The organism is Microbacterium sp. WHRI 7836 (assembly GCF_040223885.2).
GTDB lineage: Bacteria > Actinomycetota > Actinomycetes > Actinomycetales > Microbacteriaceae > Microbacterium > Microbacterium oxydans.
Genome location: NZ_CP168171.1, coordinates 2,427,254 through 2,538,815, shown reverse-complemented (window position 1 = coordinate 2,538,815; position 111,562 = coordinate 2,427,254). Strand labels below are relative to the sequence as shown.

General features: G+C 68.1%; 112 protein-coding genes, 1 tRNA gene and 1 riboswitch (1 of these 114 only partly in view). Of the genes, 66 read left to right on the top strand and 47 right to left on the bottom strand.

From position 1 onward, the window contains the following. From mfd to ABRP18_RS12140, 4 genes are all read left to right on the top strand, one after another. Nucleotides 1-1,099, top strand: the final stretch of a protein-coding gene (gene mfd, locus ABRP18_RS12155) for a transcription-repair coupling factor (RefSeq protein ID WP_349884721.1). 2,477 nt of this gene lie to the left of the window's left edge; 1,099 of the gene's 3,576 nt are visible here — the last part of the coding sequence; its start codon lies beyond the left edge, outside the window; the stop codon is at nt 1,097-1,099. Between the two features lie 35 nt (nt 1,100-1,134). Beyond that, on the top strand, nt 1,135-1,758 hold the full coding sequence (locus ABRP18_RS12150; protein ID WP_046749654.1) for a gamma carbonic anhydrase family protein: 624 nt from the start codon (nt 1,135-1,137) through the stop codon (nt 1,756-1,758). Continuing rightward, nucleotides 1,755-4,811 carry an aminotransferase class III-fold pyridoxal phosphate-dependent enzyme gene (locus ABRP18_RS12145; protein ID WP_349884720.1) on the top strand — a complete coding sequence of 1,019 codons (3,057 nt, stop codon included), beginning with the start codon at nt 1,755-1,757 and terminating at the stop codon, nt 4,809-4,811. The genes ABRP18_RS12150 and ABRP18_RS12145 overlap by 4 nt, the downstream gene beginning before the upstream one ends. Before the next feature lie 159 nt (nt 4,812-4,970). Beyond that, complete coding sequence (locus tag ABRP18_RS12140) at nt 4,971-6,398, top strand: APC family permease (protein ID WP_349884719.1); 1,428 nt, start codon at nt 4,971-4,973, stop codon at nt 6,396-6,398. Nucleotides 6,399-6,462: 64 nt separating this feature from the next. Here ABRP18_RS12140 and gdhA read toward each other — a convergent pair whose 3' ends face one another. Together gdhA and ABRP18_RS12130 are read right to left on the bottom strand one after the other, a co-directional pair. Next, nucleotides 6,463-7,833 (bottom strand): NADP-specific glutamate dehydrogenase, encoded by a 1,371-nt coding sequence (gdhA, locus tag ABRP18_RS12135; RefSeq protein WP_113681030.1) that lies wholly within the window; start codon nt 7,831-7,833, stop codon nt 6,463-6,465. A 132-nt stretch (nt 7,834-7,965) separates the two neighbouring features. Beyond that, a complete protein-coding gene (locus ABRP18_RS12130; RefSeq protein WP_349884717.1) occupies nt 7,966-10,659 on the bottom strand; it encodes a phosphoenolpyruvate carboxylase in 2,694 nt (897 codons plus the stop codon). Between the two features lie 106 nt (nt 10,660-10,765). Here ABRP18_RS12130 and nhaA point away from each other — a divergent pair, with 106 nt between their 5' ends. From nhaA to ABRP18_RS12110, 4 genes are all read left to right on the top strand, one after another. Next, the gene (gene nhaA / locus ABRP18_RS12125; RefSeq protein WP_061015774.1) at nt 10,766-11,935 is read left to right on the top strand and encodes a Na+/H+ antiporter NhaA; all 1,170 of its coding nucleotides are present in this window, start codon (nt 10,766-10,768) and stop codon (nt 11,933-11,935) included. Nucleotides 11,936-12,076: 141 nt separating this feature from the next. Next, a complete protein-coding gene (locus ABRP18_RS12120) occupies nt 12,077-12,682 on the top strand; it encodes a MazG family protein (RefSeq protein WP_349885357.1) in 606 nt (201 codons plus the stop codon). Nucleotides 12,683-12,766: 84 nt separating this feature from the next. Continuing rightward, nucleotides 12,767-14,017, top strand: a complete 1,251-nt coding sequence (gene hisS, locus ABRP18_RS12115; protein WP_349885356.1) for a histidine--tRNA ligase — start codon at nt 12,767-12,769, stop codon at nt 14,015-14,017. A gap of 81 nt (nt 14,018-14,098) precedes the next feature. Continuing rightward, nucleotides 14,099-14,920, top strand: coding sequence for an SGNH/GDSL hydrolase family protein (locus tag ABRP18_RS12110; protein ID WP_374168944.1), 822 nt, complete (start codon nt 14,099-14,101; stop codon nt 14,918-14,920). On the opposite strand, the gene ABRP18_RS12105 is transcribed toward ABRP18_RS12110, so the two are convergent. Further along, nucleotides 14,889-15,431, bottom strand: a complete 543-nt coding sequence (locus ABRP18_RS12105; protein ID WP_046749648.1) for a glyoxalase/bleomycin resistance/extradiol dioxygenase family protein — start codon at nt 15,429-15,431, stop codon at nt 14,889-14,891. The genes ABRP18_RS12110 and ABRP18_RS12105 overlap by 32 nt on opposite strands. Before the next feature lie 87 nt (nt 15,432-15,518). Between ABRP18_RS12105 and ABRP18_RS12100 the strand changes: the two genes are divergently transcribed. Next, on the top strand, nt 15,519-16,310 hold the full coding sequence (locus tag ABRP18_RS12100) for a helix-turn-helix domain-containing protein (RefSeq protein WP_193761605.1): 792 nt from the start codon (nt 15,519-15,521) through the stop codon (nt 16,308-16,310). A gap of 33 nt (nt 16,311-16,343) precedes the next feature. On the opposite strand, the gene ABRP18_RS12095 is transcribed toward ABRP18_RS12100, so the two are convergent. Genes ABRP18_RS12095 through ABRP18_RS12075 form a run of 5 tightly spaced genes read right to left on the bottom strand, consistent with a single transcriptional unit; the run spans nt 16,344 to nt 22,647 of the window. Further along, on the bottom strand, nt 16,344-17,573 hold the full coding sequence (locus ABRP18_RS12095) for an APC family permease (protein WP_349884716.1): 1,230 nt from the start codon (nt 17,571-17,573) through the stop codon (nt 16,344-16,346). 4 nt (nt 17,574-17,577) lie between these two features. Continuing rightward, nucleotides 17,578-19,281 (bottom strand): CocE/NonD family hydrolase, encoded by a 1,704-nt coding sequence (locus ABRP18_RS12090; protein WP_179515896.1) that lies wholly within the window; start codon nt 19,279-19,281, stop codon nt 17,578-17,580. Further along, nucleotides 19,278-20,576 carry an MFS transporter gene (locus ABRP18_RS12085; RefSeq protein ID WP_058632516.1) on the bottom strand — a complete coding sequence of 433 codons (1,299 nt, stop codon included), beginning with the start codon at nt 20,574-20,576 and terminating at the stop codon, nt 19,278-19,280. The genes ABRP18_RS12090 and ABRP18_RS12085 overlap by 4 nt, the downstream gene beginning before the upstream one ends. A gap of 35 nt (nt 20,577-20,611) precedes the next feature. Next, a complete protein-coding gene (locus tag ABRP18_RS12080) occupies nt 20,612-21,640 on the bottom strand; it encodes an alpha/beta hydrolase (protein WP_349884715.1) in 1,029 nt (342 codons plus the stop codon). Next, on the bottom strand, nt 21,637-22,647 hold the full coding sequence (locus ABRP18_RS12075) for an alpha/beta hydrolase (protein ID WP_046749645.1): 1,011 nt from the start codon (nt 22,645-22,647) through the stop codon (nt 21,637-21,639). Before ABRP18_RS12075 ends, ABRP18_RS12080 begins: the two co-directional genes overlap by 4 nt. A gap of 105 nt (nt 22,648-22,752) precedes the next feature. Here ABRP18_RS12075 and ABRP18_RS12070 point away from each other — a divergent pair, with 105 nt between their 5' ends. Further along, nucleotides 22,753-23,757, top strand: coding sequence for a LacI family DNA-binding transcriptional regulator (locus ABRP18_RS12070; protein ID WP_349884714.1), 1,005 nt, complete (start codon nt 22,753-22,755; stop codon nt 23,755-23,757). Here ABRP18_RS12070 and ABRP18_RS12065 read toward each other — a convergent pair. After that, nucleotides 23,738-24,208 (bottom strand): PaaI family thioesterase, encoded by a 471-nt coding sequence (locus tag ABRP18_RS12065; RefSeq protein ID WP_046749849.1) that lies wholly within the window; start codon nt 24,206-24,208, stop codon nt 23,738-23,740. The genes ABRP18_RS12070 and ABRP18_RS12065 overlap by 20 nt on opposite strands. A gap of 108 nt (nt 24,209-24,316) precedes the next feature. Between ABRP18_RS12065 and ABRP18_RS12060 the strand changes: the two genes are divergently transcribed. The 11 genes from ABRP18_RS12060 (at nt 24,317) to ABRP18_RS12010 (ending at nt 34,741) form a co-directional block, all read left to right on the top strand. Next, complete coding sequence (locus tag ABRP18_RS12060) at nt 24,317-24,715, top strand: GntR family transcriptional regulator (RefSeq protein ID WP_061015784.1); 399 nt, start codon at nt 24,317-24,319, stop codon at nt 24,713-24,715. Beyond that, nucleotides 24,712-25,782, top strand: a complete 1,071-nt coding sequence (locus ABRP18_RS12055; protein WP_058632520.1) for a DUF1648 domain-containing protein — start codon at nt 24,712-24,714, stop codon at nt 25,780-25,782. The genes ABRP18_RS12060 and ABRP18_RS12055 overlap by 4 nt, the downstream gene beginning before the upstream one ends. Beyond that, nucleotides 25,779-26,729, top strand: coding sequence for a CPBP family intramembrane glutamic endopeptidase (locus ABRP18_RS12050; RefSeq protein WP_113680110.1), 951 nt, complete (start codon nt 25,779-25,781; stop codon nt 26,727-26,729). The genes ABRP18_RS12055 and ABRP18_RS12050 overlap by 4 nt, the downstream gene beginning before the upstream one ends. A 31-nt stretch (nt 26,730-26,760) precedes the next feature. Beyond that, entirely contained in the window at nt 26,761-27,420 is a 660-nt protein-coding gene (locus ABRP18_RS12045) for a class I SAM-dependent methyltransferase (RefSeq protein ID WP_349884713.1), read from the top strand. A gap of 97 nt (nt 27,421-27,517) precedes the next feature. Further along, the gene (gene eno / locus ABRP18_RS12040) at nt 27,518-28,798 is read left to right on the top strand and encodes a phosphopyruvate hydratase (protein ID WP_046749639.1); all 1,281 of its coding nucleotides are present in this window, start codon (nt 27,518-27,520) and stop codon (nt 28,796-28,798) included. A 73-nt stretch (nt 28,799-28,871) separates the two neighbouring features. Next, nucleotides 28,872-29,477, top strand: a complete 606-nt coding sequence (locus tag ABRP18_RS12035) for a septum formation initiator family protein (protein WP_179515898.1) — start codon at nt 28,872-28,874, stop codon at nt 29,475-29,477. 47 nt (nt 29,478-29,524) lie between these two features. Then, entirely contained in the window at nt 29,525-30,067 is a 543-nt protein-coding gene (locus tag ABRP18_RS12030) for a DUF501 domain-containing protein (protein ID WP_349884712.1), read from the top strand. Further along, nucleotides 30,064-31,371 carry a S8 family serine peptidase gene (locus ABRP18_RS12025; RefSeq protein ID WP_046749637.1) on the top strand — a complete coding sequence of 436 codons (1,308 nt, stop codon included), beginning with the start codon at nt 30,064-30,066 and terminating at the stop codon, nt 31,369-31,371. Before ABRP18_RS12030 ends, ABRP18_RS12025 begins: the two co-directional genes overlap by 4 nt. A gap of 25 nt (nt 31,372-31,396) precedes the next feature. After that, entirely contained in the window at nt 31,397-32,923 is a 1,527-nt protein-coding gene (locus ABRP18_RS12020; RefSeq protein ID WP_193762000.1) for an FAD-dependent oxidoreductase, read from the top strand. A gap of 291 nt (nt 32,924-33,214) precedes the next feature. Further along, nucleotides 33,215-34,069: a cation-transporting ATPase gene (locus tag ABRP18_RS12015; RefSeq protein ID WP_349884711.1), complete on the top strand. Its 855-nt coding sequence runs from the start codon at nt 33,215-33,217 to the stop codon at nt 34,067-34,069. 6 nt (nt 34,070-34,075) lie between these two features. Then, nucleotides 34,076-34,741 (top strand): DedA family protein, encoded by a 666-nt coding sequence (locus tag ABRP18_RS12010; RefSeq protein ID WP_046749635.1) that lies wholly within the window; start codon nt 34,076-34,078, stop codon nt 34,739-34,741. A 10-nt stretch (nt 34,742-34,751) separates the two neighbouring features. Here the strand turns inward: ABRP18_RS12010 and ABRP18_RS12005 are convergent. Then, nucleotides 34,752-34,824 (bottom strand) — tRNA-Leu (locus ABRP18_RS12005). Between the two features lie 85 nt (nt 34,825-34,909). On the opposite strand from ABRP18_RS12005, the gene ABRP18_RS12000 reads away from it, so the two are divergent. The 3 genes from ABRP18_RS12000 to ABRP18_RS11990 all read left to right on the top strand — a co-directional run bounded on the left by ABRP18_RS12000 (nt 34,910) and on the right by ABRP18_RS11990 (nt 38,122). After that, a complete protein-coding gene (locus tag ABRP18_RS12000) occupies nt 34,910-36,157 on the top strand; it encodes an alanine racemase (protein WP_113681656.1) in 1,248 nt (415 codons plus the stop codon). Further along, nucleotides 36,154-37,467, top strand: a complete 1,314-nt coding sequence (locus ABRP18_RS11995; RefSeq protein WP_179515901.1) for a D-arabinono-1,4-lactone oxidase — start codon at nt 36,154-36,156, stop codon at nt 37,465-37,467. The genes ABRP18_RS12000 and ABRP18_RS11995 overlap by 4 nt, the downstream gene beginning before the upstream one ends. A gap of 88 nt (nt 37,468-37,555) precedes the next feature. Beyond that, nucleotides 37,556-38,122, top strand: a complete 567-nt coding sequence (locus tag ABRP18_RS11990; RefSeq protein ID WP_046749632.1) for a LemA family protein — start codon at nt 37,556-37,558, stop codon at nt 38,120-38,122. 39 nt (nt 38,123-38,161) lie between these two features. On the opposite strand, the gene ABRP18_RS11985 is transcribed toward ABRP18_RS11990, so the two are convergent. Both ABRP18_RS11985 and ABRP18_RS11980 read right to left on the bottom strand, forming a co-directional pair. Then, nucleotides 38,162-39,091, bottom strand: a complete 930-nt coding sequence (locus ABRP18_RS11985; protein WP_349884710.1) for a hypothetical protein — start codon at nt 39,089-39,091, stop codon at nt 38,162-38,164. Continuing rightward, nucleotides 39,088-40,353, bottom strand: a complete 1,266-nt coding sequence (locus ABRP18_RS11980) for a winged helix-turn-helix domain-containing protein (protein WP_113681685.1) — start codon at nt 40,351-40,353, stop codon at nt 39,088-39,090. The genes ABRP18_RS11985 and ABRP18_RS11980 overlap by 4 nt, the downstream gene beginning before the upstream one ends. An 87-nt stretch (nt 40,354-40,440) precedes the next feature. Between ABRP18_RS11980 and ABRP18_RS11975 the strand changes: the two genes are divergently transcribed. Beyond that, complete coding sequence (locus tag ABRP18_RS11975; RefSeq protein WP_046749629.1) at nt 40,441-41,637, top strand: AI-2E family transporter; 1,197 nt, start codon at nt 40,441-40,443, stop codon at nt 41,635-41,637. Further along, on the top strand, nt 41,634-42,863 hold the full coding sequence (gene ilvA, locus ABRP18_RS11970; protein WP_046749628.1) for a threonine ammonia-lyase: 1,230 nt from the start codon (nt 41,634-41,636) through the stop codon (nt 42,861-42,863). Before ABRP18_RS11975 ends, ilvA begins: the two co-directional genes overlap by 4 nt. 70 nt (nt 42,864-42,933) lie before the next feature. Here the strand turns inward: ilvA and greA are convergent, their stop codons facing one another. Together greA and ABRP18_RS11960 are read right to left on the bottom strand one after the other, a co-directional pair. After that, complete coding sequence (greA, locus tag ABRP18_RS11965; protein ID WP_045262727.1) at nt 42,934-43,422, bottom strand: transcription elongation factor GreA; 489 nt, start codon at nt 43,420-43,422, stop codon at nt 42,934-42,936. Nucleotides 43,423-43,519: 97 nt separating this feature from the next. Beyond that, nucleotides 43,520-43,906 carry a DUF4307 domain-containing protein gene (locus ABRP18_RS11960; protein ID WP_046749627.1) on the bottom strand — a complete coding sequence of 129 codons (387 nt, stop codon included), beginning with the start codon at nt 43,904-43,906 and terminating at the stop codon, nt 43,520-43,522. 67 nt (nt 43,907-43,973) lie between these two features. On the opposite strand from ABRP18_RS11960, the gene ABRP18_RS11955 reads away from it, so the two are divergent. Next, on the top strand, nt 43,974-44,267 hold the full coding sequence (locus tag ABRP18_RS11955; RefSeq protein ID WP_113681658.1) for a hypothetical protein: 294 nt from the start codon (nt 43,974-43,976) through the stop codon (nt 44,265-44,267). 7 nt (nt 44,268-44,274) lie between these two features. Here ABRP18_RS11955 and ABRP18_RS11950 read toward each other — a convergent pair whose 3' ends face one another. Beyond that, nucleotides 44,275-45,006 carry a hemolysin III family protein gene (locus ABRP18_RS11950; protein ID WP_113681659.1) on the bottom strand — a complete coding sequence of 244 codons (732 nt, stop codon included), beginning with the start codon at nt 45,004-45,006 and terminating at the stop codon, nt 44,275-44,277. A gap of 97 nt (nt 45,007-45,103) precedes the next feature. Between ABRP18_RS11950 and ABRP18_RS11945 the strand changes: the two genes are divergently transcribed. The 4 genes from ABRP18_RS11945 (at nt 45,104) to ABRP18_RS11930 (ending at nt 49,703) form a co-directional block, all read left to right on the top strand. Then, on the top strand, nt 45,104-45,883 hold the full coding sequence (locus tag ABRP18_RS11945; protein WP_046749846.1) for an isoprenyl transferase: 780 nt from the start codon (nt 45,104-45,106) through the stop codon (nt 45,881-45,883). A gap of 41 nt (nt 45,884-45,924) precedes the next feature. Beyond that, nucleotides 45,925-47,055 carry an aminotransferase class V-fold PLP-dependent enzyme gene (locus tag ABRP18_RS11940; RefSeq protein WP_113681660.1) on the top strand — a complete coding sequence of 377 codons (1,131 nt, stop codon included), beginning with the start codon at nt 45,925-45,927 and terminating at the stop codon, nt 47,053-47,055. A gap of 158 nt (nt 47,056-47,213) precedes the next feature. Continuing rightward, complete coding sequence (locus ABRP18_RS11935) at nt 47,214-48,596, top strand: PhoH family protein (RefSeq protein WP_046749845.1); 1,383 nt, start codon at nt 47,214-47,216, stop codon at nt 48,594-48,596. A 504-nt stretch (nt 48,597-49,100) separates the two neighbouring features. Further along, entirely contained in the window at nt 49,101-49,703 is a 603-nt protein-coding gene (locus tag ABRP18_RS11930; protein WP_052748833.1) for an endonuclease domain-containing protein, read from the top strand. A gap of 169 nt (nt 49,704-49,872) precedes the next feature. Here ABRP18_RS11930 and ABRP18_RS11925 read toward each other — a convergent pair whose 3' ends face one another. From ABRP18_RS11925 to xseA, 5 genes are read right to left on the bottom strand one after another with little or no spacing between them, the layout of a single operon-like run. After that, a complete protein-coding gene (locus ABRP18_RS11925) occupies nt 49,873-51,267 on the bottom strand; it encodes an aspartate ammonia-lyase (protein ID WP_046749623.1) in 1,395 nt (464 codons plus the stop codon). Then, nucleotides 51,264-51,950 carry a carbonic anhydrase gene (locus tag ABRP18_RS11920; RefSeq protein WP_141369185.1) on the bottom strand — a complete coding sequence of 229 codons (687 nt, stop codon included), beginning with the start codon at nt 51,948-51,950 and terminating at the stop codon, nt 51,264-51,266. The genes ABRP18_RS11925 and ABRP18_RS11920 overlap by 4 nt, the downstream gene beginning before the upstream one ends. After that, a complete protein-coding gene (locus tag ABRP18_RS11915; RefSeq protein ID WP_046749621.1) occupies nt 51,947-52,591 on the bottom strand; it encodes a DUF4245 family protein in 645 nt (214 codons plus the stop codon). Before ABRP18_RS11915 ends, ABRP18_RS11920 begins: the two co-directional genes overlap by 4 nt. Further along, complete coding sequence (locus ABRP18_RS11910) at nt 52,588-52,827, bottom strand: exodeoxyribonuclease VII small subunit (RefSeq protein ID WP_046749620.1); 240 nt, start codon at nt 52,825-52,827, stop codon at nt 52,588-52,590. Before ABRP18_RS11910 ends, ABRP18_RS11915 begins: the two co-directional genes overlap by 4 nt. A 36-nt stretch (nt 52,828-52,863) precedes the next feature. After that, a complete protein-coding gene (gene xseA / locus ABRP18_RS11905; RefSeq protein ID WP_349884709.1) occupies nt 52,864-54,141 on the bottom strand; it encodes an exodeoxyribonuclease VII large subunit in 1,278 nt (425 codons plus the stop codon). 93 nt (nt 54,142-54,234) lie between these two features. Here xseA and ABRP18_RS11900 point away from each other — a divergent pair, with 93 nt between their 5' ends. The 3 genes from ABRP18_RS11900 (at nt 54,235) to ABRP18_RS11890 (ending at nt 56,871) form a co-directional block, all read left to right on the top strand. Continuing rightward, nucleotides 54,235-55,287: a 4-hydroxy-3-methylbut-2-enyl diphosphate reductase gene (locus ABRP18_RS11900; RefSeq protein ID WP_374168981.1), complete on the top strand. Its 1,053-nt coding sequence runs from the start codon at nt 54,235-54,237 to the stop codon at nt 55,285-55,287. Nucleotides 55,288-55,289: 2 nt separating this feature from the next. Continuing rightward, nucleotides 55,290-56,081: an IclR family transcriptional regulator gene (locus ABRP18_RS11895; RefSeq protein ID WP_349884708.1), complete on the top strand. Its 792-nt coding sequence runs from the start codon at nt 55,290-55,292 to the stop codon at nt 56,079-56,081. Nucleotides 56,082-56,316: 235 nt separating this feature from the next. After that, nucleotides 56,317-56,871: a DUF6264 family protein gene (locus tag ABRP18_RS11890; RefSeq protein ID WP_061015435.1), complete on the top strand. Its 555-nt coding sequence runs from the start codon at nt 56,317-56,319 to the stop codon at nt 56,869-56,871. A gap of 93 nt (nt 56,872-56,964) precedes the next feature. Here ABRP18_RS11890 and fbaA read toward each other — a convergent pair whose 3' ends face one another. Beyond that, on the bottom strand, nt 56,965-57,993 hold the full coding sequence (gene fbaA / locus ABRP18_RS11885; RefSeq protein ID WP_046749615.1) for a class II fructose-bisphosphate aldolase: 1,029 nt from the start codon (nt 57,991-57,993) through the stop codon (nt 56,965-56,967). A 185-nt stretch (nt 57,994-58,178) separates the two neighbouring features. On the opposite strand from fbaA, the gene glpX reads away from it, so the two are divergent. Next, nucleotides 58,179-59,165, top strand: a complete 987-nt coding sequence (gene glpX, locus ABRP18_RS11880) for a class II fructose-bisphosphatase (RefSeq protein ID WP_183152278.1) — start codon at nt 58,179-58,181, stop codon at nt 59,163-59,165. Between the two features lie 181 nt (nt 59,166-59,346). Beyond that, a complete protein-coding gene (locus ABRP18_RS11875) occupies nt 59,347-59,631 on the top strand; it encodes a hypothetical protein (protein ID WP_046749613.1) in 285 nt (94 codons plus the stop codon). Nucleotides 59,632-59,663: 32 nt separating this feature from the next. On the opposite strand, the gene ABRP18_RS11870 is transcribed toward ABRP18_RS11875, so the two are convergent. Further along, nucleotides 59,664-60,953, bottom strand: coding sequence for a DNA recombination protein RmuC (locus ABRP18_RS11870; RefSeq protein WP_349884707.1), 1,290 nt, complete (start codon nt 60,951-60,953; stop codon nt 59,664-59,666). Between the two features lie 66 nt (nt 60,954-61,019). Further along, nucleotides 61,020-61,622, bottom strand: coding sequence for a 3'-5' exonuclease (locus ABRP18_RS11865; RefSeq protein WP_046749611.1), 603 nt, complete (start codon nt 61,620-61,622; stop codon nt 61,020-61,022). Nucleotides 61,623-61,681: 59 nt separating this feature from the next. On the opposite strand from ABRP18_RS11865, the gene ABRP18_RS11860 reads away from it, so the two are divergent. From ABRP18_RS11860 to ABRP18_RS11825, 8 genes are all read left to right on the top strand, one after another. After that, on the top strand, nt 61,682-62,422 hold the full coding sequence (locus ABRP18_RS11860; RefSeq protein WP_046749610.1) for a class I SAM-dependent methyltransferase: 741 nt from the start codon (nt 61,682-61,684) through the stop codon (nt 62,420-62,422). A 172-nt stretch (nt 62,423-62,594) separates the two neighbouring features. Next, complete coding sequence (ychF, locus tag ABRP18_RS11855; protein WP_349884706.1) at nt 62,595-63,686, top strand: redox-regulated ATPase YchF; 1,092 nt, start codon at nt 62,595-62,597, stop codon at nt 63,684-63,686. A gap of 2 nt (nt 63,687-63,688) precedes the next feature. Further along, complete coding sequence (locus ABRP18_RS11850) at nt 63,689-63,949, top strand: hypothetical protein (RefSeq protein WP_349884705.1); 261 nt, start codon at nt 63,689-63,691, stop codon at nt 63,947-63,949. Nucleotides 63,950-64,010: 61 nt separating this feature from the next. Further along, complete coding sequence (locus ABRP18_RS11845; RefSeq protein WP_349884704.1) at nt 64,011-64,331, top strand: hypothetical protein; 321 nt, start codon at nt 64,011-64,013, stop codon at nt 64,329-64,331. A 103-nt stretch (nt 64,332-64,434) separates the two neighbouring features. Further along, the gene (locus tag ABRP18_RS11840; RefSeq protein WP_349884703.1) at nt 64,435-64,800 is read left to right on the top strand and encodes a hypothetical protein; all 366 of its coding nucleotides are present in this window, start codon (nt 64,435-64,437) and stop codon (nt 64,798-64,800) included. A gap of 520 nt (nt 64,801-65,320) precedes the next feature. Further along, complete coding sequence (locus ABRP18_RS11835) at nt 65,321-65,836, top strand: DUF4279 domain-containing protein (protein ID WP_349884702.1); 516 nt, start codon at nt 65,321-65,323, stop codon at nt 65,834-65,836. Nucleotides 65,837-65,845: 9 nt separating this feature from the next. Next, entirely contained in the window at nt 65,846-66,352 is a 507-nt protein-coding gene (locus ABRP18_RS11830) for a DUF4279 domain-containing protein (RefSeq protein WP_349884701.1), read from the top strand. Further along, nucleotides 66,349-67,164, top strand: a complete 816-nt coding sequence (locus ABRP18_RS11825) for a hypothetical protein (RefSeq protein WP_349884700.1) — start codon at nt 66,349-66,351, stop codon at nt 67,162-67,164. Before ABRP18_RS11830 ends, ABRP18_RS11825 begins: the two co-directional genes overlap by 4 nt. Before the next feature lie 7 nt (nt 67,165-67,171). On the opposite strand, the gene ABRP18_RS11820 is transcribed toward ABRP18_RS11825, so the two are convergent. After that, nucleotides 67,172-68,272 carry a hypothetical protein gene (locus tag ABRP18_RS11820; protein WP_349884699.1) on the bottom strand — a complete coding sequence of 367 codons (1,101 nt, stop codon included), beginning with the start codon at nt 68,270-68,272 and terminating at the stop codon, nt 67,172-67,174. A 95-nt stretch (nt 68,273-68,367) separates the two neighbouring features. Between ABRP18_RS11820 and ABRP18_RS11815 the strand changes: the two genes are divergently transcribed. After that, a complete protein-coding gene (locus ABRP18_RS11815; RefSeq protein WP_349884698.1) occupies nt 68,368-69,105 on the top strand; it encodes a TIGR02391 family protein in 738 nt (245 codons plus the stop codon). A gap of 30 nt (nt 69,106-69,135) precedes the next feature. Here the strand turns inward: ABRP18_RS11815 and ABRP18_RS11810 are convergent, their stop codons facing one another. The 8 genes from ABRP18_RS11810 to ABRP18_RS11775 all read right to left on the bottom strand — a co-directional run bounded on the left by ABRP18_RS11810 (nt 69,136) and on the right by ABRP18_RS11775 (nt 74,753). Beyond that, nucleotides 69,136-69,714 carry a recombinase family protein gene (locus tag ABRP18_RS11810; RefSeq protein ID WP_349884697.1) on the bottom strand — a complete coding sequence of 193 codons (579 nt, stop codon included), beginning with the start codon at nt 69,712-69,714 and terminating at the stop codon, nt 69,136-69,138. 165 nt (nt 69,715-69,879) lie between these two features. Beyond that, a complete protein-coding gene (locus ABRP18_RS11805) occupies nt 69,880-70,209 on the bottom strand; it encodes a hypothetical protein (RefSeq protein WP_374168943.1) in 330 nt (109 codons plus the stop codon). Next, nucleotides 70,206-70,442 carry a hypothetical protein gene (locus ABRP18_RS11800; RefSeq protein WP_349884695.1) on the bottom strand — a complete coding sequence of 79 codons (237 nt, stop codon included), beginning with the start codon at nt 70,440-70,442 and terminating at the stop codon, nt 70,206-70,208. The genes ABRP18_RS11805 and ABRP18_RS11800 overlap by 4 nt, the downstream gene beginning before the upstream one ends. Before the next feature lie 470 nt (nt 70,443-70,912). Next, a complete protein-coding gene (locus ABRP18_RS11795; protein ID WP_349884694.1) occupies nt 70,913-71,209 on the bottom strand; it encodes a hypothetical protein in 297 nt (98 codons plus the stop codon). Between the two features lie 51 nt (nt 71,210-71,260). Further along, nucleotides 71,261-71,929 (bottom strand): hypothetical protein, encoded by a 669-nt coding sequence (locus ABRP18_RS11790; protein ID WP_349884693.1) that lies wholly within the window; start codon nt 71,927-71,929, stop codon nt 71,261-71,263. Then, the gene (locus ABRP18_RS11785) at nt 71,926-72,309 is read right to left on the bottom strand and encodes a hypothetical protein (protein ID WP_349884692.1); all 384 of its coding nucleotides are present in this window, start codon (nt 72,307-72,309) and stop codon (nt 71,926-71,928) included. The genes ABRP18_RS11790 and ABRP18_RS11785 overlap by 4 nt, the downstream gene beginning before the upstream one ends. 188 nt (nt 72,310-72,497) lie before the next feature. Beyond that, nucleotides 72,498-72,875 (bottom strand): hypothetical protein, encoded by a 378-nt coding sequence (locus ABRP18_RS11780; protein WP_349884691.1) that lies wholly within the window; start codon nt 72,873-72,875, stop codon nt 72,498-72,500. Nucleotides 72,876-73,349: 474 nt separating this feature from the next. Then, the gene (locus ABRP18_RS11775; protein ID WP_349884690.1) at nt 73,350-74,753 is read right to left on the bottom strand and encodes a recombinase family protein; all 1,404 of its coding nucleotides are present in this window, start codon (nt 74,751-74,753) and stop codon (nt 73,350-73,352) included. A 158-nt stretch (nt 74,754-74,911) separates the two neighbouring features. Here ABRP18_RS11775 and ABRP18_RS11770 point away from each other — a divergent pair, with 158 nt between their 5' ends. From ABRP18_RS11770 to ABRP18_RS11755, 4 genes are all read left to right on the top strand, one after another. Further along, nucleotides 74,912-75,931: a hypothetical protein gene (locus ABRP18_RS11770; protein ID WP_349884689.1), complete on the top strand. Its 1,020-nt coding sequence runs from the start codon at nt 74,912-74,914 to the stop codon at nt 75,929-75,931. A gap of 40 nt (nt 75,932-75,971) precedes the next feature. Beyond that, nucleotides 75,972-77,633, top strand: coding sequence for an ABC-F family ATP-binding cassette domain-containing protein (locus ABRP18_RS11765; RefSeq protein WP_349884688.1), 1,662 nt, complete (start codon nt 75,972-75,974; stop codon nt 77,631-77,633). Then, nucleotides 77,630-78,184, top strand: coding sequence for a GNAT family N-acetyltransferase (locus ABRP18_RS11760; protein ID WP_061015140.1), 555 nt, complete (start codon nt 77,630-77,632; stop codon nt 78,182-78,184). The genes ABRP18_RS11765 and ABRP18_RS11760 overlap by 4 nt, the downstream gene beginning before the upstream one ends. A 159-nt stretch (nt 78,185-78,343) precedes the next feature. Further along, a complete protein-coding gene (locus ABRP18_RS11755) occupies nt 78,344-78,919 on the top strand; it encodes an alpha/beta fold hydrolase (RefSeq protein WP_046749604.1) in 576 nt (191 codons plus the stop codon). A gap of 13 nt (nt 78,920-78,932) precedes the next feature. On the opposite strand, the gene ABRP18_RS11750 is transcribed toward ABRP18_RS11755, so the two are convergent. From ABRP18_RS11750 to ABRP18_RS11735, 4 genes are all read right to left on the bottom strand, one after another. After that, the gene (locus ABRP18_RS11750; protein WP_046749603.1) at nt 78,933-79,277 is read right to left on the bottom strand and encodes a LysR family transcriptional regulator; all 345 of its coding nucleotides are present in this window, start codon (nt 79,275-79,277) and stop codon (nt 78,933-78,935) included. A 59-nt stretch (nt 79,278-79,336) separates the two neighbouring features. Beyond that, nucleotides 79,337-79,840 (bottom strand): hypothetical protein, encoded by a 504-nt coding sequence (locus ABRP18_RS11745; RefSeq protein ID WP_374168942.1) that lies wholly within the window; start codon nt 79,838-79,840, stop codon nt 79,337-79,339. A 284-nt stretch (nt 79,841-80,124) separates the two neighbouring features. Continuing rightward, the gene (locus ABRP18_RS11740) at nt 80,125-80,424 is read right to left on the bottom strand and encodes a Fe-S cluster assembly protein HesB (protein WP_045262755.1); all 300 of its coding nucleotides are present in this window, start codon (nt 80,422-80,424) and stop codon (nt 80,125-80,127) included. A 107-nt stretch (nt 80,425-80,531) separates the two neighbouring features. After that, nucleotides 80,532-80,990 (bottom strand): GNAT family N-acetyltransferase, encoded by a 459-nt coding sequence (locus tag ABRP18_RS11735; RefSeq protein WP_061015145.1) that lies wholly within the window; start codon nt 80,988-80,990, stop codon nt 80,532-80,534. 154 nt (nt 80,991-81,144) lie between these two features. On the opposite strand from ABRP18_RS11735, the gene ABRP18_RS11730 reads away from it, so the two are divergent. Next, nucleotides 81,145-81,690, top strand: coding sequence for a Dps family protein (locus tag ABRP18_RS11730; RefSeq protein WP_046749600.1), 546 nt, complete (start codon nt 81,145-81,147; stop codon nt 81,688-81,690). A gap of 30 nt (nt 81,691-81,720) precedes the next feature. Here the strand turns inward: ABRP18_RS11730 and ABRP18_RS11725 are convergent, their stop codons facing one another. Then, the gene (locus ABRP18_RS11725; protein WP_046749599.1) at nt 81,721-82,248 is read right to left on the bottom strand and encodes a DUF6328 family protein; all 528 of its coding nucleotides are present in this window, start codon (nt 82,246-82,248) and stop codon (nt 81,721-81,723) included. Nucleotides 82,249-82,317: 69 nt separating this feature from the next. On the opposite strand from ABRP18_RS11725, the gene ABRP18_RS11720 reads away from it, so the two are divergent. Then, on the top strand, nt 82,318-82,521 hold the full coding sequence (locus ABRP18_RS11720) for a hypothetical protein (protein WP_061015142.1): 204 nt from the start codon (nt 82,318-82,320) through the stop codon (nt 82,519-82,521). A gap of 2 nt (nt 82,522-82,523) precedes the next feature. Here ABRP18_RS11720 and ABRP18_RS11715 read toward each other — a convergent pair whose 3' ends face one another. Beyond that, nucleotides 82,524-83,135 (bottom strand): 1-acyl-sn-glycerol-3-phosphate acyltransferase, encoded by a 612-nt coding sequence (locus tag ABRP18_RS11715; RefSeq protein WP_058631898.1) that lies wholly within the window; start codon nt 83,133-83,135, stop codon nt 82,524-82,526. Nucleotides 83,136-83,230: 95 nt separating this feature from the next. Here ABRP18_RS11715 and ABRP18_RS11710 point away from each other — a divergent pair, with 95 nt between their 5' ends. Then, nucleotides 83,231-83,377, top strand: coding sequence for a hypothetical protein (locus ABRP18_RS11710; RefSeq protein WP_170224175.1), 147 nt, complete (start codon nt 83,231-83,233; stop codon nt 83,375-83,377). A gap of 34 nt (nt 83,378-83,411) precedes the next feature. Here the strand turns inward: ABRP18_RS11710 and ABRP18_RS11705 are convergent, their stop codons facing one another. Then, complete coding sequence (locus tag ABRP18_RS11705) at nt 83,412-84,890, bottom strand: MDR family MFS transporter (protein ID WP_046749596.1); 1,479 nt, start codon at nt 84,888-84,890, stop codon at nt 83,412-83,414. Nucleotides 84,891-85,054: 164 nt separating this feature from the next. Here ABRP18_RS11705 and ABRP18_RS11700 point away from each other — a divergent pair, with 164 nt between their 5' ends. Further along, nucleotides 85,055-87,112 carry an ABC transporter ATP-binding protein gene (locus tag ABRP18_RS11700; RefSeq protein WP_349885355.1) on the top strand — a complete coding sequence of 686 codons (2,058 nt, stop codon included), beginning with the start codon at nt 85,055-85,057 and terminating at the stop codon, nt 87,110-87,112. A gap of 75 nt (nt 87,113-87,187) precedes the next feature. Here the strand turns inward: ABRP18_RS11700 and ABRP18_RS11695 are convergent, their stop codons facing one another. From ABRP18_RS11695 to ABRP18_RS11665, 7 genes are read right to left on the bottom strand one after another with little or no spacing between them, the layout of a single operon-like run. Beyond that, on the bottom strand, nt 87,188-87,961 hold the full coding sequence (locus ABRP18_RS11695) for an SDR family oxidoreductase (RefSeq protein WP_349884686.1): 774 nt from the start codon (nt 87,959-87,961) through the stop codon (nt 87,188-87,190). Between the two features lie 25 nt (nt 87,962-87,986). Next, nucleotides 87,987-88,934, bottom strand: coding sequence for a glycosyltransferase family 2 protein (locus tag ABRP18_RS11690; RefSeq protein ID WP_349884685.1), 948 nt, complete (start codon nt 88,932-88,934; stop codon nt 87,987-87,989). A gap of 22 nt (nt 88,935-88,956) precedes the next feature. After that, nucleotides 88,957-90,093: a cysteine desulfurase family protein gene (locus ABRP18_RS11685; RefSeq protein WP_349884684.1), complete on the bottom strand. Its 1,137-nt coding sequence runs from the start codon at nt 90,091-90,093 to the stop codon at nt 88,957-88,959. A gap of 5 nt (nt 90,094-90,098) precedes the next feature. Beyond that, a complete protein-coding gene (nadC, locus tag ABRP18_RS11680; RefSeq protein ID WP_058631903.1) occupies nt 90,099-90,950 on the bottom strand; it encodes a carboxylating nicotinate-nucleotide diphosphorylase in 852 nt (283 codons plus the stop codon). Further along, nucleotides 90,950-92,473, bottom strand: coding sequence for an L-aspartate oxidase (nadB, locus tag ABRP18_RS11675; protein WP_349884683.1), 1,524 nt, complete (start codon nt 92,471-92,473; stop codon nt 90,950-90,952). The genes nadC and nadB overlap by 1 nt, the downstream gene beginning before the upstream one ends. After that, entirely contained in the window at nt 92,470-93,807 is a 1,338-nt protein-coding gene (gene nadA, locus ABRP18_RS11670) for a quinolinate synthase NadA (protein WP_193761638.1), read from the bottom strand. Before nadA ends, nadB begins: the two co-directional genes overlap by 4 nt. After that, nucleotides 93,804-94,520 (bottom strand): NUDIX domain-containing protein, encoded by a 717-nt coding sequence (locus tag ABRP18_RS11665; protein ID WP_193761639.1) that lies wholly within the window; start codon nt 94,518-94,520, stop codon nt 93,804-93,806. The genes nadA and ABRP18_RS11665 overlap by 4 nt, the downstream gene beginning before the upstream one ends. Nucleotides 94,521-94,788: 268 nt before the next feature. Between ABRP18_RS11665 and ABRP18_RS11660 the strand changes: the two genes are divergently transcribed. From ABRP18_RS11660 to ABRP18_RS11600, 13 genes are all read left to right on the top strand, one after another. Further along, nucleotides 94,789-96,477 (top strand): ABC transporter substrate-binding protein, encoded by a 1,689-nt coding sequence (locus ABRP18_RS11660; protein ID WP_046749589.1) that lies wholly within the window; start codon nt 94,789-94,791, stop codon nt 96,475-96,477. A 42-nt stretch (nt 96,478-96,519) separates the two neighbouring features. Beyond that, nucleotides 96,520-97,515 carry an ABC transporter permease gene (locus ABRP18_RS11655; RefSeq protein ID WP_058631908.1) on the top strand — a complete coding sequence of 332 codons (996 nt, stop codon included), beginning with the start codon at nt 96,520-96,522 and terminating at the stop codon, nt 97,513-97,515. Further along, nucleotides 97,508-98,488 (top strand): ABC transporter permease, encoded by a 981-nt coding sequence (locus tag ABRP18_RS11650; RefSeq protein WP_058631909.1) that lies wholly within the window; start codon nt 97,508-97,510, stop codon nt 98,486-98,488. Before ABRP18_RS11655 ends, ABRP18_RS11650 begins: the two co-directional genes overlap by 8 nt. After that, complete coding sequence (locus ABRP18_RS11645; RefSeq protein WP_113681678.1) at nt 98,485-99,336, top strand: ABC transporter ATP-binding protein; 852 nt, start codon at nt 98,485-98,487, stop codon at nt 99,334-99,336. Before ABRP18_RS11650 ends, ABRP18_RS11645 begins: the two co-directional genes overlap by 4 nt. Then, entirely contained in the window at nt 99,333-100,208 is an 876-nt protein-coding gene (locus ABRP18_RS11640; protein ID WP_349884682.1) for an ATP-binding cassette domain-containing protein, read from the top strand. The genes ABRP18_RS11645 and ABRP18_RS11640 overlap by 4 nt, the downstream gene beginning before the upstream one ends. Before the next feature lie 198 nt (nt 100,209-100,406). After that, a riboswitch (glycine riboswitch) is annotated at nt 100,407-100,501 on the top strand. A gap of 154 nt (nt 100,502-100,655) precedes the next feature. Then, nucleotides 100,656-101,858, top strand: coding sequence for a glycine cleavage system aminomethyltransferase GcvT (locus ABRP18_RS11635; RefSeq protein ID WP_061015444.1), 1,203 nt, complete (start codon nt 100,656-100,658; stop codon nt 101,856-101,858). After that, nucleotides 101,855-102,232, top strand: a complete 378-nt coding sequence (gcvH, locus tag ABRP18_RS11630) for a glycine cleavage system protein GcvH (RefSeq protein ID WP_046749583.1) — start codon at nt 101,855-101,857, stop codon at nt 102,230-102,232. Before ABRP18_RS11635 ends, gcvH begins: the two co-directional genes overlap by 4 nt. Before the next feature lie 61 nt (nt 102,233-102,293). Next, nucleotides 102,294-105,146: an aminomethyl-transferring glycine dehydrogenase gene (gcvP, locus tag ABRP18_RS11625; RefSeq protein ID WP_218867623.1), complete on the top strand. Its 2,853-nt coding sequence runs from the start codon at nt 102,294-102,296 to the stop codon at nt 105,144-105,146. Between the two features lie 228 nt (nt 105,147-105,374). Continuing rightward, nucleotides 105,375-107,018, top strand: a complete 1,644-nt coding sequence (locus ABRP18_RS11620; protein ID WP_046749582.1) for an ABC transporter substrate-binding protein — start codon at nt 105,375-105,377, stop codon at nt 107,016-107,018. A gap of 94 nt (nt 107,019-107,112) precedes the next feature. After that, nucleotides 107,113-108,042: an ABC transporter permease gene (locus ABRP18_RS11615; protein WP_193761644.1), complete on the top strand. Its 930-nt coding sequence runs from the start codon at nt 107,113-107,115 to the stop codon at nt 108,040-108,042. Next, complete coding sequence (locus ABRP18_RS11610) at nt 108,032-108,973, top strand: ABC transporter permease (RefSeq protein WP_046749580.1); 942 nt, start codon at nt 108,032-108,034, stop codon at nt 108,971-108,973. The genes ABRP18_RS11615 and ABRP18_RS11610 overlap by 11 nt, the downstream gene beginning before the upstream one ends. Continuing rightward, nucleotides 108,970-110,634: an ABC transporter ATP-binding protein gene (locus ABRP18_RS11605; RefSeq protein WP_046749579.1), complete on the top strand. Its 1,665-nt coding sequence runs from the start codon at nt 108,970-108,972 to the stop codon at nt 110,632-110,634. Before ABRP18_RS11610 ends, ABRP18_RS11605 begins: the two co-directional genes overlap by 4 nt. A gap of 8 nt (nt 110,635-110,642) precedes the next feature. Then, nucleotides 110,643-111,203 (top strand): PH domain-containing protein, encoded by a 561-nt coding sequence (locus ABRP18_RS11600; protein ID WP_113681686.1) that lies wholly within the window; start codon nt 110,643-110,645, stop codon nt 111,201-111,203. Nucleotides 111,204-111,285: 82 nt separating this feature from the next. On the opposite strand, the gene ABRP18_RS11595 is transcribed toward ABRP18_RS11600, so the two are convergent. Then, nucleotides 111,286-111,504 carry a hypothetical protein gene (locus ABRP18_RS11595; RefSeq protein WP_046749578.1) on the bottom strand — a complete coding sequence of 73 codons (219 nt, stop codon included), beginning with the start codon at nt 111,502-111,504 and terminating at the stop codon, nt 111,286-111,288. Nucleotides 111,505-111,562 lie beyond the last annotated feature (58 nt).

Genomic DNA, 111,562 nt, shown 5'->3' with positions numbered 1-111,562 from the left:
CCGCAGCGACAAGCAGATGGCGGCGGCGATCCGACGCGAGATCCTGCGCGAAGGCCAGGTGTTCTTCGTGCACAACCGGGTGCAGTCGATCCAGCGGGTCGCGAGCGAGCTCGCCGAGCTGGTGCCGGAGGCCAGGATCGCGGTCGCACACGGTCAGATGGCCGAACACCAGCTCGAACAGGTCGTCGACGACTTCTGGGAGCGCAAGTTCGACGTGCTCGTGTCGACGACCATCATCGAGACCGGACTCGACATCGCGAACGCGAACACGATCATCATCGACCGCGCCGACAAGTACGGACTCAGCCAGCTGCACCAGCTGCGCGGCCGCGTCGGTCGTGGGCGAGAACGCGCCTACGCCTATTTCCTGTACGACGAGATGAAGCCGCTGAGCGAGACTGCCGCCGACCGTCTGCAGACGATCGCGGTCAACAACGAACTCGGCTCGGGGATGCAGGTCGCGCTCAAGGACCTCGAGCTGCGTGGTGCGGGCAACATGCTCGGTGCCGAGCAGGCCGGTCATATCGCCGGCGTGGGCTTCGACCTCTACCTGCGCATGATCGGCGAGGCCGTGGCGACCTTCCGCGGCGACGAGGTCGAGACCGGGCAGGAGCTGCGGCTCGAGCTGCCCCTCGACGCGCGCATCCCCGAGTACTACATCGACAGTGAGCGGCTGCGCCTCGAGGCGTACCAGAAGCTCTCCGCCGCATCCGCTGCGACCGCGAAGGACGATGCCATCGACCTCGTCGTCGAAGAGCTCGTCGACCGCTATGGCACTCCGCCGGAAGAGGTCGAAGGGCTGCTGGCCGTCTCGCGCCTTCGTCGTCGTGCGGCACGGGCGGGGCTGACGGACGTCGTGGTGATGGGGTCGAACCTGCGCATCGCGCCCGCGCGGCTCGAGGACTCGATCAAGGTGCGGCTGCAGCGTCTGTACCCGAAGGCGAAGCTCGTCTCCGGGGGAGAGGCTCTGGTCGTGCCGATGCCCATGGTCCCTGCTGCAGTCGGCGTGGGGCTCGAACCCCTCCCCGATGCGCAACTGCTCGAGTGGGTCGGACAGCTGTTCACGGCGATCTTCCCCGAACCGGTCAAGGCCGAGTAGCGCGGGGCCCCGGGCCGCAGTACTAGTCTGGCCGCATGTTGTACGAGCACCTCGGGGCTCGCCCCCGCATCCATGACACCGCCGTCATCGCCCCCACCGCCGTCGTCTCCGGAGACGTGGAGATCGGGCCGGGCTGCCAGGTGCTGCACGGCGCCGTGATCACCGCCGAGGGAGGCGCGATCACCCTCGGTGAGCACGTCATCGTCATGGAGAACGCGCTCATCCGGGCGACTGCGGCGAACGCGGTGCACATCGGATCGCACACCCTGATCGGCACGCTGTCGAGCATCGCCGGTGCGACCGTGGGGGAGGAGACGTTCCTCGCCTCGGGGTCGCGGGTGTTCAACGGCTCTCTGATCGGATCGCGCTGCGAGGTGCGCGTCAACGCGATCGTGCTCCGCCGCGCGGTGCTGCCTGAGGGCACCGTCGTGCCGATCGGCTGGGTGGCCGTCGGCGACCCCGTGCAGCTGTTCTCGCCCGACCGGGAGGAGGAGATCGCGGCGGCGCAGCCCGACCTCGACTTCCCCGGGCACGTCTTCGGGGTCGACCGGGACACCCCCGACCTGATGGTGCAGCTGACGGAGCGCTACGGCAGCTCGCTGGCACGGCATGCGCAGGATGTGAGCCTCGACGCGCACCGCGGGCAGTCCCACGCATGACGGGCGACGTGGGCCTGGTCCGCCCCGCCGTCAGCACGGCCGACGCCACGCGTATCGCCCTCGACTGCTGGGGGATCGCGGCGACCGCGGAGGAGCTGGGCAGCAACCAGGATCGGAACTTCCTGCTCACCACGCAGGATGGGGCGAAGAGCGTGCTCAGGATCGACAACCCGGTGTTCGGCGATGACGAGCGCGAGGCGCAGCACGTCGCACTCGATGCCTACCGTGACGCAGGCGTCGAGGTCCCGGCGGTCCTCCCGGGGCTCGACGGCGCGCTCACCCAGCGCTGGAACGGCTTCGCCGCGCGGCGCAGCGAGTGCGCGCCGGGCGAGCCGATGGTGGATGCCGGATACCTCGCACCCGTCGTGCTCGCGGAGTTCGGGGCGCTGGCCGGCGCATCCGTGAACGCGCTGTCGGCGCTGGATCATCCCGGCCTCGACCGTCGGCAGATGTGGGACATGCGCGTCGCGTACGAGCAGATCGATGCGCTCGCGCCGTCGATCGCCGATGCCGCGCTCCGGGGACGGGTGCTGCGCGCCGCGGCCAAGGCGCATGCCGCCGTCGAGCCTCTCGCCGACCGGCTCCCCGTGCAGGCGATCCACGGCGACCTCACGGACGACAACGTGATGGGGGAGCGCGGCGACGACGCACGGCTGCACCCGCGCACGGTGCTCGATCTCGGCGACCTCGGGCTCGGCTGGCGCGTCGCCGAGCTGGCGGTGTGCGCGGCATCGATGCTGCACCACGAGCCCGAGCGGCCGTTGCGGGTGCTCGAGACGGTCGCCGCGTTCCATCGCCATGCGCCGCTGAGCGACACGGAGGCGAGAGCGGTCTGGCCGCTCGTGGTGCTGCGTGCTGCCCTGCTGGTCGCGAGCGGGTGGCGTCAGCTGGAGATCGACGGGGACAACGACTACGCGCGTGAGAGGGTCGCGGGCGAGCAGGCGATCTTCGACGCCGCGACACTGCTGCCGCTCGTCGAGATGACAGAGCACGTGCTCGCCGCGGTCGGCGTCGATGAGGGCCCCGGCTTCGATGCGGCGGATGTGGTGACCGATCCTGACGCCGCTCCGCTGGCCGCGCTCCTGCCGGATCTCACCGGTCGCGTCGCCGTGATCGATCCGGGCGTCGAGTCGGCGGACCTCGACGGCGGACGCTGGCTCGAGGAGACGTCGGAGCGGGAACTGGTCGCCGAGGCGATCGAGCTCGGGGTCGCCGTAGCGGTGCTGCCGTACGGGGTGTTCCGACTCACCCGGGCGCGCATCGACGAGGCCGAGTCGGGGGAGACGTGGGCGACGGCGTGTGAATTGCATCTCCCTCCGGGCCCTCGCGTGAGGGTGGCGGCTCCGGCGAGCGGGCGGGTGACGCAACGGGGCGGGGTGGCCCGTCTCGTCCTCGATCTCGACGGTGTTGGCGACGACGGTGATGGAGACGACGGTGCTGGCGACGGTGATGGAGACGACGGTGCTGGCGACGGTGCAGGCGACGACGGTGCTGGCGACGGTCACGACTGGGTGCTGCAGATCTCGGGGCTCGACGCGGAGGAGCGGCGCGAGCGCCCCGTGGACGTCGGCGAGACCGTGGGCTGGATCGCTGCCGCATTCGAGCCGCGGCGCCTGACCGTCGGCATCCACCGCGATGATGCTCCGGAGCATCAGGCGGACGGTGCGCCACTCGTCGCGCCCGAGCGCGTCCCGGCGTGGAGCCGTCTTACCGCCGACCCCGCACCGCTGCTCGGGCTGCCGTCGTTCGTGCAGCGCGACGACGCGGCCGCAGAACTGCGGCGACGTGAGCGGATCTTCGCCTCCGCGCAGGAGCGCTACTACGAGCGTCCTCCGCAGATCGAACGCGGATGGCGGCACCACCTGATCGACACCACAGGGCGCACCTACATCGACATGGTGAACAACGTCGCCGGCCTCGGGCACGCGCATCCGAAGGTCGCGGAGGCGGCAGGCCGCCAGCTACGCACCCTGGCCACGAATTCCCGCTTCCTGTTCCGCGACCTCGCGGAGTACAGCGAACGGCTGCTCGCCCTGATGCCGGAAGGAAGCGGGCTCGACACCGTGCTGCTGGTCAACAGCGGCTCCGAGGCGGTCGATCTGGCGATCCGTCTGGCCCAGGCCGCGACCGGACGACGCACGGTCGTCGCACTGCGCGAGGCATATCACGGCTGGACCGCGGCGAGCGATGCGGTCACCACCAGCGCGTACGACAACCCCTCCGCGCTCGAGACGCGTCCCGACTGGGTGCACGTCGCGGATGTGCCCAACCGCTTCCGCGGCACGTATCGAGGGGCGGATGTCGCCGCCGACTACCTCGCCGACTTCGCGAGCGATCTCGACCGGCTGCAGGACGAGGGGCGGGAGGTCGCAGCGTTCCTCTGCGAGTCGATCCTCGGCAACGCGGGCGGAGTGGTGCTCCCCGAGGGCTACCTGGATGGTGCCTATGCGCAGATCAGGGCGGCGGGCGGGCTGTGCATCGCCGACGAGGTGCAGGTCGGCTTCGGGCGGATGGGGTCCGCCTTCTGGGGGTTCGAGCTCGCAGGCGTCGTGCCGGACATCGTCACGATCGCGAAGCCCATGGGCAACGGTTACCCGATCGGTGGTGTGATCACGTCGAAGCGCATCGCCGACGCGCTGTCGACGCAGGGGCAGTTCTTCTCATCGGCCGGAGGCAGCTCGCTCAGCTGTCGTGTCGGACTCGCGGTGCTCGACGCCATGGTCGAGGACGACCTGCAGCGCAACGCCGCCGTGATCGGCGCCCGCCTCGCCGAGGGGCTTCGCGGCCTCGTCGATCGGCATCCGCTGGTGGCCGTCGTGCATGGGGAGGGCCTGTATCTCGGCGTCGAACTCGTGCGTGACCGCGACACGATGGAGCCGGCGGCCGCCGAGGCCGCGGCGATCTGCGAACGGATGCGGGAGCTCGGTGTGATCGTGCTGACCACCTCCGAGAGATCCAACGTCCTGAAGATCAAGCCGCCGCTGTGCCTCACAGCCGAGAGCGCCGACCATGTCGTCGCGATGCTGGATCGGGTGCTCGCCGAAGGATGGTGACCGCGGCGCGGATCTTCGAATCCCGCGGTACGTCCGATTGTTAAAAGCGCATTTCGAACCGAATTCGCCGTAGCGCAGATGATTCCCTCCGGTCCATACTGTTGCTCAGCGTCGGACGACCCGAAGTCCGACCCATGCGCTGTCCCCCGAGGAGTACCCATGGCCACGAAGACGAAGCCGCTCGCGCAAGGCGGAGGAACGCTGAAGAGAAACCTCGGGCTGTGGGCGATCGTCGGCCTCGGTCTCGGGTACATGACGCCGACCGTCGTGTTCGACACCTTCGGCATGGTCGCCCGAGACACCGACAACGTCGTACCGGCGGCCTACCTCGTGGCCCTGGTCGTGATGGTCTTCACCGCGATCAGCTACGGCAAGATCTCCAGTGCGATCCCGAGCGCCGGGTCTGCATACACCTACGTGCGCGAGTCGATCCACCCGAACCTCGGGTTCATGGTCGGCTGGACGTCGCTCATCGACTACGTGCTGCTGCCGATGGTGAACTGCCTCATCATCCGCAGCTACCTCGAGGCGCTGTTCCCCGAGATCCCCGGGTGGATCTGGGTGGTGCTCTACTGCATCCTCGTCACGAGCATCATCTACCTGACGATGCGCGGCACCTCGAACATGAACATGATCCTGCTGGTGTTCTCGATCGTCGTGATGGCCGTGTTCGTCGTGATGGTCATCGCACAGCTGATGCGCGGCGACGGTGCGGGCACGGTCGCCTCGCTGACGCCGATCTTCCACGACGGCGCCACCATGGGGGCGGTGCTGATGGGCGCCACGATCGTGTGCTTCTCGTTCATCGGCTTCGATGCCGTCACCATGTACGCGGAGGAGGCGAAGGATCCGAAGATCATGCCGAAGGCGATTCTCCTCACCGTGCTGCTGGGTGGGGCGATCTTCCTGATCTCGGGCTACCTCACGCAGCTGCGTTTCCCCGACTGGAACGAGTTCGCCCCCGGCGGCGACATGCAGTTCGTCGAGGACTCGACGCTGCCGATCATCGGCAACCTGGTCGGCGGCCCCGTGCTCATGGCCGTGCTGACCGCGGCCGGTTTCTGCGCGACCCTGGCCTCCGGTCTCGCCTCGCACGCCTCGGTGTCTCGCATGCTGCTGGTGATGGGGCGCAACAACGTGCTGCCGCAGCGGGCGTTCGGCTACATCAACCCCCGCACCCACACCCCGACGTTCAACATCGTGCTGGTGGGCGCCATCTCGCTGCTCGCGATCCCCTTCACGCTCGAGCTGATCGCGGCGTGGATCAACTTCGGCGCGCTGATCGCCTTCACGTTCGTCAACATCTCGGTGATCGCGTGGTTCGCGATCCGCAAGGGCCGCCGCAAGACCCCGGGCGACATCTTCAGTTTCATCGTGATGCCGGGGATCGGCATGGTGCTCACCGGCCTGTTGTGGGCGAACCTGCACGAGGACGCGCTGCGCGGCGGTCTGGTGTGGACCGCGATCGGGGTGGTCTACCTCGCGATCATCACCAAGGGCTTCCGCAAGAAGGTCGTCGCGTTCGACGAGAACCAGGCGGTGACCGGGTACAACAAGGTGGTCAAGGTGCCGGTCGACGAGAGTTGACCCGCTCCGGTCGCGATATGTCAGCTCAAAAGGTGGAAACAGCTGACATACCGCGACCGGAAGGTCAGATGACGCCCTGAGCGAGCATCGCGGCGGCGACGCGCTCGAAGCCGGCGATGTTGGCCCCGGCCACGTAGTCGCCGGGGACGCCGTGCCGCTCTGCGGCGTCGAAGGCGGCGCCATGGATGTCGCCCATGATCTCGCGGAGCTTGTTCTCGCTGTCGCCGAAGCTCCAGCGCTGACGGGAGGCGTTCTGGCTCATCTCGAGCGCCGAGGTCGCGACGCCACCGGCGTTCGCGGCCTTGCCGGGGGCGAACAGCACTCCGGCCTTCTGGAAGGCGTCGACGGCGTCGGGCACGCAGGGCATGTTCGCACCTTCCGACACCGCGCGCACGCCGTTGGCGATCAGGGCCTCTGCATCGGCCAGGGAGACCTCGTTCTGCGTGGCGGAGGGCACCGCGATGTCGACGGGCACCTCCCACACGCTGCCGCCTTCCACGAAGCGGGCGCTCGGGCGACGGTTGGCGTACTCGACGATGCGGGCGCGCTCGACCTCCTTGATCTGACGCAGCAGGTCGAGGTCGATGCCGGCGTCGTCGACGACGTAGCCGGACGAGTCGGACGCCGTGACCGCGGTCGCACCGAGCTGGGTGGCCTTCTGGATCGCGTAGATGGCCACGTTGCCGGAGCCCGAGATGCCGACGCGCTTGCCGTCGAGGGAGTCGCCGTGCACGGCGAGCATCTCCTGCGCGAAGAACACCGCGCCGTAGCCGGTGGCCTCGGTGCGCACCTCGGCCCCGCCCCATCCGGTGCCCTTGCCCGTGAACATGCCCGACTCGTGGCGGTTGGTGACCTTGCGGTACTGGCCGAACAGGTAGCCGATCTCGCGGCCGCCGACGCCGATGTCGCCCGCGGGGACGTCGGTGTGCTCGCCGAGGTGCCGGTAGAGCTCGTTCATGAACGACTGGCAGAAGCGCATGACCTCGGCGTCGGAGCGGCCGTGCGGGTCGAAGTCGGACCCGCCCTTGCCGCCGCCGATGCCCTGACCGGTGAGAGCGTTCTTGAAGATCTGCTCGAAGCCCAGGAACTTGATGATCGACAGGTTCACCGAGGGGTGGAAGCGCAGCCCGCCCTTGTACGGGCCGAGCACGGAGGAGAACTGGATGCGGTACCCGCGGTTGACGTGCAGCTTCCCGGCGTCGTCGATCCACGGCACACGGAAGAGGATCTGACGCTCGGGCTCGACCAGGCGCTCGAGGATGCCGCCGTCGACGTATTCCGGGTGACGCTCCAGGACGGGTGCGATCGAGTGCAGCACCTCGTGGACGGCCTGGTGGAACTCCGGCTCGTGCGGGCTGCGGGAGAGCACCGTGTCGAAGACAGGCTGCACGGAGTCGGCGAGCGGATGGAAGTCGGCGGGAGACGTAGCGGTCACGCGGAAGGGCTTTCTGGTGGGGGATGGGGTGCGGGCGATCGTGTCGCGCGCGAAAGCAGAGCCGGGTGAGGCGGAGGTTTCACTCTAGCGTCGGCCACAGCCGCGTCAGCGCACCCGGCGGGAGGGCTCGGGTCACCCGGTGTTCTGCAGCCCGGCGGCGACCCCGCTGACCGAGAGCAGCAGCAGCCGCTGCTGCTCCGCGTCGGCTCCGGAGCCGGTCGGGCCGTGATCCGCCGAACGCAGGGCACGCAGCGCCCGGAGCTGGAGGAGCGAGAGGGCGTCGACGTAGGGGCTGCGCAGCTGCACGGCCCGCTGCAGCACGGGCTTGTTCTCGAGGAGTCCGGTGCCGCCGGTGAGACGGATCACCCAGCGCCGCGTGAGGGCGAGCTCGTCCAGCACGAGCTGGGCCAGGTCGTCGCGGTCGCCCAGGGCGAGGTACTGGCGGGCGATGCGCTCGTCGGTCTTGGCGAGGCTCATCGCGACGTTGTCGATCATGGTGCGCAGCAGCGGCCACTCCCGGTACGCCTCGACAAGAAGTTCCTCGTCGCCGACGGCTTGCAGGGCGGAGCCGAGTCCGAACCAGCCGGCGAGGTTGATGCGGGCCTGCGTCCAGGCGAACACCCACGGGATGGCGCGGAGGTCCTCGAGCGACTCGACCGACAACCCGCGTCGTGCCGGGCGCGAGCCGAGCGCGAGCAGACCGATCTCCTCCATCGGGGTCACGGTGGCGAACCACGATGCGAACCCCTCGGCCTTCACCAGCGAGAAGAAGCGCTCACGGGAGGCCGCGTCCATCGCCGAGGCGACTTCGGCGTAGCGCTCTGCCGCACGGCTGGTGCGCTCCTCCTCGGTGGGGGACGACGCCAGCAGGGTGGCCGCGGCGACCTGGTCGATGTGCCGCATCGCGATCGCGGGCTCGCCGTAGCGCGCGAAGATGACCTCGCCCTGCTCGGTGAGCTTGAACCGGCCGTCGACGGAGTGCGGCGGCTGCGCCAGGATCGCCGAGTTGGCAGGGCCGCCACCTCGTCCGAGTGCGCCGCCACGACCATGGAAGAGCGTCAGCTCGATGTCGTTGTCCTGCGCCCAGCGGGCGATCTTCTCCTGGGCTTCGTACAGCGCCAGGTTCGCGGCGACGGGGCCCACGTCCTTCGACGAGTCCGAGTAGCCGAGCATGACCTCGAGCCGGTTGCCGGTCGCGGCCATGCGCTCGCGGAACTCCGGGAAGGTCACGGCCTCGGCGAGGATGCCCGGGGCAGCCTGGAGGTCGGCGAAGGTCTCGAACAGCGGCACGACGTCGAGCACAGGCGCATCGTCGCCGAGCGCGTATCGGGCGAGACGGTGCACGTTGGCGAGATCGGAGGCTGCCTGGGTGAAGGAGACGACGTACCGCCCGGCCGCACGCAGACCCCGGTCGTGCTGGATGTCCGCGATCGCGCGGAAGACGTCGAGCACCTCTTCGGTCTGTGCGCTGACGGCTTCGCCCGCATCGAGCTCGGCAAGAGCCTTCGCGTGCACCTGGGAGTGCTGACGCACCTCGAGCTCGGTCAGGTGGAAGCCATAGGTCTCGACCTGCCAGATGAGGTGCTGCACCCCGCCGAACGCGTGGCGCTTCGCGCCGGCATCCGCGAGCGACGCCTGCACCGCCCGCAGGTCGGCGAGCAGTTCCTCGGGACGCGCGTAGGGCTGGCCGCCGTCTCCGCGGCGGGTGTCGGCGACGCGGCGCGCCAGCACGAGCAGCACGCGACGGTGCGGCTCATTGGGGGAGCGGGTGGCGAGCTCGGCCGCCAGGTCGGGCTCCGTCTGGGCGAAGCGCTCCCAGAGCGCCGTGACCTCGGCGCTCGGCGGCGTGTCGTCGGCGGCGAGAGTGAGGGTCCGGCCGATGCGCCCCAGCGCGCGCTCGAGGCCGCGGAGCACATGGTCCGCCGCGATCTGCGACGCCTCCCGCGTGACGGAGGCCGTGACGAACGGGTTGCCGTCGCGGTCACCGCCCACCCAGGAGCCGATGCGCACGAACGCGGGGACCACCGGAGCGCTCGCACCCGAATCGTCTCCGCGGAGGGCATCGTCGATGCGGCGGTAGACGTGCGGCACCGTGGTGAAGAGCGTCTCGTCGAACACACCCATCACGGTGCGCACCTCGTCGGTCGGAGTCGGCTTCTGCGACCGCAGCGGGGCCGTGCGCCAGAGCGTGTCGATCTCCTCCAGCATGCGCCGGCGCGCACGGTGCTCCTCCGCACCGCCTTCGCTCGCCGCATCGTGCTGTGTGAGCAGCTCGGACAGACGGCGGATGCTCGACGACACCGCGCGACGGCGCGCTTCGGTCGGGTGCGCGGTGAAGACCGGGTGGAAGCGGAGCCCCTCCAGCCGACGTCGCGCCTCGTCGTCGCCCACCTCGGTGCGCAGGCGCGCGTATGCGGTGGCGACGGTGTCCGCGGCGTCCTCGCGACCCGGCTGGCCGGCGCGCTCGCGCAGCACACGCACGCGCTGATGCTCCTCCGCGAGGTTCACGAGGTGGAAGTAGCAGGTGAAGGCGCGGGCGACCTCATCGGCACGGGCGACCGTGAACGACTCGGCGATGGCCGCGGCGCGCTCGAAGGCGTCCGAGGTCTCGTCCTCATAGGCCTGGATCGTGGCGAGGCGCAGACGTTCGACGTCGTCGAACAGGTCGTCGCCACCGGCCTCGCGCAGCACCTGACCGAGCAGCTGGCCCAGCATGCGGACGTCGGTGCGCATGGCATCGGGGATGCCCTGGCCCGCCTCGAATCGGCCGATCACGCGGATGGCCTCGGTGTTCGTGGGTTCGGAGAAGGAGTGTGCGGGGGTCACCCCTCGAGAGTATCCCGCGTGCGAGGGGTCGCCTGCACGCATGACGACGTACTCCGTCACCGCGCCGTCCGGGTGCGCGGCACGCGCGCGACCTACGATGGACGGGATGCGCATCTCAGCGAACCCCCTCCGCGGACAGCAGTTCCCCGCCGTCCTCCTCCTTCTCGCGGCCGGGCTCGGCCTGCTGCTCGCGAACCTCCCGACGCATGATGCGCTCGCCGCGTTCCTCGACGTCCACATCGCCGTGCCAGGCACCGCCCTCGACCTGTCGATCGCGCACTGGGTGTCCGACGGTCTCCTCGCCGTCTTCTTCCTGGTCGTGGCCATCGAGCTGCGCCACGAGCTCACCCACGGTGAACTCGATTCCCCGCGCAAGGCGGTGCAGCCTGCCATCGCGGCCACCGGAGGAGTGCTCGTCCCGATCGCGGTCTACCTGCTGATCGCCGGTGGGGACGGCGTCACGGCACCGGGCTGGCCCATCCCGACGGCGACCGACATCGCCTTCGCGCTCGGGGTGCTGGCGATGTTCGGCAAGGGACTCCCGTCCCGGGTGCGCGTCTTCCTGCTCGCCCTGGCGATCCTCGACGACATCATCGGGATCGTCTTCATCGCCGTGCTGTTCGCCGTCGATGTGCAGTGGCTGCTGTTCGGACTCGCGATCGTGGGCGTGGCCGTGTTCTGGGCGCTGAGCCGACTCCTGCATGCGAAGGGCCACCCCCTGATCGCCGTTGCCATGGTCCTGGTCGGCGTCGTCACCTGGGGTCTGGTCGCCTCCTCCGGCATCCACGCGACGATCGCAGGCGTGCTGCTCGGACTCGTGATGGCACCCGTCCCCGCCGAGCGCACGAGACACGCGCTCGAGCCGACGGTGAACGGGGCGATCCTGCCGCTGTTCGCCTTCGTCGCGGCGTTCGTCGTGATCCCCGCCGTCTCGATCACGCAGCTGTCCCCGGCATTCTGGGCGATCGTGGTCGCCCTGCCGGTGGGCAAGATCATCGGCATCTCGCTGTTCGGCTGGATCGCGATGCGCATCCGCCCGAAGGGATCGGACCCGGCGTTGCCGTTCGCCGACATCCTCTCGGCCGGCGCTCTCGGCGGCATCGGGTTCACGGTGTCCCTGTTGTTGGCGAACCTCGCTTTCGCGGAGGACGGCGGCATCAGGGATCAGGCGATCCTCGGTGTGCTGGTGGGCTCGCTGATCGCGCTGGTGCTCTCCGGCATCATCGTGTCGCTGCGTGCGCGCTGGTACCGTCGGCTCTCATCCGCATCGTCGTGATCGCGCGTCGTGATCGGGCGTCGTGATCGGGCGTCGTGATCGGTCGTCGTGAACCGGTCATCGGGAGAAGGAGGAACCGTGAGCATTGAATCCGAGGTCCGCTCGCCCGGGGAGGACCCGCTGCGCGAGGCTGCCGAGACCATGCGCGCGGTCAGGGAGCGCTGCGTGTGGTCGCAGCAGATCACGCATCGCGACCTCGTGCCCTATCTGATCGAGGAGTCGCACGAGGTGATCGATGCCGTCGAGGTCGGCTCTCGCGACGACCTGCGCGAGGAGCTGGGGGATCTGCTCTGGCAGGTGCTGTTCCACGCGGCGATCGCCGCGCAGGACCCGGACGATCCGTTCGACATCGACGACGTGGCGCAGACGCTCACGGAGAAGATGGTGCGTCGTCATCCGCATGTGTTCGCCGGGGAGGTGGCTGAGACTCCCGAGCAGGTGCTGGTGCACTGGAACGCCGCGAAGGCCGCGGAGAAGCGCACCCGACGCAGCGTGCTCGACGGAGTGCCGCGCGGGATGCCGGCGCTCGCGCTCGCGCAGAAGATCGCCGAGCGTGCCATCGGCGCAGGAGTGCCCGTCGAGCGGGTCGCCTCTGCCGCTGCCCCCGCCTCGGAGGAAGAGCTGGGGGACGCGCTCCTCGCGCTGGTGGCGACCGCCCACGAGCAGGGGTGGGACGCCGAGCGGGCCCTGCGCGAGCGGCTGCGTGCGCTGGAAGACGACGTGCGCGCCGCCGAAGCCGCGCGCTGATCCCGGCGCGACCCCATCCCGGCACGACCGAGTCGGCAGACCTGGGAAGATGGAACCGTGGCTACCGTGAACCCGCCGCGCGGCATGCGCGACATCCTCCCCGCCGACAAGGCCCGCCGTGAGCGTGTGCTCTCCGTCATCCGCGAGCGCTATCTCGCGCATGGATTCGACGAGATCGAGACGCCCGTCGTCGAGGAGTACGACCGTCTGCATGCCGGCATCGGTGGCGACAACGAGAAGCTCTCGTACAACATCCTCCGCCGTGGCCTGGATGCCGACGCGATCCGCGCCGCGGCCGACGACCCCGCAGCGCTCTCCGACCTCGGCCTCCGCTACGACCTGACGGTGCCGCTCGCGCGTTTCTACGCGAGCAACCGCGGTCAACTGCCGACCGTCTTCCGCTCGATCCAGATCGGACCGGTCTGGCGGGCGGAGCGCCCGCAGAAGGGCCGCTACCGTCAGTTCGTGCAGTGCGACATCGACATCATGGGGGACGACTCCGCACGCGCCGAGGCCGAGCTGATGGTCGCCTCGCTCGACGCGGTCGACGCCCTCGGCCTCGACGGGGCGACCGTGCGCATCAACGATCGCCGGGTGCTGGAGTGGATGCTCGACAGCTTCGGGTTCACCGCCGAGGAGCGTCCCGGCGTGCTCATCACGATCGACAAGCTCGACAAGATCGGTCCGGAGGGAGTGGCGACCGAGCTACGTGAGCGCAGCGCATCGACCGCAGCCGCCGACGCGTTCGACGCCTTCCTCCGCCGCCCGCAGACGCTGGAGTACAACCCCTTCGGCGAGCGGCAGATCCGCAAGGCGCTGCCCGACGGAGCTCCGGCCGACCTGATCGAGCACCTGGTCGGCATCGGCGAGGCCGTGGCTGCGGGACGGGGACAGTCCGACATCCCGCTCGTCTTCGACCCGTTCCTCGTGCGCGGCATGGGGTACTACACGGGCACGATCTTCGAACTCGCGCATCCGTCCGTCAGCTACTCCCTCGGCGGTGGCGGACGCTACGACGGCATGATCGGTCGGTTCCTCGGGCAGCAGGTGCCCGCGGTGGGCTTCTCGCTCGGCTTCGAGCGCCTCGTCGACCTGATCGCAGAGGAGTCGGACGTCACGACGAACGCGGTCGTGCTGATCCACGACGCCGACGTTCCGGTGCACGAGCTCGTCACGCACAAGGCCGCGCTCATCGCGGACGGCGCCAGGGTCCGACTCGAGCGCCGCACCAAGAACGTCAAGGCGCTGCTCGAGCGTTCGGCGGTCGACGGCTACACCTCGTTCGCGATCGTGTCCGCCGGTGCCGCAGACCTGGAGCTCAAGCCCCTGTCCTGAGCCTCCTGCGGCCGGCCTCCGGAACCTCCCGGGCCGATGCGCGTTCACGCCGCGTTCACGCCGACGGGGTGCAATCGTGGGGTGAGTCGCATCGGCACCGCGTTCGTCGTCCGCATCGCCCTGGCGGGTGCCGCTCTGGCCGTCGTGCTCGGTGTCGTCCGCGTCGTGCTGGTGCAGCAGGCCGCGCTCGCCCGACGGCGGATCGGGAAGCCGCTGGGGGAGGACTCCCTCGATGCGGATCGTGTCTGGCGCCGCTCCCTCGGCGGCGAGCCGCTGGAGCTGCTGGTGCTCGGCGACTCGATCGCGGCCGGGCTCGGTGCCGAGCGCCGTAAGGAGACTCTCGGCGCTCGACTCGCGAAGGCGACGGGGCGCCGGTTGCAGCGACCGGTGCGGTTGCGCACGGTGGCCGTCGTAGGGTCGGAGTCTCCCGATCTGCCGAGCCAGTTCGATGCGCTCCCCGAGGGGTACCTTCCGCACGTCGCCGTGATCGTCGTCGGCGGCAACGACGTGACGCACCGACTGCCTCCTGCGCTGTCGGCACAACATCTGCATGAGGTGATCCGCAGGCTGCGCGGCATGGATGCCGAGGTCGTCGTCGGCACGTGCCCCGACCTGGGCGCGCTCCGCGCCGTGCCGCAGCCGTTGCGGCGGATCGCCTCCGGTCTGTCGCGCCGCCTGGCCGAGATCCAGGCCGAGACGGCGCGGCGGGCGGGCGCGGAGCCGGTCGATCTGCGTCGAGCGGTGGGTCCGATGTTCTTCGACGAGCCCGAGGCGATGTTCAGCCTCGACCGCTTCCACCCGAGCGCCCTGGGCTACCGCCGTACGGCCGAGGCACTGCTTCCGGCGGTGTGCCGCGCGGCGGAGCGGTCGCTCAGCTCGCCTCGTCCGCAGGAGACCCGCTGAACGACGCCGCCCACTCCGCCACTCGACGACTGCTCTCCTCGTCCGAGATGTCCTCGACGCGCGTCATCACAGACCAGCGCACCCCGAACGGATCGCGGATGCTGGCGAAGCGATCACCGGAGACGAAGGGTGCGGGTGCTTCGCGCACGGTCGCTCCCGCGGCGACCGCCTTCTCGACGACCGCATCGACGTCCGCGACGTACAGCCCCATCGAGTAGCAGTCGTCGTCGCCACCGGGGGAGCGCACGAGGTGGTACTCGGGATTGGGCTCCCCGAGCTGGAGCAGGCCGAGGCCGAAGTCCAGGTCGGCGTGCGCGACCACGCCGCCGAACTCGGTCACGTCGACGACTCTGGCCCCGAAGACGTCGCGGTAGAACGCGATGGCCTGCTTCGCGTCGGGGATGGCGAGGAAGGGGGTGAGCGAGGTGGCGCTGTGCGGGCGCCCGTTCGTCGTGTACGTGCCGTTCGCGCCGGCCGTGGGGGTGTGCGTCGTGGTGTGGTCTGTGCTCATGACGCCACGGTAGAACGGGCGATGCGGCGGCGGCTTGAAGATCCGCGACAGCCTCGCCCTGTCGGCGTCGGGGCCTACGCTGGGCCGATGGTGAACCCGACCCGCGGGGTGCTCTACCCCGCTCGCCTTCCGCAGTTCCACCGGCTGCCACCGCCGCCGGCAGCCGCGGAGCTGGTGGAGTGGTTCTGGATCCCGGAGTGGGACATCGAGCCTGGGCGCTCGTCACGGCAGGAGATCGTGGCGTATCCGGCGCTGAACCTGGTCGTCGACGCGAACACCGTCACGCTCGCCGGAGCGACGACGCGGGCGTCGCACCGCGATCTGCGGGGGAGCGGCTGGGCCGTCGGGGCGCTGCTGCGTCCGGCAGCGGTCGCCGTGCTGATCGACGCTCCGGCGTCTCTCGTCGACGACGAGTGGGAACTCCACGACGGGAGCGGTACCGGCGCGCTGCGCGCTGCCGTCGTGTCGACGATGAGCTCGGGCGAGGGGCGACGCGAGCGGGCGGTCGAGGCCTTCTCTCAGTGGCTCGAGGATCGTGCGGGGCCGGTCGGCGAACCGGAACGCCGGGCCAACGCGTTCATGGACGTCCTGATGGGCGATGGCGCCGCGCTCACCCCCGAGGAGGCCGCCACGAGGTTGGCCGTCTCGGTGCGCACCCTGCAGCGGATGACCCACCGCCACGTGGGGCTCTCGCCCGCCGCGATGATCCGACGTCGGCGGCTGCAGGAGGCGGCGCAGCGAGTGCGAGAGAACCCGGAGACCGACCTGGCCTCGATCGCCGCCGAGCTCGGCTACGCGGATCACGCGCATCTCACGCGCGACTTCCAGGCGGTCCTCGGCATCGCACCGCGCATGTACCGCTCCCAGGCGCGGGGCTGACCGCGGCGCGTCGAGCTCAGGCGTGCGCGGGGCTCAGGCTCTTTCGAACCGCAGCCGCAGCAGCCGGTATCCGACCCCGAGGAGGACGACCCCCGTACCGATCAGTGAGGCCAGCACGGGAAGAGTGTTCATCAGCACCAGGCAGCCGAGCGCTCCGAGCACGTGCAGCACCCGTGGATACCGACGCGCGGACCCGCTCTGACGGAATGCGGCGGCGTTCGCGATCAGGTAGTACAGCAGCACGCCGAAGGAGGAGAAGCCGATGGCGCCGCGCAGGTCGGCGATGAGGACGATCGCGACCACGATGAGCGCGATGGCGATCTCCGCGCGCTGCGGGACCTGATGGCGCCGATCGATCTTCGCGAGGAATCGAGGGACGTCACCCTCGCGAGCCATGGCCAGGGCCGTACGACCGATCCCGGTGAGCAGAGCCAGCAGGGCACCGAGGGAAGCGGCGGCAGCAGCGATGCGGATCACGGGCGCCCAGGTAGATGCCCCGGCGGCCACCAGTACATCGACCAGAGGAGCGGTCGAATCGGTCGCACCGGCGCCGAGCACCAGGACGACGACGAGTCCCACCAGCGCGTACACGACGACCGTGCCGCCCAGCGCCAGCACGATGGCACGGGGGATCGTGCGTCCGGGATCGACGACCTCCTCACCCATGGTCGCGATCCGGGCGTATCCCGCGAATGCGAAGAACAGCAGGCCGGCCCCCTGGAGCACTCCGTAGGCCGTGGCATCGGGGAGGGGGGTCGGGTTCGCCGCCGGAGCGCCGGCGAACCCGAAGACCACGACGACCGCGAGGCCGAGCAGGGAGCACACCACGAGGATGCGGGTGACCAGGGCGGTGCGGGTCACGCCGAGGCAGTTCACGGCGGCGAGCAGCACGACAGCGGCGACCGCGACGGGCAGCTGCCAGCCGGCCGGTGCCGCGTAGGCGGCGAACGTCATGGCCATCGCCGCGCAGCTCGCGATCTTGCCGATCACGAAGCTCCATCCCGCGATGAAGCCCCACCAGGGGCCCATCTCCGCGCGGGCGTAGGCATAGGTGCCACCCGCGACCGGGTGGGCGGCGGCGAGCTGCGCTGATGAGGTGGCATTGGCGTATGCGACGACCGCGGCGATCGCGAGGGCGATGAGGACGCCGCTGCCAGCGACCCCGATCGCGGGAGCCCACACGGAGAAGACACCGGCGCCGATCATCGAGCCGAGACCGATGGCGACCGCGTCTCCGAGCGTCAGACGACGGGCGAGGGGCATCCCGTCATCGTGTCACGCGCCGGTGAACAACGGGTGAAGAGGCGTGCGAGCGTGACGGCACGACGGCCAGTGCGGGCAGCGTGAGGGTCGCCGGCGCCGTGCCGCCGACGCGGACGGTCTGATCGCTGGGGATGAGCCGCGAGTGGTCGCGCACCGGGTCCTCGGTTCCGGGGTTGCGCAGGTGCAGCGGGTGCGCGCCCGACGACACCTGCACGCGCAGGCGTGACCCCGCCGCGAACCGGTGGGCGAGAGGCGCGAGTTCGAGACGGATCCGGCCCGCCTCGTCTGTGTGCGTCTCGTCCGTGTGCACCTCTTCCGGCCGAAGGCGCCGGTACCCGTCGGTGAGCGCCCGCGAGACCCCTCGCGCGTCCACCTCGCACAGACGCACGAACAGATCGGCACGCGGGTTCGAGGACGCGAAGGACAGCGTGATCGTGGGCGTGCCGATGACGAGGAGGTCGTCGGGAAGCCGGTCGCCCGTGAAGACGAGCACATCCGCCCGGCGTTCGCGGGTGTGCTGGGGGCGGCGCCCGGCGGAGAACGGATTGAGGGTCCTGCCGCCCGCATCCGGGGTCGGGGCCGCCGGATCGTAGCGGTACGTGAGGTCGGCCGCGGGGCTGGCGACGCCCGTGCCGTCGAGGCGCCCGTCGCGGGTGAGCTCCAGCTCCACGGCCGTATACGGCGGGGGCCAGCTGTCCAGCTCCCGCCAGCCGCCGCCACCTGTCACGTCGATGCGCACCCCTTCGGTCTGCGCCGTTCCGGTGAACGAGCGCAGCACCTCGCGGACGCCGATGACGGTGATGTCGGGCGCCCCGTGCACCCAGTCGCCGACGATGAGGCGCACCGGACGACCCGCATCGCGCAGGGCCGCGTAGTCGTCGAGCTGGCCCACGAGGAACAGATCCTGCCAGCCGGCGACCAGCGTGACGGGCGGGATGGAGTCGACGTCCTGCGCGAAGTGCATCGGCTCCCACCAGGGGTCCCCCTGATCGCTGTGCTCGACCCAGTCGCGGTAGAACTGCGGATCGGCGCCTCGGGCCACGCGCACGGCATCCGCCGGCGGGACGGCGAGCGCGCCGCGACGGAATCCGCGCCGGGCACGCAGCAGCGCCCAGGCCTTCGACGGCAGCGCCCGCTCCTGGATGTCGAGGGCGTATGCCCACGTGAGCGGGGTGTCGATCGAGAATCCGCCGCCCGGGTAGAGGATGGCATCGTCGAAGCGCCGCGCGGAGATGGCGATGCCGAGCGCGTCGGGGCGGTCGTCGCCGTCGCAGTACGCCCACTGGGTCACCCCGAAGTAGCTCCCGCCCCACGAGTGCACGCGTCCGGTCGCCCACGGCTGCGCGCGCAGCCACCGCATCGTCGCCTGCCCGTCGGCGACCTCGTCGTGCAGCGGATCGAACGTCCCGCCGGAGCCGAAGGTGCCGCGACAGCTCTGCACGACCACATGGTGCCCTCGCTCGGCCAGGAAGAGCGCGACGCCGGCGATCCCGTCGCGGCCGTACGGCGTGCGGATCAGGATCGTGTCGCCTCCGGATCCTTCCGCGTGCCAGTGGTCGGTGAGGAGCGCGGCGCCGTCGTCCGAAGCCACCCGGATGCCGGTCGTCCGGACGACGTCCTGGTGCGTCTTCGCCGGCATATCGGCGACGCGGGCGAGCCGCCGGTACTCGCGCCGCGCGGCGCCGCCCAGGCGGGGAGCATCGGTCATCGCACGCCCTTCACTCGGGTGACCGCGAACGCGGCGATCACGGCCATCACGACCGCGCCGATGTAGAGGGCCGCGAAGTTCTCACCTGTGGGCGAGCCTATGCGGGTCGCGAAGAATCCGAAAACGGGGACGAGGATGCCCGGCAGCAGGTAGGCGAGAGCCACGATGCCGAGGTCCTTGCCGGCGTCCTCGACCGAGGGGAGGCACTCCGTCATCAGCGCGACGTCGGCGGCGATGTAGGCGCCCTGCCCCGCCCCGACGATCGCGATGCCGACGAGGAAGAAGGCGATGTCGCCGAAGGAGATCGCGAGGATGAGCCCTCCGGCGCTCGCGAGGGCGCCGATGATGACGCTCGGCTTGCGGCGACCCGTGCGATCGGAGATCACGCCGAACACGAACGCCATGACCAGGTTCATCAGCGTGAAGGCCGCTGTGGCCTGAGTCTGCACGGCGGCTATCTCGGTCGGGTCGTCGATGCCGAAGCGGCCGGAGATCGTGAGGTAGAGATAGCTCGTGACCGAGACGATCGACGCGGTCATGAAGAAGCGGCACACCCACGCCCACGCGAAGTCCGGGTAGCGACGCGGACTTAACCAGAAGGTGGCGAGCACCCCGCTCCAGTCGAGCGGCTCGGCGGGCAGCAGTCGCCGGATGTCCTTCAGCGTGAAGAACAGGGTGAGCGCGAGGACCACGGAGAGGCCGCCGGGGATCAGGAACATGCCGATCTGGCCCATGGGCGCGACGATGCCCGCGAGGGAGACTCCGCCGAGGATGCCGATGGCGGTGGCCGCTCCGGTGACGGCGGACATGATCGCGCGGATGCTGCGGCGGATCTGATCCGCGAACAGGGTGTGGACGGTCATCGACACGGCACCCCATCCGACGAGGACCAGGATCGTGCCGACGCCGAGCACGAGGAGGTTCGGTGCGGTCGCCTGGATCACGTAGCCGATCAGGGCGATCAGCGCGCCGGAGAGGATCCAGGGGCGGCGGATGCCGAGGCGGGACATCGAGCGGTCGCTGAGCCGACCGAAGATCGGCGTCGTGATGAGGATGGCGGCGCCGCCGAGGGTGAGGATGATGCTGAGGTTGCCCGTCGCCTGGTCAGGGTCCCATTCCTTGAGCAGCTGCGGGATCGCGACACCGGCGACGCCCTGGGCGATGCCGGAGCCGAACCACGCGAGCACGAAGGTGATCCAGAACAGGCGCGTCTGGCGCTGTCCGGGGATCGCGTCGGCGGTGAGCGGGGGAGCGGGATCTGCGGGGAAAACGGGATCGACGGCGTGGGTGGACATCTTCGTCTCCTGGTCTCGGTCGGGGTGGGAACTGCTCATGGCCGCGTGCCGGTGGTGGTCGCGGCTCCGTCCGGCGGTCGGGGCATCGGATGGGAGTCGGCGCGGTAGGCACCGGCGAGCTCTTCGACGAAGGCGTCGCGCCATTCGCGGGCTCCCTCCCAGCATCCGGTGAGCCCGGGAGACGCGTGGTCGTGCCCGAGTCCGATGTGCAGCACGACGGGGACGCCTGCTTCACGCAGGCTGTCGGCGTACGCGATGGCACCGTCGCGGAGCGGGTCGTACTCGGCGGCGAGGATGAGTGCGGGCGCGAGCCCGCGGTGATCCGGCGCATCCAGTGGTGAGGCCTCGGCGAGCGGCGCTCCCGCGCGATACAGCCCGGCGAGGTGCTCGATGCCCGTGCGCTCGGCGGGCCGAAGGCGGCGGTGCATCGAGTCGCCGAACAGCCGCAGTGCCGCGGGCAGCACTTCGAGCGCCTGGTGATGCAGCGGCTCTCCGGCGTCGCGCAGGCGCAGAGCGGTGGTCGCCGCGATCGTCGCCCCCGCGGAGTTGCCTCCGACACCGAGCCGGTCGGCATCGACGTCGAGTTCGGCGGCGCGCTCGCGGAGGTCGGCGAGAGCGGCCACGGCGTCGTCCACGGGGGCGGGGAACGGGTGCTCGGGAGCCAGGCGGTACTCGAGCGCGACGATCTGCACTCCTGACCGCAGCGCGCGATCCGCGCACAGGCGATCGTTGAGGATCTCGTCGATCGTGCCGCCCGTCCACCCGCCGCCGTGCAGCCACAGCATCGTCGGCATCGCCCCGATCGCCGACGTCGGGCGGAACCGACGGGCACGCAGCGGTCCCGCTCCGCCCGACACCACGAGATCGTCGATCTCCACCTCGGCGGGAACGGGAGCGGTGAACTCGACGGCGAGGCGGTCGCTCAACTCGCGCTGCGCCCGGCGACGGGCTGCCATCTCGCGAGACTCGAGGTCGGGGAGCGTCGCGGAGAGTTCGCCGATGCGCTGGATCCATTCGCGGATCTCGGGACCCAACGGCGGCTCGAGGTACTCGGGAGCGCTCATGCGGTCGCTCCTGGGTGGAGCGTGCGCAGCTCGGAGACGACGAGACGGTGTGCGACGTCTGCGGAGGGCACGAACCCGGTCGATCCCAGCGAGCCGTGGGTCTGTCCGATGAAGCGCATCGCCGTCACCGGCACGCCGGCCGCCGAGAGTGCGCGCGCATAGGCTTCCCCGTCACCACGCAGGGGGTCGAGCTCCGAGGTGAGGATCAGTGCCGGCGGCAGGCCTTCGTGAGAGGCGGCCCGCAGCGGGGAGGCGTACGGTCGGCGTGCCGCCGCGGCATCGTCTCCGACGTACTGACGCACGAGCGTCCGGCCGACCGCGCGCACGATGACGCCAGGCATGCGGGCATCGATGCCACTCATGTCGGCATGTCCCATGGTCAGATCGAGGGCGGGATTCTCCAGCAGCTGCAGCGCGATCGGATGCGCGGAGCGATCACGGTTCATGAGCGTCACGGCCGCGGCGAGGTCGCCTCCCGACGATGCTCCGCCGATGGCGATCCTCTCGGGCGACGCCCCCAGCTCCTCCGCGTGCGCGTGGGTCCATTCGAACGCCGACCAGCACTGCTCCGGCTGCGTGGGGAAGCGCTCCTCCGGCGCATGGGCGTAATCGGCGGCGACGATCACGATGCCGGCGTCGTGTGCTCTGACCCGGAAGCGCGCATCCCAGGAGACCCAGTCGATGCCCGCGATGGTGAACCCGCCGCCGTAGAAGTACACGAGCACGGGGAGCCCCGACCCTGGCGGTGTACGCTCCTCACCGGGCCAGTAGACCCGCACGCGCACGTCGGGGTGCCCGTCGACCGGGACGATGTGGTCCTCGGTGGCGGTCGGCAGCGGGGTGATACCCAGCGCGGCGCTCACGGCGTCGTCATTCTGAGCCGCGACCCGGCGGCGGCCCGCGGGGTCTGCGGGCTCCGGGGCGAGCAGCGGTGCGACGCGTTCCTCCCACGCCGCCACCGCGCTGTCGAGCGCGGGGCGTCGGAACCGGGACCGTGCTGTCGGCATCGGGCATCTCCTTCGATGGGTTCGCGTCTCGGCGGGGTTCCCGCAAGACGAGTTCCGACCTAGTCTGGGCAATCGAAGAACTTCGATGAAGAGAGAACACGGGCGATGCGCGCACGGCCAGGCAGGGTCACCATCTACGACGTCGCGGAGCGCGCCGGGGTGAGCATCTCCACCGTCTCGCTGGCGGTGAGCGCCCCCCACCGGGTACGACCGGAGACCCGCGAACGCATCGTCGCGGCGGCCACGACCCTCGGTTATCGGATGACGCAGGGCCGCCGGGTCGGTGCCGCCCGCATCGCGGTGGCCGCGCCGTTCACGACCTACCCGTCGTATCTGCGCCGCCTCTCCGGAATGCTCCGGCGGGCCAGGGACGCAGCGGTGGACATCATCCCCTACGACCTCGATTCCGCGGCAGCCGCGGATGAGCCGCTGCTCGACGTGCTGCCCACGCGCACGGACGCGACCGGTCTGGTGGTGATGGGGGTTCCGCTCGGGGGAGCAGCGCGGCGGGCGAGCAAGGCGGCGCGCATCCCGGTCGTCTATGTCGACGTGGTGCCGACGCGGTCCGACGTGGGCGGTCCGGTCGTCCTCGTCGACGACCGCGACGGCGGTGCGCAGATCGGCCGCCACCTCGCCGGGCTCGGGCATCGCCGTGTGCTCTTCGTCCATGAGCCGCAGCGCTCGCCGGCGTACGTGTCGGCCGGGATGCTCCGCATCGAGGGGCTGACGCAGCACCTGGGGGTGACCGACCTGGCGGTGGCGCATCCGTCCTCGGTCGACGGTCGCGTGATCGCCGCAGCCCGAGCCGCAGGAGCGACGGCGATCGTCGCGAATCACGACCAGTTCGCCGTCGCCGTCCTGTCCGCCCTGCGCTCCGACGTCGACACCCCGCCACTGGCGGTCGTCGGCTACGACGACGGCGAGGTAGCCGAGGCGCTCGACCTCACCACCGTGCGCCAGCCGTTCGAGGAGAGCGGACGCACGGCCCTCGAGCTCGTCCTCGGACTGGTGTCGGGGGCGTCGACCGCGCGCGAAACCGTGCGACTCGCCCCGACGCTGATCGCGAGGTCTTCGACGCTCGGCGTCGGGTTCAACCCCGCGAGGCGGTGACGCGCTTCTTCTCCCGGATGTAGACCTCGCGACGCACCTTCGCCACGACGTCGCCCTCCCGGTCGGTGATGACCGTCTCGAACCACTCGAGCACCTTGGCGCCCCCGTGCGCCCGCTCCCGGATTTCTGCGGCCTTCTCTTTCGACACCTCGAACTCGGCCGTCAGCACTCCACGTCCCGGCTTGAGGAACTCGATCTCGCCTCGGGTGTCCCACACGACGTAGTCGCGTCCGAGCTGATGCATGACCAGCATGAAGAAGTAGGGATCGGTCATCGCCGACATCGATCCGCCGAATGCGGTCTTGACGTAGTTGCGGGTGAAGACGTTGACGTGGAGCTCGACGGTCGCGTGCGTCCAGTCCTCGCGGAAACGACGGACGCGGATCCCGCTGAAGAGGTTGGGGATCCAGAGGCTCATGCCGATCGCGAGTCGGCGGGGAGTGATGCGCATGAGGTCAGTGTGGAGCACCCGACCGAGTCCGACAAAGCCGTCTGGAGGGTTGTCACAGTTGTTATAGTTCGCATAGAATAAGTAGAGATTCGAGGAGAGGAGGGCCGGATGCTGATCCGCGTCGATCTCGACAGCCCGCGGGCGCTGTACGATCAGGTGGCGGCTTCGGTGCGCTCCGACATCCTCGCCGGCGTGCTGGCGCCCGGCGATCGTCTTCCCGCGGCGCGCGACGTCGCCGAAGCGCTGGACATCAACCAGCACACCGTGCTGCACGCGTACCAGCAGCTGCGCGACGAGGGCCTGGTGGATCTCCGTCGCGGCAGGGGAGCGGTCATCGCGGCCTCGGCCGCGCCCCTGGCCGAACTCGCACACGACATCGACGACCTGGTGCGTCGCGCCGCAGCGCTCGGCGTCTCCGCCGACACGCTCGCCGGCATCGTCCGCGCACACCGCGATGCCGACACAGGTATGCGCCCGATCGAGAACCCCGAGGAGGATTCGCCATGAGCGATCACGAAACCACCCACGACCTCACGCGCACACCGCCTCCGCTGCTGCGACGCGCCCGGCTGGCCTTCTTCCTCGTCGCGGTGATCCTGCCGGTCGTCATCACGGCGATCGCCGTCGTGGTCCTGCTGACGTGGTTGCCCGCGCTGCCGCCGGAGGTCGCGACGCACTGGGGGCTGAACGGTGCCGACGGCTTCGGAGCTCCGGCCACGTACCTCTGGATCCTCCTCGGTGTCGGCCTCGGGCTGCCCGTGCTGATGGCCATCGTGACACTCGCCGCGGTCGGTGCGCACTGGGGCGGCGCTGCACGGATGATGGGCGCGCTCGCCGCCGGCATGTCGTCCCTCGCCGCCGTCATGAGCCTCGGTTCGCTCGCGATCCAGCGCGACCTCGCCGACCCGGCTGACGCTCCGGGGATCGGCGGCGTCATGGCCCTGGCCTTCGGGGCGCTCGCGGTGGTCGGTGCCATCGCGTGGGTCGTGCAGCCGCGAGTGCGAGCGGAACAGGGACGCACACTCGAGCCTCGGTACGCCGTGCACGTCGCGAAGGGGGAGCGCGTCGTGTGGGTCGCCACGACCACGATGCCGCGCGGGGCGCTCCTGCTCCTTTTCGTCGTGCTCTTCGGCCTCGTCGTGGTCGCCGCGTTCATGCTGGGCACCGGCGTCGAGGGCGGCTGGATCGTCGCGGTGGTCGCGCTCGTCGTGGGCTTCGCGGTGGCGGCGACCACGTCCTTCCGTATCAAGGTCACGCCCGAAGGCTTCTCCGCCCGCTCCCTGCTGGGGTGGCCGCGTGTTCGCATCCCTCTCGATGAGGTCGAGTCCGCCCGCGCCGTGGACATCTCGCCGTTCGGTGAGTTCGGCGGATGGGGATGGCGCATCGCCGTCGACGGCCGCACGGGCATCGTCATGCGACGTGGCGCGGCGATCGAGGTGTCCCGCCGCGGTCGACGGCCCTTCATCGCGACGATCGACGGTGCGGAAGAAGCTGCCGCACTGCTGCAGTCCTATGTCGACCGCTCGCGAACACCGGATTCCCCCTCGACCGACGACGGAAAGGCGACCTCATGAACGACCGGATCCTGCACGCGCGTCGCGTGCCCTGGGCCGCGGTGATCGTCTTCGTGGCGGTGTCCTTCGCCCTCGCCTGGCTCGTGGCGCTGCCACTGTGGCTGGGCGACGGTCTCGCCGAGCCGATGTCGGTCTTCCTGCTGCCGATCATGATGTTCACCCCTGCGATCGCCGCGCTGGTGGTGACGTTCCTGATGCGCGTCCCCGCGCCAGGGCGGCGCGCCCGCTTCCTCGGACTGTGGCCGTTGCGCCCCGCGAAACGCGTGATCTGGCTCATGGTGGCTGGCTGGCTCGCGCCGCCGCTCCTGGTGGCACTGGGCATCCTGTTGTCCGCGGCTCTCGGCTTCGTGCAGCTCGACCTGACGTTCGCGGCCTTCGCCGCCGAGCTGGAGAAGGCCGTCCCGGCCGGTACGCCGCTTCCTCCCGTCCAGGTCATCGTGTTCGCGCAGCTGGCGATGATCCCGGTCGGCGGGCTGTTCAACAGTCTCTTCGCATTCGGAGAGGAGCTCGGGTGGCGGGGCTGGCTGCTGCCGGCACTGCGCCCGCTCGGGACCTGGCCTGCGCTGATCCTCAGTGGCGTGATCTGGGGCCTCTGGCACAGTCCGGTCATCCTGCTCGGCTACAACTTCGGGCGCACTGACATCACCGGGGTGCTGTTCATGGTCGGCGGATGCGTGGCCTGGGGCATCCTGCTCGGCTGGCTGCGTCTGCGGTCGGCCTCCGTGTGGCCGGCCGTGATCGCGCACGGCTCGTTGAACGCGGCTGCGGGGATGGTCATGATCTTCGCCGCTGCGCAGCCGGACCTCGCTCTCGCAGGTCCCCTGGGGGTCGCCAGCTGGGTCGTGATCGCCGCGGTCGTGCTCGTGCTCGTGTCGACCGGCCAGTTCCGACGGCAGCCCGAGCTCGCTGACGCGCCCGGTCGTCTGCTCTCCACGCCGCGCCCTTGACGGAGGGCAGCGGCGGGGGTTGGCTGAGGCCATGGAATCCACCCCCGCCGCCTGGTCCGATGCCGACTCCTACCTCGCCGACCTGCTCGTCGGTCCCGACCCCGACCTGGAGTCGGCGCTCGCCGCCCAGCGTGACGCGGGCATGCCCGAGATCGAGGTCGCTCCGGTGGCAGGCAAGCTCCTGCATCTGCTGGCCCGGATCAGCGGCGCGCGCAGGGTGCTCGAGATCGGCACCCTCGGCGGGTACTCCACGATCTGGCTCGCCCGCGCCGTCGGCTCCGATGGACGCGTCGTGACGGTCGAGGCGGAGGCGGCCAACGCGGCGGTCGCACGCGCCAGCATCGACGCCGCGGGCGTCGGAGACCGCGTTGACATCCGGGTGGGCAGGGGAGCGGACGTGCTTCCGACCCTGGTCGGCGGATTCGACCTGGTGTTCATCGACGCCGACAAGGAGTCCAACACGATCTACCTCGACTGGGCGGCGAAGCTCGGTCATCCCGGCACCGTCATCGTTCTCGACAACATCGGGCGCGAGGGCGAGATCGTCCGTGACGACTCCAACGACCCCAAGGTCGTCGGCACGCGCGAAGGTCTGCGCATGCTGGGGGAGGACCCGCGCTTCGATGCCACGGCACTGCAGACCGTGGGAGCCAAGGGATGGGACGGCTTCGCGATCGCGGTCGTCGTCTGACGGGCGGGTCCTCGGAGCCGTCGGGAGGCCGGGCTAGACTGGGCGCGGATCGACGACGCTCCACACAACGTTTTCCCCCTGAGCAAGGAGCACATCAGTGGCACTGATCGAGGCTGTAGGCGCACGCGAGATTCTCGACTCGCGCGGAAACCCGACCGTCGAGGTGGAGGTCCTCCTCGACGACGGCATCGTGCAGCGGGCGGCCGTGCCGTCCGGTGCATCCACCGGCGCGTTCGAGGCGTACGAGCTCCGCGACGGCGACAAGAGCCGCTACGGCGGCAAGGGCGTGCTCAAGGCCGTCGAGGCCATCATCGACGAGCTCGGACCGGCGATCGAAGGCGTCGAGGCCAGCGAGCAGCGCATCGTCGACGAGATCCTCATCGAGGTCGACGGCACCGAGAACAAGAAGCGCGTCGGCGCCAACGCCATCCTCGGCGTGAGCCTCGCGGTCGCGAAGGCCGCGGCCGACTCGGCCGACCTTCCGCTGTTCCGCTACCTGGGCGGTCCGAACGCCCACGTGCTCCCCGTTCCGCTGTTCAACGTCATCAACGGTGGCGAGCATGCAGACAACGGCATCGACATGCAGGAGTTCTTCCTCGCGCCGATCGGTGCCGAGACCTACTCCGAGGCACTGCGCTGGGGCGTGGAGACCTACCACGTGCTGCGCGCCGAGCTGAAGGCCGCGGGCTACGCGACCGGCCTCGGCGACGAGGGCGGCTTCGCCCCCGACCTGCCCAGCAACCGCGAGGGCCTCGACTTCCTGGTGAAGGCGATCGAGAAGGCCGGCTTCACGCCGGGCACCGACATCGCGCTCGGCCTCGACGTCGCCGCCACCGAGTTCTTCAAGGACGGCGTCTACCGCCTCGACAACAAGGACTGGGACGCCGCCGCTCTCACCGAGTACTACGTCGGACTCGTCAACGACTTCCCGATCGTCACGATCGAAGACGCTCTGGCAGAGGACGACTGGGACAACTGGAAGCACCTGACCGAGGCGCTCGGCTCGAAGGTGCAGCTGGTCGGCGACGACCTGTTCGTCACCAACCCGCAGCGTCTCGCCGACGGCATCAAGCGCGGTGTCGCCAACTCGCTGCTCGTGAAGGTCAACCAGATCGGCACGCTCACCGAGACGTTCGACGCGGTCAGCCTCGCACAGCGCTCGGGCTACACCGCGATGCTGTCGCACCGTTCGGGTGAGACCGAGGACACCACGATCGCCGACCTGGTCGTCGCGACCAACGCCGGTCAGATCAAGGCCGGCGCGCCCGCTCGCAGCGAGCGCGTCGCGAAGTACAACCAGCTGCTGCGCATCGAGGAGGAGCTGGGCGACGCCGCGGTCTTCGCCGGCCGTTCCGCGTTCCCGCGCTACCAGGCCTGAGCGCACACACGCACGCAGAGCCGCCCGCGGGCGGTGAACACCGCCGCTGATGCGGCACGACGAAGGAGGAGCCGTGGCACGACGACCGGCTCCTCCTTCGCCGTCTCCGGGAGCGCACACGCCGAAACCCGCGGCGAAAGGCAAGGGCAGGGCGACGCCGAAGGCCCGCGCGACCTCGCCGTCGACCGCGCGCGCGGCGGCGCCTTCGACCGCGCGCGCGGCGGCGGGGAGCCGAGGCGGAGCCCCCCGCGTCGATGTGCGCGAGTGGGCTTCCGGCATCCGCCTCTCCGCCTTCTCCGTCATCATGCTCTCGCTGGTGGTGCTCGGTGCGTGGGTGCTGGTGCCGACGCTCGGGACCTTCATCGACCAGCGCCAGAAGATCGCAGCCCTCGAGGCCTCCGTGCAGGTGAGCGAAGACCAGATCGCGGCGCTCGAAGCCGAACGCGAGCGCTGGAACGACCCCGCGTACATCACGACGCAGGCCCGCGAGCGCCTCTATTACGTGAAACCAGGCGAGGTCGTCTACCTGATCGACAACGACCTCGATCCTGCTGCACTCCCGCGGGAGCAGGAGCCGGTGAGCGACACGCTCGTCGAGAAGCCGACGGACTGGATGCCGCAGCTGCTGCGCACCCTCGTGTCGTCCGGGCTCAGCGACACCGCCGCCGTCACTCGCTGAGCATCCGCTCCGAGCATCTTCCCCGCAGCCTCCCCTACGCTGGTGGGGTGACCACGCCGCCCTTCCCCGCCCCCACGCCCGCCGAACTCGCCGTCGTATCGGCCCAGCTCGGCCGTTCCGCCCGGGGCGTGGTGGGTATCGCGGCCCGTTGCGTCTGCGGCAACCCGACGGTGGTCGCCACGACGCCGCGCCTGCCGGACGGCACGCCGTTCCCCACGTTCTACTACCTCACGCACCCCGCGGCGACGGCGGCGATGTCGACGCTGGAAGCCACCCAGGTGATGCCCGAGCTCGCCGCACTCATCGCCGAGGACGACGACATGGCTGCGGCCTATCTCGCAGCCCACGAGGCCTACCTGGCGGATCGTGCCGAGTTCGGCGAGGTCCCCGAGATCGACGGCATCTCCGCGGGTGGCATGCCCACGCGCGTCAAGTGCCTGCACGCCCTGGCCGGGCATGCCCTGGCCGCCGGTCCTGGAGTGAACCCGATCGGCGACGCGGCGCTCGCGCGTTCCTCCTGGTCGCCCGCCGTCTGCCGCTGCGAAGACCCCGGCGCTGCCACCCGCGACGCGGCGGCCTCCACGGCATGACCGTGCGCCGGACGCTGCGCAGCGCTGCCGCCATCGTGGTGGTCGCAGCGTCCGTGCTGCTCATCGGGGCCACGGCCACCCCGCCACCGGTCCCGGACGACCCGGCCGACCCGGTCCGGGCCTCGGAGTACTGGCTCGACGGCGCGCGTATCCGCGAAGCGTGGCAGACCACACGTGGCGAGGGCGTGACGATCGCCGTGATCGACACGGGTATCGCCAAGGTGCCCTCCGTCTTCGGCGACGCCGTGGTCGGCGGAACCGACGTATCGGGAACCGGAACGCCGGATGGCCGCACCCCTCTGGGTGCCGTCGACGGCAATCACGGATCCTGGGTGGCGTCGCTCGCGGCCGGACGAGGCGCTCCCGACGGCACTGGGATGATCGGCGTCGCTCCGGAGGCGAACCTGCTCTCGATCTCCGTCGGATTCGGCGCCGCCGCGGCCGTGCCGTTCACGGAGCAGGTCGCGAAGGGCATGAAGTGGGCTGTCGACAACGGCGCCGACATCATCAACCTCTCCTTCACCACGAACACGCTCGATTGGGATGAGAGCTGGGATGAGGCATTCCTCTACGCGTTCCAGCACGACGTCGTGGTGGTCGTCGCGGCGGGGAACAGGGGAAGCGGCACGAACATCATCGGTGCTCCCGCGACCATCCCCGGGGTGCTGACGGTCGGCGGCGTCGACCAGACCGGCACGGCCAGCATCGAGGCCTCGACACAGGGCATCACGATCGGCATCTCCGCGCCCAGCGAAGGACTCATCGGAGTCTCCGCCGACGGGACCGTCACGCCGTGGCGCGGCACGAGCGGCGCAGCCCCGATCGTCGCAGGGGTCGCTGCCCTGATCCGCTCGGCACACCCCGAGATCAAGGCGATCGACGTGATCAACCGCATCATCAAGACCGCCATCCCCGTCCCCGACGCGGTCAAACCGCAGGACCCGCTGTACGGGTATGGGCTGGTCGACGCCGCTGCGGCGATCTCCGCGAACCTTCCGGCGGTGAGCGAGAACCCGATGGGGGATCTCGCCGAGTGGATCCGCGTCTTCCGCCGTGCACAGACGGAACCCGAGACGGCCGCGCCCGTCACGCCGGTAGACATCCCGCCTCTGCCGGCGGCCGACGCACCCACCGATCCCGGCTCACCGCTGCTTCCCAGCGCGGATTCATTGCGCTACGGTACCCTGCCGCTCATTGCGCTCACAGTCCCTGGTATCCTGATAGCGCTTGGCGTCACCGCTGCTGCCCGGCGCATCCGATCGGCGCGCATTTCCGTACGCCACACCCCCGACTCCGAGGAGTAGTTCTTCTGTGCCTCAGAACAGCACTGTGCCCAAGATCCTGATCGTCGGCGGAGGGTACGCGGGTTTCTACACCGCGTGGAAGCTCGAGAAGCACCTGCGCAAGGGCGAAGCCGACGTGACCATGGTCGACCCGCTGCCGTACATGACGTACCAGCCGTTCCTCCCCGAGGTCGCCGCGGGCTCCATCGAGGCCCGTCACTCGGTGGTCGCGCACCGCCGTCACCTCAAGCGCACCAACGTGCTCACCGCCAAGGTGACCAACATCAACCACGCCCAGAAGGTCGCGACCATCACGCCGCCGCTGGGAGAGCCGTACGAGTTCGCATACGACCAGATCGTCGTCACGGCGGGCGCCGTCTCGCGCACCTTCCCGATCCCCGGCATCGCCGACAACGCGATCGGACTGAAGACGATCGAAGAGGCCGTCGCGATCCGCGACAAGGTCATGTCGAACTTCGACAAGGCCGCCTCGCTCCCCGCCGGTCCCGAGCGCGACCGTCTGTTGACCGTCGTGGTCGTCGGTGGTGGCTTCGCCGGCATCGAGGTGTTCGCCGAACTCCGTTCGCTGGCGTCCGCGCTGGTCGGCAAGTACCCGCAGATCAGCTTCGAGGACACGCACTTCCACCTCATCGAGGCGATGGGCCGCATCATGCCCGAGGTCTCGCTGCAGACGAGCGAGTGGGTGCTCAAGGACCTCGCCAAGCGCGGCGCGAACGTGCACCTCGACACGCAGCTCACCAGTGCGGTCGACGGCAACGTCGAGCTCTCCACCGGCGAGGTCATCCCGACCGACGTCATCGTGTGGACAGCCGGCGTCATGGCCAACCCGACCGTCGTGCGCGGCGGAGATCTGCCGGTCGAGGAGCGCGGTCGCATCCAGACCCGCGCCGATCTGCGTGTCGGCACACCCGAGGCCTTCGTCGAGGGTGCATGGGCAGCCGGAGACGTCTCCGCTGTCCCCGATCTCTCGGGTGGTGGCGTCGGAGGCTTCTGCGTGCCGAACGCCCAGCACGCGGTCCGCCAGGCGAAGCTCCTCGCGAAGAACCTCGTGGCCGTGCTCCGGGGCGAGAAGCCCAAGGACTACTTCCACAAGAACCTCGGCGCTGTCGCAGGTCTCGGCCTGTACAACGGCGTCTTCCAGTCCGGCAAGATCGCGCTCAAGGGCTTCATCGCCTGGCTCGCGCACCGCGGTTACCACGGTCTCGCGATGCCGACGTGGGAGCGCAAGTGGCGCGTGCTGTGGGGCTGGTGGAACAACCTGTGGCTCGGCCGCGATCTCGTGAACCTCGAGACGGTGCAGAACCCGCGCTACGTCTTCGAGGAGTTCGCCGCGCGTCCGCGCCCGGCCGCTCCCGCTGCGCCCGTGGCTGATGCTCCGGCGAAGGCCGCCCCGGCGGAGAAGGCCGCTCCGGCGGAGAAGGCCGCTCCGGCGGAGAAGGCCGCCCCGGCGGAAAAGAAGCCCGCCGCGAAGAAGCCTGCTGCCAAGAAGCCGGCTGCGAAGAAGCCCGTCGCGGAGAAGACTCCCGAGACGGCGGAAGCAGCGGCGAAGTAACACCTTCCGCACGACGACGATCGGCCCCGAGCGCACTGCGCCGGGGTCGATCGTCGTCGTGGCGGGTCGTTCCGAGGCGACGCATAGGTGCGGTCGGTATCGTCTCGCGGGCAAGGGGAGTACTCCCGAATGCGGCGAAGTCGTCATTACGAGCTCGAGATCGTGCTCCGGCCCGCCGGCCCGTGAGGGTGGAGGAGACCTTGGCACCCGCATCGCGGGCTGCTGAGTGAACCCTGCCGTCGTCCCGACGTCGTGGATCCCCGGTGGTCCGCACCACGAAAGGGACCACTCATGGGAAAGCTCTCCCGATTGATCGGAATGGCCTCCGAAGCGCTGGAGAAGAATGCCTCCTCAGGGCGCAACGGCCACTCGGCCGGCGGATCGCGCTCGCACGACGAATCCCGGTCGACGGATTGGAGCGGGATGCTGCGCGGCGCCGTCGACGCCGTGCGCGGGCAGGGGGATGCCGGACGGACTTCGCTGCCCGGTCCCGCAGCCGGTGCCCCGTACACGCCGCCGGCTGCCGGTGACCCGTACACGCCGCCCGCGGCTGGTGCCTCGCGCGCGTCGCCGTCCGTGACCGATGCCGATCGGGCGGCCATCGCCCGCTACGACTACCTTCTGCAGACGGCCGATCCGCAGCGTGTCGAGCAGATCCACCGCGAGGCGTTCGCGCGACTTTCGCCCGAGCAGCGTGCGCTCGTCGAGGCTCGAATGCGACAGGAACTTGCGCCAGGAGAGCGCCCGCGCTCCTCGTCAGCCGACGACCTCGCCAGAGCGGCGGGTCGCGCAGAGGCCATGAACCCCGGACGGATGCGCGGACTGCTCTCGCGCGTGCGGGGCGCAGGCGTCGGTGGCGCTGCCGTCGCCGCAGGGGGCGCGACCGTCGGTCTTCTCGGCGTCGTGGCCGGAGGTGCGGTGGTCAGCACCGTGGCCGGGCCTCTGCTGGAGCAGGCGGCGAACATCGGCGTCGACTTCGGAGCGCTCGCAGAGGGCGTCGACATCGAGTCGCTCGCCGGCGGCGCAGGCGAGCTGATGGGGGCCGCCGGCGAGACGGTATCCGGGGTCGGAGAGGCAGCGAGTGGATGGGGCGAGCAGCTCGGCGATCTCGGCCTCCCCGGCATCGGCGACATCTTCGGGCGCTGACCCCGCATGGTTCCCACTGCTGCCGCCGAACACGGCTTCACCGGCCTCACCGGATTCGCCGCCGACGTCCTCACAGCCCTCGGAGACGTCGGCGTCGGCGTGCTCGTCTTTCTCGAGGTGCTCGTGCCGCCGATCCCGAGCGAGGTCATCCTGCCCTTTGCGGGATACCTGAGCCAGAGCGGCTCCCTGAATCTCGGGTGGCTGATCTTCTGGAGCACCTTGGCGTCGTGGCTGGGGGCGCTGCTGCTGTACTGGCTCGGTGCGGCGATCGGCATGGACCGGGCGGTGCGGATGCTCGCTGCCACGAAACTGGTGAGTCGCTCCGACCTCGAACGCGGATCCGAGTGGTTCGTGCGCAGTGGCGGCTGGACCGTCCTGGTCGGACGGATGGTTCCCGGTGTCCGCAGCCTCATCTCGATCCCCGCCGGCGCGTCGCGGATGAACCTCGTGACCTTCAGCGTCTACACGATCATCGGGAGCGGACTGTGGAACGCTCTTCTCCTCGGGGTCGGAGCGGCGTTGGGCACCCAGCACGAGCAGCTGGAGCAGTACCTCGGCTATCTCGACTACGCCGTCTACTCCGCCATCGCGATAGCTCTCGTCGTCCTGATCGTGCGCCGGATACGGGAGGCAGCGGGTGAGCGGAAGGCGGTCGCGCAGGGGGAGGACTGAGCGTCGGCGGTGCCCCCGCTGGGACTCGAACCCAGACTGAAGCGATTTTAAGTCGCCTGCCTCTGCCATTGGGCTACGGGGGCCTCCCGGTCAGACTATCGCCGCGCTCGACTGCGACGCCGTGCCGTCAGGGGTGAACCGGAGTCCGCGAGGCCTTAGGGTGGGGGAGTGCTCGACCTCATCGATGAACTGAGCCCCGTCCACGGTGCCTCCGCGGTCGCCCCTGAGTGGGAGGACCCGGCCCGTTACTGGCCGCGCCTGTCCGCGGCGACAGGACACCTCCCGGCACCGGTGGCGGTGATCGACCGCGAGGCGCTCCGCTACAACGCGATGGACCTTCTGGTGCGGGCCGGTGGACTCCCGATCCGCGTCGCCTCGAAGTCCGTGCGGGTGCGCTCCGTGCTCGACGCCGTGCTGAAGCTGCCGGGGTTCCGCGGCATCCTCGCCTTCACGCTCGAAGAGGCGCTCTGGCTCGCCGAGACCCACGACGACATCATGCTGGGCTACCCGACCGTGGATCGCGCGGGACTGGCGCGGCTCTTCGCCGACGAGCAGGCCGCGCGGCGTATCACGCTGATGGTCGACGACCTCGTGCACCTCGATCTGATCGACAGCGTCGCGGGTCCCCGGTCGCGCCCCGAGCTCCGCGTCGCCATCGACGTGGATGCCTCCTGGCGGTCCTCGATCCTCGGCCACATCGGAGTGCGCCGCTCTGCTCTGTTCAGCGCGGGCGAGGTCGCCGCCTTCGCCCGAAAGGTGGTCGCCCGCCCAGGGTTCCGCCTCGTCGGATTGCAGATGTACGACGCGCAGATCGCCGGTCAGGGCGACGACGCCGGTCCCGATGCGCCGCTCATCCGCATGGTGCAGGCGCGCTCGCGCAACGAGCTGCGTGAGCGTCGAGCCGAGATCGTCGCCGCAGTCGGGTCCGTGGCAGCCCTGGAGATCCTCAACGGCGGGGGAACGGGATCGCTCGAGTTCACGGGCAGCGACGAGTCCCTCACCGAGGCGAGCGCGGGCAGCGGGCTGCTCGGCGGACACCTCTTCGACGGCTACCGGTCGTTCCGTCCCGCGCCCGCCTCCGCATTCGCGTTCGATGTGGTGCGCCGCCCCGCCGCCGACATCGCCACGGTGCTCGGAGGCGGGTGGATCGCCTCCGGCCCCGCTGTGGCTTCCCGGCAGCCGCGTGCTGTGTGGCCCGAGGGTCTCCACACCCTCTCCCGCGAAGCCGCCGGCGAGGTGCAGACGCCGCTGCAGGGGCCGGCGGCCGCGTCGCTCGGCGTGGGAGACCGTGTCTGGTTCCGCCATGCCAAGAGCGGTGAGCCGGCAGAGCGCATCGAGAGCTATCACCTGATCTCGGGCGACGAGATCGTCGACGAGCTGCCGACATACCGCGGCGAGGGAAAGGCCTTCCTGTGACGAGAATCGGCGGCACCTGGCAGAACTGGGGTCGCTCGGCGTCCGTGCGTCCGGTGCGCGTGGAGCGGCCGCGCAGCCCGGAGGGCGTGCAGCGCGCGGTGATCGCCGCGGTCAAGCACGGACTGCCCGTGAAGGCGGTGGGGGCCGGTCACAGCTTCACCGGCATCGCCATCGCTCCTGGTGTGCTGCTCGAGCTCGACGACCTGCAGGGCCTCGTCTCCGCCGACGCCGAGACCGGCCGGGTGACTCTGCTCGCCGGAACGCGGCTGCACCGCATCCCCGGGCTCCTGGCGCCGTACGGGCTCGCGATGGAGAACCTCGGCGACATCGATCGCCAGTCCATCGCCGGAGCGATCTCCACAGGCACCCACGGTACGGGAGCCGGATACGGCGGCCTCGCCACCCAGGTCGTCGGCGTCACGATGGTCACCGCCGCTGGCGAGTTCCTGCGGATCGACGAGGAGCACGAGAGCGAGCTCCTGCCTGCGGTGGCACTGGGACTCGGCGCCCTCGGCATCATCGTCGAGGTGACGCTGCAATGCGTGCCCGCGTTCGTGATGCACGCCATCGACGAGCCGGTCGCCCTGGACGAAGTGCTCGCCACCCTCGACGAGCGCGTCGCCTCATCCGACCACTTCGAGTTCTACTGGTTCCCGCACACCGACGTCGCCCTGACGAAGCGCCAGGCGCGTCTCCCGGAAGCGACGGTCCGCAAGCCGCTCCCTGTGGTCGGGCGATGGATCGACGAGACGGTGCTCTCGAACGGCGTCTACCGCGTCGTGTGCGCAGCCGGCCAGGTCGTCCCGGCGATCACGCCATCGTTCAGCCGGCTCGCGGTCAAGCTCACCGGCGATCGCGAGTACACCGAGCTGTCGCACCGCGTGCTCATCCAGAGCCGGACCGTGCGCTTCCGGGAGATGGAGTATGCGATCCCGGCCGAGAACGTCGTGGCGGCGTTCCAGGCAGTCAGGGCTCTCATCGACCGGCGCGGGTGGCGGATCGAGTTCCCGATCGAAGTGCGTTTCGCCGCAGCCGACGATCGCTGGCTCTCCACCGCTCACGGGCGCGACAGTGCGTACATCGCCGTGCATCGATACTGGCGAGCCGACCCCACGGAGTACTTCGGAGCGGTGGAGGAGATCATGCACGGGTTCGGCGGACGTCCGCACTGGGGCAAGCTCCACACGCTGACCGCGGAGACGCTCCGGGAGCGGTATCCGCGCTTCGACGACTTCATCGCACTGCGCGACCGGCTCGACCCGGAACGTCGGTTCGGCAACCGCTATCTCGAACGGGTGCTCGGCAGCTGAATCGACGGCGGCGGACGCCGCGTACGCCCAGTCCACGTGCAGGCTGCGCGTCTAGGATGAGAGAAACACGAGGAAGGGTGGGCCTCTGATGGAATGGCTCGTGCCGGTACTGATCGTTGTCGGAGTGATCCTGCTCGTCGGCATCTATCTGTGGGCCACGTACAACTCGCTGGTGCAGCTGAATGTGCGCGTCGACGAGGCGTGGAGCGGCATCACCGTGCAGCTCAAGCGACGAGCCGACCTCATCCCCAACCTCATCGAGACGGTGAAGGGCTACGCCTCGCACGAGAAGGCGGTCTTCGAGAACGTCACCCGTGCGCGTGCCGAGACGCTGTCGGCGGGAGGGCCCGGAGAAGCCGGTATCGCCGAGGGGCACCTGCAGCAGGCTCTGCGCAGCCTGTTCGCGGTCGCTGAGGCGTATCCGCAGCTGCAGGCGAGCACCAACTTCCTCCAGGTGCAGCAGGCCCTGGTCGACACCGAGGACAAGATCCAGGCGGCGCGCCGGTTCTACAACGGCGGCGTGCGCGAGCTCAACACCAAGATCAAGGTCTTCCCCAACAACCTGTTCGCCAAGGGGCTGGGGTTCACCGAGCGCGAGTTCTTCGAGGTCGCCGACAGCAGCGCCATCTCGGAGCCTCCGCGCGTGCAGTTCTGACGCGTGCACTTCTGACGCACGGTTCGGCGACGGCGTTCGTCACCACGGTGAGAGCACGAGGTCGTCGGCGGTGAAGGACACGTCGCCGCGAAGCGTCCAGGAGTCCGTGCGGTACGTCGTCGTCCGTCCGGCGCCGTCTGCGCCGGTCCCCGTCACGGTGACGACCAGCACCCCGCCGTCCGCGGTGAAGCCTGCCGGGGTGAGAGTGACGGCGGGAGCCTCCTCGACCCGGTAGCGGAACCCGTCGACATCACGGAACTCCGTTCCCCAGGGGATGCGCAGTCCGCAACCGTCCGGCGTGTCGGTCCCGGGGACGGTGCACGCTTCGACGATGTCGTCCACGTGGTCTTGGGCGACCGCCGTCGCCTCCGGGCGCAGCGTGGCATCGACCACGGTCGTGACCTCGACGGCAGGCATGACCGTCACAGCGCTCTCGCCTTCGAGCAGCGTCGCCGGCATCGCAGAGACCGTGTACAGCGCGGGGAGGAGAGCGACCGCTTCGCCCGTGGGGACAGCGGTGGTGCCGATCGCGACGGAAGCACCGATGGTCGAGTCGAGGGTCACCCTGCCGAGCCCCGAGGAGTCGACACGCCAGCGGCCGTCGACCATGTCGAGCGCGAGCACTGCGTCGTGGGCATCTCCATCGAGCTCGAACGACACCTCCGCCGCCGCCGACGTGCTGCCGTTGCTGTGTCGCACGCGCGTGACCTCGGCGTCTCGCACCAGCGCGCTCGCGGCGTCGAAGGCGTCGAGTGCGGCCTCCGTGACCACGATCCCGGTGGCCCGCACGGTGTCGGCATCGCCGGACTCCAGGGCTTGCAGGTACTCGAGTGCCGCTTCCTCCGGGGTGGTCGACCGCGCGGAGGATTGCCAGATCCACACCCCCGCGGCGAGGAGGACGACGACGACCGCGGCGCCGCTGATCACCCAGCGCCGCCGCACTCTGCTCCTGCGGGACTCCTTGTTCATGCGGGACTCTCTCGGGGATGCAGATGGCGGCGCACGGCCGGACCTGTTCCCGTGCCCGCGGCCAGGGCGGTGTGAAGCGCCGCCGTGGCGTCACCCCAACCGGACACCGAGATGTGCTCCAGACCCTGCCAGGCGGCGGCGAGTGCGAGTTCCCGAGCGATCGGCTCCGCGTCGCCGGGACGCGCCTGCGGCTCCCACCACGCGGATTGCACCTGCAGAGTCGATGTGGTCCGATCGGCCTTGAGGTCCACCCGTGCGACGATGCGGTCGCCGACGAGCACAGGCAGGGAGTAGTAGCCGAATCGCCGCTTCTCGGCCGGCACGTAGATCTCGATGCGATAGTCGAGGTCGAATGCACGGAGGGCCCGGTCCCGGAACCACACCACAGGGTCGAACGGCGTCAGGATCGCCGCCGTATCCACTCTGCGCGGCAGCACCGCATCCTGATGCCGCCAGGCGGGGAGCGGGCGCCCGCCACGTTCCCAACCCCGCACCTTCACCGGGATCAGCTCACCCGAATCCACGAGCTGGGCGATCGAGCGGGCGACTGCGGCGCGGTCGCGAATGCGGTAGTAGTCGGCGAGATCCGACTGTGTGGCGACGCCACTCGATCGCGCCGCGCGCCGGCTCAGCTCGAGGATGGACTCGGCGCGGGACACCTCCCGTGAGCGGATGGTGTCGGGAATGACATGCTCCGCCAGCGCGTACGTGCGCTCGAATCCGCGACGCCCGCTGATCGCGACGTCACCGGTGCGCCACAGGTGCTCGAGCGCGAGTTTCACATCGTCCCAGTCCCACCAGGTGCCGCGCTCCCGCGGTGCGTCTTCGCGGAGGTCGGCCGGTCGCAGCGGACCGCGCGCACGCAGCTCGTCCGTCACCCACTGCACGGTGCGGGCGTTGCTGCTCATCCACGAGTCCTCGCCCGCCCAGCGTCGGCGGAAGTCGTCCATGCGGAAGCGCCACAACGGCCAGTCCTCGACAGGGATGAAAGTGGCCTCGTGGGCGAGGTACTCGACGTAGTGCGTCGTGCGGGAGAGGAAGATGCGGTCGAGCAGCGCGGGGTCGTACGCGCCGAGCCGTGAGAACAGCGGGAGGTAGTGCGATCGCGCGAACACGTTCACGGAGTCGATCTGCAGGACTCCGAGCCGGTCCATGACCCGGTGCACGTGCCGCCCCGCGACCGTCGCCGGTCGTGCTCGGGTGAATCCCTGAGCGGCCAGCGCGATGCGACGTGCCTGGGTCGAGCTGAGGGTGTCTGTCACCTCGCCAGGGTAGCGCCGCGCGCCGACATCGCTCCGCGCTCGGAAAGATGCGTTCGAGGGCATACGGCATGACCTTAGACTTGGGCGATGAGCGACGACCAGCGACCCCGGCTGCGTGATCTCTTCCGTCCGCGCCCGGTCTCCACCGACCGCACCGTGACGACCGAGGCCGACGAGACCGTGCCCCTGCCGTTGCGGATCACCGCGAGCTACGCCTGGCGGCTGCTGATCATCGCCGCTGCGATCGGCGTCTTCATCTGGCTCGTGATGCTGCTCAAGCTCCTGGTCATCCCCCTCATGGTCGGCATCCTCATCACGGCGCTGCTGTGGCCCGCGTTCTCGTGGATGCTGCGACGCGGCCTCCCGCGATGGCTGGCGATCGCCATCTCGCTCATCGGGACGGCCGCCATCGTCACCGGGCTGATGTGGCTCGTCGTCTGGCAGGTGCGCGCACAGCTTCCCGACGTGCAGGAGCGGTCGACCGAGGCGTTCGATCAGTTCCAGGTGTGGCTGCACGACGGGCCGCTGAATCTCTCGGACACCCAGATCGCCGACTACCTCCAGCAGGGTCTCGACCTCATCAGCGAGCAGGCACAGGTGCTCTGGACGGGCGCACTCGCGATCGGCACGACCGTCGGCCACGTCGCCACGGGCGCCCTGCTCGCACTCTTCATCCTCATCTGCCTGCTGGCCGATGGAGCCGGGATCTGGCGCTGGACCCTCAAGATCTTCCCGCGTCGCGCCCGTCCGGCCGTCGACGGCGCCGCCCGCAACGGTTGGACGACGATCGTCAACTACGCGCGCACGCAGCTTTTCGTGGCCACCATCGATGCGATCGGCATCGGCCTCGGCGCCTTCCTGCTGCAGGTTCCGCTCGCGCTCCCTGTGGCGGTTCTCGTGTTCCTGGGCTCCTTCATCCCGATCGTCGGTGCCGTGGTGACCGGCGCGGTCGCCGTCTTCCTCGCCCTCGTCTACAACGGGCCGTGGATCGCTCTGTGGATGCTCGTCGTGGTGCTGGCGGTCCAGCAGATCGAGGGACACATCCTGCAGCCGATCATGATGGGTTCCGCGGTCAAGGTGCACCCGCTCGCCGTCGTGCTCGTCGTGGCCGGAGGAGCGATGATCGCCGGAATCCCCGGCGCCCTGTTCGCGGTCCCGTTGGCGGCGTTCGTCAACGTCGCCGCCGTGACCATCAGCTCGGGTTCCTGGCGCACCGGCGTCGGACCGAGCGGAGATCTGATCTGGAGCACAGTTCCGCGCGAGCGGAGACGGAGGAATCGATGAGCGCAGTCCCCAGCCTGACCGAGTTCGAGCACGCCGCTCAGAGTCTGGCTGAGGTGATCTCGCACACTCCATCGCTGCCGTCGCGGGCCCTCTCCGACATCCTCGGGGCACCCGTCCTGCTCAAGATGGAGAATCTCCAGCGCACGGGCTCCTTCAAGATCCGCGGGGCGGCCTACCGGCTGTCCAAGCTGAGCGCCGAGGAGCGCGCCAGGGGAGTGGTCGCGGCCTCCGCCGGCAACCATGCCCAGGGGGTTGCCCTCGCCGCCCAAGCGCTCGGGATCCCCGCGACGATCTTCATGCCCCTGGGTGTGCCGGTGCCGAAGCTGCTCGCCACTCGCGGCTACGGAGCGGAAGTGGTGCTGGAGGGGGAGACGGTGGCGACATCGCTGCGTCTCGCCGCCGAGTTCTCCGAGCGCACCGGCGCGGTGCTGATCCACCCGTTCGATCACCGCGACGTCGTGATCGGGCAGGGCACGCTCGGGCTCGAGCTCCTGGAGGATGCGCCCGAGGTCGACACCGTCGTGCTCGGCATCGGCGGTGGAGGTCTCATCGCCGGGGTCGCCGCAGCTGTCAAGGCCCGTGCCGCCGAGCTCGGACGCTCGGTCAGGATCATCGGCGTGCAGGCGGAGAACGCCGCCGCCGTGCCGCCATCGCTCGAGGCGGGAGAGCCCGTCGACATCGTAACGAGGCCGACCATCGCCGACGGCATCCTGGTCGCGCGCCCCGGTGCGATCCCGTTCGACATCATCAAGGACCTCGTCGACGAGGTGGTCACGGTCTCCGACGATGATCTGGCGCGAGCCATCCTCATCCTCCTCGAGCAGGCGAAGGTCGTGGTCGAGCCCGCGGGCGCCGCGGGCGTCGCAGCCATCCTCGCCGGCAAGGTCACCGCGACGGGGACCACCATGGCCGTGCTGTCAGGTGGGAACATCGACCCGCTCCTGCTGCAGCGGGTCGTCTCGCACGGACTCGCCGCGTCCGGTCGATACCTCACGATCCGCATCCCGCTGCCCGACCGGCCCGGCCAGCTCGCCCGCGTGTCCGAGCTGATCGCGGAGGCCGGAGCGAACGTGATCGAGGCCATGCACACACGTCACGGACACGGGCTGCAGATCAGCGAGGTGATCCTCGAACTCAGCGTCGAGACCCGCGGTCCCGAGCACTCCGAGCACACGCTCGACACTCTGCGTCTGGCCGGCTTCGAGCCGATCCTCGTCCCGGATTGAGCACGACCGATCGCGCATACGGAAGCGCCCCCTCGTCCGAGCGGAGGAGGGGGCGCTTCCGTATGGCGTCTCAGCCGGTGTAGGTCTCGACGTTCACGATCTCGACGCTGATGTCGCGACCGTTGGGAGCCTCGTAGGACGACTTCTCGCCGACCTTGAGGCCGAGGATGGCCTGGCCGAGGGGGCTGGCCTCGCTGTACACGTCGAGGTCGCTGCCTGCGGCGATCTCGCGGCTGCCGAGGAGGAAGACCTCTTCGCCGCCGGCGACGAGGGCCGTGACGACGGTTCCGGGCTCGACGATCCCGCGGCTGGCGGGAGCCTCGCCCACCTTGGCGGTCTTGAGCAGACCCTCCAGAGTGCGGATGCGGGCCTCCTGCTTGCCCTGCTCGTCCTTCGCGGCGTGGTACCCGCCGTTCTCCTTGAGGTCGCCCTCTTCGCGGGCCGCCTCGATGCGCTTGGCGATCTCGTCGCGGCCGACAGTGGACAGGTGCTCCAGCTCGGCGACGAGCCGGTCGTACGCTTCCTGCGTGAGGAAGGGAACCTGAGCATCGGTGGACATGACGAAGCTCCTTCTTTCGGGATCCCTCCGGCATGCTGCGGGGGATATGCCAAGACGCCCCGGCACGGTGCCGGGGCGTCGTCTGTCTGGCACGAGTCTAGGCGACCCAGCAGGCGTTCACCAAACCTGTCGTGGCTTCCGCGACGGTCGGGATGGTGACCGAACGCGCCTGCGAGTGGCTATCTCCTGCTTCGATCTCGACGATCTTCCAGCCGACGACGCCGAACTCCTCGTCCAGCGCTTCGACGGCGCACACGACGTTCTTGCCCTGCACTCCGGTGACCTGGAAGGTGATGTTCACCGAGTGCTCGTCGACGAGTTCGAAGCCCAGATCGTCGGCGTCGACGGACGCCATCGACTGAGCGACGGTCATCCAGCCGAACGCGCCGAGCAGGATCACGGCGACCGCGCCGCCGACGATCCAGGGCGTGCGCCGCCGTCGGGTTCGGCCATAGCGTTCGTCGAGGTCTCGTGCGGTCGTCACAGGGGAGTCTTCCGGTCGTTAGGCTGGTGTTACCAGGTTATGCGACCTGCGTACGAAAGGCCGATTCATGTTCTCTCTGTCCGAGACCCCGATGCCGACGCCGAGCATGACCGTCGATCCGGTGTCGGTCACCCCGGGGTTCGTGGGCTTCGCCGCGATCGTCGTGGTCGTGATCGCGGTCATCCTCTTGATCTGGGACATGAACCGTCGTATCCGCCGTGTCCGCTACCGCGAAGAGGTGCGCGACGAGCTGGATGCCGAAGAGGCGGCGCGTCACACCGACGGCACGGCCGCCCCCGGAGCGGAGCCGTCGACCTCGGACCGGCCCGACGCTCCCGGAGACGACTCGCCCACGCGCTGACCGTGCGTCACGGCGCACCCAGCGAGGGAGAAAGCGGCGCCAGCGCGATCAGCAGGCACGCCGTCCAGTGGCACAGGAACGCGAGAACCGTGCACACGTGGAAGATCTCGTGGAACCCGAAATGGCCCGGCCAGGGGTTCGGCTTCTTGAGCGCGTAGACGATCGCGCCGCCCGTGTAGAGCAGACCGCCGACGATCACCAGCACCATCATCGCGGCGTTCGCGTTCATCAGATCGACGATGTACATCACGGCGGCCCAGCCCAGCAGCAGGTAGAGGGCCACGTAGAGCCAACGCGGCGCATTGATCCAGAAGACGCGGAAGAGGATGCCGACGAGGGTGCCGCCCCACACCAGGCAGAGCAGCAGGATGCCCTTCTGCGGTGGCAGCGCCAGCACGGCCAGAGGCGTATAGGTACCGGCGATGAGCAGCAGGATGTTGGCGTGGTCGATGCGCTTGAGCATCACCTTCACCTTCGGACTCCAGTCGATGCGGTGGTAGAGCGCGGAGTTGCCGAAGAGGAGCAGCGACGTGAGCATGAACACAGCGGAGGCCCACTTCGCCGCGGCTCCCTCGGCCACGACGATCAGGACGATTCCGGCGACCACGGCGACCGGGAAGGTGCCGGCGTGGATCCACCCTCGCCAGGTCGGTTTCACGTCGGTGGCCGCATCCGCGGCGGCTGCGTCCAGAAGGGGCAGCTGAGGGACGTCGGGACCGGAGTGCTCGGGAGTGCTCACGTGCTCACTCTAGGCGGCCCCGCATACCGCTCACGGCACATATATCCAGCGTTCCCACACGGTGCGGACGGCCGCGGCACGGTAGCGTAGGTGGGTGATTCCACGCGAGAGCCCGGTACGCGGGCCGCTGTACCGGCTCTACACGAGTCGGCTGCGTCGTCACCTCGATCCGGCTCGTGTGCCGCACCACGTCGCGATGATGATCGACGGCAATCGCCGTTGGGCCCGTCAGCTCGGGCTGGACACGCCCGCGGAGGGACACCGGGCGGGTGCGGCGAAGATGCGCGAGTTCCTGGAGTGGTGCGACGAGCTCGGTGTGCGGGTCGTCTCGCTCTACCTCCTCTCGAGCGACAATCTGAGGAAGCGGGATTCCGCGGAGCTCGCCGACCTCATCGAGATCATCGCGGAGCTGGCGGAGGCGCTGTCCCTGGAGGGGAACTGGCGGGTGAAGCACGTCGGCCGCTCCGACATCCTCCCCGCCGAGCTCGCGCGAGTGCTCTCCGACGCGGAGCAGCGCACGAAGGATCACACCGGGCTGCACGTGAACCTCGCGGTCGGGTACGGCGGGCGCAACGAGATCGTCGATGCGGTACGGAGCATCATCGCGAAGCACGAGGCGTCAGGCGGCACGCTCGAAGACCTCGCAGCCCACCTCACGCCCGAGATGATCGGCGAGCACCTGTACACCGGGGGACAGCCCGACCCCGATCTCGTGATCCGCACCAGTGGAGAGCAGCGGCTGAGCGATTTCCTCCTCTGGCAGAGTGCGCACAGCGAGTTCTACTTCGTCGAGGCGCTGGGGCCGGACCTCCGCCAGGTCGACTTCCTGCGTGCGATCCGGGACTATGCCGATCGGGACAGGCGCTTCGGGCGCTGACACGGCGGCGGGTCCGAGCGGAGCCGTGCCACAATGACGCAGTGAGCACTTTCCAGGACTATGTCGATTCCTTCGACAACGAGTCCGGCTACTTGAACTGGGCCGCCTTCGGGCCGCTGTCGCCGTCCGTCCGGGAAGAGGTCTTCGCCGATGCCGACCTGCTGGCAAGCGGACGGCCCTCCTCACTCGCTCTCGTCGGAGAGCGCATCGGCCAGGCACAGGAACTCGTCGCCGAGCTGCTGGACGCCGATGCGGCCGACGTCACGTTGCAGCCTTCTTCGACGCACGGGCTCATGCACGCGCTGTTCGGTCTCACCGGGGGAGTGATCGCGAGCACCGCCGAGTTCCCGAGCGTGAGCCTGACGGTGGAGCGCGCGTCGACGGCATCGCAGTGCGCCGTCACGCCGCGCTGGATCACGCCCGGTGACGGCCGCGTGACCCCTGATGCGGTGACCGATGTCCTCGACGACGATGTCGTCGCACTCGCTGTGAGCCACGTCGACTTCCGCACCGGCTTCCGCACCGATCTCGCCGCTCTCCGCGAGGCGATCGGTCCCGATCGGCTGCTCATCGTCGATGCCGTCCAGTCGTTCGGGGTGATCGACGTCGACTACTCTGCGGCGGATGTGGTGGTAGGGCACGGCTACAAGTGGTTGCGCGCCGGCCGCGGCAGTGCGTTCGGGTGGTTCTCCCCGCGCGCACGGGAGCGCATCGCCCCGGTGCTGTCCGGGATCACCGGTACGACGTCTCCCGGTCTGTTCGTCGACGAGCTGCCGGCACCCGCTCCGTCCGCGCGCGCCTTCACCGTCAGTCAGCCGGACACGCTCGCGGCAGGGCGACTCGCCATCGGGGTGCGGGACGTACGCGACGCCGGCGTCGCCGCCATCGAGGCACGGTTGGTCGAGAACGTCGACACCGTGATCGAGATCGCCGACCGTCACGGCATCGAGGTGAGCTCCCCGCGTGAGCGCCATCAGCGTGCCGGCATCGTGTCTCTCGCTCCGGCGGAACCCGGGCGCCTGGCCGCCGCGCTCGCGAACGCCGGGATCGTCGTGACGGCGCGGGGTGCGGCGGTGCGCATCGCTCCCCACGCAGGTACGGATGCCGCGAGCTTCGAGCTCCTCGACGACACCCTGCGTGCGTTCGGCAACGAGACGTTCATCAGCGCGTAACGAATCGCTGGCGTGTCGAGTTCGGGTTAATCGTCCGCACAGTCGTACGTTCTAGGCATCGGGCAAGGCGCCCGGTCGGGTCGGCCTCAGGTTGACGACTCGTGACCCCCTGGTCGACTCGTTCGAACTACCGGGATTCCCCGGGTCGGGAGTGGGTCGTGACCACACGTACAGCGCAGCAGGCCACCAGCACCGCGCAGCAGTCCACCCGTAAGACGACGAGACGAGCATCCTCCGCCGATCCGGATCAGGATCTGCGCACGTATGTCCTCGACACGTCCGTGCTGCTGAGCGATCCGCAGGCGTTCTTCCGGTTCGCCGAGCACTCGGTCGTCCTCCCCGTCGTCGTGATCACGGAGCTCGAGGGCAAACGCCACGATCCGGAGATCGGCTACTTCGCGCGACAGGCCCTTCGCCACCTCGACGATCTGCGCATCGAGCACGGGCGTCTCGACTTCCCCGTCGAGGTCGGCGAGGGCGGGACCCTCCGGGTCGAACTCGCGAACACCGACTCCTCGGTGCTTCCCGCGGGCATCCGCCTCAGCGACAACGACACCCGGATCCTCTCCGTCGCCATGCATCTCGCACAGGACGGCCAGGACGTCACGATCGTGTCGAAGGACCTGCCGATGCGCGTCAAGGCCGCCTCCCTCGGTCTGCGCGCCGAGGAGTACCTCGCCGAGCAGGCGGTGGACTCGGGGTGGACCGGGATCTCGACTCTCGACCTGTCCGGTGATGACATCAGCGACCTGTACGAGAGCGAGGTCGGCATCAGCGAGCAGGCTCGGGGGCTCCCGGTGAACACCGGCCTGATCATCCACTCCGAGCGCGGGTCGGCGCTCGGTCGCGTCACGGGAGACGGCGAGTACCGGCTCGTGCGCGGCGACCGCGACATCTTCGGCATGCACGGCCGCTCCGCGGAGCAGCGCATAGCGATCGATCTGCTCCTCGACCAGGAGGTGGGCATCGTCTCGCTCGGCGGGCGTGCGGGCACCGGCAAGTCGGCGCTCGCGCTGTGCGCAGGACTCGAAGCGGTGCTCGAGCGGCAGCAGCAGAAGAAGATCATCGTGTTCCGGCCCCTGTTCGCGGTCGGTGGGCAGGAGCTCGGCTACCTCCCGGGCGACCAGGGCGAGAAGATGGGGCCCTGGGGTCAGGCGGTGTTCGACACGCTGGGTTCGGTGGTGTCGGGCAACGTCATCGAGGAGGTCGTCGAGCGCGGACTGCTCGAGGTGCTCCCGCTCACCCACATTCGCGGAAGGTCCCTGCACGACGCGTTCGTGATCGTCGACGAGGCCCAGTCGCTCGAGAGGAACGTGCTCCTGACGGTGCTGAGCCGCATGGGACAGAACTCGCGCGTCATCCTCACCCATGACGTCGGTCAGCGTGACAACCTCCGCGTGGGTCGTCATGACGGCATCGCCAGCGTGATCGAGACCCTGAAGGGACATGATCTCTTCGGACACGTGACCCTGACGCGGTCGGAGCGTTCGGCCATCGCAGCCCTCGTCACCGAGCTCCTGGAGGGTGGAGAGCTCAGCTGACGACGGAAACAGCGGATGCCGCGAGGGCTCGGTCCTCGCGGCATCCGCTTCTTGGTCTCGGTGCAGCCCCCGATCGCATGGATACCGTCCGCTTGCATGAACCCCGTCCGCTTGCATGATGATTCGCCGTTCCTAGTCATGCGATCGTCGGATGGTCATGCGCGTGAGAGGGGGGAGCAGGTCAGTCGGACTGCACAGCGGCCTGTTCTGCGCTCGTGTTCACCGATGGCGTGAAGGTGGGCCGGCCGAGCGGGAGTGGGCCCCCAGAATCGAACGATGATCGACGTCAATATGCTCCTCGGACGCTTGGGAGGGGTCGCACGCGGCACCCGGCTTCAGGGCTTCGGATGCTCACGCTCACGGCTGGGAGCGGAGTGCAGGGCCGGTCGTATCGTCCGAGTGCGTTCTGGTGTGTTCGCATCTCGAGGAGCCGCGACCGAAGTGGTCACAGCAGCGGCCCACGGGGGAGCCCTCACTTGCGGGAGCGCCTTGAGGATTCGAGAGGTGTGGACGCTGGAGGTTCCCGCTGAGGTGCATGTCTGGATGGGGCTCGGCGGGCGACGGCATCATCCGAAGCAGTGCGGCTGCGTCGCTCACTTCACCCGCGGACGCATGGATGTCGGCATCGCGCCGATAGAGGTCGCGCTGACACACGCATACGCCTGTTACGGGGAGGAGTTCTTCTTCGCCGCGTACGAGTCGGCCTGGAACAAGCGGATGCTGACTGCTGCGGCGCGTGCGCACGTCCGCTCCGCCCTTCCTGCGACGGCGCGCTGGCTCGTCGACCTCGCACGTCCGGACGCGGAGAGCGGCTTGGAATCCCTGGTGCGGCTGCGGCTCCATCTGATCGGAGTGGCTGTGCGCACCCAGGTGACCGTCGGCGGGGTCGGGCGGGTCGACTTCGTGATCGAGGGCCGCGTCATCCTCGAGGCCGACGGTCGCGACAACCACGAGGATGCTGCGAAACGGCATCGCGATCTCATGCGAGACGCAGTCGCATCCGACCTCGGCTTCGAGACGCTCCGTTTCGACTACTCGATGATCGTGTACTCGTGGGACGTGGTCGCAGCAGCGATTCTGGCTGCGCTCGCTCGGGCTCGTGCGTGAACTGGTGCACCTGCATGAGGCGATGCCGGATGCAGGTGCCGTCCCGCCGAACGCTCATGCAATCGTCGGCTGGTCATGCGTCTGCGCTGAGAACCCGAGACGCGGCGCCCGGAGACAGAGGATGCCGCGAGGATCGAGTCCTCGCGGCATCCGCTTCGACGTGGGCGGGTCAGCCCGCGTGCGTCATCGACAGCAGGTCGAGCTTCTCGTCCAGCTGCTCGAGGGTGAGCTCGCCGCGCTCGACGTAGCCGAGGTCGATCACGGCGTCGCGCACCGTGATGCCCTTGGCGACCGAGTGCTTGGCGATCTTCGCCGCCGCCTCGTAGCCGATCAGCTTGTTCAGCGGCGTCACGATCGACGGGCTCATGCCCGCGAAGGCCGCCGCCCGCTCGACGTTCGCCTGCAGACCGTCGATAGTCTTGTCGGCGAGCACGCGCGAGGCGTTCGACAGCAGACGGATCGACTCGAGCACCGCGGTGCCCATGACCGGGATGGCGACGTTCAGTTCGAAGGAACCGGATGCGCCGGCCCACGCGACGGTGGCGTCGTTGCCGATCACGCGCGCGCACACCATGAGCACGGCCTCGGGCACGACGGGGTTGACCTTGCCCGGCATGATCGAGGATCCGGGCTGCAGGTCGGGGATGTGCAGCTCGCCGAGGCCCGTGTTGGGGCCCGACCCCATCCAGCGCAGGTCGTTGTTGATCTTGGTCAGCGACACCGCGATGGTGCGGAGAGCGCCGGAGGCCTCGACCAGACCGTCGCGGTTCGCCTGTGCCTCGAAATGGTCCTTGGCTTCGGTGATGGGCAGCTCGGTCTCGGCCGCGAGCAGCGCGATGACCTTCTGCGGGAAGCCCAGCGGCGTGTTGATGCCCGTGCCGACGGCGGTGCCGCCCAGGGGGACCTCGGCCACGCGGGGGAGAGCCGACTGCACGCGCTCGATGCCCAGACGGATCTGACGCGCGTAGCCGCCGAACTCCTGTCCAAGGGTGACGGGCGTCGCGTCCATGAGGTGCGTGCGGCCGGACTTGACCGCGTCCTTCCACAGCTCAGCCTTCGCCTCGAGAGCGACGGCGAGGTGGTCGAGTGCGGGGATGAGCGTGTCGATGAGTGCCTGGGTGACCGCGATGTGCACCGAGGTCGGGAACACGTCGTTCGACGACTGCGAGGCGTTGACGTGGTCGTTGGGGTGCACGGTCGAACCGAGGATGCGCGTGGCGAGCGTTGCCAGCACCTCGTTCATGTTCATGTTCGACGAGGTGCCGGAGCCGGTCTGGTAGGTGTCGACCGGGAACTCACCGTCGTGCGCGCCGGAAGCGACCTGGTCGGCGGCCTGGGCGATGGCGTCGGCGATGGCGCCGTCGAGGGTGCCGAGCTCCTTGTTGGCGAGTGCGGCGGCCTTCTTGATGCGAGCGAGGGCGGCGATCTGTGTCGACTCCAGCCCCTTGCCCGAGATCGGGAAGTTCTCCACGGCGCGCTGCGTCTGAGCGCCGTAGAGCGCATTCACGGGCACCCGCACCTCGCCCATGGTGTCGTGCTCGATGCGGTAGTCCTGCTCGGTCATTCCGAACCCTCCTTGGTTGCGGGGTCGATCCCCTGGATGTCGTCGTCGGTGTCGATGCCGACCGTGATCACGGGCACGGCGGTGCCCTCGGCCAGACGGTAGTTGGCGCCGACGATGCCGAGGCGACCAGCCGCGACGGCATCGCTGATGATCTCGGACGACTGCAGCAGATCGTTCACCGTGTTGCGCAGGTGCTCGATGCCGACCAGCTCCGAGTCGATCTCGGCGACGGTGGTGCCCCCGCTCTCCGCCAGCACCTTGCGCGCGGCCGGCACGATCGGGGCGATCAGCTTCCAGATGTGCGGCGGCAGGGGAGCGGCATCGATCGCCGTGCCGTCGATGGCGGCGCGCACCGCACCGCACGAGTCGTGCGCCAGCACCACGATCAGAGGAACCTCGAGAACGGCGACGGCGTATTCCAGGCTCGCGACGATCGATTCTCCGATGACCTGCCCGGCGTTGCGCACCACGAACAGGTCGCCGAGTCCGAGGTCGAAGATGATCTCGGCGGCCAGGCGGGAGTCGGAGCATCCGAAGAGCGTGGCGACCGGGTGCTGCGCCGCGGTCAGGTCCTTGCGTCGAGCGACGTCCTGATTCGGGTGGCGAGGCTCGTCCTGCACGAAACGGCGGTTGCCGTCCTGCATCTGCGTCCAGGCGGCGGCGGGGGTGAGGGGGTGGGTCATGGGGTCTCCGAGATGGTGCGGATCTGCGGGATGAGGCTCTCGGCGAGTTCGGCCGTGGAATCGGCCGACCGTGAGCCGTAGAGCAGGATGTAGTCGGCGCCGGCCTGCGTGCCGATGGCGTAGGTGACGTTGGCGTTCGACTCCGCGCTACCCGGCTTGTAGACGTCCCAGTCGAGCCCGCCGATGCGCACCGTGTCGGTCGGCGCGATGCCGTTCAAGCGCTGCGGAGCCCAGGACGAATCCGCGTCGAAGGCCTGGTCCACCTTGATGAACCCGCGCTCCTTGTCCGACTTGGGGGCGAGCGTGACCTCCCAGACGACGGTCGCGCCACCCTGCATCTCGGCCCCGTTCGCGCGCCAGAAGTCGCCGAGTTCCGGGATGAGGACGGGGCGGTCCATCGAGGACTCCACCCCCTCGGCCACCGCGGCGACGTCGAGGGGCTTCTGCTCGACGGGTGCGCCGCGGGGAACCGCGAAGATGATGACGGCGACCACGGCGAGTGTCACGAGAAGCGCTGCGACCAGGTTCCGCACCGTCTGGCTCGATCGGTACGCCTTGCTCGACGCTGCCTTCCTGGCGGCGGTCTCGTCGGGTGTCTCCGGACGGCCGAGCTCGGCGATGATGGGGGGCTGCTTGCTCATGACTCTCCGGCGTCGTCGGCATCGGAAGCCGCGGCACGAGCAGCGTCAAGACGCCGCTTCGCTCCCAGCAGCCACTCCTCGCAGCGTGCGGCCAGCGCCTCTCCGCGCTCCCACAGCGCGAGCGAATGCTCGAGTGTGGGGGAGCCCTGCTCGAGCTCTGCGACCACCTTGACGAGTTCGTCACGGGCCGCCTCGAACGACAGCGTGTCCACGGGGGTGTCGTTCAGGGCGCTCACTCCTCCATCTTACGTCGATCGATGCCGACGCTCTGCTCAGTCCCCTTCGGGGATCTCGCCCTCGGAGCGGGCTGCCAGCGATCCACGATCCAGCGTGATCGTGAGGCCGCTCCCGGCGGGAGCGTCGGTGGCATCGCGGAGGATCACACCACCGTCGACGTGGGCGATCGCGTAGCCGCGAGCCAGGGTCGCCGCGGGGGAGAGGGCTCGCAGGGATGCGCGGAGTTCTCCCGTGCGGCGCCCGGCGTCGTCGAGCTGTCGGTTCACGGCGTCCCGTCCACGCCCGAGCAGCAGCCACGTCTCCTGGGCGCGGGCATCGATGATCGGTGCGGGCGAGCGCAGCACCGGTCGCGAGCGCAGCTGCTCCAGCTGGGCGATGTCGTGCGTGAGGCGCTGGGTGAGCCGTGAGGTCGCTCGCGACCGCAGTTGCGCGATGAGCGCTCGCTGCTCTCCCACGTCGGGCACGACGCGCTTCGCGGCATCGGTCGGCGTCGAGGCGCGGAGATCGGCGACGTCATCGAGAAGCGGGTGGTCGTTCTCGTGCCCGATCGCGCTCACCACGGGCGTCGATGCCGCGGCGACCGCTCGCACGAGCCTCTCGTCGCTGAAGCCCAACAGCGTCTGCGGGTCGCCGCCGCCGCGGGCGATGATGATCACGTCGACCTCGGGATCAGCGTCGAGCCGAGCGAGCGCGGCGAGGGTGTCCGGGACACAGCGGTCCCCCTGCACGGCGGCGTACTCGGTGCGGAAGCGCACCTGCGGCCAGCGCAGCTCGGCGTTGCGATGCACATCCTTCTCGGCGTCCGAGCGCTCGCCCGTGATGAGGCCGATCACGTGCGGGAGGAAGGGGAGGCGCTTCTTGCGCGAAGGATCGAAGAGCCCCTCCTGCCGCAGCTGCACGCGGAGCTTCTCGAGGCGTTCCAGCTGATCGCCGAGCCCGACGTGCTTCATCGCGGAGACGGCGAAGCTGAAGTCGCCCGCCTTGACGAAGTAGTCGGCCTTGACCGCGGCGACCACATGGTCGCCGACGCCGATGTCGGACGGGATGCGCGCACGCACGCTCGACCACACGCGGATGGAGATCTGCGCGTCGGACCTGGTGTCCTTCAGGCGCGCGAACACGTTGCCGGCTCGCACGTTCCACGAGGTGATCTCGCCTTCGACCCAGACCGTGTTCCACCGCGCGATGAAGTCGCGGATCGTCGCGTTGAGGCGGGTGACGGAGGTGGGGGCGTCTGCGGTGGAATCACGGGGTGCGACCGAGTCGGCCGGCGGCGTCTCGCCCTGGCCCGTCGTCGCTTCGAAGACTGTCATCCGCTCCCGTTCCCTGCCCTCGAACCTCCCCGGCCGTGCACAGCTGCGCGACGGTAGAATTCAAGGGTGACTTCGACTGCCGTTCATCTCCCCGTGCCCCGCCTCCCACGAGTGCGTGCGGCGGCCGGGCGGCTTCAGGATAACCCGGTGGCCGGACACAAGCGTGTTCTGCTCGCCGCCCCGCGCGGTTACTGTGCGGGTGTCGACCGCGCGGTCGTCGCGGTGGAGAAGGCTCTCGAACGCTACGGCGCCCCCGTCTACGTGCGCAAGCAGATCGTGCACAACATCCACGTCGTCACCGAGCTCGAGGAGAAGGGTGCGATCTTCGTCGAAGAGGTCGACGAGGTCCCCGAGGGTGCGCACATCGTCTTCAGCGCCCATGGCGTCTCACCCGCGGTCGTGAACGCGGCCTCCGATCGGGGACTCCACGCGATCGATGCCACCTGTCCTCTGGTCACCAAGGTGCACCGCGAGGCCGTGCGCTTCGCGCGCGACGACTTCGAGATCCTGCTCATCGGTCACGACGGGCACGAAGAGGTGGAGGGCACGGCTGGAGAGGCGCCGGACCACGTGACCGTCGTGAACTCTCCCGAAGAAGCCGACACCGTCGTGGTGAAGGATCCGAACAAGGTCGTCTGGCTGTCGCAGACCACGCTGTCGGTGGACGAGACGATGGAGACGGTCAACCGGTTGCGCACGCGATTCCCCGAACTGCAGAATCCGCCGTCGGACGACATCTGCTACGCCACGCAGAACCGTCAGGTCGCGATCAAGAAGGTCGCCGCCGGGGCAGACCTCGTGATCGTGGTCGGCTCGTCGAACTCGTCCAACAGCGTGCGTCTGGTCGAGGTCGCCCTCGAGTACGGAGCGAAGGCCGCTTACCGCGTCGACTATGCCGAGGAGATCCAGCAGGAGTGGCTCGACGGCGTCGAGACGGTCGGTGTGACCAGCGGAGCATCCGTGCCCGAGGTACTGGTCCGCGAGGTGCTCGATGCGATCGGCGACGCCGGCTACCGCGATGTCGAAGAGGTGAAGACCGCTGAGGAGGATCTGATGTTCTCCCTGCCCAAGGAACTGCGTCAGGACGCTGCCGGTCAGCGGGACGCCCGGGCTCTCGGCGGTCGTGCATCCGGAGGAGGCGCGTAGCGTTGAGCGCCGCGGAGGCGGAGCCCACCCTCATCGGGTCGGTGCAACGCGCTCTGCGACTGGTCGACATCGTCGCGAACTCCCCGCGCCCGCTTCCGCCGAAGATGCTCGCGGCGATCACCGGACTGACGCCGGGGACGACCTACCACCTGGTGCGCACGCTCGTGCATGAGGGGTATCTGTCGTCGGAGCCGGACGGCGTGGTGCTCGGCAGTCGGTTTCCGTCGTTCCAGCAGCAGATCGGCTCCAGGGGCGTGTTCCTCGCTCGAGTGCGCGCGGCGCTGCGCGAGGTGACCGAGGAGGTGGGAGCCACGGCCTACCTGTCGCGCTTCGACGACGGGGAGATGCATCTGGTCGACATCGTCGACGCGGTCCGGAACCCTCGGATCGAGCTCTGGGTGGGGCTGCAGTCCAGCGCCCACGCGACTGCGCTGGGCAAGCAGATCCTCGCCGACCTCTCGGAAGAGGATCGCCTCGACTACCTGTCCCGCCATCGGCTGCCCGAGCTCACCCCGCGCACGATCACCGATCGCAGGACATTGCTCACACAGCTGGAGCGCTCGCCGGGGTGGGCTGTCGACCACGAGGAGTACGCCATCGGTGCGACCTGCCTCGCTGTGCCCGTCATCGCCCCTGGCGTCACCGCGTCGCTCGCGATCTCGCTGAACGCCGAGCGCGATGTGGTCGACAGGGAGCTGGTGTCGAAGCTGCAGGTCGCCGCGAGGCGCCTCTCGCTGCAACTCGGCGCGGATGCGCTGGACAGCGGGTCATCCGACGAGGATTTCACTATCTGAAGTCAGACCCCTGGCGCGGCGGCATGCGTTTTCCTACTATGGGGGGAGTAGCGGCATACAAGAGCGCTACCGACCGCCTCGAGCGTCCCCAGCGCTGGCGGTCGACCTGGATGAGAAGCGTCCCCAGCGCTTCACGTCCGCGGCCCCGAGAAGTCCCCACTTCTCCGGGGCCGCTATCGTTTTCGGCACGCAGTTGCTGGGAGTCGGCATGAGGGTATGCCGTTAGCATGGCGAGATGAGCGATCAGCGGCCCCAGTACGGAGAACTCGCGACCCCGGAGGAGCAGCGACGGGCCGCGGGTCTGCCTCCGATCGATGAGCCTGTGATCGCTCCAGCCGCTGCAGCGTCACCACCGCCGGCCGTGCCGGGAGCGGTCGCGGCGTCGAGCCCCTCGGGCGGTTCCCCCGCGAAGCGGGCGCACCCGCTCGATCGTTTCGCCACGATCGCCATGCTGGCGTACGGACTGATCAATGTCGTCGTCACCGGGCTGTCGTACCTGGACCTGCCGAGCGTCATGAACCAGACGATGAAGATCATCGGCATCGAAGGCGAGTTCACGAACTTCGCGTCCGCGAGGACCTGGGGCACGATCGCCGCGATCCTGCTCGCCGTCGGGTGGTCGGTCACCGCCGCGCTCTCGATCCGTCGCCTCCGCCGTGGACGTGTGACGTGGTGGGTTCCGATCGTCGGGGCCATCGTGACCATGGGTGTGGTGTCGGTCTGCATCGCCGTGCCGATGATGGGCGATCCGGCGTTCATCGCGCACCTCGAGCAGATGACGCGTCCCTGAGGACGTTCCGTGAGGTCTGCGCGGGCGCAGCTTCCACGGAGAACGAGAAGGGGCCCGGCAGGATGCCGGGCCCCTTCTGTGTCTCGCGACCGATCAGCTCTTGGACTGGCCGTACGAGCCGAGCTGGCGGGTCGACTCGACCACGCGGGCGGCCATGGCCGACTCGGCGATCTTGCCCCAGGCACGCGGGTCGTACTGCTTCTTGTTGCCGACCTCGCCGTCGACCTTCAGCACGCCGTCGTAGTTCTTGAACATGTAGTCGGCGATGGCACGCGTGTAGGCGTACTGGGTGTCGGTGTCGATGTTCATCTTGATGACGCCGTTGGCGACCGCGAGGGCGATCTCCTCATCGGTCGAGCCCGAGCCACCGTGGAACACGAGGTCGAGCGGCTTGGGGCCGGTGTTGTACTTCGCGGCGACCTCCGCCTGGATCTCGCCGAGCAGCTCGGGACGCAGCTTCACTCCACCGGGCTTGTAGACACCGTGGACGTTGCCGAAGGTGAGGGCCGCGATGTAACGCCCCTGCTCACCGAGACCCAGCGCCTGCACAGCCTGGTCGACGTCGGCGAAGGTCGTGTAGAGAGCTTCGTTCGACCCCTCATGCTGTACGCCGTCCTCCTCGCCGCCGACGACGCCGATCTCGACCTCGAGGATGGCGTTGATGGCCTTCATGCGGGGGAGCAGATCCTTCGCGATCTCGATGTTCTCCGCGAGGGGAACAGCGGAGCCGTCCCACATGTGGGACTGGAAGATCGGGTTGCGACCGGCCTTGACCTCTTCCTCCGAAGCGGCGATCAGCGGCTCGACGAAGCCCGCGAGTGCGTCCTTGGGGCAGTGGTCGGTGTGCAGGGCGACGGTGATCGGGTAGTTCTTGGCGACCTCGGTGGCGAAGCGCGCGAACGCGAGAGCGCCCGTGGCGCGAGCCTTCACCGTGTGGCCGGCGAAGTAGTCGGCGCCACCGGTGGTGACCTGGATGATGCCGTCGGAGCCGGCCTCGGTCAGGCCCTGGAGGACGGAGTTGATCGTCTGCGAGCTGGAGACGTTGAATGCGGGGTACGCGAAGCCGCCGGCCTTCGCGCGGTCGAGCATTTCGGCGTACTGATCCGGGGTGGCGACGGGCATGAGAACTCCTGCGATAGGGGAAGCCGGGACAGCTGCCACTCTATCGGGGCGCACGCGCCGATACCGCAGTCGCGGCCGGGGGCGAGCACGTCCGCTTCTGCGTAGCTGTTAAGAACAGCGATTCCTTCGGCGGATCGTGCCCGAAAAGCGGCGGATTCGGAGCGCACGATGGCTAGGCTGACCGCATGGTGAGTCTTACTGCTGATCTGAGCCCGCTTCGTCCCGACCGCAACCTGGCGATGGAGTTGGTGCGATCGACGGAGGCTGCGGCCATCCGCGCTGTGCCGTTCATCGGTCGCGGTGCGAAGGAAGCTGCGGACGGCGCGGCTGTCGACGCCATGCGGGCCTTCCTCGGCACGGTCGACTTCCAGGGACGGGTCGTCATCGGTGAGGGCGAGAAGGACAACGCCCCGATGCTCTTCAACGGCGAGATCGTCGGAACCGGCCGAGGGCCGCTGTGCGACATCGCCGTCGACCCCATCGACGGGACCTCACTGACCGCTGCCGGTCGACAGAACGCCCTGTCGGTGATCGCCGTCTCGGACCGTGGCACCATGCTCGACGCCTCGAGCGTCTTCTATATGGACAAGCTCGTGACGGGCCCCGCCGGTGTCGGTGTCGTCGACATCCGTCTGCCCATCGGGGAGAACATCCGCAAGCTCGCCGGCGCTCTCGACAAGCCCGTCGACGAGATCGTCGTCTCGGTGCTGAACCGTCCGCGTCATGAGCAGCTCATCCAGGAGATCCGCGATGCCGGCGCCGGCACCCGTCTGATGAGTGACGGAGACGTCGCCGGCGGCATCAATGCGGCACGCCACGACGCCCGCACCGACATGTGCGTCGGCGTCGGAGGCAGCCCCGAGGGAATAGTCACGGCTTGTGCGATCAAGGCGCTCGGCGGCCACATCCAGGGTCGGCTCTGGCCGCGTGACGACGACGAGCGCCAGCGCGGCATCGACGCGGGGCTCGACATGGACAAGGTGTACGAGGCCGACGATCTGGTGCAGGGCAACAACACGATCTTCGTCGCGACCGGTGTCACCGATGGCCAGCTCGTCGCGGGTGTCCGGCGCGAGCGCGGTTATGTGTACACCGAGAGCGTCGTGCTCAGAGGCGCCTCGGGGACGCTCCGTCGCATCGCGTCCGAGCACCTCGTCTCGAAGTGGCTCTGACGCTTCTCGTGTTCGCCGTCGTGTGATCGTCGGCGCTGAGGCCGTCGGCATCGTTATCGAGCCGGTATCGCCTCACACCCCGGACGATCCACGGTTCGCCGGGCCCCCGTGTCACAATTGTCACTGGGTTTGTCGCCGTCGACGGAGCCGCCAGGCACCGCAGGCACAGGAGGGCGAACAGATGACAACGCAGCACACGAGCGGCTCGAAAGCCGCCGCGACCAGGATCGTCACGACGAACACAGGGCGCATCCTCCGGGTGAGCGCGGACGCGGAATCCGCTCCGAAGCCCCCGACCGTGGCCCCCGTCGCACCGGCAGTAGACCCGGCCCGACGTGCGGATGTTCTCTTCCGCGTCCGGCGCGATGAGGGGCACGAGCTCAGCGCATGGTGGATGATCGGCGCGTTCCTGGCAACCAGCGGTCTGGTGATCCTGCTGCTCAGCGGCGTTCCCGGTATCGCCTGATCACGGCGCCCTCTTGCTCGGTGAGCGCTGGATCAGCGTTCTTCTTCGAGTCTGATCCGCACGTCGCCCACGTCTGCGCGGAGTGCCGACTCGTCGCGCGCCGCGTCAGCCACCGCGTCGCCTGACTCCGGTTCGTGGGTGCTCTCCTCAGAGGAGATCAGCTCCGGTGCCGTGAATCGCCTGGCCGCCCCTGTCGTCACCGCGGGGGCTGTCGAGAGCGCCGACGCGTCGACCCCGGGGAATTGGCGAGCGGTCACGAGCACGCGTGTCTCGAGCGAACCGGCGAACCGGTTGTAGCTGTCGACGGTGCGCTCCAGGGCGCGGCGCAGATCGTCGGCGTGTCCGGCCAGGGTTCCCAGCCGGTCGTACAACTGTGTGCCGAGCGCGAGCAATGTGCGAGCCTCGGTCGAGACCTCCTGCTGTGTCCAGGTGAACGCCACGGTCTTGAGCACGGCCCAGAGGTTGACGGGGGAGGCGAGCGCGACTCGTCGGCCGAATGCGTAGTCGAGCAGCGTCGGGTCTTCGTCGATCGCGGCGGCCAGCAGCGATTCGCTCGGCAGGAAGCAGATCACGAACTCGGGGCTCGCATCGAGCCCCGCCCAATAGGCCTTCTTCGCCAGGGCGTCGATGTGCGCTCGGACTGCTTTCACGTGCTTCTGCATCAATGCTCGACGCTGAGGCTCCTGGGCGTCGCCGCCCGGAAGCGCAGATGCCTCGAGGTACGCGTCGAGCGGCACTTTGGCGTCGACCGCGATCGAGCTGCCACCCGCGAGCCGGATCACCATGTCGGGACGGCCCTGGCCCCGGTCGCTGGAGATCGTCGCCTGCAGGTCGAAGTCGATGTGTCGGGTGAGGCCCGCGGCTTCGACGACACGGCGGAGCTGCGTCTCGCCCCACACGCCTCTCGTGGCGCTGGAGCGCAGAGCTCCCGCGAGGGACTCGGTGGTCGCCCGGAGCGCTTCATCGGACTCCTGCGCTCGGCGCAGCTGCTCCTCGAGCGTGCCGAATTGAGCGTGCCTCTCCCGCTCGATCGCGGTGACCTTGGTCTGCATCTGCTGCAGACTCTCGCGCACGGGGGCGAGCGCGGTGAGCACCGCATTCTGCTGCTGCACCCGCTGCGCCTCGGCGCGCTGCTCGTTTCGCGCGTGCTCGACGGCATCGCGGTACAGGTCGTATTGACGGTCTCGGTCGTCGCGCGCAGCGGCCAGCTCGGCCTGAGCGCGCGCGAGATCGGCGGCGCCTCGGCCGGCGCGCAGGAACCAGCCGACGGCGATGCCCGCAGCGAGTGCGACGAGCAGGAGAACGACAGCCAGAGCATCCATGTGTTCATGATGGGGCCGGCCTCCGACATTCGGAGGTCGCCGCGCACGGAGCGGTCGAGGTGCGGGTCAGGCGACCGCGCGCTCCAGTGCGGGTGCGACAGGAGCAACCGGAGCGGTGACCCGCAGACTCAGCGCGTCGGCGAGAGCGAAGACGTCGCCTGCACCGGCTCTGTAGGCGGCGTCGATCACGATCTGGGCACACGCACGGGCATCGGCCAGGGCATCGTGGTGCGAGAACTCCTCGAACCCCGCGGCAGCAGCGGCGACCGGCAGCCGGTACGAGTCGAGCGTGTAGGTCTTGCGGGCGACCTGCAGGCTGCACAGCGACCGGTAGGGCGGGCACAGCTGGCCCGTGGCCTCAGACGCGCGGCGCAGCACATTGAGGTCGAAGCCGGCGTTGTGCGCGACCAGCACATCGGCACCCGCGAAGGCACACAGGCGGTCGAACTGGTCGACCCAGGTCGCGGCCGACAGCACGTCCTCCGGCTGGATGCCATGGATGCGCACGTTCCACTCCTGGAACTCGTCATGGCCAGGCGGCGGCTGGATCAGCCAACCGGTGGTGGCGACGACCTGGCCGTCGCGGACGCGGACCAGTCCGACCGAGCATGCAGAGGCCGGGCTGGAGTTCGCGGTCTCGAAGTCGATCGCAGTGAAGTCCAGTGGCACATCCCCACCTTCCCCCGGTCCCTCGAAGACGTCTCGGAGACTCGCCGTATGCTGGCGACATGGCTGAGGACATGGCGACGTCGTTCGGAGCGCAGGCGGGAAACTACGAGGTCGGTCGACCTGATTATCCTTTCGAGGCCGTGGCATGGATGCTGGAGCGCATGCCGCACGGCTCACGTCGGATCGCCGATGTCGGTGCCGGCACAGGAAAGCTCACCAGGGTTCTCGCGGAGGCGCCGGACGCCGAGGTCGTCGCCGTCGATCCCGACCCCGTGATGCTCGCGACGCTCCGCGGTGCGGTGCCCGGCGTGCCGACGTTCCAGGGATCGGCCGAGCAGCTGCCGCTTCCGGACGCGAGTGTCGATGCCGTCGTGCTGGGGCAGGCATGGCATTGGGTCGATCCGGTGGCCGGCTCAGCCGAGATCGGGCGCGCCGTGCGCGGCGGGGGAGTGCTCGGCCTCATCTGGAACATCCGCGACGACCGTGTCGACTGGGTGCGCAGGCTCACCGAGATCATGCACGGCAGCCACGCCGAGAACATGCTCGCCGAGGGGGACCCGACTGTCTCCGCGCCGTTCAGCGGACTCGAGCAGGAGCGCTGGGAATGGGCCCGCCCCGTGACGCGCGACGTGCTGCACCGGATGGCGGCGTCACGCAGCTACATCATCACCGCTTCGGACGAGGAGAAGGCCCGCATCGCGCGCGAGCTCGACGCGCTCTTCGACGAGCTCGACCTGCACGGGGACGCCACGATCGACCTTCCGTACGTCACGCGGGCGTATCGAGCCGTTCGCGACTGAGGTCCGTTGCGCGGCTCTGCGGCTCGGGCCGCTGCGCCGCGTCAGGCGTTCGCGCCGGATCAGGCCGAACGGGCCGACGTCTGCCTGATCTCGCGCGTTCGCCTGATCTCGCGCCTCGCTCGCACAGCATCCCGCAGGATCGTGCGTCTTCAGCGAGGTAGACTCGTGCCCCGTGGCTCTCACTATCGGTATCGTCGGCCTGCCCAACGTCGGCAAGTCCACCCTCTTCAACGCACTCACCAAGAACGACGTGCTCGCGGCGAACTACCCGTTCGCGACGATCGAGCCGAACGTCGGCGTGGTGAACCTGCCCGATCCTCGCCTCGACAAGCTCGCGGAGATCTTCGGCAGCGAGCGCATCCTGCCCGCAGCAGTGTCGTTCGTCGACATCGCCGGCATCGTGCGTGGGGCGAGCGAGGGTGAGGGTCTGGGCAACAAGTTCCTCGCGAACATCCGTGAGGCCGACGCCATCGCTCAGGTCGTGCGCGGTTTCGCCGACGACGATGTCGTCCACGTCGACGGCACGGTGAATCCTGCATCCGACATGGAGACCATCAACGCGGAACTCATGCTCGCCGACCTCGAGACCGTCGACAAGGCGATCGCACGGTACGAGAAGGAAGTGCGCGGCAAGAAGATCGAACCCATCGTGCTCGAGACCGCGAACGCGGCGAAGGATGCTCTCGAGCGCGGTGTGCTGCTGTCGGTCGCCGGCATCGACCTGACGCCGATCCGGGAGCTGGGTCTGCTCACCGCGAAGCCCGTCATCTTCGTCTTCAACGTCGACGAGTCCGTGCTGACCGACGACGCGCGCAAGGCGGAGCTCGCCGCCCTCGTCGCCCCGGCGAAGGCCATCTTCCTCGACGCGAAGATCGAGTCCGAGCTCATCGACCTCGACCCGGAAGACGCAGCCGAGCTCCTCGCCTCGACCGGCCAGGACGAGTCCGGTCTCGACCAGCTCGCCCGCATCGGCTTCGACACGCTCGGCCTGCAGACGTACCTGACCGCCGGTCCGAAGGAAGCCCGCGCCTGGACCATCCCCAAGGGATCGAAGGCGCCACAGGCTGCGGGCGTCATCCACACCGACTTCGAGAAGGGCTTCATCAAGGCCGAGATCGTCTCGTTCGACGATCTGGTCGAGACGGGCTCCGTCGTCGAGGCCCGCGCCAAGGGCAAGGCCCGCCTCGAGGGCAAGGACTACGTCATGCAGGACGGCGACGTCGTGGAGTTCCGTATCGGAAACACATCTGGAGGGTCGAAATAGTCATGGCTACGGAGGAAACGCGATCTCCGGTTGCTGCGAGTGAGGTCTTCGGTGACCTTCGGATCGCTCCGCTTCCGGACGGAACGAAGGCCGAGGCCGTCTTCGTTCTCGTCAAGCTCGATGACGGAGACTGGTGCGCCCGGAGTGTCGGCGGTGACGCCTACAACCGCGTCGAGTTCCTCGGACAGCTGACCGCATACACGCACGGCTTGATGCAGAGCGAAGCGACCGGATGGTACGACGACGGCGACCCCTCCACATGAGCGACGGCGACGTCGTGGAGTTCCGTATCGGAAACACATCTGGCGGATCCAAGTAGGTCAGGTGTCCGCGCAGAGTCCTCTCGAATCCAACCTGACCGGTGGTGGCCGGGCGACGACAGGCGAAGTCGCGGGTCGGGCGGTGCTTGTCGTGCCGATGGAGGACCGAGTGTGGGAGTTTCACGACAAGCCCTGGGACGTGTCCGATGAAGCTGGGTGCGAGGACTCATACTGGCCGCACGATGACCAGCCGAACGTGGAATGGTCGAAGTGGGGCATCGAGTGGGTGGAGCCCGACAAGCTCATCGAGTTCGTTCGAACGCATTGGCCCGAATTCGATGCGGAAGACATCACCGCGAAGCGGCTGCCGCCGGTTGACGCATGACAAATTTCTCGTGGAGTTCCGTATCTGAAACACGCCTGGCGATTCCCAGTGATCGCCGACCTCGCAACTGCCGTATTCCGTCGCAGTTAGGCTTCCTGTCACGATGGGATTGATCAAGCCACCAAAACCAGACCCCGCGCTCGAAGTCTTCGACGAGGGGGTTGGTGTCCTTTCGCGCAACGGCGAGATTGCGGGACACGTCGCCACAAGTCGCTCGTGGTTTTGGTCTCCCTTCAGTCCTCTGAGGCAGCAATGGTGGGTGTGGTACATCGTCGTTTGGGCGGATGGTTCGCGCGAGCGATCCACGGAGGACTACCCGCCTTGGTCGGCCGTGAAGGAGATGCGGGACGGGTATCTGGAGTGGATCAGTACGGATGCCCACCGCGGCAGGTACGACTTTCACTGGCTCGATGGGCACGCCGCCGGTTTGGTACGTGAGCGTCTGAAGATCAGTGCTGAAGACTTCTAACGGCCAGGACGGCGACGTGGTGGAGTTCCGTATCGGAAACACATCTGGCGGGTCCAAGTAAGACCGATAGACGACGTCATCTAAGCGGCAAGCGAAGCTTCCGTCGTTGAGTCAGGCGTGCGTCGAAGGGACATGGGTATCCACCGAGTCCCGAGTGCTAAGGATGGCTCCGATCCCCAGGCCGATGAGCGATCCAAGCGCTCCGCAGGCAAGCGCCCATCCGGCGCACCACGCGAGTACCGAGCTTCGGGGATCGACGAATTGGGGATTCTCCGAGTAAGTCGTCATCGCTCCGGGGAACCATGCAAGGAGCACGAGCAGGATGCCCACAACCGCGCCGCACGCGAACCCAACCATGGCGAAGGTCAGCATCCGGCGACCGAAGGGGAGGAGCTCACGGATCGAGGGAGCCATGAGCTAAAGATACGGCCTGTGAGCGCAGCGTGAGGGAGCGCAGGACGGCGACGTCGCGGAGTTCCGTATCGGAAACACATCTGACGGGTCCAAGTAAGCTTCGTCCATGATCCAGGGCAACAGGGCGTCGCTCAGCATCCGCAGCGATACGAAGACGGTAGCCGAGATCTCTGCGATGCTCGGACTGGAGCCCACCGACTGGGGTGACAAAGGCGATCTCACCCCTGCGGGGCGGGCCGGTCGGAACTATGCGCCCGAGCTTCTGACGCACCAGCGGACCTTTTGGTCGCTCACGGAGAGTGTTGACGAACCGAGTGCCCACGATCAGACCGGCTTCTCTGCACTTCGCGCGTTGGTGGTGAGACTGGAACCCAACGCTCAAGCACTCATGGAGCTCCGCCAAGGCGGGGAGACCACGCTCTGGTGGTCAGGAGACTCCGACAGCACGCAAGGTGGATTCGTGCTGGAGGCGGACCTGATCCGCTACCTTGCCAAGCTGGGGTGTGACGTGTTCGGGACCGCGTATCTCGCCGAGGACGATGACGAGGATGGGGATGAGGACGAGATGGACGGCGACGTCGTGGAGTTCCGCATCGGAAACACATCTGGCGGGTCGAAGTAAGCTTCGTCCATGATCCGGGGCAACAGGGCGTCGTTCAGCGTCTACAGCGACACGAAGACCGTGAATGAGATATCCGTGATGCTCGGACTCGAACCAACTCGCTCAGGGGACAAGGGCGATCTCACTCCCGCGGGACGTGCCGGGCGAGACCTCGCTCCGGAGCGTCTGCGCTACCAGCAGACCCATTGGTCGCTCAGCGTCGTGAACGAACCGAGTGAAGAAGATCAGACCGGGTTCTCGTCGCTTCGAGAGCTGATGGCGATGCTGCAGCCCAGCTCGCAAGTGCTCGCGGAACTCCGCCAAGGTGGAGAGACCAGGCTCTGGTGGTCCGGAGACTCCGACAGCACGCAAGGTGGATTTGTGCTGGAGGCGGACTTGATCCGCGACCTTTCCAAGCTGGGGTGTGACGTCTTCGGGACTGCGTTTCTCGCCGAGGACGACGAAGACGAGGATGCAATGAGCGACGGCGACGTGGTGGAATTCCGCATCGGAAACGCATCTGGAGGCGGGAAGTGATCACTCAGAAAGCCGCGGAAGAGGCATTGTCGGCAGGCGACCGTGCCAAGTTCGATTCGCTAACGGCTGCATCCCCCGAGGCGTGGGAATTGTTGCCCGAGGTGCAGGTTGCCATCGATGCGGCAACGAAGTCCGCCCAATCGTCGATTGCCATGGCCTACACGATGAACAGTCTCCGAAAGATCGCAGAAGGCAAGGCGGCGAATGGGCGGCTTACATCTGAAGCGCAGGACTGCCTTCGTTCCGCGCTGCTGTTCAGTGGGGCGGGGCTGGACACAGCCCTGAAGCGTCTTGTGCAACACGCGGTGCCGACCTTGATCGGTAGCGAGGCAGCTGTCGAGACCCAGTTCCAGGACTACAGCAAGAAGCGAATTCAGAATAAGTCGGATGGAGTCGATCCGAAAGAGCTGATGATGCTTCTCCTGAGCGAGGCGAAGTCACCCCGCGAGGTGCTGCTGGAACGGTGGGTCTACGACCTGCGAGCGGCCAGCGCTCAGTCGGCCTCACGGGTGATGGAGCTAGCCACTGCTTGTGGCGTCGCTGAGAAGGGACTGCGCAGGCGATTCACTCCGACACAGAAGAAGACTTCGCTCCTCGAACAGGCGTTCACCGCACGTAATGAGATCGCTCATGAACTAGATGTGACCGAACCGGCGGAGGGAGCACGCAAGGCGCTGGAACAGATTCGTGCCTATCGCAAGGCGGCGACCATACAGGAGTGGTGCCAGGAGATCCTCGACGTCACGCAGGACATCATCAACGATGTTGCTCGACGGCTGAAGGAAACAGAGGCCAGCCAGAAGTCGGTCTGAGGGACACTCAGCGACCGTCCTCGTCCTCGTGTGGCGGATTTGGGTGGTTCCGTGTCGGAAACATTCCTGACGGATCGACGTCGTTAGGCTGCTCGGGCTCTTCGCGTGCGACAACCACGTCACGCGCCGTTTGTGCGGTCGGGTCCGATTCCGCGTCATCCGGGAGTGTCGCGCCGAACTGCCAGTTCCACGGCCCGAGATGCTCTTTCAGTCGCTCCAGCTCGGCATACCCCTCCCAGAGTCCGATGGTGACTAGTCCGAACCGATCACCGACCTTCTTCCCCTCGTACTCCATCGCCTTCTGGAAAGTCTCGCGGTCGGGGGCAGAGTCGAACTTCCGCATGGCTCGCTCCAGCACGTACTTCAGCATCCCCTTGGTGAGACTTGGTTGTTGGTCGCCCAGTTCTTCGGGTTCCGGGAATCGCCGGTACAGCTCGCGCCAGAGGATGGTGAACGGCGCGATCTTGGGCGGGCCGTCGAGGGCCGTGAAGTCGCCCTCCTGCATCCGCCACCGTCTGCGCCAACTCGACTTCTGGGGCCTCTTGGTTCGCCCGGCGACGCTTACGAATCCCCTAATTGCAATCCCTCGTGGCCCGGCCTTCTCCAAGAGACTCGGCACCACCGACCAGAAGTCGTAGGTGAAGGAGACTCGGTCGTACGGTTCGAGGCGCACCGCCGACTCGTTAGAGGGTGAATCCGCGCTCAGGTCGTTGACGTCGAACGACCTCGGAGTGAGTGAGTGCGCCTTGTAGCCGGTGCCGGTCAGGGCAAGGCCAGGCGAGTAGATGGTGATTGCGGTGCGCCCGGGATTCTCGACAACCAACTGCGCAATCTCGAAGTTGTTGCGCGTCACCGGGTACAGGCTCTCCTCGCGCATGGCGAACTTGCCGCTTCTATTGATCCTGATGGCGAAACCGGGTTCCCACACGCCCGGGTTCAGGTAGACCTTGACCCGCCCACCGTCCAAGATGTGCTTGGTGAACTGCCACGTGAGCGCTGCGAGGGATGCGATGAGTCCTAGTCCCGCTACCAAAAGGGCGACGATCTCGACGGGTAGGCCGAGTAGCAGCGCGGCCTGTGTCGGGCTTGGAGCGGCGATGATCGTCATGCTGTCACTCTCCCAGGGACCGCATGGCATCCCGGTGAGGGCTCGCGAGACCGCGCCTGACCTGCGACGTCGGGCCTGATCGGTAATCTTCGAACATGGATGAGCAATGGGTAATCGCACGACTGGAATGGTGGATCGAAACCGCGCGAAAGGCGCGGTCCGTTGGCTACTCGAACGGTCGTAACACGACGTACGGATTTACGTATGAGACCAACGCGTTGTATCCCCAACTGCGGGACGCATCGGCTCAGACACACGCCATCATCGAGCGGGTGCTCGGCAAGACGGGAGTGCCCAGCCTGATGAGGCGTTCCGACAATGCGTACTGGCTAGATCAAGGAATCGAATTCGCGGAGCACGCGCTTGCCATCCTGAAGACGCGCGCAGAGACGCGGATGAAGCTCGGGACGAGCGCGCCCACGATGAAGGCCGACGCGCTGCATCCAGTGATCTGGCAGGCGGCATCCGGACGCTGGGACTCAGGGCACTATTCGGACGCCGTCCAGCGGGCTGCTACGGCGCTGAGCGGTGTCGTGAAGGACCGCACGGGGCGGTACGAGCTGGGGGACGGTGAGCTTGTCGCACAGGCGTTCTCGCCCTCACCTGCCCAGGAGGGAAAGCCGCGCCTGAGGTGGCCCGGCAAGGACGACGACCTGACGGTGAAGTCGATGCGCGTGGGGATGCTCAACATGGCACAGGGCGTCTTCTCCGCCATCCGCAATGTGGCCACCCACACCACGGACGAGCTGCCCAAGCAAGAGGCTCTAGAGCAATTAGCGACGCTGAGCATCCTCGCGCGATGGATCGACAAGTGCGAGCTGGTCACGGTCTGACACGTCGCGGAAGCTGTGACTCGGTGAGGTCTATTCGGCGAGAGCGCGGTACACGCTCGCGCGGCTGATGCCGGTGAGCTTCACGATCTCCGCCACGGTGCGGCCCTTGGCCTTGTGCTGGCGGATCTTCTTGACGTTCTCCGCGGTCATGGCCGTGATCGGTCGGCCCGCGATCTGCTCGCCGTCCTTGGCGCGTGCTGCACGAGCTGCACGTGCCTCTGCGACGCGCTCGGCGTTCATCGAGCGCTCCCACTCGGCCACGTGGGTCATGACGGCCCGCACGAGCTTGCCCGTGGGGCCGGTGAAGTCTTCGCCCGGCTTCAAGCTCTTGACGATGATGTCACGCTCTTCGAGATCGGCCAGGGTCGAGAGCACGTGCAGAGCGGAGCGGCCCAGGCGATCCATGCTCGCGACGGTGATCGTGTCGCCGGGGCGGACGCGGGAGAGGAGATCGTCCAGCCCGGGTCGAGACTGACGGGCACCGCTGATCTTGTCCTCGAAGATGTCGGCTCGGTCGATCCCGGCCTCGGTCAGGCGGTCGAGCTGGCGGTCATTGGTCTGCGAGGTGGTCGAGACTCTTGCGTAGCCGAAGCTCTTCGAGATGGTCATGTCTCAACTGTAAACCGTACGGGGTATCTGAGACAAGTAGCAGAGACAGTTTTTGATCACTTTCTCGGGACGATCTGCGTGCTGCAATGGCAGGGATTCGGAACGTCTCGAATCCTTGGAATTGAGACACGGCGCGGCACGGCGTCCTGGCTCAGTTCGGCTCGATCAAGATCGAGCGTCGCCTCGCAGGCTCGCCTGGATCGTCAGCGCGACGGTCTCGCGTGCGACCCCGAAGTGCTCCGCCATCTGTTGATGCGTACATCCACCGCGCCAAAGCTGGATCAGCTCACGATCTTGTTCCACGGTGAGGCGGCGGCGTCCTCTAGCACTTTCAACTCCCTGTCGTCTGAGCACCGCGTGCAGCGTCCGCGGCGCGATGCCGAAGAGGTCGGCGATGGGCGCGACGCCGAATCCTGCGCCTCGAAGGGTGGCCGCCATCGCTTCCCGTTCGGGACTCAGCGCACGCGGCTTGCCAGGACCGCGTGCGACATTCACGGGTCGCCGCCGAAGAGTGCGCGTGCGTGGTTTGTCTCGACGTTGGTCATGGGAGCTTCGAGTACCCGCCCCCCACGCTCGATCAGGCGGACAACGTGCCCGGTGCGTTCATGCACGAGCGTGTAGTCGGAGAGGACGAGAACATCAGCATCAAGCGGCACGCCCGCCGTCATCGTGCTCCCGACGCTGACGATCCGCACGCCGTTGATCGACGGCTCCCTCAGGGCACTCATCGTGCACCCCGTGGGAATCGCCAGGTCATGATGTCGGCGATGAGATCCTCTGAGAGGCCATGTAGCTCACGTAGCTCTCCGTCAGCGCTCAGTGTGAGGACATGCAAACGCTTTTCGGAGTCAACCACGTAGATGGTGTCCTTGCCCTTTGACGTGCTGAATGCGACGGCCCAGTCGGACGGGATTCTCACACGGAGGCCGTCGATGTATACCGGTACCGTGGCGCTCGACGTCGGTGTTCGTGGCGGATCTCCAAGCCGGACGCCATGCATGTTCGCTAGGTGCGCCTGAATGCGCGGAGTCGGCTTGCGTGGCGGGAACGACATCGTTCGTACCGGTGGCGCGTCCCAGTCGTCCACGGGTGGCTGCTGGGCTTGCTGCGGCGCGGAGTATGCCTCTGGGTGTGCGACCCATGGCGCACGAGGATGGATCTTCCGGCCTGCTCGACTGGTCATGGTGTTCCTTCGCGATCACGATGTTTGTGGAGCGGTGATCTGGGAGAAGGTCGCCAACGTCATGCACACCAGCGAGTCGCCCAGAGGACGCTCCTTGCGGCGCTGCACGAGAGCTACAAGCTGATCGTCTTCTGCCTTGGCGTGCGCGCTGTCGAGGTCGCCGCCGATCCGAAAGGTTGGCCTGCTGGAGGTCGCGAGGTGCCAGCCGGAGATGCCGCGTACGTCAGAAGCGCTTTCCCCAATGCCATTAGAGATCCGTCGATGCATCGGCCGGGCCTCGGCATCGTCATGACCATTGATCGCGAGGTACAACGCGCACGCCTCACGGAACCGGAGCGTCCGTCAGGCTTCCACTACTGCCAGTCACGACACGCCCCCGCGGAGATTCGGCGTGCCCGCTGCCGCGCTCGCCGCGATAGCTGCCTGCTGGGCCTCGTACGCCACGTCGCCCTTGTAGACAGCGTGTACCGTGCTCGTGGTCGGCGGAGCGCCGTACACCTCGGTGACGCGCTGAAGCGCCTCTGCGCGGCGCTTCGGGTCCGTCTCGGACCACGCTGCCTTCCGGGCGATCTCTCGCTGCTCCGACCACTCCGCGTCCCCGTGCTCCCAGGGCTGCATGCCTGCGGGCGGCTCACCGGGGGCGAGGTGTACTCGACCCCACCGAGCGATCTGCCGATCCGGATCGTGCACGAGCGCCGTCCACCCAGGGTTTCCGTTCCGGTCCACGTCGGCGGCGATCATCTCCTCTGTCACGACGACACGGTCGCCACGAGTGAGGGGCAGGGCAGGGAGACCTCCCCACAGTGATGTCGTGCGCGGGAGGTGCATGCCGGTCGCCGTGGCGTGCACGACGTCACCGGCCTCCACCAGGGGCACGCCCTCCACTTCGGGGATCTGGGATACCTCGCGCGCCGCTGCGGCTTCTCGCGCTTCGCGGAGACGTCGGACCCCCACCGGCTCAGGCGCGGCTGCTCCATCCAGCTCGTCGGTCAGCTCGGCCACTCGTGCAGTCTTGTCGATGTTGTTGGTCATGAGGGGAGTCCTTTCGTTTCTGGATTTGAGGGAAGGTCGGCGCGCATGTCCTCTGCCATCTCGCCGAGGCCCTCAGCTTCGAGGGCATCAGCAACGAGAGAGGCCAGCTCCGGAGACTCATCGAGCGCGGTGTCGAGGGCTCTCGCGAGCTGCGAGACCTTGGTGCGGTCGGCTGTGACGCTGTCGTGGTTGATATGGAATCGGTCGGCCAGCGAATCGAGGGCACGCCGTTCGGCTTCGCCGAGTCGGGCTCCCAACTGGGCGTTGCCAGCGGCGTACGCCGTCGCTCGGGCGGCACGAGCATCGTTAGCGATCTCCGCGAGTCGCTCCACGAGGGCGACCGGCCTTGTCTCCGGAGTTGAGGTGAGGACCTCCTGCAACGCAGGCCGAAGGTGCCATTTCAGATGCCGATAGATCGAATCGCGCGAGACCTCGAACTGTCGCGCCAGTTGCGCAATAGGCAGGTGCGCCACGAGACCAGCGTCGATGTCTCCGACGTGCTGGTGGCTGCACACGGTGCACGATCTGCCGTACAGGGTGACGTTGCTCTGTGGTGCCGGGGACATCTTCAGCCCGACCTCCGACTGAAGATGTTTATGACCTCGCCGGAGACGGCAGGGCGGGCCTTCTGAGCGGCCTCCAGCTTCTTCAAGTACTGGATGCGCTCGTCGGCGTCGGAGTAGCTCAGCTTGATCGAGTGCGTGGTCTCCCACTTGCCCAGGACTCGCTGCTCCAGGTCGAGGATGAACGAACGCTGCCGAGTCGTCGCGGGCGAGTGCCCGCGGTCGAAGCCGATCTGCGCATTGAGGCCGTCAATGGCCTTCTGCGCCTCTTCCGGCGTGTACCGCTCGATTTGAAGCGAGGCTTCGGCGATCTGGTCAGGGCGGATCTTTCCAGCCTTGACCGCGAGGGTGACGATCAAATGTGTCTGTTTTGGGGTAGCCATTTTGGAGCCTCCACGGCCTCCAGCGTGTAGCTACCCTCATCAGAGCTGACCTGATGACGACCCTCTCGGCGAACCGAGCGGTTCCGATCCAACGGAACCAAGCCTGTACGACACAACCATGAAACGAATAACTTCATGAACTACCTCGAACATGTTTAACGTACCCCTTCGGGGCACCCGTGGATGCATCTCTAGAAGCAATTCCCAGCAAAGTCCAAGGTTGGCGTTAGTGCGAATGAGAATTAATTCATGATTCCTACAACGCAGGCTGTCTTCCCAGTCAGGACAGGGTGAAGGCCCTCAGACCTGGACGTCTGAGGGCCTTCGATTCGAGTGTGGAGTGCTCGTCACCATTGTACGACGCGGACCGTAGAACGACGACTGAGACGTCGATGTGGAATTAGTTCGCGTCATTCTCTAACGCCTAATTCTGGAATCGACATTTGTCCACCGATTCATCCACAGGGTGCCGAATTAGACCAGTGCTTCACGAAGCGCTTCGGGCACAACGGGGGATAGGCGCTCACCCACGATGGTGCGTCGCCAGGCTCGGACCACGCTGTCTGGATCGAAGCCTCGCTGACCCTGCTTCCCTGGGCGGATCTGCACCCACATGCAGGCGTCGATGATGGAGCGCTTGGTGTCGAAGTCAGCATCGAGGAAGGCTTGTGCGGGGTCGGGTGAGGACAGGATGGGTACGAGGTTGTCAGGGCCTGCCAGTGCGGCGCGATCTCGTAGAGCCGCCGTGAGCCTGCCCTCGGCCTTGGTCCTCGCGATCTGGTACCTGACCCCGTCGATCAGCTCGTTGTCATAGTCGCGCTCCACGACGATGATGCGAGCACGGGCGTCCTGGATATCCTGATCGAGTCGCTCGGCCTCGGACGGGTCGGCAGGCTTGGCCAGGAGATTCTCGACGTCGGGCTGACGGAGCCGCTGGGCAATCGACTCGATCACCACATTGTCGATGGGCTCCATCGTGCGGATGCGCCCGCACTTGGGGCACGAGTACCTCTTGCCGTTGGAGGTCACGTGGACCTTGCACTCGAAGCACAGGTACAGGCCTGAGCCCAGGTACTTGCGTGCGGTGCCGGTGCGGTTCGTCTTGCGTCGGTCGTCGGTCAGCCGGGCCTGAACGGCGTCGAAGATCGGCTCGGTCACCAGGGGCTTCCACGAGGCCTCCTTGGGGCCAGCGACTACGGCACCCTTGTAAACCCGACGTCCGGCGTAGCGAGGGTTGAGGAGGATCGTACGGACGCTCGATGGATGCCAGGGGCGACCGGTGCGCGTGTCGATGGCGTCGGCGTTTAGGCCGTTGGCGATGTGCGTCAGAGCCTTGCCTCGGTGGAACTCATCGAAGATGCGGCGCACGATCTTGGCCTCCTGCTTCTGGATCTTGCCGTTGGTGTCGTAGCCGGTCAGCCGCGTGCCCTTCGGGATGCCTCCTCGTGCAGCACGCTGCACGTTTGCGCGGGACTGCCGCTCGCCCTTCCGGCGCACCTCGAAGCGAGCGATGGATGCAAGCATCGACGCTCTCAGCTCACCGTCCGCTGTTGTGAGGTCGATCTCACCGTTGACTGTGACGACACCGAGGCCATGGTCGATCAAGACGTTGAGGTCTCGCGTCGAGCGGAGGAGCCGGTCGAGGTCTACGGCCACCACGACGTCGATCAGGCCCGCCTTCGCGTCAGCCAGCATGTCATCCCACCGAGTGCCTGAGGAGCGCGTCTTCGATGCGCTCACGCCGTCGTCCTCGTACTCCTTGTAGATGATCCACTCGCGGGACTGAGCAAGCATCCGGGTTCGTTCGCGCTGACGCTCGATGCCCAGGTCGTCGGTCTTCGACTGTCGGAGGTAGAGGGCTGCTTGCTTGGTGGCCATGCTTCAAGCATATGTTGTTTGACAACGTAACTCGGTGGAGTTCCGCTTCAACAACTGAGTTCGGCGGGGAAGCTCCGGACACCTGTCACTGCGCACGCGAATCCGTGCTCGTCCGCACCGTCACGATAGCGTCGTGGACGAGGACGAGAGGACGACAGATGCCCACGTACCAGTACTTTCCCGCCCGATACGAGGGCCCCATCAGGACCCTCCTCCTGGATGCGAACGTGACGGCGCACCTGGATACCATCGCGCGTAAGGGCACGGAGTACGCCGACGGAGTGGTGAATCGACGCATGGCGGATCTTGTCCGCCGTCTCGATGCTGACGCACGGGTCCTGCCCGGCCTCGGTGCAGGCGAGGGGGTCATGCGGCGGGCGGGACTGCAAGACGTGTCGAACTACCGGCGCCGGAGCGAGAACGCGCAGGAGCTGCTCGCCGGTGACCGCTCGCGGATCACAGCGTGGCTCGAAGGTGAGGCTCTACCCGACCCTCGTGTTCCCGGGGACGCTGGGCATCCGAGCGAGATAGGCACAGAGGAGTTCGAGATCGTTCGAGAGAACCTCCTCATTCCGTCCTACGCCGTGATGCTGAAGGCATATCAGTTGTACTTGCAGGGGAGGAGTCCCGAGTCCGGGTTCCGTGTCCTCGCCGGGTTCGCCGAGGAGCTGTTCGCCCGTGGCTCACGCGAGGTGTTGCTGGGCGCGCTGCTGCTGGCAGGCAATCACACGGGGCGTGAGATGGCGTTGAACATCATGAAGCTGCGCGAGCAGAAGGACCTCGCCTCAACGCTCGACGCACTGTGGAACACGAGCTTTGACCTGACGCATTCGCGAGTCGCGACGATGCCCTCTCTCCCCGAGTTCCGCGGCGCGTTCGAGGTTCCATGCGTCTTCGTCACTGATGACCGGCACCTGGGAAGGTTCCTGCAGATCCTCCAGCCGGCGGGGGCGATGTCCATGAAACGTGGCGGTGGCATCACCGGCGATCACGCCTATCTCAAGCGTGTCCTGCAGGACGGCATGCTTGCGAAGGTCGTCGAGATCGTCGAAGCAGGCAACGATCGGGCGTTGAACGAGACGACCGACGTCGAGGATATGGCGCGCATTCGCCGCTACCGAGCGCGCGCGTATGCCGATCAGTTGGAGGGATGGCTCGCCGAGCGTCTCGACGGCTGACGCGTCCGTGCACCACCCGCACGGGTGACAGGATTGACAGATGACCGCAACTCTCGTGGCACAAGGGGTGGCCGGCGGCTACGGCCACCGCACCCTCTTCGACTCGCTCGATCTGACCGTCGCGGCAGGCGACGTGGTCGGCCTCGTCGGGGTCAACGGGGCAGGGAAATCGACCCTCCTGAAGCTGCTGGCCGGCGTCGATGAACCGCAGGCCGGGACGATCCGTCTCTCACCTTCAGATGCCTTCGTCGGCTGGCTTCCGCAGGAGCACGAGCGCGTCCCCGGCGAGAGTGTCGCCGAGTACATCGGTCGCCGTACGGGATGCGCAGCGGCGACCAGGGACATGGATGCCGCTGCCGCCGCTCTCGGCGACCCGAACCTCGCGCCTCCGGGCACGGACCCCGCTGACACCTACTCGGTCGCGCTGGATCGCTGGCTGGCGAGCGGTGCCGCCGACCTCGACGAGCGGCTTCCGGCGGTGCTTGCCGAGCTCGGACTCGACCTCGGCGATGATCGCGCCGACACGATGATGACGTCGCTGTCGGGTGGGCAGGCTGCGCGGGTCGGACTCGCCGCCCTGCTGCTCTCGCGCTTCGACATCGCGCTGTTGGACGAGCCGACGAACGACCTCGACCTCGACGGCATCGAGCGACTCGAAGCGTTCGTGCAGGGGCTCCGTGGCGGTGCCGTGGTGGTCAGCCATGACCGCGAGTTCCTGGCGCGGTGTGTGACCCGCGTGCTGGAACTCGACCTGGCGCAGGGCAGCAACAGGGTGTTCGGGGGCGGGTATGACTCGTACCTGGAGGAGCGGGCCACGCTCCGTCGACACGCGCGCGAGAAGTACGACGAATTCGCCGACAAGAAGGCCGACCTCGTCTCCCGTGCGCGGACTCAGCGCGAGTGGTCGAGCCAAGGTGTGCGCAATGCGATGAAGAAGGCGCCGGACAACGACAAGATCAAGCGCAAAGCCTCGGCCGAATCGAGCGAGAAGCAGGCGCAGAAGGTGCGCCAGATGGAGAGCAGGATCGCCCGGCTCGAAGAAGTCGACGAGCCGCGCAAGGAGTGGCAGCTCGAGTTCACGATCGGCTCGGCGCCGCGCTCCAGCTCCGTCGTCTCGACGCTGAGTTCCGCAGTGTTCCGACAGGGGACGTTCCAACTCGGCCCGGTGTCGCTGCAGGTCAACGCGGGGGAGCGGATCGGCATCACCGGCCCCAACGGTGCGGGCAAGTCGACGCTCCTTCGCGGGCTGCTCGGACGTCAGCTTCCCGACGAGGGGGCGGCGAGCCTCGGCGCGAGCGTGCAGATCGGTGAGATCGACCAAGCCCGTGCGCAACTGACCGGCTCGCAACCGCTCGCGACGGCGTTCGAGGCTCTGGTCCCCGAGATGGCTTCGGGCGAGATCCGCACCCTCCTTGCGAAGTTCGGACTCAAGGCCGACCACGTCACCCGTGCGGTCGACGAACTCTCGCCCGGAGAGCGCACCCGCGCAGGACTCGCGCTGCTCCAGGCCCGTGGCATCAACCTCCTCGTCCTGGATGAGCCGACGAACCACCTCGACCTGCCCGCGATCGAGCAGCTCGAACAGGCCCTCGAGTCCTACGAAGGAACCCTGCTGCTCGTGACCCACGACCGGCGGATGCTCGCGACCGTGAAGACCGACCGCCACTGGAGAGTGGAGGCGGGGCAGGTGGTCGAGGCGTGACGACCTTCGTCATCGAGACCGTCCCCCATGAGCGTCTGACCGAGGATGACGTGGCGCGGCTGCGGGAACTGTTCGACGTGGAGTATCTCGCGCCGTTCGGCGAGTGGGACCCCGATCAGCCCTACGGCTACGCGCCCCATGACCTGCACGTCATCGCTCGACTCGGGCACGACGTGGTGGGCCACGTCGGCTGGGCGCGGCGGACGATCGGCGTCGGCACCGCAGAGGTCGTGATCGCGGGTGTCGGCGGAGTCCTCATCTCTCCGCGTGCGCGGGGCGAAGGAGCGGGTGCGAGACTCATGGCGGCCGCGACCGCGTCGATGATCGAGGCCGGTGGTATCGAGTTCGGCTACCTGGGGTGCCGTGAGGACGTCGTCCCCTTCTACGCGTCGTGCGGGTGGCAGCGGGTCACGGCAGCCGAGAAATCGGTCGATCGCGCCGGGCGCCCGGTCACGCAGCCGCCGGGGCCGCCGATTCTGCTGCTCCCGGTCGAGGCTCGGCTGGATTCGTGGCCGGCAGGTGCCATCGATCTCCGCGGGCGCGCCTGGTGATCATCTGACCGAGTGCGCTCGAAGGTGTCGTCGTCTCGCTGACCGCCAGGTCGGGATACGCTGGAGCACGGCGGCTCCGGTCGCGGTCCGGTCGCTGGTGTCCGCCGTGGGCGTTCCGCCTGAGTTCCTGACCCTGACGGCACGAGGAGATTGACGCCGATGACCGAGACCCAGATCTTCGAGCCCGACGGCCGCGCCATCCCCTTCGTCGACGAGGGAGACGGACCCGTCAAGCTGGTCCTGATCCAGGAGCGCGACGTGGCGGCGGATGTGCTCGGCGTCGTGGCGCACTACCTTGCGGAGGAAGCGGGCTTCCATGTGCTGCGGATCGGCCACCGTGCCGAGGGTAAGCACGACGAGGCGACGCTGGCTGCGCGGGTTGACGACGCGCTCGCCGTGATCGACCACGTGGGCCTCGGAGACACCTGGATCGGCGGACACGGCTTCGGCGGTACGGTGGCGCGTGCTTTCGCCGTCGCCCACGCCGACCGCGTGAACGGCCTGGCCCTGTTGGCCGTCGAAGACGACGCGACGCCGCTCGCGCCGGTGATGCCCGTTCTCATCATCCAGGGCAGCAAGGACATCGAGACGCCTCCGGCGAACGGCGAGCAGCTGCAGTCCACGGCGCCCGAGCGCGCGAGCGTGAAGACCATCGAAGGTGGCGACCACATGTTCCCGATGACCTTCCCCATCGAGACGGCCGTCGTGATCGAGGAGTACCTGGACTGGGACTGAGCGACCCGTTCGCCTACCGGCCCTGCCGCTTCTTGTAGGGCTTCGGCTGGCCCTTCACCGCGGGAGCACGCCCCTTGCCCTTCGACGCCTTGGCCTTGCCTCCGGCAGGGGCAGGGGCGCTGCGAACCGGCTCCGGCGCAGCCGCGACCTCGGCACGCGCCTCCACGAGCAGCAGCTCACCGACCGAAGTCAGCCGCGTCGGACCTTCGCGGTGCACGATGGGGTGGCCCACTTCGGCTTCGAGCTTGTCGATCGAGGTGTAGAGCGAAGCCAGCGGAATCCCGAGCTTGTCCGCCGCGCGCGGAAAATGGAGTTCATCCGCCAGGACGACGAACCGGCGGAGCAGGGAGATCTTCACGGGAGCCTTTCGATGATCCGCACGGGCTTGCGGACTGCTTCCAGGGTACGTGGTGTCGTTCAGAGGTCGCTGTAGTCGTTCGCGGGGACCTGGATCTGCTTCACCGTGTCGCCGTCGAACCAGAAGAGCGTGTAGATGATGCCGGTGGAGCCAGGGTGGCTGAGCGACTCGGTCCCTGGCGCTTCGCGTCCTCCCAGGCCGAGGAACTCCGCGGTGGCGGGGTCCTCGGCATCGTCGAGCGCCCAGGCGCCCGCATCGAGGAGCTCGGCACGCGTGGTTCCGACGGAGAGACCGTCTGCGGCGGTGATCGGAACACCGTCGAGTGACGCTCCGGTGATCGCCACAGAGGCCGGACCTTCGTGCTCAGTGTCGGTGAACACCCGCAAGCCGTCCCATATGTAGTTCACGAACGAGAAGTCGTAACCCGGGAAGGTCTCCACTTTCTCCGGCTCCGGGAGCTCTCCCGTCGTCTCTTCCAACAGGTCGAGCACCGCCTCGGTGTCGTCGAGCGCGGCGTCGCGGGTGCCCGTCTCGTCGGTGACGGCGATGCCGTCGAGGGACACGACGATCCGTGGCTCCACCGTGGGGGTCGGACTAGGGGTCGGCGACGAGGGTGCAGAACTGGGCACGGTGGTGGGCTCGGCTGCGGGGCGAGCTGAGGTGCAGCCGGCGAGAAGGAGAGCCGCGCCGGCGAGAGCCAGCGCAGGCAGGAGTGAACGTCGCATGGTCTCACGGTATCGATAGGGAGCGACGACGCAGCAACGGGCAGGCCGACGGGGTCGGATCGTGATATTCCGGACAGACGGATGCCGCGACCGATTCGGCCGCGGCATCCGGAATCCTTCGGTCAGGCGACCTGTGGGGTGACGGCGAAGGACACGGAGCCTTCGTCGTCCACGCCGGCATCGAGGATCTTGTCGTCGAGAGCAGCGACTGCCGACTCATCGAGGAAGAGCCGGGTGCCGGCCACTTCCACGACCTGGTCCTGCGGCTCCGGGTCGGCGGCGACGAGCACGGCGAGTCGCGCACCGCCCTCGGCGTTCTGAGGCTCTGTCGAGTGGATGCGGAGCCCGGCATCCGGGGCGTCGGTCTGACGGCTCACCAGAGTCGTCACGATGGCGGAGGCGTTGTCGGTGAGGGTGAGCACGAGACTCTCCTTCCGGTTGGGGCATGTCACGGTCGCGACATGTCCGGGCTACGATGCCGAACCTCGGCGAGTGTCTCAACCCCCTTGCGGGGATTGGGAGGAGGCTCTTACCCTGCTCGCAGGTTCTTGCGCAGAAACACCTGCGCGGTGCCGTCGCCGTCAGGTACACGCTCGTGCTCCTCATACCCGCACGACTCGTAGAGGCGGATGTTCGCTTCGCTCAGACTGCCCGTGAACAGCTCGGCCACATCCGCGTTCGACGCCTTCTCGGCGCTCTCGAGCAGGAGGCGGCCGATTCCCTCGCCCTGCATGTCCGGTGCGATCGCGATCCTGCCGATCAGCAACAGCCCGTCCTGCTCCACGTACCGGATCGCGCCGACGAGCCGCCCGTCGATGCGTGCTGTCAACCCGGACTCGGAGCGGAGTTCCGCTTCCAGCTCGGTGAGCGTCTGCGTCAGCGGTGGCATGTCGACGCTCCCGTAGATCGCCGCTTCCGACACGAAGGCCGCCCTCTGCACGGTCAGCACCTCGCCGGCGTCGCGGTCGCTGATGGGAGATATGACCACCTCACCCGGTGCGGCGTGCTGGTCGGGGCGGTGCTCTTCGTTCACGATGTCTGCGTCACTCACCCGAGTCACATTCCGGGGTGGGCGCCCGCGGTGTCAACCCCCTCGCCGTGGAGGATCGCCAAGGCTAGCGTCGCGATCAGGAGGTCACACCATGGCTGAAACCACAACCACCAAGAAGACCGGCGGCTCGACGAAGGGCGCGGTCAAGACGACCAGGCAGCAGAACGCGGAGAAAGGCTTCACCGCCTCGACCACGCTCGCGAAGAACCTGCAGGCGGTGCTGGTCGACCTGCTCGATCTCGCGATCCAGGGCAAGCAGGCCCACTGGAACGTCGTGGGACGCAACTTCCGCGATACGCACCGGCAGCTCGACGAGATCATCGACGACGCTCGCACCTTCAGCGACACGATCGCCGAGCGCATGCGTGCCCTGCACGCTGTGCCGGACGGGCGCAGTGCCACCATCGCGAAGACCTCTTCGCTTCCCGAGTTCCCGGCGGGAGAGGTGTCCACCACCGAGACGATCGACCTGGTCACCGAGCGCCTGGAGGCGGCCGTGGCCACCGCTCGCGACGTGCACGATGCCGTCGACGAGGAGGATCCGACCTCGGCGGACCTGCTGCACGCGATCATCGAGCGGCTCGAACAGTTCGCCTGGATGGTCAGCGCGGAGAACCGCAGCCCCGCGGGACGCTGAACGTCCTCTCACCCGCGGACCACGCCCTCTTCATTCGGGTCCTGCTCCGCGGGTGAGAGGCCTTCCGCGCATGACTCGGGGCAGAGCGAGCCATAGGGCTCCGATCAGGACGAGCGCCGCGAAGAGAGCGATGACACCCGCCGTCCGATTCACCGTGAAGTCGACGATCAGCGTGGTCACCCCGACGGTCAACGCACCGATCACGACCAGATCGATACGCACGATCCGGGCGGCGATGCGGACGAGATCGGGCTTGCGACGACGTCCGAACAGCGCCCTGTGCATTCCGACCGGCGCGAGGGCCAAGATGGTCGCCACGGCTGCGAGAGCGACGAGGACGACGTACAGGTCACGCTGGAGCTCGTCCATGTCGGTGAACCGCGGCTGGAAGGCGACAGCCAAAAGGAAGCCGGTGAGGATCTGGGTGCCGGTCTGCATGACCCGCAACTCCTGCAGCAACTCGTCCCAGTTGCGATCCGCCCGCTCGTTGGCGGTCTCGTCGCGTCCGTCGACACGGTCGTCGCGCTCGTGTTCTCCACGCGATGGGTCTGATGTCATGGTCTCAGTGTGGATTTCCCGACCTGGCGCTGTCCAGCTGCTTGCGTCCCCCGAACGAAGGAGTGCAAGATGACGCTCCCACCGATCCGCGACTGGTGGCCTGAGCTCTCGCAGGACGGGCGCCGCGCCGTGCTGAACAGCGACACCTCTCATCTGGACGATGCCGTGCGCGAGGAGATCCGGGTGATCACCGGCGCCGTGGTCGGGATGGTGGAGTCCCTCAGCGAATCAGACCTCGCCTACGCGCGAAAGCACAGCGAGGCCGAGGACTGAGGTCACGGCGCCGGCGCGTCCTGAGGAGACTCGGGTTCGGTGGTCGTGGGGAGTTCCTCGCGCAGCCGCGGCTCGGTACGTCGGTCGGGCCGCACGCCCGCCTTGTCGGCGTAGAACGCGCGGATCCGGTCCATGTCGGCTGCGACGTCTCCGGTGAGATCGATCGTCGGTCCGAGGCCGGTGGTCATGGTCGTCCGATCCACGAAACCGAGAGTGACCGGCATGCCCGTCTCTCGTGCGATCCGGTAGAAACCCGACTTCCAGTACTCGTTGCCCCCGCGTGTTCCGTCGGGGGTGACCACCAGTCCGAAGACGGTGCCGTCGTGCACCTGGCCCACGACATCCTTCACCACGCGCGCCGGGTCGGTGCGGTCGACGGGGATACCGCCGAGACGCCGCATGATCGGACCCCGCCAACCGCGGAAGAGGCTCTTCTTCCCGAGCCAGTGCACGCTGATGTCGAGCTTCCACGCGATGGCGAGCATCAGCACGAAGTCCCAGTTCGAGGTGTGGGGTGCTCCCACGAGCACCGTCGGACGCGTCGGCGCCGACTCGCTCACGAGCTTCCATCTGCTGAACGCCCAGAACACGCGGGCGAGGAGTCGTTTGAGCATGGCTCAACCGTAGGGGAGAACGGCTGTCGATCTACTGTCGACGTGCTACGGGCGCCTTCGGTGCCACTCCCTCCAGGCAGGCGTACGATCGAGGGATGAAGAAAACGCAGCAGGACTCCGTGCAGCAGGACGCGCCCGTCGGGCTGCAGCCGCTCCTGGATTCTCTGAACCTGCTCGAGGGGGAAGCGGCCGGCTATTGCAGCAATGGCGTCTGCCACTTCCCCGCCCCGAAGAGCGAGTAAGCAGCAGACGCCATCTCAGGCCGTCCCGGCGCGGTCAGTGCCCGCCGTGGAACCCTTCGCCCGCATCGTCTGCAGGCTTGCGGACGAACGGGCTGAGCGCCACAGTCGCCAGCGAGATGATCGCCGCGATCAGGAATGCCATGCGTGCGCCGGGAGCGCCGGCGACCGCAGTCGTCAGGCCCTCCTGCTCGCCCGCGTGCAGGATCGACGAGTAGGTCACGAGGAGCAGTGCGACACCTGCCGCGCCACCGACCTGCTGCAGTGTGTTCAGCACGGCCGAACCGTGCGAGTACAGCGACCGCGGGAGCGAACCCAGCGATGCCGAGAACAGCGGTGTGAACGACATCGCGAGACCGACGGACATGACAGCCTGCACGATGATGAGCACCCACCACACGGTGTGCTCACCGACGGTCGAGTAGAAGAACAGCGACGCCGACACCATGATCGTGCCGGGGATGAGCAGCGGGCGGGTGCCGCGCGCATCGTAGACACGGCCCATGATCGGTCCGAGCAGGCCCATCAGCAGCGAACCAGGGAGCAGGATCAGGCCGGACTGGAGCGGGTTGAGCCCCGCCACGTTCTGCAGGTACTGCGGGAGCAGGGTCAGCGTGCCGAACATCGACAGCGCCAGGATGGACATGATGATCACGGACAGCGTGAAGTTGCTCGAGCGGAACACGCGCAGGTCGAGCAGTGCGTCGTCGATGCGCTGCAGCACGAGCTGACGCCACACGAAGAGCCCCAGTGAGACGGCACCGACCACCAGGGAGATGATCCCTGCGGTCTCGCCGGATCCGCCCTCGCCGCCGAACTGGCTGAGACCGAACACGATCCCGCCGAACCCGAGAGCCGCGAGCGGGATCGAGAGCACGTCGAGCGGCACGGACCGCGTCTCACCCAGGTTCGTCATCCACTTCACACCCATGAAGAGGGCGATGAGCGAGATGGGGAGGATGATGCCGAAGAGCGCGCGCCAGCTGGCGAGCTCGAGCACGGCTCCGGCGAGGGTCGGGCCGATCGCGGGAGCGAGCGAGATGACGAGACCGACGCGACCCATCATGCGACCGCGGGACTGCGGCGGCACGACGTTCATGATCGTGGTCATCAGCAGCGGCATCATGATGCCGGTACCTGCGGCCTGGATGACACGGCCGACGAGCAGCACGGCGAAGCCGGGTGCGACGAGAGCGACGAGCGTGCCGAGGGAGAACGCGATCATCGCGGCGATGAAGACCTGGCGCGTCGTGAACCGCTGCAGGATGAACCCGGTCGTGGGGATGACCACGGCCATGGTGAGCATGAAGGCGCTCGTGAGCCACTGGCCGAGCTCGGGCGGGATGCCGAGATCGGTGTTCAGATGGGGGATCGCGATCCCCATCGTGGTCTCGTTGAGGATGGCGACGAAGGCGGCGACGAGCAGCAGCCAGATCACCCGCATGTCCTTGCGGGGGATCTCGCCCCCTGCCGCGGCGGGAGTCGTCGAGATGGAGCCGGTATCGACGGCAGACATGGGCGGCCTCCAGGGCGAAGAAGAAATGGATATCGCGAGAGTTCGCAAGAGTCATTCAGCGTAACGGCAGCCGCGGACATTTCATTCCGTATTCACAGATATCCGCTGAAGGCGGATACACGCGGCCCGATGTCCGCGCGCGTGGGTACGCTGGCGCAATGAGCATGGGCGGCGGCATGGGCGGTGGCCCGCGGGGAGGTGGCTTCCGCGGAGTCGATGAAGACGCGCAGCGGAAGTTGAACGCCGAGGCGCCGCGGATCAACGGTCTCGGGGCGCGGGTGGTCTCCCTGTTCCGCCCCTATCGCTGGCGCATCCTCTTCACGGGCATCCTGGTCGTGCTGGGCGCCGCGATCGCGGTCATCCCGCCGCTGATCGTGCAGCGCATCTTCGACGACGCGCTGTTCCCGGTGGACGGCGGAAGCCCGCACCTCGAACTGCTTGCCTGGCTCGTCACGGCGATGGTCGCCCTGTTCCTGATCTCCGCGGGGCTGGGGGTGGCGCAGACCTGGCTCACCTCGACCGTCGGCAACAGCGTCACCGGCGATCTGCGCGTGAAGCTCTTTGAGCATCTGCAGGCGATGGAGCTCGGATTCTTCACGCGCACCAAGACGGGCGTCATCCAGTCGAGGCTGCAGAACGACGTGGGTGGCGTGTCCGGCGTGCTGACCAACACCGTCACCAGCATCCTCGGCAACGTCGTGACCGTGATCGCCTCGCTCGTCGCGATGATCCTGATCGACTGGCGGCTGACGCTCATCGCCGTCGTCATGATGCCGTTCCTGATCGTCGTGCAGCGCAAGGTGGGGCAGGTGCGCGCCAGGATCGCGGGGGAGACGCAGGAGTCGCTGTCCGAGCTCACCTCGATCACCCAGGAGACCCTGAGCGTGTCGGGCATGCTGCTGTCGAAGGCGTTCAACCGGCAGCGCACCGAGTCGGAGCGGTACCAGGCGGAGAACCGCAACCAGGTCGTGCTCCAGGTGCGGCGTGCGATGAGCGGCCAGGGGTTCTTCGCCGTCGTGCAGGTGATCATGGCGAGTGTGCCCGCCGTGATCTATCTCGTCTCCGGCTATCTGATCGCCGGCGGGACCGGAGCCATCACCGCGGGAACCGTCGTCGCCTTCACCACCGTGCAGGCGCGGCTGCTCATGCCATTGATGGGCCTCATGAGGGTCTCGCTCGATCTGCAGACCTCGTCCGCGCTGTTCGCGCGCATCTTCGAGTACCTCGACCTCGTGCCGGAGATCCAGGACGCCCCCGACGCGATCACCGTCGATCAGGCTCCTGGACCCCGCGGGCGCATCGAGTTCGACGAGGTCGTGTTCCGGTACCCCGATGCCTCGGCTGACGCCAGGCCGACTCTCGACGGTGTGTCGTTCACGGCGGAACCGGGTCAGCACGTCGCGTTCGTCGGCCCGTCGGGCGCGGGCAAGACCACGATCCTGTACCTGGCGCCGCGGTTGTACGAGGCGAAGGGAGGGGCCGTGATGTTCGCGGGCGCCGACGTGCGCACCCTCACGCAGGAGTCGATCATCGACAACGTGGGCATCGTGTCCCAGGAGACCTACCTGTTCCACGCGACCATCCGTGACAACCTCCGCTATGCGAAGCCCGATGCCACCGAGGAAGAGCTGATCGCGGCGTGCACGGCCGCCAACATCCACCACATCATCGCCGGCTTCGAGCAGGGGTACGACACCGTGGTGGGCGAGCGCGGGTATCGGCTCTCCGGCGGGGAGAAGCAGCGCATCGCGATCGCCCGCGTGCTGTTGAAGGACCCGCCGGTGCTACTCCTCGACGAGGCGACCTCGGCGCTCGACACGGTGTCGGAGCGCGTGGTGCAGGAAGCGCTCGACGAGGCCGCGAAGGGGCGCACGACGCTCTCCATCGCCCACCGGCTCTCGACCGTGATGGGCGCGGACGTGATCCACGTGCTCGAAGCGGGGCGCATCATCGAGTCCGGCACTCACTCCGAGCTGCTGGCGCTCGGTGGACTCTATGCCGAGCTCGCGGCTGAGCAGGTGGCGGCATCGCGGGTGCTCGACACCGAGGCAGCGATCGAGGAGGCGGTGACGGGCGGCGCTTCGGCTCCTCTCGCTGAGCGCCGCGCCGACAGAGCACCTGCCGATTCCGCTGGCGAAGACGCCGTCGCGACCATCACCGCCGCTGTGCCGCTGCTGGCCGAGCCGAGACCCGACGAGCGGGTCTACCCGCCGGGGCCCTGAGCAGTCTCAGGCCAGTGCAGTCTCAGGCCAGTGCAGTCTCAGGCCAGTGCACTCTCAGGCACGTGCAGTCTCAGGTCAGTGCACCGACAGCCCGCCGTCGACGAACAGCGAGTGACCGGTGACGTAGCCCGATCCTGCCCCGGCCAGGAACACCGCCGCACCCGCGAAGTCGCTCGGCAGACCGTTGCGTCCGATCATCGTGCGGGCCGCGAGCTCGGCGACCTTCTCCGGGTCCTGTTGCAGGCGGGCGTTCAACGGCGTGAGCACGAACCCCGGCACCAGCGTGTTGCTCGTGACGCCCGTCCCGCCCCAGGCCTCGGCCTCCGAGCGCATGAGCGACTCCACGGCACCCTTCGACGCACCGTACACACCGCTGCCCACGAAGGCCCGGTGCGCCTGCTGGGAGCTGATCTGGATGAGGCGGCCGTATCCGCGTGCGGCCATGCCCTTCGCGAACTGCTGGCCGAGCAGGAACGGTGCGAGCGCGTTGACCGTCATCGTGGCGTCCCAGTCTTCTTCGGTGATGTCGGGGAAGGGCGGCCGGATGTTGATGCCTGCCGAGTTGACGAGGATGTCCGGTTCCCCGAAGGGCTCGACAGCCGCTGCGGCGACGGCGTGGATTCCCTGCCTCGTGCTGAGATCGCCGACGACACCGGTCGCCCGGCAGTCGAGCGCACGCAGCTCATCGACGGTCTCGCGGATGCGTTCCTCACCGCGGGCGACCACGACCGTGGCCGCGCCGGCACGAGCGAGCGCGGTGGCGATCCCTCGACCGATGCCGGAGCTGCCGCCCGTCACGACAGCGGTGCGTCCCTCGAGGGAGAACAGCGAGGAGAGGTAGTCGTTCATGTGTCCGCCGATCGGTGGTCCGCCCTCACCAGGCGAGAGCCGCGGCGAGGGAGGGGTCTGGAGTGGCATCGGCGAACTCGGGGAGTGCCCGGAGCTCGGCGATGAAGGCGTCGACCTCGGCGGCGTATGCCGGGTCGGTGTGCTGCTCCGCGATGTCGAGGAGTGAGGGGATGTCCATGGCGAGGATCAGCTCGATCCGCGCTACGACCGAGGCACGTGCGCCGGCGTCGTGCAGCACGCGGATGCCGCCGCGCAGAGCTGCCAGGTAGTCGCGCAGTACGGGGAGCCGACCTTTGCCCTGGGTGATCGAGGTGCCGTCGGCGCGGAGACGCCAGTGCACGATCACATCCGGGATGACGTCGAACGCCCGTGCGCGGGTGTACATCTGCTGGGCGACGATCTGGTCCTCGTAGGCGACGCCCTCCGGGAAGCGGAGATCCTGCCAGAAAGGAGTGCGACTCAGCTTCGACCAGGCGACGATGTTCGACACCGCCCGGGGATGTGCGGTGAGCGTGGTGCCCAGCCTCTCCGGGGAGGTGGCGGCGGATACCCAGGGCTGCACGCGACCGGCGAGGTACGCATCTCCCTGAGGGCGTGCGCGCACGTAGGCTCCGGCGACGAAATCGCTTCCGGTCCGTTCGAGTGTGTGCGTCATCCGGGCGAGGGCGTCCGGCCGCAGTTCGTCGTCGCCGTCGAGGAAGCCGAGGTAGGGGGTGTCCACCAGGGCGAGACCGGCATTGCGGGCGGCGCCGAGGCCACGGGAGGCGTCATGGCGGATCGTCGTGAAACGTCGGTCAGCGGAGGCCGCGTCATCGAAGATCGCGCCCGTCTCGTCGGTCGAACCGTCGTCGATCAGGATCGCCCGCCAGCGGGGTTCGGTCTGTGCGCGGAGCGAGTCGAGCGCAGCGGGGGCGAAGGCGGCGATGTCGCGTCCGGGGACGATCAGCGTCACGATCGGGGCGGAGGCAGTCACGTGCCGAGTCTATGGCCGGGCATCAGCCCCGGGCCGCGCGCACGGATTCCGCGACGAGCGCCGCCAGGCGCTCGGGAGCGTCCGTTGCCAGCTCCTCGCGACCGAACGTGAAGCGCACCGACGTCTGTGCGACCTCGGGGGCGATTCCGCAGGCGAGCAGCACGTGCGAGGGGTCGTCGCTGCCCGCCGCGCACGCCGATCCGCTCGAGGAGATCACTCCGCGGCGCTCGAGCTCGAGCAGCACGGCCTCCCCGCTGGTGCCGGCGAACGTGAAGCTCGCGGTGCCGGGCAGACGATGCACCGGGTCGCCGGTGAGTGCTGCTGCAGGCACGGCGGCGAGTACCAGGGCGGCGAAGCGTAGGCTCGTGGCGGCGACCCGCGCCGCCACGAGTTCTCGCTCCCGCTCGGCGAGTTCCAGGGCCGTCGCCAACGCCACCGCTCCCGCGACGTTCTCGGTGCCGGATCGTCGACCGCGTTCCTGACCGCCGCCGTGCAGCAGGGGCTCCACGGGAACGCGTCCGCGGACCGCGAGCGCACCGATGCCCTTGGGGGCACCCAGCTTGTGACCAGCGATCGACAACGCATCGGCACCGAGATCCCGCAGGGGAAGCCACCCGGCCGACTGCACGGCATCGAGGTGCAGGGGGACCTTCACCGCGCTCGTGACGGCTGCCAGGGCTGTGACGTCCTGCACCGTCCCGATCTCGTTGTTCGCGTGACCGAACGACACCAGCGACGTGTCTTCCCTGATGGCCGCGGTCAGCGCATCCGGGGCGATACGCCCTCGGGAGTCCACCGGGATCATCGTCACCTCGACGCCGTGGAAGCGTCGGAGATACCCGGCGGACTCGAGGATCGACTCGTGTTCGATGGGGGAGATGACCAGGTGGCGCCGTCCCGCCTCCAGAGCGGCGAGCGCGATGCCCTTGACCGCGAGGTTGTTCGCCTCTGTTCCTCCTGCGGTGAACACGACGTCGTTCGTCCGCATCCCCAGCACGCGGGCCACCCGTGCCCTGGCGCCGTCGAGGGCGCTCGCCGCGGCCTCGCCCGCCGTGTGGTGACTCGACGGATTGCCGAACACCCCGGTGAGGAAGGGACGCATCGCTTCGAGCACTTCCGGACGCACCGGTGAGGTCGCCGCGTGATCGAGGTAGAGCATGACCGTCAGTCGATCCGCAGATCCAGGCCGAGATCGAGGGCGCGGGCGGAATGCGTCAGAGCTCCGACCGAGATCACGTCGACACCGGTGCGTGCGATCTCGCCGACCGTGTCGAGGGTGACACCGCCCGAGGCTTCGACGATGGCTCGACCGCCGATGAGGGCCACGCCACGCTCCAGGTCGTCCAGCGAGAAGTTGTCGAGCAGCACGGTGTCCGCTCCACCGTCCAGGACGGCGTCGATCTGGTCGAGACGGTCGACCTCGACGACGACGTGGGTCGTATGGGGGAGCCGGGACAGGGCCGCGCGCAGGGCGGCCGCGAGGTCGAGGCCCGAGCGTTTCAGCACCGCGAGGTGGTTGTCCTTCGCCATCACCGCGTCGGACAGGGAGTGCCGGTGATTGCGGCCGCCGCCCGACTCGACGGCGTGACGCTCGAAGGCGCGCAGACCGGGAGTGGTCTTGCGGGTGTCGGCGATCCGCGTCTCGGTGCCGTCGACGGCCGCCACGTAGGCGGCGGTGAGCGTGGCGATGCCGCTCATCCGCTGCGTGAAGTTCAAGGCGACGCGCTCCGCGGTCAGTACGCTGCGCGCCGCACCGGATACCGAGGCGAGGACGTCTCCTGCAACGAACTCGTCACCGTCGCCGACGTGCAGATCCACCTGGACGGACGGATCGGTGAGACGGAAGGCGGCGGCGAAGACCTCGCCTCCGCTGAAGACCCCGGCTTCTCGTGCGACGAGATCGGCCGTGGCCGTGGCCTCGGCGGGCAGCAGCGTGGTGCTCGTGAGGTCGCCCCACGGAGCGTCTTCCTCCAGTGCGGCGCCGACGACGCGGTGCAGAGTGGCGGGGGTCAGCATCAGACGGTCTCCAGGATCGATGAGGGTGTGGGGGATGAAGAAGGGGCACCTGTCGCATCCGTGTCGACACGATGATGTGCTCCGACGGAAATGGTGCGCTTCAGAGCCGCCGCCGCCGTCGCCTGCGCGAGGAGCAGCAGGTTCGCATCCTCGTGCCCCGTCACGGTCGTGGGCGTGGTGGGGACGCCGGCCCACCCCTGCAGCACTCCGAGCGCCCGGGTGAGGCCCTCGCCCGTGCGCAGCAGGCCCACTTCGTCCCACATCAGCCGCTGTAGTCCAGAGCGAGTGAACCCCGGTTCGGTGTCGACGAGGTTCGCGTCGAGGCTCATCTCGGAAGGGGTGTGCTCGCGTCCCGGAAGAGGCCAGGGCATCGTGAGCGCTGCCGCCGCGCGAGCCCCGAAGACCGCGCCCTCGAGCAGGGAGTTCGATGCCAGCCGGTTGGCCCCGTGCACGCCAGTGCGGGCGACCTCTCCTACGGCGAAGAGCCCTGGCACCGTGGTGCGTCCGTCGAGGTCGGTGACCACGCCGCCCATCAGGTAGTGCGCCGCCGGGGTCACGGGTAGGGGGCTCTTCGCCCAGTCGAAGCCACGCTCTCTCGTGACACGGTCGATGGTCGGGAAGCGGAGCGCGAGCGTGCGGGCTCCGAGCATCGTGGCGTCGAGCCTGACGGGCGCAGCCTGAGCCGCGGCACGCCGTGCGATCGCTCGCGACACCACGTCCCGCGGCGCGAGCTCACCGTCGGGGTGGCTGTCGAACACGAACCGGCGGCCACGGTCGTCCACCAGAACCGCGCCCTCACCGCGCACCGCCTCGGAGATCAGGAACGCCGGGCCGGAGGCGAGGACGGTGGGATGGAACTGGACGAACTCCAGATCGGCGACCGCTGCACCTGCGCGAAGGGCGGCGGCGATGCCGTCACCCGTCGTTCCTCCGGGGTTGGTGGTGTGGGCGTAGAGCTGGCCGGCACCACCGGTGGCGAGGATCACGGCGTCGGCCTGGAGGGTCGAGAGCACACCGTCGCGACGGATTCGGATACCCCGTACGACACCGTCGCGCTTCACGAGGTCGACAAGGAAAGCGCCGGTGAGAACGGGGATGCGCGCGCGACGTGCGCATTCGACGAGGGCCGCGGAGATCGCCGCCCCGGTGGCATCGCCGCCCGCATGCGCGATGCGGGCGTGGCTGTGCGCCGCCTCGCGTCCGAGTCGCAGTGAACCGTCGTCGTCGCGGTCGAAGCCGACACCCCGTGCGATCAGCTCGGCGATCCGCTCCGCGCCGTCGGCGACCAGCACACTCACCGCGTCCGGATCGGACAGCCCGGCGCCGGCGATCTGCGTGTCGGCGGCATGCGACGACGGGGAGTCGCCCGGGCCGTACGCTCCGGCGACACCCCCCTGAGCGAACCCGGTGCAGCCGTCGCCGAGGTCACCCTTGGTGACGATCGTCACGTCGTGACCCGACTCGTGCGCGTGCAGCGCCGCGGTGAGCCCCGCGATGCCCGACCCGACGATGATGACCTTCATCGTGTGCCCGCGACCGCCGGGGGCTTCGCCGCGAGCATCCGTTCCAGCGCCACCCGAGCGGGGGCGGCGACGTCGTCGGACACGGTGATGCGGTTCGGCGTGCGACCGGCCACCAGCTCCTCCAGCACCCACGCGAGGTAGCCGGGGTGGATGCGGTACATCGTCGAGCACGGGCACACCACGGGGTCGAGGCAGAAGATCTCGTGCTGCGGATACTGCGCAGCGAGTCGACGGACGAGGTTGATCTCGGTGCCGATCGCGAAGGTGGTCGGTTCGGTCGCCGTGTCGATCGCCCGGCGGATGTACTCGGTCGACCCTGCTTCGTCGGCGGCGTCGACGACCTCCATCGGACATTCGGGGTGCACGATCACGCGGACACCGGGGTGATCGGTGCGCGCTTGGTCGATCTGGTCGACCGTGAAGCGTCGGTGCACGGAGCAGAACCCGTGCCACAGGATGACACGCGAGTCGAGCAACTGCTCGGCGGACGAGCCGCCCAGCGCTCGCCGCGGGTTCCACATGGGCATCTGATCGAGCGGCACTCCCATGGCCTTGGCGGTGTTGCGGCCCAGGTGCTGGTCGGGGAAGAACAGGACCCGCCGCCCCCGCTCGAATGCCCACTCCAGCACGGTCCGCGCATTCGACGACGTGCACACGATCCCGCCGTGTCGCCCGACGAAGCCTTTGATCGCCGCCGAGGAGTTCATGTACGTCACGGGGATCACGGGCACGCGGCCGTCGGCGTCTGCGGCCGCGAGGTCTCCGAAGACGTCCTCGAGCTGCTCCCAGCACTCCTCGACCTGGTCGATGTCGGCCATGTCGGCCATCGAGCACCCCGCGGCGAGATTGGGGAGGATCACCGCCTGATCGGGTTGCGAGAGCAGATCGGCGGTCTCGGCCATGAAGTGCACGCCGCAGAACACGATCGCCTCGGCATCGGCTCTGCCCTTCGCCGCCGTCGCCAGCTGGAACGAGTCCCCGACGTAGTCCGCATGCTGCACGACCTCTTCGCGCTGATAGAAGTGCCCGAGGATCAGCACCCGGTCGCCGAGCGTGGCCTTCGCCGCCCGGATCCTCCCGTCGAGTTCCTCTTCCGAAGCCTCGCGGTACTCGGAAGGCAGCTCGCCCTGTCGCGGGGCTCCGGTCGGAATGACATCGCCCATCGAGGAGCCGGGGCCGTACCCCGGTCGTGCGTCGAAGTCCCACGGGCCGGCGGCGAGGTCGGTGGCGCACGTGGCGTCCGTGGACGCGCCGGTGACGATCGCCTGGATCGCATGGTCGACGGAGGGATCCAGCGGCGGTACGGCGGGAGCGGGGACGAAGGTGATGCTCATCGGATGCTCGTTTCCTCGGGTCGGAGCGGGCCGCGATCGGCGAGCTCGATGTCGGTGTTGTCGCGATACAGACGTGCGGGCCGGTGGCTTCCGGTGCGGAACCGGTCGGTCGGGAGCAGATTGCCCGCCGCCTCCACCTGGCGACGGAAGTTGGCGGGGTCGAGGGCGCGTCCGAGGATCGATTCATAGGCTTCGCGCAACTCGGCGAGCGTGAACTCGGCGGGGAGGAACCCCTGTGCGACTCGGCTGTACCCCACCTTGTTGCGCAGTCGCCACAGCGCGTACTCGACGATCCGGTCATGGTCGAACGCGAGGTCCGGCAGCTCCTCGACGTCGAACCAGCGGACGTTCTCGGGATAGTGCCCGGCTGCGCGATGTGCGGCGCTCTGCGCGGTCACGTCGTCCTGCCGCAACAGGGCCCAGTACACGATGGAGACGACCCGCGTGGGGGAGCGGTCGACCGCTCCGAAGGCATACAGCTGCTCGAGGTAGCTGGGGGCGAGTCCCGTTGTCTCGGCGAGGGTGCGGGCCGCGGCATCGACGGGAGACTCCGTCGAGGTGAGCCAACCTCCGGGGAGTGCCCACTGGCCGGCGAAGGGCTCGCGCGTGCGCAGCACGAGGGGCAGGGAGAGCACCGCCCGTCCGTCGTCGGTCCTCCGCAGCGTCAGGATCACCGTCGAGACGGCGACTCGGATGGCACCGCTTTGAGTCATTCGCACCTTAACCTCCGATGTCGATCTTAGTGTCATCGAGACTCTTAGTGGTCCTCTGTGACGAGGATTCGGGCTGAGTCCGAAACGTTATCTGGGGAGCGCGAGGAGGCTTGTCCACGAGGACGGGGTTTGTTAGGTTACTGTCCTAACAAACCCCTTCGGGAGCGGCCGCCGGTCGTCTCCCCGGGCCCGAGAACCCCACCTCCGGGGTTCTGCTCCATCCGGAGCGATCCCTCCTGCAGTGCAGCACCGAGAGGAAACAAGAGAAATGATCCGTAACGGAAGGCGCAAGATCGCGCTCACCGCGATTGCCGGTGCATCCGTCCTCGCCCTGGGCCTCACCGCCTGTGGCGGCGGCAGCGACAGTGGCAACGCCGATGGCGACAAGGCCCTGCGTGTCTGGGCCGGCAGCCAGACCCCCATCGCCGCGAACTACAACCCGTTCGCTCCGACCGTGCTCCACGGCGCGCTCGGGCCGATCTACGAGCCGCTGTTCTTCTACAACAAGACCGCGGACTCCGAGCCGGTCGGCCTGATCGGCGACTCGTTCGAGTACAACGAGGACGGCACGGTGATCACGGTCACCATCAAGCCCGACCTCAAGTGGAGCGACGGTGAGCCCCTGACCGCCAAGGACGTCGCGTTCTCGTTCAATTACGAGGCCAACAACCCCGAGGGCAACGGTCTGATCTCCGCCGAGGCCACGGACGACACCACCGCCGTGCTGACGTACTCGTCTGCCCAGTACACGACCGAGTTCCAGCGGATGGGGTCGAGCTACATCCTCCCCGAGCACGTCTGGAAGGACGTCAAAGACTTCGCCAACTTCACGAACGAAGAGCCCGTCGGATCCGGCCCCTACGTGGTCGACAAGACCACGAGCGAGTCCTACACCCTCGTCGCGAACAAGAACTACCGCGATGCCGACAAGCTCGGCGTCAAGAAGGTCCAGTACATCGCGGTCGACAACAACCAGACGGCACAGGACCTGCTCGCCGCCGGCAAGCTCGACTGGACCGGCATGTTCATCCCCAACCCGGATGACGTGACCGGCAACGGCAAGATCGACTGGATCAACACCCCGCAGGACCCGACGGTGCTCTACACCTGCTCGAACGCCGAGCTCGGCTGCACCGGCCCGCAGACGGACGTCGCGGTGCGTCAGGCACTCAACGTGGCGATCGACCGCGGCATCATCAAGGACAAGGCATTCGTCGGCCTCACGGGCGACATCTCGCCGGCTTTCACGCTGCTGCCGCGCGACGAGAAGTGGCTCGCCGACCCGGCCAACGAGGTCAGCCCGCAGGAGGCCAACGCCGCCGAGGCCGGTTCGATCCTCGAGGCCGCCGGTTACACCAAGGGTTCGAGCGGCATCTACGAGAAGGGCGGGGTTCCGCTCGAGCTCACGCTCACCTCGGTCGACGGCTGGACCGACTACAACGACGCCGCGAAGCTGATCGCCGAGCAGGCCGAGGCCGCAGGCATCAAGATCACGGCATCGACGGTGCAGTGGCAGGAGTTCTCCGATTCCCGTCAGGGTGGCGAGTTCCAGCTCATCATGGGTGGTGTGATCGGCACGTCCGTCGCCGACCCGTTCCAGATCTACCGCGACTGGTTCGGCGGCACGGCCGTCGAGTCGACGACCCCGGTCGGCACCGAGATCCCCGCAGGACGCTGGAACTTCAGCCGCTACAGCAACCCGGTCGTCGACACGGCGATCCAGTCGGCGATCAGCACGAACGACGAGGCGACGAAGAAGGAGCTGTACGCCACGATCCAGACCGAGATCGTGCGTGACCTGCCCTACATCCCGCTCGTCATCAACGCGACGCAGACCTTCTACAACACGAAGGACTACACGGGCTGGCCGACGGAGGAAGACCTCTACGCCTTCCCGCCGTCCTGGGGTGCGATCGCGGCAGGCTACGTCCTGACGCAGCTGCAGCCGGTCAAGTAACACGAGAGGAGTCGGGGAAGAAGGAAGTCAGGAAACAGTGACATGAAGTTCTATGCACGAAGAATCGGGTTCTACGCGTTCACGCTCTGGGCCGCGATATCCATCAACTTCTTTCTTCCCCGGCTCATGCCGGGAAACCCCGCCGACATCATGATCGCCAAGATGCAGCGGGCGGGCGGCGACGTCTCAGAGACGACCATCCGCAATATCAGGCTCCTGCTCGGCGGCGACGACTCGTCGCTGTGGGATCAGTACCTCGCGTACTGGGGGCGGATGTTCCAGGGCGACCTCGGCGTCTCGGTGACGAAGTTCCCCACCCCGGTGACGGAGCTCATCGCCGGTGCTCTTCCCTGGACGCTCATCCTCGTCGGCACCGCGACGGTCATCTCCTTCGTCCTCGGCGTCGTGCTCGGGGCCTGGGCCGGCTGGAAGCGCGGCACCTGGGTCGACCACCTGATCCCGGCAACGACCGTGCTGCAGTCGATCCCGTACTTCTGGATGGCGCTGATCCTGGTGGCGGTGTTCGCGGTCGGCCTCGGCTGGTTCCCCATCTTCGGCGGCTACGACGTGTTCGACTTCCCCGACGGCCCCGAGCCGACGTGGGCCTTCTTCAGCGACGCCGTCGCCCACGCCATCCTTCCCGCCGTCACCATCGTGATCAGCTCGGTCGGCGGCTGGATGTTCGGCATGCGCAACATGATGGTCTCGACGCTCGCCGAGGACTATGTGCTCACGGCCGAGGCCAAGGGCCTGCGCCCGCGCCGGGTGCTCACCACCTACGCTGCCCGCAACGCCGCGATCCCCTCGATCGCCGGCTTCTCGATCACGCTCGGTTTCGTCGTGGCCGGCTCCATCGTCATGGAGCAGGTGTTCACCTACCCCGGCATCGGCAAGCTGATGTTCCAGGCCGTGACCAACAACGACTACGCGCTGATGCAGGGGCTGTTCCTCGTCATCACGCTCACGGTGCTCGCCGCCAACTTCATCATGGACCTCGTCTATGGCTTCATCGACCCGAGGGCTCGCCAGAATGTCTGACACGAAGAACCCGCTCCTCACGGAGGAGCCACCCACCGTCGCCCCTGAGGGCACCGTCGCTCTCGCCACACAGCGTCAGGAACGAAAGCGTCGCCGCATCCTGCCCAGCACCTCGCCGAAGTTCATCGTGGGCGTGTGCATCGTGCTGGCGATCGTGCTGTTCGCGATCATCGCGCCGATCTTCTCCCAGAACCCGCGGAGCACGGCCAACCCAGCGCTTCAGCCGCCGTCGGCCGAGCACTGGCTCGGCACGACCAAGCTCGGCAACGACATGTTCGCCCAGCTCGCGACCGGTGCCCAGGGCTCGCTGCTCATCGGCGTGACGGCCGGCAGCATCGCGATCGTCCTCTCCCTCCTGTTCGGTGTGCTCGCCGGCTACCTGGGTGGGTGGCGTGAAGACGGCCTCGCCCTGCTCACGAACGTCATGATCGTGATCCCCGGACTGCCGCTGGTGATGGTCATCGCCTCGTTCGTCCCGCAGCGCAGCTGGCAGCTCGTCGCCTTCGTGCTCGGCATCACCTCCTGGGCCGGGGCGGCGTACGTGCTCCGGCTGCAGACGCGCTCGCTCCGCACACGCGACTACGTCTACGCCTCGAAGGTCGCGGGCGAGCGGTCGTTCCGCGTCATCCTCGTCGAGATCATGCCGAACCTGCTGCCGCTGCTGGCGGCCCAGTTCCTCTTCGCGATCATCTTCGCGATCCTCGGCGAGGCCGGCCTGTCGTACCTCGGCCTCGGACCCAACTCGTCGATCACCTGGGGATCGATCCTCAACGACGCCCAGTCGGGGCAGGCGCTCGGACGTGGGGCCTGGTGGTGGTTCGTCCCGCCGGGACTCATGATCGCGCTCCTCGGCGCCGGCCTGTCGCTGATCAACTTCGCCATCGACGAGGTCATCAACCCGAAGCTGCGCAATGCACCCGAAGCCGCGCGCCGCGTGCGCAAGGCCGCCAAGACCAAGGGGGTCACCGCATGAGCGAGCCTGTGCTGACGGCGCGGAATGTGTCGATCGAGTATGAGGTGGATCCGCCGGTGAAGGCCGTGCGAAACGTCTCGCTGACGTTGAACCGTGGGGAGATCCTGGGCCTGGCCGGGGAGTCGGGGTGTGGGAAGACGACTCTCGCGTACGGCATGAACCGGTTGTTGAAGGCGCCGGCGTTGATGACGGGCGGAGAGATCGTGTTCCATGACCGGGACGGTCATGACATCGACATCGTGGGTTTGGATGGGGAGGGTCTTCGGGCGTTCCGGTGGGACAAGATCTCGATGGTGTTCCAGGGCGCGATGAACTCGTTGAATCCGGTGATCAGTGTGAGGGCGCAGATCTTCGACATCTTCGACACGCATCGTCCTGGGATGAGTAAGAAGGCGAAGACGGCGCGGGCGGAGGAGCTGCTCACGTTGGTGGGGGTGGATCCGTCCCGGTTGTCGAGTTTCCCGCATGAGTTGTCCGGGGGTATGCGTCAGCGGATGATGATCGCGATGGCTCTGGCGTTGGATCCGCAGGTGATGATCATGGATGAGCCGACGACGGCGTTGGATGTGGTCGTGCAGCGCGGCATCATCCGGGAGATCATGCGGTTGCGGGAGAAGCTCGGGTTCGCGGTGATCTTCATCACGCATGATCTGCCGATGTTGATCGAGATCAGCGACCGGATCGCGATCATGTTGCAGGGGCAGATCGTGGAGGAGGGGACGGCGGAGGAGATCTACCGTTCCCCGCAGCATGAGTACACGCGACGGTTGTTGTCGAGTTTCCCGTCGTTGAAGGGTGAGCGGGGCGATTTCGTGCGTACCGGTGTGAGCCAGGAGGGCGTCCGATGACCACCCATACGAATAGCACCGGGACGACGGTGCCGGGGACGGCGACGTTGGAGGCGCGGAACCTCGTCAAGGACTTCCACCTGCGTTCCGGGTTCAGGACGAGCATCCTGCATGCGGTGAAGGATGTGTCGTTCACGATCGAGGCCGGGAAGACGCTCGCTCTGGTGGGGGAGTCGGGGTCGGGGAAGTCGACGATCGCGCGGATGCTGATGAAGTTGGAGACCCCCACCAGTGGGGAGATCCTCCTCGACGGGAAACCGTCCGGGACTCGGGGGCGGGCGTTGGAGGCGTATCGCGCGGATGTGCAGATGGTGTTCCAGGACCCGTTCGCGTCGTTGAACCCGTTCCACACGATCGTGCATCACTTGGAGCGGCCGATCCGCCTGCATCACCCGCAGCTCTCCAGTGCGCAGGTGCGTGCCAGGGCGGTGGAGTTGTTGGAGCGGGTGCGGCTCAGCCCGGGGGAGAGCTTTGCGGAGCGTCGCCCGCATGAGCTGTCGGGTGGGCAGCGGCAGCGCGTCGCGATCGCACGGGCACTGGCGCCGGGGGCGCGGTTCATCGTCGCCGACGAACCGGTGAGCATGTTGGACGTGTCGATCCGGCTCGGTGTGTTGAACCTGCTCGCGGATCTGCAGCGGGAGGAGAACCTCGGGGTGCTGTACATCACGCACGACCTCGCGACCGCCCGGCATTTCTCCGATGAGATCATGGTGCTCTACAAGGGCGATGTCGTCGAGAGGGGCCCCGCGGACGAAGTCATCCTCAACCCGCAGCACGAGTACACCAAGACCCTCCTGGGAGCCGCGCCCGAGCCCGACAACCTCGGCCGCCTCCGCGACGAGGTCCGAACCGAACTCGGCATCAGCGGATAGCCGCACCGCACCCCGCTTTCGAATCGCGCTTTCGAATCGCGCTTTCAAATCGCGCTTTCGAATCGCGCTTTCGAATCGCGCGAATGGTCCCTTCCGAGTCCAGGATGGGACCATTCGCGCGATTCGAACGCGCGTCGAGCGAATCCGGCACCGACGGGCCGACCGGCTAGACTGAACCCACAACTGAAGACAGGCCGAATGACCCACGCGGGAGAGCCCCGGCGAACGCAGCCGGGCACCGAAGGAGCAAGCCTCCCCGCCAATCTCTCAGGTACGCGTACCGCGCGGTTCCGGCCACTCTGAAAAGCGATCCGTCTCATGTGCGGATCCGCCGACGGTGAAAACCCCGCCTCCGTGCACGGGTGAAGCTCTCAGGCCCATGACAGAGGGGGAGTTCCGAGGAACGGCGATGCCGCCGTTCCGCCCGACACAGCCCGGGAGAACTCCATGTCCGACCCCCGCTACACCCCGCTGCGCGAACGCCATGAGGCACTCGGCGCGTCGTTCACCGACTTCGGTGGCTGGCAGATGCCGGTGCGTTACACCTCCGACCTCGCCGAGCACCACGCCGTGCGCCAGAACGCGGGGATCTTCGACATCTCGCACATGGCCGAGTTCCTCGTCACGGGCGAGAAGGCGGCCGAGTTCCTCGACTTCGCGCTCGCAGGTCGCATCTCCGCCATGACGGTCGGCAAGGCGAAGTACTCGCTGATGCTGAATGAGAACGGCGGAATCGTCGACGATGTCATCGCGTATCGGCTCGCGGAGGACCGCTACCTCGTCATCGCCAACGCCGGCAACCGTGGCTTCGTGGACTCGGGATTCGCCAAGCGCGTGCGGGACTTTCCGTCGCTCGTCGAGCGGGCGCTTCCGCCGCTGGCTCCGGGGGAGGACCGCACCTTCGCCGGATTCCTGGGCGACCGCGGCGTCGATGTGGAGGATGTGTCCGACCTGTTCGCGCTGCTCGCCGTGCAGGGACCGGCCGCCGAGGCGATTCTCGCTGCGACGCCGGGCATCGACGAGCTGAGCACGCCCTGGGCGGAGCAGAAGTACTACGCCTGGGCGGACGCGCGCTTCCGCGGGGAGCCTCTGCTCATCGCACGCACGGGCTACACCGGGGAGGACGGCTTCGAGCTGCTGGTTCCTGCCGGCGACGCCGCAGCCCTGTGGGACGCTCTGCTGGCTGCCGGCGAACCGCATGGTCTCGTTCCTGCGGGCCTCGCCGCCCGGGACACGTTGCGTCTGGAGGCCGGGATGCCTCTCTACGGCCACGAGCTCAGCACCGACACCCGCCCCTCGCAGGCCGGACTCGGCCGTGTCGTCGTGACGGCGAAGGAGCACTTCGTCGGCAAGGAGGCGCTCTCGTCCTTCGAGGACTCGACAGAGGCATCGGAAGCGCCGGTCCTGGTCGGCCTCGTCGCCGAGGGCAAGCGGGCAGGACGCGCCGGATACGCCGTCGTCGACGAAGACGGATCCGTGCTCGGAGAGATCACGAGCGGCGCTCTCAGCCCGACTCTCGGCCACCCGATCGCGATGGCCTACGTGACCCCATCTTCCGCGGAAGAGGGAACCGCAGTATTCCTTGACGTGCGGGGAACCAAGATCCCCGCGACCGTGACCGCCCTGCCTTTCTATCGGAGGACCAAATGACCGACCTCGCCGCACTCCACTACACCGAAGAGCACGAGTGGATCGCCGCCGACGGCGACACCGTGACCATCGGCATCACCGACTACGCCGCCGAGAAGCTGGGCGACGTCGTGTTCGTCGAGCTCCCCGCCGTCGGCACCGAGGTGACCGCAGGTGCGGTCGTCGGCGAGATCGAATCGACGAAGTCGGTCGGCGAACTCTACGCGCCGGTATCGGGAACCGTCGTCGAGATCAACGACGCGGCCGTCGACGATCCGTCGCTGGTGAACGCCGCGCCCTTCGAGGGCGGCTGGTTGCTCAAGGTCTCCGTCGCAGCCGGTGCGCTGGACGGACTGCTCGACCGCGACGCGTACGTCGCACTCACGGAGGGCTGATTCACCAGTGGTCACTTTCGCCGATCGTCACATCGGACCCACGGATGCCGCGCAGCGCACGATGCTCGCGGCCCTGGGTCTCGACACCCCAGGGGCCGATGGCGCGCTGAACCCGGTCGAGGCGCTCATGCGCCAGGCCGTGCCCGCGTCGATCTACACCGGGCCGTCGTCCGACTCCCCGGACGCGCCTTCACACATCCCCTCTGCCGCGAGCGAGACCGAGGCTCTCGCCGAGCTGCGGGTGCTCGCCTCGCGCAACACCGTGAACCGACCCATGATCGGCCTGGGGTACTACGGCACCATCACGCCGCAGGTGATCCAGCGGAACGTGCTGGAGAACCCGTCGTGGTACACGGCCTACACGCCGTACCAGCCGGAGATCTCCCAGGGGCGTCTGGAAGCGCTCATCAACTTCCAGACCATGGTCGCCGAACTCACCGGGCTCACGACGGCCAATGCGTCCATGCTCGACGAGTCGACCGCGGTGGTCGAGGCGATGCTGCTCTCGCGGCGCGCATCGAAGTCGGCGTCGACCGTGTTCGCGGTCGACGCGGATGCGCTCCCGCAGACCAAGGCGATGCTCGCCACGCGCGCGGAAGCTCTCGGTATCGACATCGTCACGGTCGATTTCGCCGCGGGCGAGGAGCTGCCCGCCGACCTGTTCGGTGTCTTCGTGCAGTACCCCGGCGCATCCGGTCGCGTCTGGGACCCGTCGGCCGTGTTCGACGCCGCGCACCTCTCCGGCGCTCTCGCGGTCGCGGCCGCCGATCTGCTCGCTCTCACCCTCATCGCCTCTCCCGGCTCACTAGGCGCCGACGTGGCAGTCGGCACGACCCAGCGCTTCGGCGTGCCGATGGGCTTCGGCGGTCCGCACGCCGGCTACATGGCCGTCCGCTCCGGCCTCGAGCGTCAGCTCCCCGGTCGCCTCGTCGGAGTGTCGGTCGATGCCGACGGCAAGCCCGCGTATCGTCTCTCGCTGCAGACGCGCGAGCAGCACATCCGCCGCGAGAAGGCCACGTCGAACATCTGCACCGCCCAGGTGCTGCTCGCCGTCATGGCGTCGATGTACGCCGTGTACCACGGTCCGGACGGGCTGCGGGAGATCGCGACCCAGACCACGGCGAAGGCGGCGCTGCTGCGTGACTGGCTGACCGAGGCAGGGGTGGAGGTCGTGCACGCGGACTTCTTCGACACCCTGCAGGTGCGCGTGCCCGGTCGTGCGGCGGAGTTCGCCGCTCGGGCCCATGACGATCACGGGATCCTGCTGCACGTCGCCGACGCCGACACGGTCGGCATCGCCGTCGACGAGACCACGACCCTCGGCGAGCTGCACCACGTCACGGCTGTCTTCGGCGGCAAGAACGACCGCGCGTTCGGCATGTTCGGCGGGGACAAGCTGCGGGGGCTCCCGGAAGACCTGCTCCGTCAGGACGAGTACCTCACGCACCCGGTGTTCCACTCGCACCGCTCGGAGACCGCCATGATGCGGTACCTGAAGAGTCTCTCCGACCGAGACTACGCACTCGATCGCGGCATGATCCCGCTGGGCTCGTGCACCATGAAGCTCAACGCCGCCACCGAGATGGCTGCCATCACCTGGCCCGAGTTCGCCGGCATCCACCCGTTCGCCCCGGCGTCCGATGTGCAGGGCTACCTCGAGCTCATCGACCAGCTCGAGGGCTGGCTCGCCGAGGTCACCGGTTATGACGCGGTCTCGCTGCAGCCGAACGCCGGTTCGCAGGGTGAGCTCGCGGGTCTCCTGGCCATCCGCGGGTACCACCACGCGAACGGCGACACCCACCGCACCGTGTGCCTCATCCCCTCGTCGGCCCATGGCACGAATGCGGCATCGGCCGTGCTCGCGGGCATGAAGGTCGTCGTGGTCGCGACGGACGAGCTCGGCAACGTCGACCTCGACGACCTGCGCGCGAAGATCGCCCAGCACGCCGACGACCTCTCGGCCCTGATGATCACCTATCCCTCGACGCACGGTGTGTACGAGGAGCAGGTCGTCGAGATCACGGCCGCCGTGCACGACGCAGGCGGACAGGTGTACGTCGACGGGGCCAACCTCAACGCGCTGCTCGGTTACGCGCGCTTCGGTGACCTCGGCGGCGACGTCTCGCACCTCAACCTGCACAAGACCTTCGCCATCCCGCATGGTGGGGGAGGTCCTGGCATCGGTCCGGTGGCGGCGAAGTCGCACCTCGCCCCGTACCTTCCCTCGCACCCGCTCGCGCAGCGCGCCGAGCACTTCGGCGGCTACACGTTCGATGGCGGTGTGATCTCGGCCGCTCCTTACGGTTCCGCGGGGATCCTGCCGATCTCGTGGGCGTACGTCCGCATGATGGGTGCCGACGGTCTTCGTCGTGCCACGGCGGCAGCCGTGCTCTCCGCCAACTACATGGCCGAGCGTCTGGGCGGCCACTTCCCGGTGCTCTACACGGGGGAGAACGGTCGCGTCGCGCACGAGTGCATCCTCGATCTGCGTCCGCTCAAGGAGGCGACCGGAATCACCGTCGACGACGTGGCCAAGCGCCTCATCGACTACGGCTTCCACGCTCCGACCATGTCGTTCCCCGTCGCGGGCACGCTCATGGTCGAGCCGACGGAGTCGGAGGACCTCGATGAGATCGAGCGCTTCATCGAGGCCATGATCATGATCAAGGCCGAGGCGGAAGCCGTGGCGGCGGGGCGCTGGCCCGCGGACGACAATCCGCTGGTGCATGCACCGCACACCGCGGTATCCCTCATCGCGGGGGAGTGGGAGCACCCCTACACGCGGGAGGAAGCCGCCTACCCCGTCCATGCGCTCGTCGCCGGCAAGTACTGGCCGCCCGTGCGTCGCATCGACCAGGCGTACGGCGACCGGAACCTCGTGTGCGCCTGCCCGCCGGTGGAGGCCTTCGCCTGAGCCGGTGCGCATCTGAGCAGACGGTGTCGCGCTTCCGTGCGGAAGCGCGACACCGTCCTGTGTTTCCCGGTGTTTCCAGGTGTTTCGCGGGTGTTACGGATGGTCACCACTCAGTAACAGTTCGTTAGCTGAAGGCGGCGGGGGGCCAAGCGGCGGGTTACGCTCAGGTATCCCTGCGTGCTCGATGGTGAGCGCGCAGACTCAGCACTGTCCACAGGAGGACGAAAAGTGAAACGAAACAGGATTGCCCTCGCGGGCAGCGCTCTGCTCGTGGTCGGCGCCCTGGCGCTGGCCGGTTGCGCAGGCGGGAACGACTCCGGCGATGAGGGCTCCAAGGGCTCGGCGTCGGCGATCATCTCGGCGAACGGAGGCGAGCCGGAGAACGCGCTGATCCCGACCAACACCAACGAGGTCAACGGCGGCAAGATTCTCGACTCCGTCTTCGCAGGTCTCGCCTTCTACGACGGCGACGGTGCTCTCGTCAACGACATGGCCGAGTCGATCACGGTCGACGCGCCGAACAAGGTCACGGTCAAGCTGAAGGAGGGCAACAAGTTCACCAACGGTGAAGACGTCGTCGCCCACAACTTCATCGACGCGTGGAACTACGGTGCGCAGCTCTCCAACGCGCAACTGAACCAGTCCTGGTTCGCCGACATCGTCGGCTTCAACCCCGACGCAGACTCCGAGCTCACCGGTCTCACCGAGGTCGATGACCAGACCTTCACGATCGACCTGAGCAGTGACGTCGCCTCCGACTTCGTGACCCGCCTCGGCTACTCGGCGTTCTACCCGCTGCCCGATGTCGCCTTCGAGGACATGGACGCCTTCGGCGAGAACCCGATCGGCAACGGCCCGTACATGCTCGCCAAGGAGGGAGCATGGCAGCACGACGTCCAGATCGACCTCGTCAAGAACGATGACTACAAGGGTGAGCGCGTCGCTCAGAACGGCGGCCTGACGCTGAAGTTCTACACGGCTCCCGAGGGCGCGTACGCCGACCTGCTCGGCGGCAACATCGACGTCATCGACCAGATCCCCGAGGCTTCCCTCGCGGTCTTCGAGGACGAGCTCGGCGAGCGGGCGACCAACCAGCCCGCGGCCATCTTCCAGTCGTTCACCATCGGTGGGCAGCTCCCGCACTTCTCGGGCGAAGAGGGCACCCTGCGCCGCCAGGCCATCTCGCTGGCGATCAACCGCGACGAGATCACGAGCAAGATCTTCGCCGACACCCGCACCCCGGCGAGCGACTTCACGACGCCCGTCATCGACGGCTGGAGCGACAGCGTTCCCGGTTCCGACGTCCTGAAGTACGACCCGGAGAAGGCCAAGGAGCTGTGGGCGAAGGCTGACGCCATCTCCCCGTGGTCCGGCACCTTCCAGATCGCGTACAACTCCGATGGTGGACACCAGGTGTGGGTCGATGCGGTCTCGAACTCGCTGAAGAACACGCTCGGCATCGAGGCGTCGGGCGCACCGTACGTCGACCTCGCCACGCTCCGCGCAGCGGTCAACGCGCGTGACGACGCGGGCAAGCGCACGATCCAGACGGCGAACCGTTCCGGATGGCAGGGCGACTACCCCGCCGTCTACAACTTCCTGCAGCCGCTCTACGGCACGGGTGCATCGTCGAACGACGGTGACTACTCGAACCCCGAGGTGGACTCTCTGCTCGCAGAGGGTGCAGCGGCCACGAGCGCGGACGACGCGAACGCGGCTTACGAGAAGGTCCAGGAGATCCTCTTCAACGACCTCCCGGTCATCCCGCTCTGGTACCAGAACTCGATCGGTGGCTTCGGCGACTCGGTCGACAACGTCACCGTCGGCTGGAACTCGGTTCCGCTCTACTACGAGATCACCAAGGCCGAGTAGGCCCTTGGAGTGAACGGCAGCGAGGCGGTGGCGGCGACGTCACCGCCTCGCGTCGTGCACTCCGGCTGACTCCGACTCCACGAAAGGAGCAAGGATGCTCGCCTACACCCTGCGGCGACTTCTTCAGCTGATCCCGGTCTTCTTCGGTGCGACGCTTCTCATCTACGCGCTCGTCTTCCTGATGCCGGGTGACCCGATCGCGGCGCTCTTCGGTGACAAACCGCCGAGCCCGCAGCTGCTCGCCACGATCCGAGCGCAGTACCACCTGGACGACCCGTTCCTCGTCCAGTACTTCTACTACATCACCGGCGTCTTCAAGGGCGACATGGGAACGACGTTCTCCGGTGAGTCCGTGAGCACCGTGCTGGCACGCACGCTCCCCATCACGGGGCGTCTGGCCATCATGGCGATCGCGATCGAGTTCACGCTCGCGATCATCATCGGAACGCTCTCCGCGCTCCGCAAGGGCAAGCTGTTCGACCACGCCTCGCTGATCGTCTCGCTCATCTTCCTGTCGATGCCGATCTTCGTCGTCGCCTTCCTCGCGCAGTACTTTCTCGCGATCAAACTGGGCTGGTTCCGTCCGACCGTCGGTGGCCAGAACGACTGGGGTGATCTGTGGCTTCCCGCCATCGTGCTGGGGCTGAGCCTGTATGCGACCAGCATGCGGCTGATGCGCGGCTCTGTGCTCGACACCCTCAACCAGGACTGGGTGCGCACGGCGTACGGCAAGGGGCTGTCGCGTAATCGCGTGATCCCCGTGCACGTGCTGCGCAACTCCCTGATCCCGGTGATCACCAACTCGGCGACGAACTTCGGTGTGCTCCTCGTCGGAGCGACCGTGACGGAGTACATCTTCAACATTCCCGGCGTGGGGCAGACCCTGTTCCAGGCGACGTTGAGGCACGAAGGACCGACGATCGTCTCCTTCGTGACGGTGTTCGTCATCATCTACGTTCTCGTCAACCTGCTCGTGGACCTGCTCTACGGGCTGCTCGACCCGAGGATCCGCTATGTCAAGTGACCGTCCCTCCCATTACGTCGCACCGGTGGTGGCCGAACAGCCGCCGACGGATGCCATCAACGTCAAAGGCAAGCCTGCGAGTCTCTGGCGGGACGCGTGGACCGATCTGCGCCGTCGCCCGTCGTTCTGGATCTCGCTCGGCATCGTCGCGCTCATCCTGCTGATGGCCCTGTGGCCGACGCTCTTCACGCAGACGCCTCCGAACAACCAGTGTGAGCTCGGGAACTCCAATGCGGGACCGGCCGCCGGCCACCCCCTGGGCTACACGTTCCAGGGCTGCGACATCTGGTCGCGCATCGTCTGGGGCTCGCGCACATCGATCAGTGTCGGCCTGCTGGCGACGATCATCAGCTCGACTCTCGGTCTGATCATGGGTGCCTTCGCCGGCTACTACGGAGGATGGCTCGATGCCGTGCTCTCCCGCGTCGGCGACATCTTCTTCTCGATCCCCTACATCCTCGCGGCGGTCGTCGTGATGACGGTGTTCGCGCAGTACCGCAACGTCTTCACCCTCGCCCTCGCGATCGGTGGGTTCGCCTGGGCCGCGACGGCGCGTGTCGTCAGGGCGGAAGTGCTCAGAGTGAAACAAGCGGACTTCGTGATGGCGTCGGCCGCGCTGGGGAAGGGGCGTTTCGGCACCCTGCTGTCCCACGTGATCCCGAACGCGTTCGCTCCGCTGCTCGTGCTGGCGACCCTGGCACTGGCCGGCGGTATCGTCGCGGAGGCGACCCTGAGCTTCCTCGGTGTCGGTCTCGGAAGCGACGTCATGTCCTGGGGCAACGACATCAGCCAGGCACAGCGCTCGCTGCGTGTCGCGCCGATGGCACTGATCTATCCGTCGATCGCGCTCACCATCACGGTGCTCGCGTTCATCCTCCTGGGCGAGCTCATCCGAGACGCCCTCGACCCGAGGGCGAGGGCACGCCGATGAGTGAAGCAACGACCCCGCTGCTGAGCGTCCGCGATCTCACGGTCGCGTTCGACACGCAGAACGGCACACGACAGGTCCTGCATGGCATCAGCTTCGATGTCATGGCAGGGGAGACGGTCGCGATCGTCGGCGAGTCCGGTTCGGGCAAGTCGACGGCGGCGACGTCCATCATCAAACTGCTGGCCGGCACCGGAAAGGTCACCGGCGGGAGCATCACCCTGGACGGCGAGGAGCTCACGCACCTCTCCGAGCGGGAGATGGAGCGCATCCGCGGCAAGGCGATCGGCTACGTGCCGCAGGACCCGATGTCGAACCTCAACCCCGTCTGGAGCATCGGCTTCCAGGTCGAGGAGGCGGTCCGTGCCAACGGCCTCGCCCAGGGACGCGCGGCGGTCCGGGCTCGGGCGATCGAGGTGCTCCAGCAGGCGGGGCTCGCTGACGCGGCCAAGCGCCTGCGCCAGTTCCCTCACCAGTTCTCGGGCGGTATGCGCCAGCGAGCGCTCATTGGGATCGGATTGGCCGCGGACCCCCGGCTTCTGATCGCGGACGAGCCCACCTCGGCCCTCGACGTCACGGTGCAGCGCGTCATCCTCGACCACATGGCGAGCCTGACCCGCGACCGCGGAACCTCGATGCTGCTGATCACGCACGACCTCGGTCTCGCTGCCGAGCGCGCGGAGCGCCTGATCGTGATGCAGAACGGGACGATCGTGGAGTCGGGACCGAGCCGGGAGATCCTGCAGAACCCGCAGCATCCGTACACCAAGCGCCTCGTCGCCGCCGCGCCCAGCGTGGCATCCCAGCGCATCCAGGCCGTGGTCGAGGACCGCGGTGTGGAGACGCTCGAGGATCTCGCCGCCATCCCGCCCACGGTGCGCGTGGCCGGCCTCACCAAGGACTACCGCATCCGACAGGGCGGTTTCCGCAGCGAGATGTTCCGCGCCGTCGACGACGTGTCGTTCGAGATCCCGCGCGGGAAGACGCTGGCTCTCGTCGGCGAGTCGGGCTCGGGCAAGTCGACCGTCGCCAAGATGGTCCTCAAGCTGGAGGACCCGACGTCGGGGACGATCGAGATCGACGGCATGGACGTGTCCGGGTTCTCCCGCGCACAGTCCTTCGGTCTGCGCCGGCGCATGCAGCCGGTGTTCCAGGACCCGTACGGTTCTCTGGATCCGTTGCGCAATCTCGAGAACACCATCGCCGAACCGCTCGAGATCCACGGTGTGGGCGACCGCACTTCGCGTCGCGAGCGCGTGCGTGAGCTTCTGGATCAGGTGTCATTGCCGCAGGATCTGGCAACCCGCTACCCGAGCGAGCTGTCGGGTGGACAGCGCCAGCGGGTCGCGATCGCGCGTGCTCTGGCGCTCAAGCCGGACATCGTGGTGCTCGACGAGGCGGTCTCCGCTCTGGACGTGCTCGTCCAGGCGCAGATCCTCAGGCTGCTGGCCGACCTGCAGACGGAGCTGGGCCTCACCTACCTGTTCATCACGCACGACCTCGCGGTGGTGCGTGTCTCGAGCGATCTGGTCTGCGTCATGGAGCGCGGCCGGATCGTCGAGCAGGGCACGGTCGATGAGACCTTCGCGAACCCGAAGCAGGAGTACACGAGCCGTCTGCTCGAAGCGATCCCCGGTGCGTCCATCCCTCTGGGTGGCCTCTGATCGTGGCGATGCCGAACTCTCCCGAGGACGGGCGGACCTTCCGCTCGTCCTCGGGCACGGTCGTCATGGTCGTGAGCCTCGCTCTGGCGGTGTTCCTGCTCGGCGACGCCGTCGTGCGCGGAGGCTGGGGGCAGACGCTGCTCCTCGCACCGTGGGTGCTTCTCGGCCTGTGGATCATCTACGAGATCAGCTTCGTGTCGATGGTCCGCATCAGCGACGACGGGGCACTCGTCCAGAACATGCTGCGGCGCACCGAGTTCGGTTGGCACCGGGTCCGTGACATCGACCTGCAGTGGCAGCTGCGGTTCTCGCTCGACGATGACACGGAGCTCACCTGCTGGGGTGGACCGGCGCACGCGCGTCCGAGACGAAGCAAGATGCGCGACGAGGAAGTGCAGGTCTCCGCGTCGTTGCGCGGCCTGACGGACATCCGCGACCGCTGGCAGGCTGCTGCGGGTCACGCGGCGAGTGCGCCGATCCGTCGCTCCTGGGACGCCAGGGCGCTGTCAGCGCTCGGGATCATCGTCGTGTGGGCGGTCGTCGCCGTGATGATCGCCTCCGCAGGCTGAGATACTTCCCACTTCCCCGCACACGTGCCCCCTGCCGTCTCACGAGGACAGGGGGCACGTTGCAATACGGTTCGGGGCCGGTTCAGGAGTAGGAGAACCAGTACCCCGGCTGGCCGCTGCGGTGCACGCAGGAGCCGACGCTGTAGCCCTCCTGCATGAAGATCCGTCGTTCGGCCTGGCAATAGGACAGATCGGTGAACGGGCCGAACCAGCTGGCGGCCTGCGCTGCAGCGGCCCCGCCGAACACCATTCCCGTGACGAGGACGATGCCTGCGGCCGTTGCGGACAGTTTCTTCTTCATTCGAATCCCCCCGGATTGTCGTACCCACGTCGTCGTGGGTGCCCCGAGCCTAGGGGCG

Excerpts from the sequence above, each read along its gene's own strand:
- ABRP18_RS12150 (WP_046749654.1), top strand. The coding sequence starts at position 1,135 with ATGTTGTACGAGCACCTCGGGGCTCGCCCCCGCATCCATGACACCGCC.
- ABRP18_RS12145 (WP_349884720.1), top strand. The coding sequence starts at position 1,755 with ATGACGGGCGACGTGGGCCTGGTCCGCCCCGCCGTCAGCACGGCCGAC.
- ABRP18_RS12140 (WP_349884719.1), top strand. The coding sequence starts at position 4,971 with ATGGCCACGAAGACGAAGCCGCTCGCGCAAGGCGGAGGAACGCTGAAG.
- nhaA (WP_061015774.1), top strand. The coding sequence starts at position 10,766 with ATGCGCATCTCAGCGAACCCCCTCCGCGGACAGCAGTTCCCCGCCGTC.
- ABRP18_RS12120 (WP_349885357.1), top strand. The coding sequence starts at position 12,077 with ATGCGCGCGGTCAGGGAGCGCTGCGTGTGGTCGCAGCAGATCACGCAT.
- hisS (WP_349885356.1), top strand. The coding sequence starts at position 12,767 with ATGCGCGACATCCTCCCCGCCGACAAGGCCCGCCGTGAGCGTGTGCTC.
- ABRP18_RS12105 (WP_046749648.1), bottom strand. The coding sequence starts at position 15,431 with ATGAGCACAGACCACACCACGACGCACACCCCCACGGCCGGCGCGAAC.
- ABRP18_RS12100 (WP_193761605.1), top strand. The coding sequence starts at position 15,519 with ATGGTGAACCCGACCCGCGGGGTGCTCTACCCCGCTCGCCTTCCGCAG.
- ABRP18_RS12095 (WP_349884716.1), bottom strand. The coding sequence starts at position 17,573 with ATGCCCCTCGCCCGTCGTCTGACGCTCGGAGACGCGGTCGCCATCGGT.
- ABRP18_RS12090 (WP_179515896.1), bottom strand. The coding sequence starts at position 19,281 with ATGACCGATGCTCCCCGCCTGGGCGGCGCCGCGCGGCGCGAGTACCGG.
- ABRP18_RS12085 (WP_058632516.1), bottom strand. The coding sequence starts at position 20,576 with ATGTCCACCCACGCCGTCGATCCCGTTTTCCCCGCAGATCCCGCTCCC.
- ABRP18_RS12080 (WP_349884715.1), bottom strand. The coding sequence starts at position 21,640 with ATGAGCGCTCCCGAGTACCTCGAGCCGCCGTTGGGTCCCGAGATCCGC.
- ABRP18_RS12075 (WP_046749645.1), bottom strand. The coding sequence starts at position 22,647 with ATGCCGACAGCACGGTCCCGGTTCCGACGCCCCGCGCTCGACAGCGCG.
- ABRP18_RS12070 (WP_349884714.1), top strand. The coding sequence starts at position 22,753 with ATGCGCGCACGGCCAGGCAGGGTCACCATCTACGACGTCGCGGAGCGC.
- ABRP18_RS12065 (WP_046749849.1), bottom strand. The coding sequence starts at position 24,208 with ATGCGCATCACTCCCCGCCGACTCGCGATCGGCATGAGCCTCTGGATC.
- ABRP18_RS12060 (WP_061015784.1), top strand. The coding sequence starts at position 24,317 with ATGCTGATCCGCGTCGATCTCGACAGCCCGCGGGCGCTGTACGATCAG.
- ABRP18_RS12055 (WP_058632520.1), top strand. The coding sequence starts at position 24,712 with ATGAGCGATCACGAAACCACCCACGACCTCACGCGCACACCGCCTCCG.
- ABRP18_RS12050 (WP_113680110.1), top strand. The coding sequence starts at position 25,779 with ATGAACGACCGGATCCTGCACGCGCGTCGCGTGCCCTGGGCCGCGGTG.
- ABRP18_RS12045 (WP_349884713.1), top strand. The coding sequence starts at position 26,761 with ATGGAATCCACCCCCGCCGCCTGGTCCGATGCCGACTCCTACCTCGCC.
- ABRP18_RS12025 (WP_046749637.1), top strand. The coding sequence starts at position 30,064 with ATGACCGTGCGCCGGACGCTGCGCAGCGCTGCCGCCATCGTGGTGGTC.
- ABRP18_RS12015 (WP_349884711.1), top strand. The coding sequence starts at position 33,215 with ATGGGAAAGCTCTCCCGATTGATCGGAATGGCCTCCGAAGCGCTGGAG.
- ABRP18_RS12010 (WP_046749635.1), top strand. The coding sequence starts at position 34,076 with ATGGTTCCCACTGCTGCCGCCGAACACGGCTTCACCGGCCTCACCGGA.
- ABRP18_RS11990 (WP_046749632.1), top strand. The coding sequence starts at position 37,556 with ATGGAATGGCTCGTGCCGGTACTGATCGTTGTCGGAGTGATCCTGCTC.
- ABRP18_RS11985 (WP_349884710.1), bottom strand. The coding sequence starts at position 39,091 with ATGAACAAGGAGTCCCGCAGGAGCAGAGTGCGGCGGCGCTGGGTGATC.
- ABRP18_RS11975 (WP_046749629.1), top strand. The coding sequence starts at position 40,441 with ATGAGCGACGACCAGCGACCCCGGCTGCGTGATCTCTTCCGTCCGCGC.
- ilvA (WP_046749628.1), top strand. The coding sequence starts at position 41,634 with ATGAGCGCAGTCCCCAGCCTGACCGAGTTCGAGCACGCCGCTCAGAGT.
- greA (WP_045262727.1), bottom strand. The coding sequence starts at position 43,422 with ATGTCCACCGATGCTCAGGTTCCCTTCCTCACGCAGGAAGCGTACGAC.
- ABRP18_RS11955 (WP_113681658.1), top strand. The coding sequence starts at position 43,974 with ATGTTCTCTCTGTCCGAGACCCCGATGCCGACGCCGAGCATGACCGTC.
- ABRP18_RS11925 (WP_046749623.1), bottom strand. The coding sequence starts at position 51,267 with ATGACCGAGCAGGACTACCGCATCGAGCACGACACCATGGGCGAGGTG.
- ABRP18_RS11920 (WP_141369185.1), bottom strand. The coding sequence starts at position 51,950 with ATGACCCACCCCCTCACCCCCGCCGCCGCCTGGACGCAGATGCAGGAC.
- ABRP18_RS11915 (WP_046749621.1), bottom strand. The coding sequence starts at position 52,591 with ATGAGCAAGCAGCCCCCCATCATCGCCGAGCTCGGCCGTCCGGAGACA.
- xseA (WP_349884709.1), bottom strand. The coding sequence starts at position 54,141 with ATGACAGTCTTCGAAGCGACGACGGGCCAGGGCGAGACGCCGCCGGCC.
- ABRP18_RS11890 (WP_061015435.1), top strand. The coding sequence starts at position 56,317 with ATGAGCGATCAGCGGCCCCAGTACGGAGAACTCGCGACCCCGGAGGAG.
- fbaA (WP_046749615.1), bottom strand. The coding sequence starts at position 57,993 with ATGCCCGTCGCCACCCCGGATCAGTACGCCGAAATGCTCGACCGCGCG.
- glpX (WP_183152278.1), top strand. The coding sequence starts at position 58,179 with ATGGTGAGTCTTACTGCTGATCTGAGCCCGCTTCGTCCCGACCGCAAC.
- ABRP18_RS11875 (WP_046749613.1), top strand. The coding sequence starts at position 59,347 with ATGACAACGCAGCACACGAGCGGCTCGAAAGCCGCCGCGACCAGGATC.
- ABRP18_RS11870 (WP_349884707.1), bottom strand. The coding sequence starts at position 60,953 with ATGGATGCTCTGGCTGTCGTTCTCCTGCTCGTCGCACTCGCTGCGGGC.
- ABRP18_RS11860 (WP_046749610.1), top strand. The coding sequence starts at position 61,682 with ATGGCTGAGGACATGGCGACGTCGTTCGGAGCGCAGGCGGGAAACTAC.
- ABRP18_RS11850 (WP_349884705.1), top strand. The coding sequence starts at position 63,689 with ATGGCTACGGAGGAAACGCGATCTCCGGTTGCTGCGAGTGAGGTCTTC.
- ABRP18_RS11840 (WP_349884703.1), top strand. The coding sequence starts at position 64,435 with ATGGGATTGATCAAGCCACCAAAACCAGACCCCGCGCTCGAAGTCTTC.
- ABRP18_RS11835 (WP_349884702.1), top strand. The coding sequence starts at position 65,321 with ATGATCCAGGGCAACAGGGCGTCGCTCAGCATCCGCAGCGATACGAAG.
- ABRP18_RS11830 (WP_349884701.1), top strand. The coding sequence starts at position 65,846 with ATGATCCGGGGCAACAGGGCGTCGTTCAGCGTCTACAGCGACACGAAG.
- ABRP18_RS11820 (WP_349884699.1), bottom strand. The coding sequence starts at position 68,272 with ATGACGATCATCGCCGCTCCAAGCCCGACACAGGCCGCGCTGCTACTC.
- ABRP18_RS11815 (WP_349884698.1), top strand. The coding sequence starts at position 68,368 with ATGGATGAGCAATGGGTAATCGCACGACTGGAATGGTGGATCGAAACC.
- ABRP18_RS11810 (WP_349884697.1), bottom strand. The coding sequence starts at position 69,714 with ATGACCATCTCGAAGAGCTTCGGCTACGCAAGAGTCTCGACCACCTCG.
- ABRP18_RS11800 (WP_349884695.1), bottom strand. The coding sequence starts at position 70,442 with ATGAGTGCCCTGAGGGAGCCGTCGATCAACGGCGTGCGGATCGTCAGC.
- ABRP18_RS11790 (WP_349884693.1), bottom strand. The coding sequence starts at position 71,929 with ATGACCAACAACATCGACAAGACTGCACGAGTGGCCGAGCTGACCGAC.
- ABRP18_RS11780 (WP_349884691.1), bottom strand. The coding sequence starts at position 72,875 with ATGGCTACCCCAAAACAGACACATTTGATCGTCACCCTCGCGGTCAAG.
- ABRP18_RS11775 (WP_349884690.1), bottom strand. The coding sequence starts at position 74,753 with ATGGCCACCAAGCAAGCAGCCCTCTACCTCCGACAGTCGAAGACCGAC.
- ABRP18_RS11770 (WP_349884689.1), top strand. The coding sequence starts at position 74,912 with ATGCCCACGTACCAGTACTTTCCCGCCCGATACGAGGGCCCCATCAGG.
- ABRP18_RS11765 (WP_349884688.1), top strand. The coding sequence starts at position 75,972 with ATGACCGCAACTCTCGTGGCACAAGGGGTGGCCGGCGGCTACGGCCAC.
- ABRP18_RS11755 (WP_046749604.1), top strand. The coding sequence starts at position 78,344 with ATGACCGAGACCCAGATCTTCGAGCCCGACGGCCGCGCCATCCCCTTC.
- ABRP18_RS11730 (WP_046749600.1), top strand. The coding sequence starts at position 81,145 with ATGGCTGAAACCACAACCACCAAGAAGACCGGCGGCTCGACGAAGGGC.
- ABRP18_RS11725 (WP_046749599.1), bottom strand. The coding sequence starts at position 82,248 with ATGACATCAGACCCATCGCGTGGAGAACACGAGCGCGACGACCGTGTC.
- ABRP18_RS11720 (WP_061015142.1), top strand. The coding sequence starts at position 82,318 with ATGACGCTCCCACCGATCCGCGACTGGTGGCCTGAGCTCTCGCAGGAC.
- ABRP18_RS11715 (WP_058631898.1), bottom strand. The coding sequence starts at position 83,135 with ATGCTCAAACGACTCCTCGCCCGCGTGTTCTGGGCGTTCAGCAGATGG.
- ABRP18_RS11710 (WP_170224175.1), top strand. The coding sequence starts at position 83,231 with ATGAAGAAAACGCAGCAGGACTCCGTGCAGCAGGACGCGCCCGTCGGG.
- ABRP18_RS11705 (WP_046749596.1), bottom strand. The coding sequence starts at position 84,890 with ATGTCTGCCGTCGATACCGGCTCCATCTCGACGACTCCCGCCGCGGCA.
- ABRP18_RS11700 (WP_349885355.1), top strand. The coding sequence starts at position 85,055 with ATGGGCGGCGGCATGGGCGGTGGCCCGCGGGGAGGTGGCTTCCGCGGA.
- ABRP18_RS11695 (WP_349884686.1), bottom strand. The coding sequence starts at position 87,961 with ATGAACGACTACCTCTCCTCGCTGTTCTCCCTCGAGGGACGCACCGCT.
- ABRP18_RS11685 (WP_349884684.1), bottom strand. The coding sequence starts at position 90,093 with ATGCTCTACCTCGATCACGCGGCGACCTCACCGGTGCGTCCGGAAGTG.
- nadC (WP_058631903.1), bottom strand. The coding sequence starts at position 90,950 with ATGCTGACCCCCGCCACTCTGCACCGCGTCGTCGGCGCCGCACTGGAG.
- nadB (WP_349884683.1), bottom strand. The coding sequence starts at position 92,473 with ATGAAGGTCATCATCGTCGGGTCGGGCATCGCGGGGCTCACCGCGGCG.
- nadA (WP_193761638.1), bottom strand. The coding sequence starts at position 93,807 with ATGAGCATCACCTTCGTCCCCGCTCCCGCCGTACCGCCGCTGGATCCC.
- ABRP18_RS11665 (WP_193761639.1), bottom strand. The coding sequence starts at position 94,520 with ATGACTCAAAGCGGTGCCATCCGAGTCGCCGTCTCGACGGTGATCCTG.
- ABRP18_RS11660 (WP_046749589.1), top strand. The coding sequence starts at position 94,789 with ATGATCCGTAACGGAAGGCGCAAGATCGCGCTCACCGCGATTGCCGGT.
- ABRP18_RS11655 (WP_058631908.1), top strand. The coding sequence starts at position 96,520 with ATGAAGTTCTATGCACGAAGAATCGGGTTCTACGCGTTCACGCTCTGG.
- ABRP18_RS11650 (WP_058631909.1), top strand. The coding sequence starts at position 97,508 with ATGTCTGACACGAAGAACCCGCTCCTCACGGAGGAGCCACCCACCGTC.
- ABRP18_RS11645 (WP_113681678.1), top strand. The coding sequence starts at position 98,485 with ATGAGCGAGCCTGTGCTGACGGCGCGGAATGTGTCGATCGAGTATGAG.
- ABRP18_RS11640 (WP_349884682.1), top strand. The coding sequence starts at position 99,333 with ATGACCACCCATACGAATAGCACCGGGACGACGGTGCCGGGGACGGCG.
- ABRP18_RS11635 (WP_061015444.1), top strand. The coding sequence starts at position 100,656 with ATGTCCGACCCCCGCTACACCCCGCTGCGCGAACGCCATGAGGCACTC.
- gcvH (WP_046749583.1), top strand. The coding sequence starts at position 101,855 with ATGACCGACCTCGCCGCACTCCACTACACCGAAGAGCACGAGTGGATC.
- gcvP (WP_218867623.1), top strand. The coding sequence starts at position 102,294 with ATGCTCGCGGCCCTGGGTCTCGACACCCCAGGGGCCGATGGCGCGCTG.
- ABRP18_RS11615 (WP_193761644.1), top strand. The coding sequence starts at position 107,113 with ATGCTCGCCTACACCCTGCGGCGACTTCTTCAGCTGATCCCGGTCTTC.
- ABRP18_RS11610 (WP_046749580.1), top strand. The coding sequence starts at position 108,032 with ATGTCAAGTGACCGTCCCTCCCATTACGTCGCACCGGTGGTGGCCGAA.
- ABRP18_RS11605 (WP_046749579.1), top strand. The coding sequence starts at position 108,970 with ATGAGTGAAGCAACGACCCCGCTGCTGAGCGTCCGCGATCTCACGGTC.
- ABRP18_RS11600 (WP_113681686.1), top strand. The coding sequence starts at position 110,643 with ATGCCGAACTCTCCCGAGGACGGGCGGACCTTCCGCTCGTCCTCGGGC.
- ABRP18_RS11595 (WP_046749578.1), bottom strand. The coding sequence starts at position 111,504 with ATGAAGAAGAAACTGTCCGCAACGGCCGCAGGCATCGTCCTCGTCACG.